Here is a 115343-nt window from a genome sequence, read left to right as displayed (position 1 = left end):
TTCCGCCATTGTATTTTCTCAAAAACCAAATGATAGCAGTAACAAAGTTAATAGGCGATTCAACAAAGAAGTCGCCCTGCTTGTTTATCCATTCCCGGTTTAATCCTAACAAAATGGTTCTTGCACTTTCTGTAGCGTCAGTTATATCATTCATCGTGGATGGATCTAATGGATTGCAGCGGTGTGATACAGAAAGATTGTCAAAGTTAATAACATAGAAAGAAGGCTTTACGGTATAGCGGTGCTTATTTTGCTGCAGCCAGTTGTAAACAATTCTGCTGAGGTCATCGTACTTAAAATCATACACAAACATGGCAAAACCCTTTTCAATATGCTGCTTAATTACATGCTGAATAACAAACCAGCTTTTACCTGCACCCGGGCTGCCGATAACCAATAACCCACGAAATGGATTGATAATATTTATCCAACTCTTTCTTATCTGTCGCTTCAAATTATATTTGGCCGGAAGGTTGATTGAGTATTCGTTGGTGAGTAATCTTTCTTCCTGCGGAAAGGTTTCATTGAGTGAGTTAAATACATCATCTGAAAGATTCAATTTGATTAAACGGCTCAACAAATTACCACCCGCCAATATCAATAAAAAACCAATGCCTGTAACGACGATATAAACGACCGCTACAATTTCAACAGCTTCATTCAATCTAAAGAACCAACTGCTACCGAAAAATAGCAGCAACCCAATTAGTAAATACGCAGCAATACTTCGCTTGTTTATCTTCTCATCCTTTTTGCCCTGCGCTCCAAGCAGAGAAATGATCAGCAAACCAACAGCAATCAATTTTGAAGTAAACACTCCATTAAACAAACCCGTCTGGCTGATATTTTTCATCAGCCTGTCTGTAATTGTACTGGTAATTTCCCATTGCTCAAAAGCCCGGTAACAGAAATAATAAAAATGCAGCAGCAAAATAAAGATGCTGGCAAATCTTGTAAGGTCAATTATTTTCCGCAGCCCCTGTTCATTCTCTCCTGTAACTGACATAAAATATTTGTTGAATTATGAATTTGAATTCTTCCGCTTTTTCTTTCGCTTCTTTTTCAGTAGTGAGTAAGGTGTATTTCCGAATTGTTCTTTTGCAGTAAGCAACACATCGAGCAGGTTTTCCTTAGATGCTGAAACAAAAACAGTTTTTTCTTTGTCTTTCGAAATCGGCATTCCCTTACCGACAGCACTGGACGAATGACTACTTTCCTTTTCATCCTGCCTGATTGCATTTTCAATAGGATGATTGGAGAGTTTGCTTTGTATAGCCGCCACACTGTAACCCTTGCCTAAATCACTTCCGTTAAAAACACATTTGTTCTGGTTGTCAACAAACGTAATCCCATACAATCTGCCTTCTGCATTCTGGCGAAGAACCGTGTAGATATTCTTTTGCTTCAGATAGTTCATTAGTTCTTTAATTGAGGCAGGAGATTGAGCAAGGCATTCATCCAGTTTTACTTTTACAAAAGGCTTCAGACTTTCTTTGACTGTTTGATTTGCTGTAAACTTCTTCTCCAGGTTGTCTAATATTGGTTTGCAAGAAATTGAACTTGCTTTGATCGGAACACCCACTTTATTCCCATCAGCATCCAGCACCCGATAAACCAATCCACGGTTCTTGTAAATCCTGCCTTCTTCTTTGCCTCTGTCGGCAACGACATAAAATTGTTTGAGTGCTGCATTAAATTCAGGTAACGAACAAAATTTATAACTGCTGAATACCGCACCCACCACGTTGGATATACTTCTTTTTGTTTCAGTTTTGCCATAAACTATTTTTTTAATGTCCATAGGCTTGATGCCTGGGCTTCTTAATTGTTGTTGTTTTTCGGCTTTTATCAACCCATAAGTTTGTTCAATTTCCTTTCTTGCTTTCTCAGATTGGTTTCTACCGATGTTATGAGTACTAATCCTGCTGCTGTCATTTTTTATTGTAGTGCTTACAATATGAATGTGCGGATGCCCGGCATCTTCATGTTTATAAACGAGGTAAGGTTGCTCGCCAAAGCCAATCTTCTGCATATAGTCAAATGCAATTTGCAGTAACTTACTTTCAGCTAATTTTTCTGATGGATCAAAGTTGAGAGACACATGCAGGGTTTTAGTGCTGGCTCTTTCATTCAAACTGTTCAGCCTTTCAAAACCTGCCAGCTTCTGATAAAAGTTCATGTCTTTTGTATCTTTTAAATAATTGGCTGCATGAAGACAATAAGCAATTCCTTTTTGCACTTTCTTTTCGTTATAGTTCAGTGCCGCTTCAATACTTTTTGGTATGGTTATTTTTGCAACCATTGATCATAGAGTTGGTTCATCCGTAATTTGATTTCTTCCACTTTACTGATTAATACTTTTTGCAAACCATCATACTGATTCACCCAAATCCTGAACTCGGGTATCTTATCCAGCAAATGCAATTTGTGCACTGCCTGGTTAAAATTATTACCGATTGCGTTGAGTTCTTTTTTCAGGTTCAGCATGTCTAATAAAAAGTCATCTGCACTTTCGTTTCTGTATTTGATTGTTACAGGTTTTTGCAACGCTACTTTTCTCAGGTAACTGCTGGTGTCTTTTTCGGTAGTTCTTTGTTGCAGTTTTAGCAACTGATTTACCTCATCATCATTCATCCTTGTCTTAACAAAATGCTTCCTCAATTCTTTTTCACTTTTCTTCATAGCTTTTTATTTTCTGTTTCAATTCCCCGAAACGACTTCGGAGTGAAGGGCAAGATTCCAAATGTGGCACATTTGTACATCTTGCCATGTGCAAGACCGGGCACATTATGCCTTTATAAAATCTATCCGTTGAGAATATTTAAGCTCTTGCAAATTCATAGTAAAACAGGTGTAAAATCTGTACCAGTATTGCCATTTGCATGGCTAATATTTAGTCAGGCAAAACAATTTTCAGAAGTTAGTCTTTTGCTTTTGAGTGGGGTTTATTTGAACTGAAATACCTGTGAAAATCAGGCATAGGTTCTTCCTTAAAACGTAGGCTGCCAGAGTGGTAAATTTCATCAAAAATTGCCTGCTCATACACTGAAAACTGGCAAAGTGTATCGGACATTTGAGCATAGTCTTTAAACTTTTCCGGTTGCTTCAGATAATAACCGCAAACATCCAATTCATCTATTGCATACATGTGACCATGAAGCTGCCTTCTGCTGCGTAAAAAATCTAAAAATTTACCTTGCGGATTGCGCCTGTGATGCTTCAATGTAAGCAGAAAAATTTCAAGGTCATCAATATAAACACTCCAGGGATAATTATCAGTCTTACCTTTTTTCAGCAGCAGGTTTAAATCTGTTTGCAAACTCCCGAATCGTTCTAATGTAACTACTATGGAAAACATAGAATGAAACCTGGCAGGATTTACTGTATAAAGAACCTTTCTTTTGTCGTCTTTTATATCAAATCGCTCTTGACCTGCAAATAAATTCTCAACCCGTTTGCATTGATTATATCCGTACTGTACAGAATTTTCAAAATCATCTTTCAATCTTACAATAGCTCTCTGCATATCCCGGAAAGGTTCTCTTAACTTGGATGCTTTGGTTTCAACAATAATAGCCGAGCCTTTCGTCAGGATAAGCAAGTCCTGTTCATGGCCTTCAACAACGAAATAGTTTTCATATAAGAATGAAGAAGAATCATTGAAAACGGACCTAAATATTCCCGCAACTTTTCTTTCCAATTCCTTTTCCCGATGCTTACGAATTTTGTCCTTAAAACTTTCGTCCTTTGACAGGAAATCATACATACGCCTGTAAATGGCAATGGGGATTTGCTTCTGGCATATATGCAGGTATTTATTTTCAGATATTTCCAGAATCGGTGCCAGTTCGATTGGGTTATTTTCTGTGTAGTATCTGAAAGATTTTAATGAAGCTGGTTTACAAGAAAACAGATTCAGAAATCTATCAACTTTATCTTTATCAAGTGTATGGTATAAATCCTCTTTTGAAAACAACAGATAGGCATGAGTTTTAGCATGAAATGATAACAACGCATCGCTGACTTCTTCTGGTAGCTGATCAATACCTTCAGAGAATGTTATTTGTTTGGAATGAAACTTTGCATGAAACTCATTGAACTCTTTGGTATGGGTAAACTTCATTACCTGGTCGAACCTGATTTTTGTTACTAATTCTGTGGCTTTATAAACTTCAATAAGGAAATCTATATCAAGGCCAAAAGCTTCACTTATTTTTTCTTCAAATGGCTGAAAAACTGTTCTTATTTTTTCTAAATCCTGTTCCACATAACTTAGTACACCATTATCAAAATGGTTTCTGAAGGCCATCTCATGAATAGCCGCATCTTCAGTATAATCCTCGAAATTCTGAACATGATAATAGCTACGAATTTCATTTACTAAATCAGCTAATTCACTTATGGTCGCCGGGCTAAAGTCAAACGGCTCACAACCTTTATTTTCGGCAAATGCATTAAGTGCAATAAGGTAGAAAAAGTCTTTAAGTTTGGACTCGAATTTATTTAGTTCTATATCTATAAAATCTTTTGGCCGACGTTTAATCAAATAAGCAAAAAAACCAGCGAAGCTTTCGGGCTCAAACGTACTTACTTTACGAATCAGTTTATCAATCGCATCTTCCAGTTTTTCATTTTTAGCCATTTTTTAAAACCCCAACTAAGAGTGATTTAAGTTGTTCTGAAATATAAGAATTGGTTATGCGTTCCTGCTCTAATCTCGTGCTATTGGCTTGCAAAAATTCATATAGTTTCAATTCATTGGCATCTAATTTTTCTAATTGCAGTTTTCTGTATGGGGAAGTAACTGAAAACTGGCTGAACTGATTGTAGGTTTTCTCATCCATTAAAAAACTTTTTGCTTCGGGGTAATATTGCCGGATTATATTCAGCATTTCAAACCCAGCCGCATCAAGGTCAAACCAACAAAATAATTCTGCTTTTGCAAGCCAGGGAATATGTTTGCTTATCCTGCTTTTAAACCCTTCTCCAAATATTGCTACGGCATTTTTTACTTTGGGAAATGAAAGAAAACATGCCCTGTTTTCAACTATAAAAACTTTTTCGGGCTTCCAATTCAGCAATGCGGAGTCTTCTAATGTCAATGCTAACTCATCATATCCAATTATTGGCTTCAGACTTTCATCCAATATTCTTATCTGGGCATAGATATTAGGCTTCTTGATGTAGTAGCGGCTGGAAAAATCAGTTTCAGTTTTGTTTATCCAATTTGGAGGCAACATTACATCAAGCATTTTTTTTAATGCTGCAGTATTATCCTCAACAAACTTAGAATGAACTTCAATTGGCAACTCTCTTAAGTATAGATTATGAGGTGGTTTATTATTACAGAAATAAATACAGACTTTTATTAAATCGTCTATTTTATCCGCTTGGTTAAGTAGGAAAATAACGTTTTCTTTCGCCCAGGCTGACAAGCTATTACATGATGCAGTTATGTTATCAAAAGCATTAATAATTGCTTCGTAGTCTTTTGTTCGCTTTGCATAAAAAAGGTAATCATCGAGGGCTTCAAAAAAGATTTTTGATGGTATTTTCTGCTTTGTACCGTCAACTACTTTTTCTTTCCATTCAATAGTGTAACCTTTCCCTTTGACTTGCTTTGATTGCTGATAAAGTGGAACGATTGCTGCTTTAAGCTCACTGAAATTTGTACCTGACAACTTCTTGTTCGAAGGGATGACCAGGGGAAAAATATCCTGCTCTTTCAAAACTGCTGTGATAACCTTATAAAACAGTTTATCAGATTTCTCAAAAAGTTCATTTGGTGTTATCATTCTCTTGTTTCGGCTAACTGTTTAAAACTTTCTTTCTTCTCGTAGTATTGTTCCATTGTAAGGTTATACAGAACAGAACTTTTCTTGTTTTTTATTTCCACAAAATGAACCGCATTAATATAAGGCTCCGCAATATTAATTTTGTCCAGCGGGGTAACCACCAATATCTGAAGATTTAGCTGTGCGCAAAACTCCATCAGGAACCGGCTCTTTTCAGGATCTAACTTACTGAAAGCCTCATCAACTGTGATAAAGCGGAGACTCTTATGCTGTTTACCTTGCTGAAATATTCCAAACTGGTGGGCAATAGCAGCACCTAAAATAGCGTATGTAAACTGTGCTTTTTGCCCACCGGAATAGCTGGCTGTATTGTCATGGTATTGACCTGCTTTGTTTTCCATTGCAGAATATTCCCTGGCACTGAATACAAGCCAGTTTCTTACATCCGTTACTTTTCTTCGCCAGGTTTCTTCTTTCTGTAATTCAGTAATTAACTCCTTGATATTATTAAAAACCTCCTGTCGGTAACTCTCATCTTTTTGAATTGCAAAATCCAGTGTATTGGGTATGGCAGCGTTTAACTGACCTCTGAAAATATTTATTTCATTTTCGCCCCTTAGCTGGCGACATTCCAATTGAAGATAAGTATCAGGATTGCGGTTGAAGGTTATCTTCTTTAATGGCACATTCAATTCCTCAATCATATCCTCAATTTTACTCAACTCATTGTTGAGCCAGGCCCTATAGCTGGTGAGTGCATCCAGCATACTTTTATCCATATAGTCCCGGAACCTCCGCTTATGCTCAACAAGCCGCTGTGTTTGTATAGTTTTATACAAATCTTCCAGGTCGCCAAGCCCTGTGAGGTCGGGTTTTATATTCATTACATCTCCGCTCCAGTTAGCAAATTCATTGGTAATTTTTTCTCCCGGATTTATAAAGGCTGCAATTAATGTAGTGGTATCAAGTTCAAGTTTGTTAACCGCATTACCTGCTGCCTTTTGCCTTGCCTTTAATTTAATTGCAGATTGCATCATCATACTATCAAACTGCGTTAATGTTTGAATACCGGAGGAAGCAATTTCTTCTTCCTTTAAAAATTCAATAATTGCCTGTTCACCTGCTTCCTGTAATTCTTCAAATTTCAGGTTGAGCTTACGCAGGTTCTTGCTGTTATATTCGTCGTCAAGTTTACTAATCCTTGTTATTAAAGCATCTCTTTTCTCATTTTCAGTCTGTAATTGTTTTCCTACTTCTTTGATTTGTTTTTCAATTAACTCATAAGCATCTGTTGATTTTTTTAAATCCTGCACCTGCTTATTCAATGTGTTAATCTTTTCTGCATGTTGCGCCCAGTTTATGTCATCATAATTTTTTATCTGTATGAGATTAGAAATGGTTTGCACCTTTAGCTGCAAAGCTGCAATAAGCGGTGTTAGTTCTTTGATCTCACCGGAAAGTGCAGCATGTTTTTTTTCCTCATTATACTTCTGCTGCTGCAAGTATTGAATGGTTGCTTTGTTATCCCATCCCAGCCTGTATTTTGACTTATTCCATCTTCCCGGCCGGTCGTCCTTTTCATGCCGGTTTACATTCCGCATCAAGCCATTTGATGTAACGGCCTTGGGTGAACCATAAAATACTTCCAAATCATCGGTACAATAATAATTAAACCTATCAAGCAGAGTGGTTTCAAGCCACTTCGAATATTCTGATTCTTTTAGTTCAAGTTTATTTACCAAAGCATCACTCTCAGTTGGCCAACGTACAATACTGTTGGATGGTCTTCGGTCAATTTTATGATACACCAGCTTTGTCCGCATATCATTGTTATAAATAAACTGGTTAGCTGCTTTGCTGAATTTTTCCGGAACTAATAGCTGCATCGAAAAGTTATGCAGCAATTTTTCTATTGAATCTTCCCAAAGATTTTCAGTTGCTTTCACTTTGATTAATTCACCTACAAACGGAATTTCATCTTCCGTTGTTTCCAATATATCAACCAATCTTTTTCTTGCATTAATCAGGTCGTCAGGGATACGGTTTTTCCGTGCTAAAAGCGAAGTAATTTGCTGTTGCAGATCCTCGATTTTGTTACCTACGCTTTCCTGCTCAATTTTTAGCCTCAATTTCTTTTCTGCAAACTTCTCTGACTCCGCAGGAACAGAGGTATTTAATTCAAGTATTTTATTGTAATTATTTCTGAATACAGCTACATCAATTTCAGTATCCAGTTTTAGCTGCTCGCAAAATTTTACATACCGGGTGTTTTCAGCACTTTTACGATTTCTTTTTTCCGTTTCTCCGTCGATATCTTTATTCAGTAGAGAAATCTGGCTGTCAATATTCAATGCAGCCCGTTGCATAACAAGCTGTTCCTTTTCTTTATCAAGTCTATCTACGGAAGCAGAAATTAACTCTTTATCCCTGTTGGCAATTTCAATATCAAGTTCAAGTCTCTCAACATCTTTCTCAAGCAATCCATACTCAATTTTACCAAGATAAAAAGGCATCTGTTCTTCTATAAAATCCAGCTGTTCTTTTTTTTGTCGCAATTCATCCAATCTGTGTTTGTTTTTTATTACCGGCTCCAGCAATTCAAGTTGCTTTTCATCTTTTTGTATGGCTTTGTGGCTGATCAATAAGTCGCTGTAGTGATTATAGAGGCCTTTAAATTGCTCCTCTGCATCTGATTCTTCCAGCATTTCCTGCCGGATAAAATTGGTTAAATCGCCTAATACTTTAATTCCAACCGTCTGGCTGAAAAGTGAGAGGGCTTTATCTCTCAAACCAAACAATTCGCTGAACCTGGCCGCATATTCTTTAAAGCTGTTATAAACTTCAGTTTTGGCATATTGCTTTACCAGTTTCTTCTTCCAATCGCCTTTAAAATCAAAATGGTCTTTTCCAAAATGATCAGTAATATTCAGCGGGTAGGGAGAAACTATAAATATCTTCTGAAGCCCGCCATTACTAAACCATCTGACCTGTACCAATGTAATTGTATGCTGTGTACCGGAATTTTGAAAACAGGCCAGTAAAACTGAGTAAGGATTATCTGTCTTGGTACGCAACTGCTCTGTCTTTGATTTTTCCTCAGCTTCCGAAAATGTTTTACCGTGATAACCCCAGAAATAGGAATTCTCATCACGTTCCTTTTTCGATTCAGCTCCAGAAGATTGATTATAAAATCTTTTATTGGTAGGAACAAGTATGGTGAGCAACGCATCAATCAGCGTTGTTTTACCACTGCCATTTGCACCGGTAAGCAGCGAAGTGCGTCCATCCGGCTGCAGTTTATATACTTTACCGTTAAATGTACCCCAGTTAAACACCTCAAGGTGTCTTAATCGGTATCCATTATCTGAATTATTATTGCTGAACAGTGTTGACATAGTTGCTTAACTTATTCTTTATTTCTTCAAGTTTATCATTGCTGATAAATGCCTTGATAATTCTTTTTATTTCGTACTGGTTGTTATCCTTATTGACAGTATCCTCACGATTCAGCTTTAGTATGCCAATATTTATTAAACTGGTTATTGGTTTTGATAAATCTTTCCAAAGTTTACTCTTATTGGTTTGCTCTTTATAAAACAATTCAATCCGTTCCTTTATTTCTTTTTGAGTGAGATAGAATTTTGTTCCTTCGCTTTTTACATCAAACTCTTCAAGTCCTTCCCTGAGCATTACAGCCAGCAATGTAGCTTCATAATTGAGGGATTGTTTTTTCATAAGGCGTGGTAGCGGATTATCATCATTTTCATCAGTTTCGGGCTGCATAACCCTTGCAAAGCCATCCTGTTCAGTAATGATTAGTTCCATACCTATTTTACCAAAATATTCCTGTATGGCAGATTGCCAGCCCAGTAGTTCCCGCCAGATGTTTTTATCATCTGCATACACGGGCCCCTGCAATAGTTTAATAATGACTGCGGCAAATGGAGCCCTTGCGATTTTTATTTCCATATTACTTTGTTGTTGGCCTTGTATAGATTACCATTGGCACATTTACTTTTCTTTCGCCAATTAAAATTGGTTCTTTTGCTTCTTCTATTATAATATGATGTGTACTTGAAGTGGCTATCGAAAAATAGCCAACAATTTCACTCAGGCCATTTTCAATTCCATACTCATCGATTATTTCTTTTAAAGTAACCTGGGTTTTTTCTTCGAGCATTGCATCGATTCTTTGCAACAATTTCTTTCTGTCAATTGTAAACTGATCGAACAGTATTTTAAAATCCGCATCTTCTTCATCTGCGCTACCATCTGGAAATAATATACCGGTAATATCGTCTTTCTCTTCACCAGGTTCCCATCTGTCAAAAAGATTAATGTATGGTTCATCTTCAATAACTATAAAATCATCCTCCCTAATTTTTGTTTCGATAAGGGAATACGCCATCTGTCGTATATCACCAATCAATTCCATAGCCCTTCTTCTTTCCAAAAGATTTTTTTCAGAAAGTACCCGGCTTATTTTTTCACTTAGCTTCCGGTTAGAATCAATCACTTTTCGGCCAGACACATGCAGGAAACGTTTCAGGTGTTTTAAAAATCTATCATTATTATAATCAATATTGTGTTCATTTAAAAGTTGGTAAAGCCTTTCTGTAAGTTGTGTAAATTCCTGTTGCCTTCTTTCATCCATTAAAAACTCCCAAAATGCTTTGAAGCTTTTTCCTTGCGGTTTCTGGTCAATATCATCGAGAGCATCAAGGGCAAATACTAACAGTGTTCCTTTAGCTACATCCTTTTCCGTGTATTTCCGTTGAATATCTTTTCGTATTTGCTCAAAGTTTTGTTCTACTTCGCTAAAGTCGGCAAGCAGTTCCCTTGCCATTTTATTTAAATCGTAAAACTGTTCCTTTATTTCCGTTTCGTCAAATACCGATGGCTTCTTTCCTGATTTCAGCAGGTTTATTTCATCTTCAATGGCCCATTTTTTCTTTTGGAGTTCTTCTATTCTTGCTTCTGCATCTTCATTGGTTTGTTCAATCATTTTCTGAAGCTTGAAAAAAATATCCTTGAACCGGCTGTTGGTTCCAACATGCTCTCTGCGTTCGAGATCAGAAAGCCATTTCAAAGCTTTGATGGTATCAGGCGTTAACTCATGCAGATCTTCTCCTTCGTCATTGGGGTATTTTCTTAAAAAACCGCTATTGCTCCATTTATCGATATACTGAGCAGCTCTTACGGAAAAATCATCAAACAATGTCCCTGCCTCCAGTTCTTCATCTCTTTCTTCATACGACAGTTCTTCCATGTAGCCTTCCAGTTTACTTCGCAATTCGCTATTGGTAATAGTAGTTATGTTAGCATCAGAAAATACTTTTTGAAAAAAGGAAATAATAAACGCAGCATTTTTTGCCCGTAAAAGCAGTAAAGGTTTAGCTGTTTTAAACTGTAGAAGGATTTCCTCAAAGGTCATTCCTCAAAATAGCAAATTTTGATTAAAAGAATGAAATAGAATGGTTTAAAGGGGCTATATAAGCCCCTCATCAGCAAAGGAATAGTACCCTTCACTGGATATGATTATGTGGTCCAGCACATTAATATCGTGGTAGCTGGCCGCTTCTTTTATTTTAAGCGTTAATTCCTCGTCGGCACGGCTGGGTTTTAAGTTGCCGCTGGGATGGTTATGCGATAATACAATTGATACAGACAGAGACTTAATAGCGGCGGCTAATATCAATCGTGGATCGGCTACTGTGCCTGTAATACCACCGGATGAAGCATCGTAAACGCCGGTAACCCTGTTAGCCCTGTTCAGAAATATTACTTTAAACTCTTCCAGCATGTCAATTTTATTTTCATCCCAAACCTGCCGGAGTATGTTATAAATATCTTTTGAAGAATTTACTTTGGGTCGTTCGGAAGCTTTCACTTTTGTTTTATAAACCAATTCTACTTCTGCTACTCTTGTCCATTCCGGAAATTTCATTGCTAACTGTTCCATAACATTTCATTTTAAAGATTTAGAAATTAATTATGGAACCGCATCCGCCTTTTGGCGACCGAGGCAATGAAGCAACGGAATAAATAGTATCTGATATAATGCAGGAATAGTTTTCTTTATGCCGGAATTTCATTGCCGCCACGGAGACAAACGGCGAACTTTGTGAGGAATTAATGAAGAAAATAAAAATCTCAAAAAGATTGAAGGGGGTAATAAGTCAGGGCTATTTGTCGAAACAATTGCAGCCAATATAAAGGCAGCAATGAAATTTGAATAAGTATTTCTGCAGATTATAAACTGGTCGGGAAATTTCTTTTGTTGTTATTTTATTGAAGGTGTTGCATTGTAAAACACTTTTATATTTCCTGTTACTGTATGTTGTTTATGTTTATTTGTTATCCAATTCCATATTTTCAACGAACCATCCGTTCTGCATCTCATCCGGTAACGAATTATAAAAGCAGATGTCAGCGTCAACATACCAATGAAAATGATTGAAGCATTAATGCTTATTAAGTCTGCTATTATTCCTGTAAGTATTGCACCAATAGCATAACCTAGATCTCTCCACAAACGAAAGATGCCGATACTTTTTGCTCTGTCCTGCGGATTTGTATTTTCGGCTACTGTCGCAAGGAATGTTGGATATACCATTGCTGTACCCCATCCTAAAATGGAAGAGAGAATAATAAAATGGAACATAGTATTGGCCCAAACCAGAACAATCAAAGCAATGGCCTGTAAAAACATGCCTATGTAGAGCATATCTTTTTTGCAGAACTTATCAGCCATTCTCCCGGTAAACAATTGACCAATGCCCCAAACGGCGGGATATACTGCTGTAACAATTCCGATTTCACCAATAGTAAAACCTTTAGTTGCAAGCAGGATTGGGAAAATTCCCCATGCCATTCCATCATTCAGGTTATTGATTAAACCTGCCTGTGTTACTGAACCTAAGTTTTTGTCTTTCCATGTAGTATCCCAAAATATATTTTTCAACCGTGGGATGGTATTGCTGATTGTTTCTTTTGCTACATGATGCTTAGTATCTTTTATATAAAAGATACTTCCAGCTAATCCCAAAAAAACCAATCCAATGCCCAAGTAAAAAGGGTAAGGTCTTATGCCGTATTTGCTGGCTATCCAGCCGGTTAAAAATGCAACGATGGCAACAGCAATGTATCCGGCAAATTCATTTAAACCCATTGCAAAGCCTCTTTGCTTTTCACCAACAAGGTCAATTTTCATCACTACAGTACTTGACCAGGTTAAACCCTGGTTGATTCCTAAAAGTACATTGGCAGCAATTATCCAGTTCCAGTTGGGTGCAAACATCAGCATGAATGGAATGGGGATACTAATTATCCAACCTGCCACTAAAAGCTTTTTTCTGCCGAACTTGTTAGCTAATGCACCAGTGTAATAATTGGTAATCGCTTTTACAATACCAAATACAATGATAAATGAAAGAATCGCTGTTTTTGCTGCAATGGCAAATTCCTTTTCGGCAATTTGTGGCAGAATACTTCGTTCTAAACCAACCATACCACCTACAAAAGCATTTATGATGACAAGTAATGTAAATTGCTTCCAGTTTTCTTTTAACCCTAATTGTATTTTCATTTTTTCTGTTAAGAGATTGAACATCTGTTTGCACCGGCTTCTAAATCAATTGGGTTTATGTCGCCGAAATCGCCTGTGATATTCTTTTCTACAATAGACAGGTAATTATCTGGTGTTGGCGGAATACGTTGCAGAATGGTATTGACAAATTCTTCCTCTTTCAATTGAAGCATTCCCACAGTTTTTTTAATGTTACTGATTGTTGCTTGAATAGGTATGTTATCAAACTCTACAGGCTGGCTTGTATGCGCTGGCAATACAATTATATTATCACCCAATGCCAATAGTTTCTGTAAGGATTGATAAAGCATTTTTGATTTCTGCATTGCTTCATCATTATTTGCTTTCAAATCCGGTCTGCCAACTCCGTTTATAAAAAGTGTATCGCCTGTAAGCAATACTTTATCATTAATCAGGTAGCTTGTACTTTCTGTTGTATGGCCGGGTGTTTGAATGGCTTCAATACTGATATTGCCAATTTGAAAAACAGTTGTGCCAGATACCGGAATAAAATCAAAGTTTACTTTGTTAGGTGCAGGAAGATGTAATGTTGCCTTATTGTCTTCAGCCAATTGTTTTGACCTTGAGAGGTGATCGGCATGAATATGAGTCTCAATTACATGCTTCAACGTAAGATTTTCCTTTACCAAAAATTCCTGGTAAGCATCTACAGGAAGAGAAGCATCAATTATTATTGCTTCATTGTTGGATGCTACTAAATACGAAAGACAGCCTTTGCCTGTTCTTCTGAATTGTATTATTTCAAAATCAGGGAAGGATAGTTTTGCAGTATTCCATGCTAGGCTCCAGGCTTTCATACCTCCTTGCAATGAGTAAGCTTCAAAACCCTGTTCACTCAACAAGCGGGCAGCAATTAAACTTGTTTTACCTCCTGAACAAAAGGTTACTACGGGAACAGTCTTGTCAAGATGCAGACCTTGCAAAGCATCATTATTGTGTGCTTTTAATTTATCGTATGCATTAAAGTAAATACTGCCGGGGATGAACCATTCTGTTCTTTCCTGAAGAGGCCGGATGTCCAGTATATTTACAGGCTTTCCGGTTTCCAGCCAATCTCTTAATGTTGCTGTATCAATGGTTTTAATTGTTTCCATACAAGGTGGATTTGGGTTTTATTTTGGCACATTCGTCATTATTTCTTTTGCGCAAAAAGTGAAACACTTTTCACACCATAATCTTTTGAAGCACCTCGGGCTGATTTAGAAATGAAACCATAGGCATCATTATTTCTGACAATAAGCATTTCCATACCGGCATTCTCAATAGCATTCCGGTAATCATCCTGCTGTGCTGCGCCACCGATACAGGCAGCCCAAAGTGTAGAATTGCAAACAACATTTTCGGGGAGTTGTTTTTCTGTAACAATATCAGCTATAACCATCCGTCCTTCAGGCTTCAGTACCCGTGCCACTTCTGCAAACACTTTTTCTTTATCCGGGCAAAGATTAATAACACCATTGCTGATGACCACATCAAAAACTGCATCATTAAAAGGAAGTTTTTCAATGTAGGATTTGTGGAAGGAAACAGTTTCAAGTTTATATTCATTTCGAAGGCTTTCTGCTTTGTTCAATTGATCATCCGTCATATCAACACCTGAAACATGTCCGGAGCTACCTGCTTTTAATGCGGCAACAAAAACGTCCATCCCTGAGCCGCTTCCAAGGTCGAGTACATGTTCCCCTTCTTTGATATTTGCCATATCAAAATAATATCCTACACCGGCAAATGAATCAATGGCAGCAGCAGGTATACGATCCAGGTCATTTTTTTCATACCCCAATTTTTCAGCGAGTCCCCGCCCCATTTCAAAATGATATTCGCCTTTAGGATTAAGTGCAACATCGCTATACATCTTTTTTACTTTCTGCTCAAGCTCTGCAGCATCAACTTTTTTGGTGATAGTTGTTTCCATTTTTATTTATTTAACTGTTCAATAAAAAAAACTGAAAATAGTCTGCATAGAGCTCAAACATTTTCACCACATAAAGGTGAAAACTTAAAGCCAGTATTCCTTTAACATAAGATAAATAATTACCGGTGACCCCGGATCCGGCTGAGGCTTACCTGGGTAATACCGAGGTAAGAAGCAACATATTTGAGAGGAACTCTCATTAATACATTCGGGGCTTCATTGAGCAAGGCATTGTATCTTTCTTCTGCTGAATGAAACTGTATTCCTTCAATGCGGTTTACAGTTTCCACATAAGCTGCTTCAAATATTTTTCGAAACAGTCTTTCTATCTCAGGGTAGGTATCATACAATTTGAAAAGCTGTGTGGAATTGATGGCAATAATTTCTGCATCTTCCAGGATCTGTATCGCTTTGCGGCTTGGCTTGCCGGTAAATAAACTTTCCACTCTTGCAATAATACTGTTCTCGAAAAAGAAGCGTTCAGTAATATCAATACCATCTTTAAAATAATAGATGCGGGCTACTCCCTTTTTGATAAAATAAATTGTTTTGCAGGTGTGGCCAATTGGCTGCAAGTCTTTGTTTTTTTTAATGGCAACTATGCTGCTTATTTCTGCAATCGCTTTTTCTGCTTCTTTTGAAAGCGGGTTGAACTTCTTAAAATATTGAAAGAGAGCATCCATTCTTTAATTTAATCTATTTTTGTAACATCTATTACCAATGTATTCGCAAGTTATCAATTATATCAAACAACGGGTTGAAATCAGCCGGGAAGAGATTGAGGAAAGCCTCAAATACAGCGACTTTAAAAAGTATGCAAAGGGTGATTATATTTTGAGGGCCGGGGAGTACTGTCGGTTTATCGGGTTCTTAAATAAAGGATTTATTGTAACAACTTTTGTTGACGATACCGGTAATGAAAAGGCTTCTGAATTTAAACATGAAGGATGCTTTTTTACTTATACCGAAGGACTGACTAATAACCATCCTTCACACAAAAACTTTATTGCTATTGAAGATTGCGAAGCACTTGTATTAAATAAAGAACATCTGTCTTTCATTTTTAAAGCGAATCCAAAATTTGAAACCTTATTCAGCCTCATACTTGCTGAAGAATTAAGGCTTGTTCTGCTGAACGAACAAAACCGTAAAACGCAAAGCGTTGAAGAAAGATACCTTGCTCTTGAAAATACTTTCCCGCAGGCTTTGCAAAGAATACCTGTAAAATATATGGCAGGTTATCTTGGTATAGAATCCCAAAGCCTTAGCCGCTTACGGCGTAGGTTAGCAGGGAAATGAATATAACTCAGGTTAGTTTTCAGTCATCCTGCGATTGGCAGAAAACATTTTGGAATGATAAAAGAAGTTGAAAAATCATTTATAAATTTTAATTTGGTATTCTAAAATAAAACACGATGAATCCAAACAAAGCATTATGGGAAAAAGGAGACTTCACCCGAATTGCCGAAACTATGAGGGAAAGCGGCACCGAACTGGTAAGCAAACTTGGGATTACAAAAGATATTAACGTTTTAGATCTCGGTTGTGGTGATGGCACTACTGCAATTCCTGAAGCAAAATTGGGAGCTAATGTTTTAGGTGTTGATATAGCAAGTAATCTCGTTGAAGCAGGAAACAAGCGGGCAGAAACTGAAGGACTTACAAATTGTACTTTCCAAGAGGGTGATGCGACAGATTTACATGACCTGAAAGATCAGACTTTTGATCTTGTGGTAAGCATTTTTGGTGCAATGTTCGCACCAAAACCATTTGATGTAGCCAGCGAAATGGTTCGTGTTACCCGTCCGGGAGGAAGAATCATCATGGGGAATTGGATACCGGGAGACCCCACCCTGGTAGCGCAAATACTAAAGATAAGTTCTGCCTACACACCGCCACCACCGGAGGGTTTCATTAGCCCTATGTTATGGGGTGTAGAGAACAATGTCATAGAACGTTTTGGTAAAGCCGGCGTAGCAAAAGAAAACATATCATTCATTAAAGATACTTTTACATTTAAAGCCTCTTATCCACCGTCAGAACTTGTCAACAACTTCAAAACCTATTACGGCCCCACGATGAATGCTTTTGAAGCAGCTGAAAAAAATGGCAAATCGTTGGATCTTCAAAATGAACTAGAAGCTTTGTTTAATAGCCAAAACAAAAGCACGAACAAGAATACCACGTCTATACCTGCTACTTTCTTAAGGGTGACAGTTATGCGTTGAACATTTTAGTTACCGGAAAGACGGTCATAGTACATATATTTTTTGATCGGTCATTTCCCATCTGAAGGTTAACAGGGAAATGAAAGTAACCCAGGTTAGTTTTTATGACTTTTACGGTTTATAGTTTTGAGTATTAAAATTCAGAATTATGAGCCTTGACAAGTTTGTGTATTTACTACTTGATAATGCGGTGAAATATTTTTTCATCTCACTGCCTTTCTTCCTTGTGTATTATGTTTTTTTCAGAAAAAAACTTTCTTATAAAAAGATACAGGAAAAATTTCCAAAGCTGAAAGACTATGCCCGTGAATTAGGCTTTTCAACTCTTTCTGTAATTATCTTTTCTGTTCCCCCGCTGCTCATGCTTTATAGTGATGCAATAAGACCACACACTACTTTTTATACGCATATTGATGAACATGGAACGGTTTATTTTATACTTGCATTTCCCTTAATGCTTTTAATGCACGACACCTATTTTTACTGGGCTCACCGTATTATGCACCATCCCTGGCTTTTTAAAATGGTGCATTTGGTACATCATAAATCTACCAATCCATCGCCGTGGGCGGCTTATGCTTTTCATCCGTTGGAGGCAGTTGTGGAGTCAATGATTTTTGTCATCTTCCTGTTTACTATTCCTGTTCATAGCATTCACCTGATGTGGTTTTTTGTTATCAGTCTTGTGTATAATGTATATGGACATTTGGGATTTGAAATATATCCGAAAGGATTTAATAAGCATTGGCTGGGTAAATGGATGAATACGTCTGTAAGCCATAACCAGCATCACCAGTTTTTTAAAGGCAATTACGGTTTGTACTTTACAATTTGGGACAGGTTGATGGGAACCCTGCGGCCTGATTACGATACAGCATTTGAAAACCTGAAACAAAGAGAAAAACCTTTGCCTGAAAGTTGCAAAATATGAAACAAAGAATAGCATCCCTTGCTGTAATTGCCTCACTGATTTGTTTTGCTGCTCAATCTCAAAACAAAGCAGATGATATAATTGGCATCTGGCTTACCGGTGGTAAAGAACCAGCGAAAATCCAGATATATAAATCAGGTGAAAAGTTTTATGGTAAAATTATCTGGCTCAAAAATTCTATTGAGAACGGGAAGCAAAGGGTTGATGCAAACAATCCGGATAAAGCGAAACGCAGTAATCCGATTATCGGGTTGCTGATGCTTACAGGGTTTAAGTTTGATGGTGATGATGAATGGAAGGGCGACGATATTTACGACCCTGAAAGCGGGAAGACATATAGCTCCTATATGTATTTAAAAGATAAGAACACACTTAAAGTAAGGGGTTATGTTGGCATATCCTTATTCGGAAGAACGGAAACATGGACCCGAACGAATTGATTATTTCTGACGTACCAGTTTCACTTTTGAATAAACAGCAAATTCTTTTCCCGGCTCTGCTATTTCAAATGTTTCCTCTATTTCATCATCGCTGAGTATGCGATAAGTTTCTTTTGCTCTGAACCCGGTAGGAATATTCTCTATTGATTCAGTTATAAAAACCAATGTCTTCCTATCCGGTGAAATGCTATCAAGTTTGAACTGGTTTACAAACCCTTCAATATGAAATTGCCGTAGCATAAAAGTCTTTCTGCCGTTATCATAACTGAAATAACCAATATCCTCATGCACTTCACCTTTGGGGTTATGTGCTGTTGGCTCATACGTTGACTTATTACGAATCTCAATAAATCGTTTGTTGAGAATATATTGATAGCTTCTTTCATATTTCCCTTTACCCGGTTCACCGCCACCTTCACCTTTCCAACTGCCGATGAAAGGCTTTAGCAAAAGCCAGAGACTGTCTCTTTTTGATAATTGAGCAAAAAAAATAGAGGGTGTTAGTAAGCATAAAATCAATAATGTTTTTCTCATAAAAAGAAGTTTAATCAGCATCAGCAAATAACGCAATCCCAAGTAAGAGTAAGCCAAAGGTTAATGCTCCGGAATTTGATGGCTCTCTTCTTAACATAGTTCGGGGTTTATTGTAATTGGCGGGATTTGAATAAACTGTCTTTACTTCGCTTTTAACATACACAGCAAACGGAACCTGAAGATTGCCGATTGAATAAACAATTTCGGGTTCTTGTTCATCGCCTGCCTGTTTAATCATTTTCCTGGCTTTCCATATTGACTGCTCGATGCTAATGGGTGCATATAAATCATTACACTGAATCTTCCTTGTACTTAATATGAGGTTTGTGGTGAATACTCCACCTTTCCCTTTTTTATCTTCCCATGAGGCAAACCCGCTTTTTGTAGCATGGATTATTTTCTTTCCAACCGGCGACTGCAAAATATAATTATCGAATGCCTCTCTTTCCGGGTAATAACCATCAAATGGCAACCATTCTTCCTCCTCCGGAATACCACTGATTGCGGGATATTCTTTTTCCCGGCAGGCGTCAATTACAATTAATTGCCGGGGGCTTTTATTCAGCAGAAAAAAGTCAGAAACATCCGCATCACTTAAGCATATTTTTCTTTCTCCGATAGTAGTTTCATAACCATGCCCGGCATAATAAACAAAAAGATAATCTGCGATTATATTTTCAATAATTGCAGCTAATTCTGCAATGCCTGGATTCCATAGCACTTGTATCTCGTTATCCTTCCATTTACCTCCTCTTGAAGAAAGCAAGTGATTGGTGATATTCGTAACATCTGTTGAGGCACTATACAAATAATCCACACCCTCAGTACCAGGGCTACCAATTATCAGGGCTTTCCTGACGGGTTCTATTTGATTAGTATAGCGCATTATCCAAATTTACCGATACAAGTTATCTTCACCAAACCCCAAGCTGCCCCGCCATTTTCTAAACTCTGCTGCAATGTTGCGGGGCAGCTTTTTTATAAGATCAAGGGGCATCTTGCAATGCCCCTTAATAACCGTCAATTGTAGATACCCACCATTTCACTCTTTACAAAGTCCTCACAAAGCTGAAAGGCTTTTTGTGTTCTTAGCTGTGCTGTGCCGCCGTATAACAATGATTTCATTTTGGCTTCGTCATCTTTGTAATTTCTTACATTCTGAAAATAACCGGTGATTGCATTATAAGCGCCAAACACTGTTCCCTTTGTTGTTTCATAATGTTGTGATGGGCTGCTCATGTTATACTCATACACATCATCGCACATATTTTTAAAACAAGTACTTAGTTCATCCAGTTCACCTTTTTCAATATTCTGCAATACTTCTTTATTTGGAACCATTGCCAATTGTATCAGTTTCTGTACTTCCTTATCGGTAATACGAACCTTTGCCCATTGATTAAAAATCCCTTCTAACTGTACAGAAAGCCGGTTAGATATTCCCATTACTTTGTGAGCTTCTTCTAATCGTTCTTTTGCATTGGCGGTATGACGGATCTTAATGGAATTATTACAGTTTTTCAAAGCAGCATTGAGGGTATTGTTACAAACAATTCTTGTGGGTGTAAACGCTGCCATGATGCTTCCAAAACCATCATGCGAAGTTGTAAGGAATAAATACTTTTCAATCATATCATCGTTGCCCACTTTGATATAGCCGGGAAGTTTAGCTGTTATAAAAATCTTTTCGCCTTTGCCTAATGCTCCGGCAGTTTCATATTGAATGCCGTCACCTTCTACAATAGCATCAAAGAAACTGAAAGCATTTGCATTTTGCACCACTTCATAATCCTTACCTAATCGGTCGCCCAATACTGCACCCGTATCAGGACGGTAAGTGTAGAATGAACTTTTAGAGATCACTTCTGTACCATCATCTAAACGGTGTGTATTGGGTCGTTTCAATACTTCAAAATCAAGCCCTGCAAATTGCAATGCTTCTTTACTGCTGGGATAGTCTTCCACAATTTGCCCTAAACCATGCCATGCTTTTTCTTTTACTGAAAAGAAGCTGTGTTTACCTGTTTGTTCATTGAAATTAATATTGTGTGCCATAGTTGTATTTTTTTTAAATGATTAATAAATGAAAGGCATCCCGCCTGCGGTGAGATGCCTTGTTGATTAGAATGGTAAATCGTCCACTACTTCTGCGGCTGGTGCGGTCGTCATTGACACTACTGGTGCAGGAGTAGCATTGCTACCATTTGAACGGCCATGCAGTTTAATAGTATTGACATGAAAAGTGAGGCTGGCCTTTACTTCGCCTTCTTTGGTTGTCCAGGCGTTTGCACCAATGCGGCCATAACACTCCACCAACGTGCCCTTGGTTAAATAAGCCGATACACCCGGATTAATCCAGTACGAACAGTTTACATAAGTCGTAAACTTTTGTACCTCCGTGCTTCCTTTTGCTTTGTAAGTGTCATTGATAGCAATGGAAAAGTTCACTACTTTTTTCCCTGCTTTTGTTTCGCTAACGGTTGCGTCTGCTGTAATTCTTCCGATGATTTCCATAACTGAAATTTTAAATGTTTAAAAAATGATTGTTTAATTGTGTTCTGATGATGAAAAAAAATTGTTTTGTAAAAGAAAAAATGGAAAAAAAGAAAGCCTTACAGTAAGGCGGCTGCAGGAAAAACAAAAAGGAAACGGAATAAATTAAATCTGAAGTAGTGTGGAATAGCGTTGTTTATGCCGTAGTCTTTTTGGCATTTAATAAATCATCAATGCAGCCGCATAACTTCGCTTTCGCTTTGCCCATTTTCTTACAAAACAGGTTATAACTGCTTGTTGTGTCTTTAAGAGAAGGGAAAAGAAATATCACTTGAAATTGCGCTGAGATTTGTTTGTCTGGAATTGTGTTTGCTGAAGAATGAAGCAATCTCAATTCCCAATAATGATTATCCGGTGCAGTTCTCCGGGCTTATTTGCCGCAGGCGAAAAAGAAATAAGACAGGTGTACTGCACCGGGTCTTTGATGATAGAAGAACAGAACGATGAACGGAGCGTCGCAACAGAAGATGACTAAAGATTCTAAAGCTGGTAACAAAAGAATACTACTTGCCTGACAGAATAGAATAGTTTTTAGTTCTTCTTGCTTCATCATGGTCACGAATACAGGTAATAGATTGTAGCTGTAAAATATATTCGGCAGGTAATTTATTCTGGATAGCGCCACTTACAATAAATTCTTTATACCAATCATACGGTAGTAAAGTATTATCTATAGAGTTACTATCGGCAATATAAATCTGTGCAGCGTAAGAGTTATTGATTTCATCAAAAAATGTAAATGTACCCTCAGTGTAACCTTTACCTAAACCTTCAGCTTTATCAAGCAAGGCTTTCTCATTGCTATCAATGGAAAACAATACTCCCCAAACAAATTCGGCAGAAACATTTGTCTTTATAATATTCGCCTTTGCAGAACCGTCGTTGCTAATTTTATTACAAACTACTTTGTGACCTGTAAGAAATGCGTTGGTAACCTTCACTGCTGAAGGAACCCGTTTTGTAAGCCTGTTCAGATTCATATTTGAGCCGTAAGCAAAAATCAACATGTGGTATTGAGATTTGGATTACAAAATTATATTGCGTCTTTGACTATCTGGAATTGTGCTTGGCAGGACAGTTTAGTTGTATCTGCCAATAGCCAAGCTCAATTCCCAGTATCATTGACCGGCACAGTGGTTCTGCCATCTGTCATAATAAGAGGGGATGTTTGATAAGGCAGAAGGACTGTGCCGGGTCTCCTGGTAATTTAGCAAATCTGGTTATATTAGCAATTCAGCAATTAACTGTTTATGGCAATCTGGAAATCATATAAAATATCAGACGTAATCAACGAAATCGAAGAGGAAAAGTTTGTTCTCCCTGTTATTCAACGACGGCTGGTATGGGATGAGGAAAAAATGGAATTATTGTTTGATACACTTCTGAAGGGAGATTCTTTCGGCGGTGTTATGGTGATAGAAGAAGAAAAAGGAAGTAAACCTCTTTTTAATTACAGGACATTCACAAAAGATGGTGGTGTCATAAATTCAAGACAAGTAGATACTCTAACCCAATTACAGAATTTTGTTATTGACGGACAACAGCGAATGCAATCCTTCTATATTGGTTTAAAAGGAAGTATAAATGGCAAGGTGTTGTATTTTGATTTGTTCAGCGATTATAATAATGAATTTGAATTTAAGTTTGAGAAAGAAGAAAGTAAACTACCCAAAAATTCAAAGGGAAATGAAGACAGAACAATCCCTGAACATAACTGGTATCTTGCCAGCTCCTTGCTAAAAAGATTAAAAGATACCAACGATGAAGACCAGGTTGCTGAAGAAATAATAAAGACGCAAAATATACAAGATGCTATTCAAAGAAAACATGTTGAAAAAAACATAAAAGCGTTTTACAAGAATACTTTGACAGCAGATTGTCTCGGTATTTCAAAAGTCTCAGTGAATAAATCATTTGATGAAATAACCAATAAACAAAGAATCGTTGAGTTATTCCGAAGGTTGAACGATGGCGGCACAAAGCTTTCTTCTTTTGATTTGGTAGCTTCTGTGCTCAAAGGTTTTGAATGGGAAATGGAAGGCTTTTTGGAAGAAACATTAAAGAGCTATGAAGAAATTGGATTAACACAGGACAATCTTATCAAGTTAATTTTCCTATTGCAGGACAATCATAAAAAAGAAATGGCGGCAATTGAAGCAGCCGATGCTCAATTCGCCATAAAAAACAGAGAAAGGATTAAAGTTACCCTGAAATGCCTCAAGGACTTTCTCATTAATTCAAAATTGTATTATTACTATAAAGATGCCAACCGTTCCTTTATTCCATTGTTTTTTATCGCCTATCATCTTTTTCACAAGCAAATAAGCGATAAAGAATTAGAAAACTTCTTTGCCAATTTCGATGCTAAAAATGCGGAACACCCAAGGTTGGAGAAATGGATATACCATTCTCTCATTAATGGAGTATTCAAAAGCAAGGGTGCAGGATGGATACCTTACAAAACAGGTATCCGTAAATTATTGGATAAAATACAGCACTTTAAAAACAAAGATTTCCCAGCCGATGAATTGTTCCAGGTTTATACAGACCATCCAATTACGTTTACCAGAACTTATACTACCGATAACCTCGATGAATTAGAAAGTTCATTTGTTTATTACCTAATGTACGACAGAGGACAGACTATAAGGGTAAATGATATTGACCACATCATGCCGAAATCAATATTAGAATCGCTAAAGATTGAACCAGCAAAAATTAATAGTATCAGAAACTTTCAACTAATAGATTTCAGCACCAACAGGGGATTAAAAAATGCAAGTCCTTTCAAGGATTGGATCAATAATCATGTAACTGATAAAGCTGCCTTTGTAAAGCGTCACTTAATCCCTGCTGATGAAACGTTGTGGACAGAGGATAAATTTGAAGACTTTACTAAATCAAGAGCGAATCTGATTTTGAATTGCATTTTGCCCCAAGTAAAATAGCCTTTAGAATTGGCTGTTGCATCTTTAAAATCACCCTTATTACAGCGAAGCGATGAAAGACAAATTATTTAAGAACCTCTTGCACAGTGCCGAAGGTTATGTGGTTCTCAATTCAGGGGGACAACTGACTAAAGGGTATAAGCCAGACACAGTTTTGCAAAAGGAGAATGAGTACATCATTATGGAGTGTGATACTGGAACAAGTCGTAAGGGGTATTTAGGTGCAATGCTGAAAGCAGCAAGATTCCTGACCAGTGAAAAGAATGGGAAATTAATACTGGTAATAAAAGAGAAACCTAATACAACGGTTAAGCAAATTGCAGAACATCTTCGGGAATATTTGGCATGGCTAAAGCCGCTTACCAACCTGAGAGTAGTTTACTTAATAGAAACCACTAAGTATTGCCCGGATAAAATTCCTATAAAACTTTTGAGTTCAGAATTTGAAAAATGCGCCATCACCATTAAGGCTGAAATTTAAAAATAGGTAGTCACCCCAAACTGAAATCCTGCCAGCTTAGCGGGTGGGTTGCCTAAAATATCTTTTTGCCAGTTGTACCGATAGTTCAACCGAATCACTGTTTGTGCAGTGGGTCGCCAGCTAATGGCAGGAACAATGGAAAATACTTCGTCACTGATATTATCACCTGTGGACTTGAACTTTCCTTTATTCCAATCCACATATTCAAGACGCAAGGCTGCATTGATAACTGACGTTTCAAAGCCAAACACAGGTTTCTTAAAAACAGGTTGCACAAAGTCAATAAAACCGCCTTGTTGTTTTCTGCCAAATTGTTCAGTGTACGTTTCAGGAACATCCACATTCACCCAAGCCCATTCAGCATTGATATAAGTATTGATTTTTGGGAGTGTGCTGTTAAAGTCTATTGCATATACATTCACTCTTCTTTTTTTATCCAATTCCAATCCATCATCTTCAAATTTATTGTAAACACCACCCATGTATGATAAGCCTAATTCACCAATTTTTCGATTTCTTACTGCAACCTTACCTGTAAGCAATGGACTTCCGTTAAAGCTTTCTTCAAACCGGTCTTTATTTTCTTTACTGGCTGGGAGAAAAGTTTTGTTTTCAGCATTGTCAATTATTTTATCATCAAATCCATTGGTGAGGTAGGCTTCGTAAGCATATACCCAATCTTTGGATGATTTTTTCCCAAATACACCAAAACCCACATTGCTCCAGGTGGCCGGAAGGATTTGGGTGGCAGAAATTGGCCTGTCAATAAATTCCCATTTCGGCCCGTCATGATTTTGATTGAAAGCTCCAATCGGATTCATAACAATACCGCTTCTCAAATTCAAAAGGGGCGCAAACTCAAAATCAACAGATGCAAATTCAATATTGATTTCTTTAGTACCATCTTCAAATTCAATCTCACTCAAAAATTTAATTCTTTTCGAAATGGAAGAAGATACAAACAATGTCAATCGTCTCATTTGAAACTGATGTCCTTCCGATATACCATCTTCCTGTAAATACTGGTAATTGGCTTCTGCATATCCACCCAATGCAACAGGCAGTTTGCCTAACTGAAGAAAGGGACGGTTGTATACCGCATCCATGTTAAGTAACAATCCCGATGTATCCTTTGAAGTTCTTCTTAATAATGCCGGGTCTATCTGAGCAACGACAACAGATGAAATGAAAACGGATAGAATGTTTAGTATTATTTTTCTCATGCTTTTCTTAAATCAATAAAGATTTGGTTGTTGTTAAGCGTTACGGGAAATGTCCTCAGATCTCTGTCCGCAGGACCGTTGGTTACTTTGCCTCGGTTATCATACTCGCTTCCATGCGCAGGGCACTGGAGATAATCACCAGCTACATTTAGTTCTGCGCCCTGGTGAGCACACTGCATCCAAAGGGCGGCGTAATCAGTATCACTGAATCTGTAAACACATATTGGGAAAAGCAACGCTTCGTTTCGTACAACGATATACAATCGGTGTTTATTTTTTTCTTTCAGCTCAAACTCTTTTACATCAATCAATATTCCGTCTTTGGTTAATTGACCATTAGCAAACTGAGTAGTAGCACAGGAACTAAAAAGTGCGAAGAGAGTTGATGCACCAATACAGGCAGAGCAGGATTTAAGTATAAAGTCTTTTCTATTCATGTTTGCGTGTGCTACAATGATTTTAAAAATTTAATCAGGTTATTTCTTTCCTGTGCCGAAAGCTGCTGAAAGTTTTCCTTGCTTTGCTGCGCTTCGCCACCATGTAGCAATATCGCTTCTTCAATACTCTTTGCCCGTCCATCATGCAACAGGAAGTATTGTCCACCTTGCGAGTTCGGAGATAAACCCAATCCCCAAAGCGGTGGTGTTCTCCATTCAGACGTTTTTGCATTGCCTTCCGTATAGCCATCATCCAAACCTGGCCCCATATCATGTAACAGCAAATCGGTGTAAGGATGAAATGTTTTATTTGACAAAGCGGCAACAAGTGAAAATTCTGTTTTCAATGTTTGCTTGTGGCAGCTTTCACACCTTGCCTGTATAAATATATTTTTACCTTGAACTACTTCAGCATCATTTTGATTTCTTTGAATGGGAGTTTTCAATGTTTGTAAGTAGAAGACAACATTATGTATCGTTACATCGGAAACTTCGGGATCAATATTTAAACCGGAATAAACATCTTTTGGCTGAAACGTTGAAGTGATGCCTATATCCTGATTATAGGCATTAACGGTTTGATGCAACAGATTATAAGCAGCAGCTTTTTTACCAAAGCGATGAATGTATTTTCCATTTTGAGTTATAGCGTTTGGATTTGGATCAATAAATGATGGCAGAGTTATCCAGTTTGGTACACCAGAAATCCCATCAGCATTTGCATCGTTAGGGTCAGCCATTGCTAAAATATCAGCATCTGAAACCAATTCTAAAAAACCTAAGCCAGTATTGGCGGGCGGGGTGAATTTCGAGAAAGTGGCTCCGGCGGGTATTTGCTCCGGACTATAGCCTGGCAAGGCCCTGTTTTGCAATTGCGGTCCGCCCAAATGAAGGAACTGATTGCCATTGCTATCAATCTGTCCAAATCTTGTCAAAGTAGTGAAAGGATGACCTTTGCCATCACCGGCATGGCAACTGCCGCAACTGGTGGCTACGAAGATGGAGCCTAAACCTGTTTGAGAAGTGAATACTTCGTCGTTAAAGGCCACATCACCAGCAAGGAACCTGCGGTTCTGTTCATAACTAAGACCCTCAACAGGACCGTCCAGTAGCTCGTCATCAGGTGGGGCTTTGGGAAGTATTTTTTCACAGGCCACTACACCCGTGATAACCAAAATAATAGCAGTTATGATCTTGAGTTTTTTCATATCGTTTGAAAGACAGGTAAAAATATTAAATTAGATGAATATAAAAGTAAAATTAGGCTAATCTAATTTAATTTTTATATCCGTTTTGCTACCTTCACTTAAATAATTCAGAGCCGTGCATTCATTTACTGAAGAAAACTATCTCAAGGCTATTTATAAGTTACAGGAAACCAACGGCGAAGTAGTGGCTACTTCAGCCCTTGCCCAGGTGATGGAGGTACATGCCCCGTCCGTGACCGATATGCTCAAGAGGATGGCCGGAAAGAAGCTTGTGACCTACCAAAAGTCAAAAGGGGTAAAGCTAACAGAAAGAGGCAGGCAGGTGGCCGTTGGTATCATCCGTAATCACCGGCTTTGGGAAGTGTTCCTCGTTGATAAATTGGGCTATAAATGGGATGAGGTTCATGACCTGGCCGAACAACTGGAACATATACATACCGAAGATCTCACTAATAAGCTGGACAAGTTTTTAGGATTTCCCAAAGCCGACCCACATGGCGATCCAATACCAGATGCCAATGGGGTGCTTCCTAAATCAAAAGCAGTTTTGCTATCAACTCTCAAAGTTGGTGAAGAGGGTATGTTCACCGGCGTGACGGATCATACACCTGCATTTTTGAATTACCTGGATAAGGCAGGCATTTCTTTGGGCAATAATATTAAGGTAAAAGCCATTGAAGAGTTTGACCAGACATATACTCTCCAGATAAAATCTAACAAGGAAATTATAATAAGCAATAAAGTTGCTAATGGTATTTTAGTGAATTAAAGAAATTATCAAGCTACTTAAAACTTCATTCCCTGTATCCTCACTGCATTTAAAATTGCCAGCAACGCTACACCCACATCTGCAAATACCGCTTCCCACATGGTTGCCAAGCCACCTGCACCTAATACCAATACGATTGCTTTTACCGCAAAGGCAAGAGTAATGTTTTGCCACACTATTTTTTTCGTTTGCTTGCCAATGTTAATGGCCATTGCAATACGACTGGGTTTATCGTCCTGTATTACCACATCTGCTGTTTCAATAGTGGCATCACTGCCTAAACCACCCATTGCAATACCTACATTGCTTAGGGCTACCACCGGGGCATCGTTAACACCATCACCAACAAAGGCTACGGTTTCGTTGCGGTCTTTGATGGCTTTTACCTTGTTCACTTTGTCTTCGGGCAATAAATCGCCAAAGGCATTATCTATTCCTAATTTATCTGCAACAAATTTTACTACACTACTTTTATCACCACTCAGCATTGTTGTTTTTACATTCATGCTATGCAACTTGTTTACAGCTTCCTGAGCATCTTCTTTTATGCTGTCGGCAATGGTTAGGTAGCCTGCAAATTTTTTGTCGTAAGCAATGGCTATTAAAGTATAAACAATTGTAGAAGGGTCAATATCGTATTTGATGGAAAACTTATCCATCAGCTTAAAATTTCCTACCAATAATTCTTTACCGTTTACTTCAGCTTTCAATCCATGCCCTGCAATTTCCTCTACTGCATTTAATTTTATTCCGGTGTTGATATTACCAACATACTGATGAATGGCTGTTGCGACGGGGTGTGTGCTTTGACTTTCCAAAGCATTCACCATTGCCAGTACTTCATCCTTATTGTACTGATGCTTTATATTTACTTCCTGTACTTTAAAAACCCCTTCTGTCATTGTACCCGTTTTATCCATCACTACATTTTGAATGTTGGCAATGATGTCCAAGAAGTTGCTGCCTTTAAATAGTATTCCGTTTTTGCTGGCTGCACCAATGCCGCCAAAATATCCTAATGGAATAGAAATGACCAATGCACAAGGACAACTGATAACTAAGAACACCAATGCCCTGTAAAGCCATTGGCTGAATACATAATTTTCTACAAACAACATTGGCACTACACAAATAAGCCCTGCTAATAAAACCACAATAGGAGTATAGATTTTTGCAAACTTTCTTATAAATAATTCGGTTGGTGCTTTTTGGGCGGTGGCGTTTTGTACCAATTCTAAAATCTTACTTAACTTACTATCCGTGTAAGAGGTGGTAACTTTTACCTGTGCAACAATGTTTAAATTTATCATTCCTGCCAATACGGTTTCGCCTTTTACTTTGGTGTCAGGCTTGCTTTCGCCGGTTAATGCTGCAGTGTTGAAGGATGCAGTTTCGGAAATTAACTCGCCATCCAAACCTAATTTTTCTCCAGCTTTTAATTGAATGATGTCACCAATGTTTGCTCTTTCAGCTTTAATGGTTTTGGGTTGGTTGTTTTCTAAAACAGTTACTTCGTCCGGTCGCTGATCAAGCAAAGTTTTAATGTTTGCCTTTGCTCTTTTTACTGCCAAAGTTTGGAATACTTCGCCAATGGCGTAGAACAACATTACTGCAACACCTTCGGGATATTCGCTAATGGTAAATGCCCCGATGGTGGCAATGCTCATTAATAAAAATTCTGAAAATATCTCTCCTTTACCGATAGCCACTATTGCTTCCTTTATTACCGGAAAACCAACAGATGCATAAGCAGCAATATACCAAACTACACGAACCCATCCTGTAAACCATGTTTGCAGAATCCAGTTATCAAATACAATGGCTATGAGTAACAAGGCTATGCTGATAATGGCTGGCAGAAACATTTTGAATGTACTGCTCTTGACATCTCCTGAATGGTCATGGCCGTCCTCATCGTTATGTTCATGACTGCTACCATGGTCCAGTTCCTTTTTAAACCTTATTCCATGATAATGCCCATCGCCTTTAAAATGGCGGTCCCGGGTTTTTTCGTCAACAACGCAGCATGCTTTATCGCCCTGCTCCTGAATTAGCTTTTCATCTGCTTTCAGGTTTATTTTTTCTTCCTGTGAACAGCAGGTCATTTTACCCTGTGCATCGTAGGTATGTTTGTGGTTGGGGTCTTTGTTTATCATGTTTCTTTTCTTTGACATGGACAATAAAAAAGGTTGCGGATATTTCTATCCGCAACCTTTTAATTTGATTGTTTATTTTTTGTTATGCTGTCATTGTAGCTATCATTCCCAGAACGGAAGCAAGCATTATTACACACTTCCAGCAATTGAGCCTGTTCATTTTCATGTTTGTAAATTTTATGAGTGTAAAAATACATAGCTGTCAGTTTTAATCTTGTTAATCTTCATGTCCTTCTGTATTGGTCATTTTAGCAGAAACAAAGAAGGCGCCTTTAACAACAATTTTTGCTCCTTTTGGAATTTCCTTTATCAATGTTATTTCTGTATAGCCAATATCTGCTGTGCCTTTTGCAACAGGTATCCTTTCGAACGTAACTTCTTTGGCTTCTGTTTTTTCATTCTGCTTCTGGCTGTTTTTTGTAACGTTTTCTACAAGAACAAAAATATAATCCTGTCCATCCACTCTTACAATTGCTTCGTTTGGTACAGCAGGAACAGTTGTTTTATCCAAACTCACAATAGCGGTAACATTCATACCATCAATCAATCCTGTTTTATCTCCTTTTACCATTGCATGAACTGAAACGGCTTTGCTTTCATCTTCAAAGGATGAACCAAGAGAAAATATTTCTGCATCATATTCTCTGCCAGGGTTGTTGGTTACTGTGAAATGGATGGTCTGGTTATTCTTCAACTTTGGTAAATCCTTTTCATACACAAACAAATCAAGGTGTAACTGGCTGTTATCAACAATTTCTGCAACGGCAGTAGTAACATCTACATAACTGCCCATTTCTACATTTACATTGCTTACCACGCCACTGATTGGGCTTGTTACTGCCAATACAGAAATTAGCTTACCATTAGAAAGCCGTGCAGGATTGATACCCATCAATTGTATTTGCTGTGCCAGTGTTGATTTTAAAGTCCGTAAACTTCTTAATTCTGTTTCTGCTGATTGTAAATTTTTTAATGCCCCGGCATTACCTTCATTCAGTTCTTTTTGCCGTTTTACTTCCAGTTCGGCAAAAATAATTTTTGCATTAACACCCAAGTATTGGCTTTGTGCCTGTATAAACTCAGGATTGGCAATAGTGGCAATGGTTTGTCCTTTTCTTACGAAGTTGCCGGGCTGAACCAGTAAGGATTTTATAACACCGCTGTAAATAGAGTTCACTTTGGCCTTGTTCTGATTAGGCACTTTCAACACACCATTTGTTTTAAGAGCGGCTGTTAATTGCTTTTGTTCAATAGTGCCCAGCTCAATACCAATACTTTTTATCTGCTCGTCGCTAAGTACAGCCAAATTTGGGTTGGCATGTTCGTTTGTATGTACTTCCTCGGTTTTTGCAGCTTCTGCATTTCCTTTGCTACCGCAGGAAACAAATGTTACTGTGGCTGTAAGAATAGTTGCTATTAATAAAAACTTCTTCATCATTTTATATTTATTGGTTGATGTAATAATTGTATTGAATGACTGAATGATTATACGCATTGAGGTTTTCCAAATAGTTTTTTTGTATCTCAATAGCCTGCGTTAAGAACTGCGACAGTTCTGCAAAACTTATTTCACCGGAACGGTAAGCCAGTGAAGCGGCTTTTATAATTTCTTCTGCTTGTTTTAATCCGGTGCTTTCATAAAAGAATAACATGCTTCGGTTCTTTTCTACTTCCTGCTGAATCTGTAATTTTTGAGTATTGAGCACCTGTGCTTCATATTCATATTGCTTTTGCTGTACAGCCATATCCGCCTGCGCCACTTTCACTTTGCTTTGGTAGGCTTTTACACCAAACATTGGGAAGGCTGCTGTTACAGAAAAACCAGTGAACGGGTCTTTGGCTCCCCATAACCGTTGAGAAAAGAAGCGGCCTGAAAACTCTGGCTTGTTTTCATTCTTCACTACATTAATCCCGGCATTGGCAATTTTGATGTTTTGAGATTGCAGGGCTAATAAAGGGTGTGCACTGTCACCAGCAATACCCGGCATGGTCAATTTTTCTAATGGTATCATTTGTGGCAACAAAATATCTGTAGTGTTGAGCAACTGCATTAACGATTGTTGTTGTATCTGCATTTCTTTACCCATCTGTTGCAACAATGCCTGCAATTCTCTCATCCGTACATTGGCAGCAATACTGTCAAGGCCGGGGCTGTCGCCGGTTTTTACTTTTAAAATAGCAGCAGCATTCAACGATTTATAGATACTGTCTAAGCGGTGATACAACTGCTGTTTATCCTGTAAATACCAAAGCTGGTAATAAACAGTTCGTACATCTCTTTTCAACTGCACATCAAGAGCGGCTGCACCCAAATTGTAATATTTCAACTGTTCCCCGTACAAATTCTTTTGTGCTTTATACAAGCCCGGCCATGCTACTGATTGAGATATGCCAATTTTTAGAATGCCGGTGTTATCACCTGGCCGCATATCTTCATTCTCTGCAAATACACCTGTTTTGGGTAGTGCAGTCGCTGTTTTAATTTGTGCTTTTCCTTTATTTACCTGCTGAGTGTTTACTTCATATTGCAGGTTGTTTTTGGCAAGTGCAATGGCTTCATTGCTGTTTAATCTTTTTGTTGCTGGTTGTTGTGCCTGTACATTGTTTGATAAGGCCATCAGTGAAACAATTAGAATTGTAGCAGCAACTGGTTTCACTTTTGCTTTTCTTTTGGTTGAAAAAATAATGTAGAGCAATGGCAATACCACCAGTGTTAGAAAGGTGGCTGTTATCAATCCGCCAATAACAACTGTTGCCAAAGGCTTTTGCACTTCTGCACCTGCGCCGCTTGACAATGCCATTGGTATAAAGCCTAACGCCGCTACTGCCGCCGTCATTAATACTGGCCGTAACCTGATTTTTGTTCCTTCTTTTACTCTTTGCATAATATCTTTCATGCCGTCTTTCTCTAATTGGTTGAATGTGCTGATGAGTACAATACCATTTAATACTGCCACACCAAACAACGCAATAAATCCAATGCCTGCCGAAATGCTGAATGGCATTCCTCTTATCAGTAGTGCAAATACACCACCGATAGCACTCATGGGAATAGCAGTGAAAATCAGTGAGGCCTCTTTAATTGAACGGAAGGTGAGGTATAACATAAAGAAGATAAGCAACAATGCAAGCGGCACTACAATCATCAGCCTGGCAGATGCTTTCTGTAAATTTTCAAATGTTCCGCCATAGGTATAATAATAGCCTGGTGGCAGTTTCACTTTATCGTTTAATTTTTGCTGTGCTTCTTTCACCACACTTGCCACATCTCGGCCGCTAACATTAAAGCTTACATAAATTCTCCGCTTGCCAGCCTCCCGGCTTATTTGTGCAGGGCCGGTTTTAAATGCTATGGTTGCAATTTGTGATAAAGGGATTTGATTTCCATCTTTCATTGGTATATATAGATTACTTACATCTTCTAATGAAGAACGGTGTTTACTGTCCAAGCGAACTACTAAATCAAACTTTCTTTCGTTTTCAAAAACAACTCCTGCAACTTCGCCTGCAAAGGCGGTACTGATAACATGGTTTACATCTTCAATATTCAATTCATAACCTGCAAGCCTTGCCCTGTCGTACTCAATTGTAATTTGTGGTAAACCATCTACCCGTTCTACCTGCGGCTGCGTAATACCTTTTATGGGATTGATAGCTTTGGAAACCTTATCTGCATAAGCAACGAGTGTATCTAAATTTTCTCCAAATATTTTTATAGCTACGTCCTGCCGTATGCCTGTCATCAGTTCATTAAACCGCATCTGTATGGGTTGACTTGGTTCTGCGATTACACCGGGAATGGTGGAGAGTTTATCTCTCATCAAATCTGCCAGCGCATAAAAATCTTTGGTGGTTGCCCATTCACTTTTAGGTTTCATTATTACCATGAGGTCTGATGCTTCCGGCGGCATCGGGTCTGTGGCAATATCTGCAGCTCCTGTTTTTCCCACTACCATTTTTACTTCAGGAAATTTCAGCAGCATCCGTTCTGCCATCATTACCGTTTCTGAAGTTTGCGATAAAGAAGACCCTTGTGGCAATACAAATTCAATGGCATAATCGCCTTCTTCTAATGTGGGTATAAACTCGCCACCCATATTTTTAAATATGATAACAGACAGAATCAATAACGCTACTGCCATACCTACTACTGCATATTTAATTTTTATTGCCCCTTGTAAAAGCGGTGCATACAGCCGCTGAAAGAAATCCATCATCTTGTCAGACAAATTTCTTTTATGGCTGGTGTTTTTTGAAAGAAACAATGCACTCATCATAGGTATATATGTAAGCGACAATAGTAATGCGCCCAATATGGCAAAGCCAACTGTTTCTGCCATTGGCCTGAACATTTTTCCTTCCACACCCTGTAAAGAAAGAATAGGCAAATACACAATAAGAATAATGATTTGCCCAAACGCTGCAGAACTCATCATTTTCTTTGCACTGCCTTCCACTGCTTCGTCCATTTGCTGCTGCGATAGTTTACCTGTGATTTTTTTTGCGCCCAGAAAATGCAGTGTTGCTTCTACAATAATTACTGCACCATCTACTATCAAACCAAAATCAATTGCACCAAGGCTCATCAGGTTGGCACTTACACCAAATAAATTCATTAATGCCAATGCAAACAATAAGGATAAAGGAATAGCAGACGCCACAATTAAACCGGCCCTGAAGTTTCCTAAGAATAAAACGAGAATTAGTATTACAATCAATGCCCCTTCAACCAGGTTTGTTTTAACTGTATTGATGGCACGGTCAATTAAATTGGTGCGGTCTAAAAATGCTTCAATCTCCACATCTTCCGGTAACGATTTTTTTACCGTTCTCATTCTTTCTTTTACCAGTTCAACAACAGAGGCACTATTTGCCCCTTTCATCATTAGCACAATGCCGCCTACCACTTCTTTTTCCCCATTGTAGGTTAATGCTCCGTATCGGGGCGGAGAACCAAACTGCACTGTTGCCACATCTCTTATTAATACGGGTATGCCACTTTGTTGTTTGATAACGATGCTCTCTATATCTGCAAATGTTTTTACCAAACCAACACCCCGGATAAAGTAAGCATTTGGCTTTCTGTCAATATATGCGCCACCTGTATTTTCATTATTTTTTTCAAGGGCAGTAAATATTTCGGGGATGGTTACATTCATGGCTTTTAGCCTGTCGGGATTTACAGCTACTTCATATTGTTTATTAATACCACCAAAGCCAGTAACCTCCGCCACTCCGGCAATACCGGTCAACTGGCGACCGACAATCCAATCCTGCATGGTACGCAAATCCATAGCAGAATATTTTTGTTCGCTGCCCTTTTTGGGATGAATAACATACTGGTATATTTCTCCAAGACCAGTGGTAACCGGGCCCAACTCAGGATTGCCCATCCCTTTTGGAATTTGTTCAACCGCTTCTTTCAGCTTTTCTGAAATAAGCTGCCTTGCGAAATAAATATTCATTTTTTCCTTGAAAACGATTGTTATTACACTTAATCCAAAACGGGAGAAAGAACGCATCTCTACTATACCCTGTATATTGGACAAAGACCTTTCAACCGGGTAGGTAATAAATTGTTCTACTTCCTGGGCTGCTAAAGTTGGGGCACGGGTAATAACTTGTACCTGGTTATTGGTAACGTCAGGCAAAGCGTCAACCGGTAATTGGGTGGCACTCCACAAGCCCCATACAATGAGTGCCAATGTCATTACACCAATGATGAGCTTATTTTTTATACTGAAATGAATTATTTTATTAAGCATGTCTTGTTTCTATTTGGTTACATGCCTGTAGAAGTGAACTATCCTTTGTGCAATGGCTGCTAAAAGAATGGCACAACACAGTACTATAACAATGATTTTAATTACTCTTAATACTAAAGGCTGTTTTGCCTTTTTCTTTTTTTTACTATTTACCATTTATGCAATGGTTAATGAATGACAAATGCCATACATGCCATTAAATGGCTATGCAGCAAATTCAATAAGGGGAGTAATTAAGATAATTTGGGAGGTTGCCAGATGCAATTATGTGCTTCGGTAGTAAAGGCTACATTATAGAGAGGGAATTTCTCAGATGAAAGCATTACTTTATTTACCTGTGCTTTGGAAAAAGGAGAATAAAATGCCGATGAAGCACAACAGGAACAAGTGCAAAATGGAGTACAGGCTTCTGCATCGTGCCGGTGTTGCTGGTGATTGTCAGTAGCTGAAATCTTTGCTTCTGCTTTTGCATTACATTCCGTGCTGTCACTGCATGGAAGACATGACAGGTAAAGCAGGAAAAAAGTCAAAAAAGAGAATAAAAATTTCATTGTTGCAAAAGTAACGGGTTATGTTGCAAATTCTTATAGAATAAGAGATTAAAATGGAACTATGGTTGCAAAAATCAGAAAATCAGGTTGTTTTTCCTTATTCCCGCAACAAGCCAAAATACATTAAAGGGCAAGATTCGCTACTTTAATTTTCTTGTCCTTTTCATCCGTCCATGCAAAAACTAAATTGTTACCAGATTTTGTCATTTGGGGAAATCCACTTGACCTCGATTCTGCAGAAGAAGCAATTGTTATAGAAGCTTCTTTTTTACCATCCGTGTAAACTTTTACTGCTTTTATCACAGAACCTTCCATCCAACTGACCATTGCACTTTTATCATCAAGCATAACAACATCTACACGGCCAATCCCTTTTCCTTCATCAATACGAACAGGAGCATTAAAGGTAGTACCTCCGTCTCCAGAGAAAATGACATTCACCTGTGCTTTTTGATCAGGAGACGAAAACCATGCTACCGCAACAGTATTACCCTGTGCAGCAATCCTGGGGCCATTGACAGGGCATCCTTTAATTTCCCAGTTGTCTGAAAATATTGGTTCGGGTTTTGTCCATTGACCTTTTACAAACCGGACAATAGAGATATCTCTTATTTCTGCTTCTGACCTGTCTCTATAAACTACAACAGGCCCATTTGCGGTGATGACAGCACTTGTCTGGCAACAATCACATACCCGGTTATCTAATTCCCATTCGCTGGATTTTTTTCCCTGCTTATCTACTATTGCGCCACGTATTGTCATCTGTCCATGATGTCCCTCTTCATGTTTTCCTTCGCCTTCCATTGCAGCATTCCTTCCATCGAGCCATGAAATAAAATAGTTGTCTTCATATGGAACTATCGAAACAAAACCATGCTCTGCTTTTTCCCCATCATCATGAAGGATTTTTGGAGTACTCCATATCTTTCCCTGGTCAGCAGAAGTAACCAACTTTACGTCGTATGTGTAGGTGCCCTTTTCACTTTTTTCTAAAAAATGTGCAACCATACTTTTGCCTCCATCGGTAGCCAATTGAGGGTAATCGGCCCAATTCACAAACCAGTTATCACCTGAACTTATCATAACAGGTTCAGACCATTGCTCATTTTTTAATGCAGAAAATTTCAATAAGCTTTTCTCCTTTGTTTTCTCTATCCAGGATAAATACACCAACCCATTTTTATCAGTAAATAAATACGGTTCTGCGCTGACTGAATCAGCAGGCGATGAAAGATACTTTAAGTTACTGTCAGCAATATCTGCCGATTCATTTTTTTGACTGTCAGTTTGTTTTGGCGAATTCTTGCAGGAAGACAACGCTACGATAAATAATAAGGCAATTACTAGTTTATTCATTTTTGTTTACAATTTTAAGTATCATGTCAATATTGTTCTTTTCGTCCCACTTGCGATAACCCGATTCAGAAAAAACAAGATCCCCTTCAGCATTAAATATATAGGTTGTTGGCAAAGCCTGAAAACCTAACTCTTCGCTGTTTTGGATTTGGCAATAATTGAAATTAAAATCATGAGCTTTTCTGAATGCTTCAATTTCTTCAATTGCTTCGCCGGAAGCTATTAAAAAAACAATTTCTTCTTTATTCAAAATATTCTGTGCTTTTTCAATCGTTGGCATTTCTGCAATACAAGGCTTGCACCAGGTAGCCCAAAAATTAAGAAATATTGTTTTCCCTGCATATTGTTTTAAGCTGAACGAATTACTTTTTAAGTCTGCTAATTTTATTTTCTCAAATGTCGTATCTGGCAGAATAGTAACCTGCTTGTCTTTATTCACTTCTTTGCAGCTTATAAACAACAAAACAACTGTGAGGCTTAATAGCCGGAGAGCAATCATCTTTTGTAGTAACATATTTGACATTATGGATGGTGTAAGTTGTGAACATGATGTAAAGAATCCATTGTATGGTGATGACAAATATGATGTCCCGGATGATGTTCACAGTTAACGTGGTGATGATTGTTGGTTATGGTAACAAGTGAATCATTGAGGTGCCCGGGATATTGGGGATGATGATGACCATGGTGATTAATAGTAGGATCATAAGGTACCCATTGATGGCTATGGTCATCATGAGTGTATGTGCCATGATGATAGACATTGTGGTGATGCCAGAACAAGGAGTCATGATGATGATAGACGCTGTCCCAATAAAGACGCTGCGTATGATTCGGAGAGGTCATAAGGCTATTCACTGACTGTTGCATAGCAGATAATTCCCCCGTCATAGCAACAGAAGCAGAAAGATCATCTTGCTGAATAGTTTCCTTGGATTCATTTTTATTACAAGACAAAACAAAAACTGCTATAATTAAAACGTAAATCGGTTTCATATTTTTTTGTTTGGTGTAGTAATATTTTTCAATGAGTTGAATTCAGCATATTATCTAAAAGTCTTGAAATGAAAGATAGTTTTTATAATTGATTCCTTACAGACCAGGTATTTCTTTATCACCGTTTTGTTTTGATTTTGAAATCATTAGGATGACACCAATCAGAATAAAAGGAATACTTAGTATTTGTCCCATATTTATTACCATAGTATTTTCAAAAGTCTCCTGGTTTTCCTTTACAAATTCAACTAAAAATCTTACAGAAAACAGCATTATCAGAAAACTTCCAAAAACAAAACCTTGTTGTACTTTTTCTATTTTCTTTTTATATAGAAACCAGAGAATACTAAAAATAATCAGGTATGATATGGCCTCATACAATTGTGCAGGATGCCGTGGAATCATATCAACTCTTCCAAAAATAAAAGCCCATGAAACATTGGTTGGCTTACCAATAATTTCGGAATTAAAAAGATTACCAATACGGATAAAAAAAGCGGAGAGGGCTACAACAATCACAAGCCTGTCCATTATCCATAAAAATGATTGTTTATATTTCCAGCAATACCAAATAACTGCAATAATTATCCCAATGGCAGCGCCATGACTTGCCAATCCCTGGTATCCTGTCAATTCAAATTTTCCATTTGTAATACTGAATGGTAAAATAATTTCCAACAAATGATTTTTATAATAGCCAAATTCATAAAACAGTGTGTGACCTAACCGGGCTCCGGCAATTGTCCCAATAAAAATATAGACTGATAACTTATTCAGCAGTGAAAGGGAAACGTTTTCCTTTTTATAAATTTTTGAAAGCAACAAATAGCTGAAGTAAAAGGCAAATACAAACATTAAAGAATAGTACCTGAGTGCAAACCCGCCAATCCTGAATATCTCAGGATCTATATTCCATGTAATATAAAGTATCATTAACAATGATTTATTTAACCTTCAACATACTTGCATTAATAGCTACCACAACAGTACTCACACTCATTAAAACAGCTCCGGCAGCAGGACTTAACAATATTCCCATTTTGTATAACACACCCGCAGCTAATGGTAAAGCCACTACGTTGTAACCAGTTGCCCACATTAAATTCTGAATCATCTTGCTGTAGGTGGCTTTTCCAAATAAAATCAAACTCACAATGTCTTTAGGATTGCTGTTTACCAAAACGATCCCAGCTGTTTCTGCGGCAATATCACTACCGCTGCCCACAGCAATACCAATATCGGCTTGTGCCAAGGCAGGTGCATCATTTACACCATCACCCGTCATGGCTACAAATTCTCCTTTGTCTTGCAACTCCTTTATCTTTTCTAATTTCTGATGCGGCAACACTTCTGCAAAAAAACTATCCATGCCCAATGTTTTACTTACACTTGCTGCTACTTTATTATTGTCGCCTGTCAACAGTATTGATTTGATATTATTTTGTTTCAATGTTTTAATGGCCTCTGCTGATTCAGGTCTTATCTCATCCGATAATGCAATGTATCCTGCCAATTCATTATTGATAATTACAAACACAATCGTTTCCATGTCGTTAGCTGTAAAGCCTTCTGGAACAGGAATATTATTTTCCTTTAAATAACCCGGACTGACAACCAAAATTTTTTTGCCTTCTACTGTTGCTTCAACGCCTTTACCTGTAATCGCATTAAAGCTTTCCGTTGCCGGAATTGTGATTGATAAGTCTTTAACTTTTTGCAAGATGCCTGTTGCAATGGGATGCTCAGATTTTTGTTCCAATGCAGAAGCCAGGCGAATGATTTCATTTTCATTCAGGTCTTTTTGGAGTGAAACAATTTTTGATACCTCAAATTTTCCTACCGTAAGTGTACCGGTTTTGTCAAATACAATGGTGGTGATTTTTCTTGCATTTTCAAATGCTGTTCTGTTTTTAATCAGCAGCCCGTTTTTCGCAGATAAGGCTGTTGATTTTGCAACGACCAACGGTACTGCCAATCCTAAAGCATGGGGGCAACAAATAACAATTACTGTCACCATTCTTTCCATTGCAAAAGCCAAAGATTGACCTGTAAAATACCAGTGTAAAAATGTTCCAATGCCCGCAATAATCGCAATTGCTGTTAGCCACTTTGCAGCCTTGTCTGCTACCAACTGGGTTTTAGATTTTGATTTTTGTGCATCATCAACCAACTTTATGACCTGTGAGAGATAAGAATCTTTCGCCCCATGCGATACGGTAACTTTAATAGAACCGTTTCCATTAATAGAACCCGCAATTACTTTATCTCCTTTCCCTTTCTCCACCGGTTTTGATTCGCCGGTAAGCATGGATTCATTCAGATAACTTTCTCCTTCTGTGATTATGCCGTCAGCTGCAACTTTTTCCCCTGGCTTGATAAGTATAATATCACCCTCTTTCAGGGTTTCAGTTTTTACATCAGTCACTTTTTCACCATCTACTACGTGAGCATCATCTGGCATTAGCTGAACCAATAATTCAAGTTCTCTGGAAGCTCCGGCAACTGATTTCATTTCAATCCAATGTCCTAACAGCATTATTAAAATAAGTGTTGCCAGTTCCCAAAAGAAATCCATGCCCTTTAATCCAAACACAGTTGCAGTACTATAGATATATGCTACTGAAATGGCAAAACCAATCAGCGTCATCATGCCGGGGTTCTTTACCCTTATTTCACCCACCAGCCCTTTCAGAAAAGGCCAGCCGCCGTAAAAGAAAACAACAGAGGCCAAAGCAAGTAATACATATTTTGAACCGGGAAAACTGATATGAATATTTAACCAGTGCTGAATCATTTCTGATAGCAGCATAATGGGAATGGTTAATACCAAAACAACATAAAACCTTTTTTTAAAATCAGCAATACCTGATGCATGGGCTTCATGTCCGTTATGTGCCCCCGGTTTAGTAAGTGGTACGAGTGTCATCCCACACAAAGGACACTTGCCGGGATTATCCTGTACTATTTGCGGATGCATGGGGCAGGTATATTTCCGGAAGCCTTGTGAGCTTTGCATCTCTACAATAGACATAACATGCTTTGTATGGGAAGAAGAGGCCTGCCTTTTATGATCGTTGTGTTGATGGTGCGCATGAGAATCTTCCTTCTCTTTTGCATCAACAGGAATGAGTGCCATTCCGCATTTGGGGCAGTTGCCGGGTTTATCTTGTACAATTTCCGGATGCATAGGGCATGTGTACTGTTCTTTGTTGTGATGATTATGTTCCATAAAACATTTTTATACGTTATCTGATAATTCAATAATGCCATGTTAAGCCAATTCCCCAATTATAATCACTGTCATAGTTTGTGCTTATTGAAAGAGGCTTGGCTATCATATACCTGAAACCGACAGCATATTCCCTATCAGTATTTACCCGGAAATCAAAAAAGAAATTGTTACTAAGTGGTATGTCCCTTCTTTCCAATTGGAGTCGCAACTTACCTGTATGGTCTATCCGCCATTCAGAACGTATAAGCATTGGTAATAAATAGTAAAAACCGGCATCAAAAACCCGGCGATTGTCTTTGCTGTTGGGTTTATTGGCTAAAGGAAGTGTCTTGTTTTTCCGATAGTCAACCCCTATATAGAAAGCCAGGTATTGTTTTTTGTCTATATAGCGGAGCAGATGTGTTTCTGTTTCATAATTACCGTTCCAGCTTGCCCTTCCTTCAAATTCCAAAGCGTTTTTATTGTTAGAAATATTGCCGGACAACCAGGTGCCCTGAGAGTGAACAGATAAATCGAACCAGGGATAAAGTATATTGTCTTCTTTTTTTAATTCTTTGTAACCGGTTTTGGCAAATTCATTTTGCTCACTTCCTTCATAGCTTACAATACGGGCCATGCCAGCCATCATGTGGTAAAGGATGTGACAATGAAAAAACCAATCTTTCTCTTCGTTTGCTTCAAACTCTATTGTAACTGTCTGCATTGGTTGAATGTCAAACGTATGTTTCAGTGGTGAATAATCGCCCTGGCTGTTGATAAAGCGGAAGAAGTGGCCGTGCAGGTGAAGCGGGTGACGCATCATAGTATTGTTTGTCAGAACAACCCTTACTTTTTCACCTTTGTGGATTAGAATTTTATCAGCCACCGATAAAGTTTTAAAATCAAATGACCACACATATCGCAACATATTCCCCGTAAGTGTTAATTTGATTTCTCTTGGTTTCAAAGTAGAATCCAAAGTGGTGGGATGCAGTGCCCGCAGCATATTATAGTTGAAATCCCCGGGCATACCCATACTCATACCCTGCATATTGTTCATATTCATGCCATCCATGTTCCCCATATCCTTTTTTGCAGGTATGGTATCTGATGGCATTTTCATTTCTTTCATGTCCATGCCTTCCATGTTCATACCATTCATATTCATGCTGCCCATTTCCCTCATCATTTTAAAATAGTCAAGTTTGGGAATATCAGGTGCATTCATTATAGGGCCATTTCCAAAATAACCTGATGAAAAACCTACTACATCCCAGGAGGTGGCTCTTAATTCGGCTGCACCGGTTTCAGGAACAGTAATTAAAACATCATACGTTTCTGCAACTGCAATTTCTAATTTGCTTACAGAAACAGGAGTAACGTTTATTCCATCTGCCGCAATCAGCCGCATATAACTCATTCCATATTGAAGTGTAAAATAAGAGGAAGCGGAACCGTTGATAATGCGTAGCCTTATTACCTCGCCGGGCTTTGCATCTTTGAAATAATTTTTTTCCTGCCCGTTCATCAGGAATTTATTGTAGTACACATCTGATACATCCATAGCAGGCATACGTTGCCATTCCTGTTTTAATTTGTCTTTAAATGATCCGGCAGCAATGGCTTCGCCATAGCTTTGCAATGCCCCTTTTTTGATGGCATACCATTCGCCTCCACGTTTCAGGTAACGCATTACCTGGTGAGGGTTTTCGTCCGTCCAATCTGATAATAGCAAAACATATTCTTTTAGTTCAGGTTCTGGCTGGGTGGGGTGAATTACGATTGAACCATATAAGCCGCTTTGCTCCTGCAGCATAGTATGAGAGTGATACCAGTAAGTGCCACTTTGAATAAGTGGAAAGGTGAAAGTATAAGTTTCGTCGGGTTCAACCGGGGATGTGGTTAGGTAGGGGACGCCATCTTCTTTATTGGGCAACAATATACCATGCCAGTGAATAGAGGTTTCCATCTTCATCAGGTTGTGTACACGGATGATTGCAGTATCGCCTTCAGTAAATTCAAGAATGGGTGCTGGTATTTGTCCATTGATAGCAATTGCGTGGCGATGCTTACCGGTAAAGTTCACCATCGTATCGGTTACATATAAATCATACTCCACTTTTTTCCCCGTATAAGCCATTCCTGATTTAATCTTTGCTGATTGCAATGGATAATTGTATGAAGTCATTTTTTGGATCACCGAATCTTTGCCCGTACTCTTGTGCATGGAGTGGTTGATTTGGCCCATACTGCAAAAAGGAATCAACAATAAAAAAAAGAATAGCTTTTTCATTGTGAAATGTTTTATTGTTTAACCGGCTTTTTTGCTTTTTTCCGGGCAGGGTTATTGTCCGGGAAGCGGAATGTGTCCATTGGATTTTTCATCGGCATATTCATGTTTTTCATATCCTCCATTTTCATGGTGCTGTCCATGCCAGGCATATCCTTCATGTCTTTCATATTCTTCATAGTATCCATACCTGGCATATCCTTCATGTCTTTCATCTTGTCCATGCCGGGCATATTTTTCATATCTTTCATTTTATCCATCCCCGGCATATTCTTCATGTCTTTCATGTCCTCCATTCCCTTCATGTTATTCATACCTTTCATTGTATCCATTCCAGGCATATTCTTCATCCCCGGCATAGAATCGTTCATGTGTGTATCGTTCAAGTGCGTCGTACTGTCTCCATTCATGTCCATGCCTTCCATATCTTTTTCATCATGACCGGCACCATGGTCTTTCATTAAATACTTGCCCATAGGTCCCACACCCGCAACATGTGTAAGTTTTGCCCCATGATGCCCCGCAATGGATAGGAAAATAGCAGCGATGATTGCGGCAAGCAGAACGATTAGTTCGTATAGTCTCCTGTTGATCTTAAAGAAAATCCCGATACTTTTAAGTAATAAAGTAATACCTGACATCCACAAGGTTAATTGAGCATATTTCTCATGCTCCTCAAATATTTGCATAGCGGCCTTTGGTGCATCGGCAGAAGGCATTGCGTGAAAAATGGTACTGGCCGCAAGCGCAGAAAAAAATGCGGCTGCCATTATGAATAATGTAGCCCAGCAGATTTGCCGCCAATGGGGCTTCCATACAACCATTATCTGGAAGGCTGCTGCCAGTAATATTAGTACAATTGGGAAATGCACTACAAGGGGATGGAGCGATGGAAAGTCTTTAAACATAAAGTATTTTTAATACTGTTTAATAATTAGCCACTTTCTCCAGGCTGTCAACTTCGAATTTTAAATCAAGGCTTAAGTATAATATCAAAACTTATTTTCAGTTTCTCCCATACAACATCAATTGTTGTTTTTCCAGTCTTCTTATCCGTTATAAAATATTGTAGCCTCTCGGTATGTGTATTTTTCTTTGGCTTTATTTTCAGTCTTACTACATCATCCTTTTCATCATATTCAGTTGCTAAGTGTTGTTTCCATTGTTTATTGATGATAACTGTCCATTCCGATTTTCCGGGAATAGTAAAAATGGCATATTTACCGGCAGGGATTTCTTTACCTCCAACAACAAACGCTTTGCCGATTTCAAGAGTTGTTGCATCGTGTGCTCCTGTTACCCATACTTCACCATAAGGAACAAGTCCACCCCATATTATTCTTTTACGAACACCGGGAGAATGATAATTGATTTTTATACTGTCGCCATGAATTACTGCAACGGCCATGGATTTAATACTTTTCTTGCTGGTATCTTTTACTAAATTGGGATTATAGCAAACCTCTTCCTTCTTTTGTTCTTGTGCTGTTACTGTAAACGCTGTTGCTATTATTAAAAGCAGTAAATAAAATTCCTTTTTCATGATGTTATTTATTTGTATTTATATTTTTTCCCCACTGATTATTTGTACTTCTCCAAACATGGTTTTAAAACGGGTTTTAATGGCCACATTTTCAAACCCGGCATCCGAAATCATTTCAGGTAATAACCCTCTGGCATTTGCGTCTGTTGATTTAAAACCGTCCAGCCCCCTTATTATATTAAAAAGCGTTCTTTGAACCCATGATTTGGAACGCCCAAAGTCGGCAATAAGCAACTGACCATCTTTATTCATAACCCGGAATATCTCTGCCAGCATAGTTTGTTTTATATCTGTATCAAGATGATGAAAAACAAGGCAGGATATTACTCTGTCAAAAGCATTACGCTGAAAGGGCAAATGTTTTCCATCATAATCAAGCAAAAAAATATCCAGCTTTTCTTCTTTTATCTTTTTTGTTGCTTTATCCAATATCTCTGTATCAATATCAATACCTGTTACTTTTGCCTCCGGCGATGATTGTTTTGCCATGATAGTTAATGTAGCAGTGCCGCAACCAAAATCAAGCAGCTTTGAACAGGCATAGATATTCGCATTTGAAATCAACACCTGTTTAATTTTTTTCTCAGGCATAGTAATGCTTATAAAAAAATCATACAATGGCGTAAGCCATTTGAATCTGAGTGCAGGTATGAATTGTTTCTGCTCCACTATAATATCTTTATTTTAAAGTGATACTCAAATTAAATTCGATTTAAAGCGAAATGATCAATTGGTGGGTGCGGAAACCCTGCTCCAGAAATTGTTTCATTATAAATAAGGAAACCAAAGCAGGGCTCCGACCCATGTGGTTTTTCTTTTTTAACTATCAATATGTTTATTCAAATTCTTTCTTCTGTTGCTCTTCCAGATATTTCTTTAGTGCTTTTTTGCCAAATAGTTTAAACACAACAGGAGTTACAATCATGTCTAATAAAGTTGAGCTAACTAAGCCGCCCAAAATAACCGTAGCAACCGGGTACAGAATTTCTTTACCAGGAGCCGTAGCATCCATTGTTAATGGTATCAACGCAAAAGCTGCAACCAGTGCTGTCATTAATACTGGCACTAATCGTTCTAACGAACCACGGATAATCATTTTGTCGCCAAATACTTCACCTTCATGCTGTACCAAATGGATATAATGGCTTATCATCATAATTCCATTTCTTGATGCAATACCTGTGAGGGTAATAAATCCAACCATTGTAGCAATAGAAAAAACACCTCCTGTAAGTATTACTGCTATTACGCTGCCTATTAATGCCAATGGGATATTCAGCATTATCTGCAAAGCAATTCGGCTGCTTTTAAAATGGCTGTATAGGACTAAGAAAATACCTGCCACCGAAAAAATACTAAGAATGGTAATCAGCTTTGATGCTGATTGCTGACTTTCAAACTGACCGCCCCATTGCAGGTAGTAGCCTTCTTGTAAAGGCAATTCCTTTTTTACTGTTTCCTGCATTTCTTTTACAGTGCTGCCGAGGTCACGGCCCTGCACATTTGCAGAGATAACAATCCGGCGCTGGGTGTTTTCATGGTTTACCGCATTAATGCTGTTCTCTATTTCTATCGTTGCAATTTGTTGGAGCGGAATCAAGGAGCCATCAGAGGCTGCAATTTGTGTATTGCGGATAGCCTCTATATTTTTTCTTGTACTGTCGTCTGTTCTTAAAACAATATCAAAACTTTTTTGTCCATCTAATATCTGGCTTACTACTTTGCCATTGTAAAAAACTTCGAGTTCATCAGCTACCTTGCCCACTTGTAAACCGTATCGCTGCACAGCCATGCGGTCAAGCTTAATCATAAGCTGGGGAACCATCACCTGATTTTCTACCTGTACATCCACTACGCCTGGCACATCACTGATTATCGCCTTTAACTGCTCTGCATTGGAACGCATCGTTAATAAATCGTTTCCAAAAATTTTGATGGCTACCTGAGCTCTGACGCCTGATAGTAAATGGTCAAGCCGGTGCGAAATCGGTTGGCCAATATTTATGGATACCCCTTTTATAACAGATAAATTATTTCTGATTTCTTCTAATACCTTTGCCCTGCTTCTTCCTCCTGGTTTTAGCGAAACTTCAATTTCAGATGAACTTGGAGGTTCAGCATGTTCATCCAGTTCGGCTCTTCCAGTACGGCGGGCTGTCAGTGCCACCTCTGGCACTTTCAAAATTTGTTTTTCTACTATTGTTCCCAGCTTATTACTTTCTTCCAATGATGTGCCAGCGGGGGCTACCATATTAACAGTAAAGCTGCCTTCATTAAAAGGAGGCAAAAATTCAGTTCCAAAAAATGGTACAATACTAATGGCTGCAATTATTAAAGCGATTGCAACACCTGCTACAAGTTTTGTTCTTTTTAATCCCCAGTGTAATAATTTAAGGTCTTGCTTTTTCAACCAGCGAACAAGCCCACTGTCCGGTTCATGTGCTGCATCTACAGAAGTATCCTTTTTTTTCTTTCTCCAGAATGCAAGATTAATATGCTTCAAATGGTTTTTCTTCTCTAATAAATAACTACATAATGCCGGTGTGACTGTAAGAGACACCACTAACGATGCAACAATTGAAGTAATGTAAGCAATACCTAATGGTGCAAATATTCGTCCCTCTATCCCCTGTAAATAAAACAGCGGAATAAATACTAAAACCACAATAATAGTAGCATATACAATTGAGTTTCTCACTTCACTGCTGGCATCATATATAACTTTCAACAAAGGTTTGGGATTGTCGCTGACCCAGTTTTCTTTCAATCTTCTGTAAACATTTTCAACATCTACAATCGCATCATCCACTAACTCTCCAATGGCAATTGCCAGTCCGCCAAGTGTAAGTGTGTTGATAGAGATATTGAAGAATTTAAAAACAATTGCGGTAATGATAAGGGATAAAGGAATTGCTGTAAGTGTAATGACAGTAGTTCTGAAATTAAGTAAGAACAAAAACAAGATAATAATTATGAGTATAAACCCATCTCTTAATGCCTCTTCCACATTCGTAATAGAGTTAACAATAAAATTCTTTTGTTGGAAAACATCTGTGTGAATATGAATGTTTTTGGGAAGAGATGTTTTGATTTCTTCAATTGCCTTTAAGGCCTCATCTGTTACGGTGAGTGTGCTGGAACCTGGTTGTTTTTCAATACTGAGAATCACCGCCGGTTTGCCATTGAATGAACCATCACCTCTTTTAATCGGCCCACCGAATTTTACTTCAGCAACTTGCTTTAAAAGTATTGGGGCTGCATTCCTGTTACTTACAACAGTATTGGCCAGATCCTCTAATGTATTTGCACGACCAATATTTCGGATAAGTGTTTCTGAACCTTTATTATCAACAAAACCACCGGTTGTGTTTTGATTGGTTAACTGCAATGCATTGTCAATATCATCAATGGATAAATTGTACTGTCGCAGTTTTTCACTTGAAATCAAAACCTGGTACTGCATTCTTTCTCCACCAATCGGTATTACCTGGCTTACACCTTTTACACTCATCAGTCTTCTGCGAATAGTAAAGTCGGCCAGTGTCCGCAAATCAGCAGGCGAAGTGGTATCGCTGGTTACAGCTATCATCATAATCTGACCCATGATGGAACTGATAGGGCCCATCACCGGCGTAATACCTTTTGGCAATTGAATGTTCTGTAGTTTCTCAGCCGTTAATTGCCTTGCCCTGTACACATCGGTGTTCCAGTCAAATTCTACAAACACCATCCCCAATCCGGGAGATGCAACAGAACGAACCACTTCCACACCAGGTGCACCATTGAGTTGTGTTTCCACCGGAAGATTTACCTGGGCTTCAATTTCTTCAGGAGCCATACCATTTGCTTCTAAGAAAATAGTTACCCTTGGCCTGTTCAAATCAGGCAACACATCTACCGGAAGATTTACCAGCGTAAATACACCGTACACCATCAGCAATGCAGCCATTGATACCACCAGCATCCGGTTCTTGAGCGAAAAAAGAATGAGTTTGTTTAGCATAAAAACTTCTTTAAATATTCCGGCTTCTTAATAGATAGTCAGATTCAGGAATTGGAAATAATCATGACAGGTAGTTTACCTGTCATGATTATAAAACACAAGATTAATGTCCATCATGACCAGCTTCTTTACTGTCATGGCCTTCTGTAGTTTTTTTAATTTCATCTGCGGTTCCTTCTTTTACATTCATGGTAAAATCAACTGTATGCACTTTGCCGCCGCTTTGAAACTGAATCCAGCCACGATAGATACCGGGCATTTTAAATGTAGTATGCAAATCAAACTTGCCACCGCTAACATCAGGATGCACATGCAAATATTCTTTGTCACTAAGACTAACAACCACCATGTGTGCTTTTGCACCCAAATAGTTTTCCAGCGTATTTACATCAATCTCTTTACCGTCTTTCATCAACATTCCTGAAATATGCATTTGTGCACCGGTAATTAATTTACCGCCGGTTGCATTCAGCATTACAGTAAAATTGTCTGATTTACCAGTTAGCTTATCGGTAGTGTAAGTAACAGCAGGCTTTGGTGTGCCTTTCACATTTACCGAAATTTTTTCAACCTGGTGACTGCCACCACTTGGCAGATAATCAGCAAAAAGGGTGTAATCGCCGCCATTATCAAAACGGGTTTCATTCTTGCCCGGGCCATTAGTATAAGCCTTCCCACTTTCTAATACTCCTATTTTATAAGAACCGTCAGCCTGGAGATCCGGATGAATATGTTCAAAATAGCTGAGGTCGTTGCTTACAACGATCAGGTGTATTTTCTTTTCATGCTGCACATCCAGCGCCACAGCTTCATTCTCCTTGCCAACTACTTTAGGTGTAAATAAAAGAGTCGCTGATTTACCGGATTCTAATTGTGCCGGAGTAGAGGCATATTGCATTTTATAAGTAAGGCCGTTATCTGTACCATCAAAATGTTCCAGTTTCATACCGCACACCGGACAGTTACCCTCTTTATCGTAAGTCTTCCCTTTTTCACAATTCATCGGGCAACGATATTTGTGTGCATGTGCTGCAGTGTCTGTGCCTGTTGTTGTTGTATTTTCTTTTGATGTTGAGGCGTTGTTGTTACAGCTTACTGCTATTATACCAATGGCAATAACTGCACTAAAGGCAAAAAATAGTTTTTTCATTTCCGTTTATTTGTTTTTTAATGTTGATGATTATGATTGTCTGCTGCTTTTGTAGGAGGTTGGGGCTTGAACTTTACTGACACTGTTTTACCACCGGTTTGAAATGTAACTATGGCGTTAGCAAAGGTTGTGGCTTTAGGCTCCTTTGCTAAAAAACCATCGCCGCTGGATGTAAGCGCCACCGTTTTTGTTGTTCCATCTGCAAACTGTAGCAATACTTCACCTGTTACACCTTTACTGATCGTGGTCTTTCCGTTTGCATCTAAGAGATAGAAATACAGTTTGGCATCTTTGGCAACTACTTCACTGTGGTAGCCTTCTGTTGCTGATTCAACGCTTCCTCCATGCGGACCCGCAGCATGTGCATGTCCTTTTGCATTATGCTGGGCAAATATTTGCGAAGACATTAGCATCGCAAAAAAAAGCAGGGAGATAGAGATTATCTTTTTCATGTAGTTTTAAATTTTAATGGAGTAATTATTAATGCTGATGATTGGGTTGAACGCCATCATCTTTTTTCTTTCTATCATAGTGGCAGCAACCGGGAAGCTTTTCATACGCTTTATCATCACCGGTAAATTTTTCTGTATCGTACCCGGCGGCAGCAATGGCTTTTTGAATTTTTTCATTCGTTGTTAGAGCAGGGTTATACAGCAAGGTGAAAACTTTTGTCTCTCTGTTCCATTCTGCTTTTTGCACACCACTTACGTTAGCCGCTTTTTCAATAGTTTTTTTACACATGCCACAATTACCCCAGACTTTAAAAGTGTCAGTTTTTACATCCTGCGCTTTTGCTGCACTAAGAGCTATTGTTGCTATCAGCAGCAGCATGATTGATTTGATTTGTTTCATATTCGTTTGATTTTGTTTTTTAAAGAATTAAAATTTGAATACAATACCGTTTGGTTTTTTACCAACTGGAATGTCTTTCACCTTTGCATGGGTGGTTGTATTGATTACGGATACGGTGTTAGCTCCCTGATTAGTTACATAACTATAATTTCCATAGAATGCGATAGCATGTGCATCTGCACCAGTTGCAAACTCGCCATGTTTCATCCATGTATTAGCGCCCATATCCATATAGTAAGCTACCTTGCCGTCTGTTGCATTACTTACCCATAGCTCGTTTGTTGCAGAATTGTAAGCTGCATAACCTGGTTTGAAATTGAGCATAATGGTTGCTACATTAATGTTAGTAGCCACATCAATCACCGAAATACTTTGCCCGTCTTCATTGTCTATAAACATTTTACCGATGGAAGAAGGCCATGCACCAACGGGGTTCATATCAACATTGATTGTGGTAATAATTGCCTTTGTAGAAGGATTGATCACGGATACTGTGTTATCCATACCATTGCATACATAAGCTTTTGAACCATCGGCACTGAATGTTACTTCTGCAGGTTCCATACCTACATTGATAGTATTTTTCAACGTATAGGTAGTAGCATCATAGACCAATACTTTACCCGCCATATCCATCAACGAGGTCCAGATTTCTGAGCCATCAGGCGAATACACTGCATTGTGATTCATAGTTGGTACTTCAAAGTTTTTTAAAACTGTTCCTTTTACCGCATCCATTACAACTACTCTGCCTTTCATACCCGGCATACCACCAGTGTGTCCTCCACTTAAGTCCATACCTGGCACACCAATAGTCATGTGATGCATGTCTGCATTTTGGTGATGATAAATATGGTGCGGCCACATAATCATGTTGCTGCCGCTTCTCATCAGCGTAATGCTGTCTGAAAGTGTGTTGTTGCTTAATTTAATAACAGAGATCGTACTGCTTTCTCCATTCACTATATAAGCAGCAGGGTAATTGATATTTTTTACCCCCATAGCGTCCATGTCATGTTTCTTTTTACATGAAGCAAAAGCGATAGCTGCAATGGCTATCAAACTCATAAACGTTGTCGTTGCTTTCATTTTGTTTGGTTTTTGACATTTGAAATGAATATTATTTCGCTTTTCTGAATGACGAATGTGTTTGTACAATTTTCCAGCCTTCTTTAGTTTTCCTTAATACAGAAGTAGCTACACCCTGGCTTTTGATTTCTTTACCATCTTTTGCAAGAATGATAGTGTAGATATAAGTTTCTGTTGAGAAAGCGTAGTCGCCTGTTACAATCACATCTACCTTATAATCGCTAAAGGTGAAAGATTTAAAATCTTTCAGTTCGGGTCCCAGGTGATGCTCCAGGTAATGCCCAATGGTGCCTTCATCTTTGGCCTGTTCAAATACTTTCGAATCTTTTACAAACAGGTTTACTACACCAGCTGTGTCCAGTTTTTCAATTGCTTTTTTGTAGTTGTTCAATACATTTTTTACCGCTTCTTTGTCGTTTGTTTGTGCAAAGGCTGCTATAGCAGGTGAAAGCAGCAGGAACATCATTATTAATTTTCTCATGTTGTTTGTTTTTTAATTATTGGTTTAAATACATCATTTTCATTTGATACACATTTGCTGTAACAATCCTTTCACCATCCTCAGTTCCTTTAGTGACAACAGTAAATTTGTCATTGCTTTCTCCCTTCACAATAAAGCTGATACTATATTGCTCTGCTTTATCTTTTATAAAAATGGCCGGCTTACCATTTACTTCTGCAATGGCTTCGTTGGGTATTACCACCTGTCTTACGACACTACTTCCGGTCATCCGCACATTTATATTTTCACCAATTTTAAACTGGCCTTTGGGATTGATAAGTTCAAAAACTACCTTTTGTGACTGATTACCGGCATTAACAGCTTGTGCTGTGCTAACCATTTTTAGTTTGTAGGTAGCAGTATCAGTGTTGCTGGTAGTGGTAAATGCTGTAGCTGATTTCATTTTCTCAACATCCGCAGTAAATACCTGTGCTTCTACAAATACCTGTTCAAGATTGGTTATTTCAAACAGCGTTTCGCCGCCATTCACTACTGCGCCTATTGCATAATTAAAAGTGCCTACCACACCGCTAACAGGTGATGTAAGAGTTATTGCTTTAGTATTGCCGGTATTTCTGCCTGTATTAGCATCAAAGAGGGCTTTGTTTCGCTTAGCACTTTCGTACCGGGCTTTTGCCTCTGTTATATCTTTCTTGGCAGCGATATCCTCAATAGCTTTCAGTCTTTCATACTGAGCTTTGGCTGCTTCGTATTCTGCATTAACTGAGTTGCTTTGAGAAATGATACTGATCTGTGTTCCGGCATCCACCTGTTGTTCTATTACCGCCACTACCTGGCCCTTGCCAACCCGTTGACCAGGTGTAACCCTCAGTGAAATTATTTTACCTGCCTGGGGTGATTGTATTACAGCTCTTCCTTGTGGTGCAGCTGTTACAGTTCCCAATAAAACAGATGACTCGTTAAAATCTCCCGTACCGATCTTTTGGGTTTGTATATTGAAAAGAAATTGTGTTTCTTTTTCTACCATAAATATTGTGGATGAACCTCCGCTCTTTTTGGCACCAGCTTCATCGTGGCCATCGTGTGCAGACACTGAATTATAAGTGGCTGTTGGCAGAAGACAAAAAAGAATAATTGCAGTAGCAATAATTTTTCTGCTCCGGGTTTTATTGATGAAAAACATAACAATTAAACCAATAAGCAAACCTATCAGACCAAAAAACCAATTGCTGCTGTACCAGTGTGTATGAGCCGTATTTTCAGTTGCAGCAACATTGAGTTCTTTACCCGTTTCAATATTATTCAACTGAATTAAATCAATACCGGCATAGCTGTTTATGCTTACTACAAGACTGTAAGCTTTCTTTTCAGGGAAGGTTGTTTTCAATTCATAAATTCCTTTTTCTATTCTTGAAACAACAACTTTTAAATTTGGATTGCCGCTAACGGTTATATTCAGCGTTGCACTGTCGATCGGTTTATTCGTATCAAATTCGCTGATAAATAATTTCAGTATTGTTTCTTTGCCCGGAGTAATGGGGCTGTACCTGAGCAGTAACTCATACTTATCAGAAAAGGCTTCTGTAGAAAAATAGCTGGTTGATGCAGCGGTTGTTTTCTTTGCATCACCATGGTCTTCACCACCGTGTGCAAATGCCATTACAGGCAATGATAATAACAATAGAATAATTATTCTTTTCATAACTGACCCATTAAGTATTGATAATTGATGACACTTAGATTGTAATTTCTTACGGCTTCGAGATATTTCTGATAAATGCTGTAGGCATCGTTATTATTCCGCATGAAACTGATATAGTCTATTTCCCCGCTTACAAAAAACCGTTGTGAAGTTGTAATTACTTCCTGGGCCTTTCTCAAACCCGTTTGCTGATAATATTGTACCGATTGCCAGTTAGCATGTATTTCGCTGCTTGCATTAATAACCTGTGCAGATAGTTCCTGCTGCAAACCTTCCTGTCTGCTTTGTATAACCTGTTGCTCCGTTTTGGCAGCACTGATATTACCCTTATACTGGCCAAACCACAGCGGGATGGTAATGCCAAAGCGAAAACGGTTGTTCCATTTAGTATCCCGCTCACCCTGGTTAAAATAGCCAAATGCCAAACCGGGCAATGCTTTACTTTTTTGCAATGCTATATTTTGCTTTGCTACTGCTTGCTGTTGTTGTAATAATTGCACTCCCGGATTACCAAGTAAAGCCATTGAATCCGGAACGAATGGAAATGGAGCCTGAGTGATATTAATTACCAATGGCTCCACTATAATGGAATCTTTAATACCGGTCAGCCATTGCAACTGTGCTTTTATTGCTTTTGATCTTGTGATAGATTGCAGGTACTGGTTATGAATTTCTCCGTATTGTGTTTCAGCAAATGTCTGTTGCAGGTAATCTATCTGCCCTGCATTAAACTGGCGGATCGCAGACAACTTAATTTTTTCGTACAGTGTGTCTTGTATATACAATTGCTTTACCAGGGAATCTGTAAACTGGGCTTCGAGGTAGAGGGCTTTTATTCTATACTTCAAATCGGCCTGTGTAATTTGTTGTTCCTTTTGGGCTACACCAATTTGCTGCTTTTGCAAGCGATATTGGTTACTGTAAACAGTGGGGAACTCAAATGACTGTGTGATACTACCTGTGTAAAAATTGCCAGTAGGGCTTTCCCAAAAGAACTCCGGGTTTGGCAGGTTAATAGCTGACTTCAGCAATTGTTGCTGCTGCTTCACCTGCAACGAAGCAGACTGAATATTTTTATTATTGGCTAAAGCTTTAGTTACAGCTTCACTTTCAGTGAGCACTTGCTGTGCGGCAGCCGGTAATGCAATAATTCCGATAAGAAAAACTATGATACTATTTCTGAGCATAAAAAATGATTACGGTAAAACAAAAAACCTCAATTTGCTGGATGCAAAATTCAGGTTGATGAAGCTGTTAAAGCTTCACCTGTTTTACTGTAATCAAATCTGAAAACTCTGTATCGCTATACGTATATCAGGAGGAGGAGGATAAAAAAACCTGGCTTTGTATTTTGGAGGAAAGTCCTTATTTCCCTGTGCTAAATCAATTCCCAAAAATGTGCTTACAATTGCAACAAACGCCGACACATCAACACCAGCATTCACATTTTGATTGAGATTCTTATCTAAATTTTGAAATTTTTGCACATCATCGCTGCAACATCCACCAGGGCTTTTGGTGAACGACTTGCTATCTCCGGTTGGGACTTGTTTTGCAGGCTCACTATCATGCTGATGTTTAGTACCATCCTGATGCTCATGAGTGATAGTTGCTAACGCCTCTTTTTCATGCACATGTTTTTTACCATCTGCATGTATATGTATTTCAGTTGCTTCTTCAACAGCATTATGGTTAGAAGAATTGAAGCCCATATCCACACCCAAAGCACAGGCAAACCCTACCGCTGTATTTGATGCAAATACAATCAGCAGAAATAATGCTTTTAGTTGTATGGATAATCTACGTTTCATTTAGACGCTGTAAAAATAGGGCAATTCTTTGAATGACAATGCTTGCTGAAGTGTAAAGGTAACAGGGCTTATGTTTGGAAAGTTACAGAATTATGAAAAAAACTTATAAAATTGTTTTCCCGAATACGTAAACGCATTTCCCAATTGCGTAATAGCTAATACTTTGTTATACAGCAATTTGCAGCCTAAAAAACGGCTCATGAGAAAGAAAGGTGTTGTAATAGTTATTGCTCTGTCAATTTTTAGTGTAGCAAAAGCGCAAACAAAGGAAAAGGTACAAAATGCTGATACAGGCCATTTGAAGTATTTACCTGATGTAACTGTCGTTGGTCGAAACAGCAAAAGCGACTATCAGCAAATGCCGGAAATTGTAGGTACTAATATTTATGCTGGTAAGAAAAATGCGTTGATAGTGTTGGATAATGTACAGGGTAATGTAGTAACCAATACCATGCGTCAGGTACTTGCAAAAGTGCCTGGTATCCATATTTGGGAAAGCGACCCAAGCGGTATCCAAATTGGTATTGCTGCCCGTGGATTAAGCCCTAACCGCAGCTGGGAATTTAATGTGCGGCAAAATGGCTACGATATCGCAGCAGATCCCTTTGGCTATCCTGAAGCTTATTATAATCCACAACTACAGGCGGTGCAGCGCATTGAAATTGTTCGGGGGCAAGGTTCTCTGCAATACGGCCCTCAGTTTGGCGGATTGATAAATTATATTTTGCGTAATGGCAATGAGATCAATAAACCTTTTGAATTTGAAACACAGCAAACTGTTGGCAGTAACGGACTGTTTAATAGTTATAATGCGATAGGCGGTAAAAAAGGGAAAGTTCATTACTATACTTTTTTTGATCATCGCAATGGAAATGGCTGGAGAGAGAACAGTCAATACTATACCAATGCCGGTTATGGAACTGTAACCTACAATTTCAGTTCTAAATTTTCCTTAACTGCTGAAATTATGCGTTCACATATCCGTAGCCAACAGCCCGGCGGTTTAACAGATGCACAAATAAAACAGGATGCACAACAAAGTTTTCGCAGCCGCAACTGGTTTGACATAACATGGACAACGCCTGCATTAATCGCCAACTATCAAATAAATGAAAAGACCCGGTGGAATACAAAACTGTTTGGTACCGTCGGCGACAGAAACAGCGTAGGTTTTTTACAATCAATAACCACAAGGGACAGCATTAATGCAACAACTCTTAATTATAATAACAGGGTTGTTAATCTTGACCAATACAGAAACTATGGTTTAGAAAGCCGCATCATAACTGATTATACTATTGGAGAAATGAAAAATACTTTTTCAGGTGGCATTCGTTTATACACCGGTACTACCACAAGGCAAGCCGATGGTAAAGGAACTACCGGTACAGGGTATGATGTAACGGTTTCAGGCAACTATCCCAGGGATATAGAATTTAATTCTAAAAATGCAGCTGCTTTTGCAGAAAACATTTTTCGTGTTACAGATAAGTTATTGATTATTCCCGGCATTCGATATGAGTGGCTGGAGGGTTCTTCTTCAGGACGAAACGGATACACTTCCGGTGGTGCAGAAATAATTTTGCAAAATATTACACGCAGCCGCAGTTTCCTACTGGCAGGTGTGGGAACAGAATTCCATGTTACAAAAGCTACGGAAGTATATGCAAATATTTCACAGGCATATCGTCCTATTCAATTTGCAAATCTGCAGGCACCGCCAACAACAGATGTAGTTGATCCTGATTTAAAAGATGCCAAAGGTTATAATATTGACTTAGGCTATCGGGGCAAAGTGAAAAATTTTATTCAATTTGATGTAAGCGGTTTTTATTTACAATACAATAACCGTGTAGGCACTATTACACCAACAGGGGCTACTTACCGTTTAATTACAAATGTGGGAGCCAGCACCAGTAAAGGTTTTGAAGGCTACGTTGAATTTAATCCCATCAGGGCTTTTACAAAAAGTAAACATACGGATGTAATTATTTTCGGATCTTATGGATACACAGATGCCAAATACAGCGGCGATCATAAAGATGCCAATACAAAGGGAAAGAAGGTAGAAAATGCGCCTGCCCATATTTTCCGGGGTGGTATAACCGGCGGGTATAAAGGGTTTTTATTAACAGCACAGATAAGCAGTGTTGGAGAAACGTTCAGCGATGCGAATAATACGGTTGCTGCTTCTGCTAATGGAAATACAGGATTAATTCCATCTTATACTGTAACTGACTTAACAGCTACATACAAATTTGCAAAAGGGTTAAATCTTAAAGCAGGAATAAATAATTTATTTGATGAAAGATACTTCACCCGTCGTGCAGGTGGTTACCCAGGGCCGGGGGCTTTACCGGCAGATGGAAGAACGTTCTTTATATCAGTGGGGGCAAAACTCTAAAAGAAAAGCGGCAGAAATATTTACTGCCGCTTTTTTATTTATACCGCCTTCGCAATTTTTTCCATGATGTGATGACTTTCTCCAAACTTACAAAGTGCATCGCAATGATTGCGGAGTTCTGAAAACAGGATGTATTTAATTATTACATTGTTTTGTTTAATTGCAGGGCGGGAAAGTTGAAGGCAAACGTCCTTCTCTCGTTTATCAGGTACTATCAGGTAGAATACTTCATCACCGTCGGCTATGGTATAGCTTAAATCGGTCAGCCGCAGAATACCAGAATAAATACTGGTACTTTTTTCCACCTCAAAGGCAGCAATGACATTATTAGTTCCTTTCTGAAACCACAATACATCAATCAGCTTTACCGTATTTAATGTGTCTCTTTCCAAATTAATTTCAGGGAATTGCTGTAAACTTATAAATGAAAAACTGCTACCACAATGTGATTTGGAACGGTCGTTAGATGCAGCAATAACGTCATAGCCCAAAGCATTCCCAATTTTTAATAAATGATATTGCATTTCCGTATGCAGATTTTCTTCGTCTTTTTCCTGCTGCACACTTTCCTGACGCTTCTCTATTAGTTTTTCTAACTTTTTGCGTTCGGGTTCTGATAAATATACATCGCTTCCCAAAATCAGCTTCTGTGTTCCAATTTCAAACAATAAGCCTGCAATAGCTCCCAGATCGGATGATAATTCGGAACGGTGCTGGTTATTGGCATCAATCATTACTTCTCTCAGCTTCAGGTATTCATTCCAGCTACCTAATTTCTTTTTGTCTTTGTATAAAAAATTAAAGCCGTTAATGATAGCTGTGTTAAATGGAGGAATAATAGTGGGATGCAGAAAATAAAGAATGCTTGCTACTGCAGGTCCAAGCCCTTTTATCTTTAAACTATCAAGCCTGATAATTTCTTTAATGATCTGTTCTTCTGATTTTGCATTCAAACAGTTTTCTAAAAACTGTCCGAAAGCCTGCTTATTATTTTCGTTCTCATATATATCGGGTATCCTAAGTTTAGGCTTCCAGTAAAACGGATGAGATGCTCCTTCAAATACCTGCTTTTGCTCAGTGATGCAGGTAAGTACAAACTCAAGTGAGGAACCTTTGAAATCGTTCGGAAATTTTTTACTCTTAATATCCTCAATCACCTGCATTACTCCTCGCCGGATTGAACGAAAAGCTTTAAGCCTTTCTTCATTATTGATAAACCAGGTATTGTAAACCGATTGTTTATCCTCTTTGTATTGCCGTATGAGTTGGGAAGGATTTTCAGACATTTGACTACTTAATAAGTTAGCATTTTAAAAAAAATTACCGCTCCTTTAAACAGCGGTAATTTAAGTAAATCTTTTGTATCAGTTATAATATCCACTCAGCCGAATGTTGCAAATCTTGAACTTCTTGCCCATTCACAAACTGTTCTTGCTATATCCCTGGCTACCTGAATAAATGTTTTCATAATAAGAATTGCCTGTTCTAAAATAAGTCTGCACCTGGCTTTATTTTTTTACAGATTAAGCATATACATATCCTAATGCCAATGTGCTCCATACTTGTGCATTTGTTCTTGTCATAATAGGTGATGGCTTTAATATTTCTGAAGGATTAGGATGTGTAGCAGCGGGGTTTAACACCTGCCAGTCTGCAAATAACTTATCTATAAAACCATGATGTAACCAGAAGATTGGATCGGCAGGTGATGAAGCCGTTCCCATGGTTCCGCCTACTAAGCCATGCAGCCTGTTATGGAAAGGTGATGCTTCTAACTGAGAAGAAAAAGAAGCAAAAGCGGTATTCGTCATTAGGGCAGCATGCTGGGCTGCCGTTGGCAATAAAGTATCGTTGAATGAACCGCCTCGTGTAATTCCCCAACGGGTAAAGTCAGCACTGTTATTTAACTGAGGTGGTATATACCTGTCTTCTATCCAGTTCCAGTAAGGAATTGTTACCAAGGGATTGATAGCTATTAATCTTGCTTCCAATTTTGCCAGGTATTCCCTGTGCCATGTTAAAAAATTTACGCCTCCATGTGCACCCCACATGTGCCCGGCAGGTGTGGTCATTGCCTGCACATGTATTTGTACGAATTCCTGGTAAGTTGGTGCAGGTGTATCCGTATCGGCTAATGCTTCAATAGCATAAATAAAACGACTCCATTCTAATGGGGTAAGATTTTTTTGATTTTTCCGACGACGGTATTTTGGCCTGCAAAAATATTTATGCCAAAACCAATGTGGATTAAGTAAATCTTTATGCGAAAACTTTTCTGGAATAAACTGTAAATCTTCAATGTTGATTTTTAATCCAGGTGATTTAATTTTTTGTTTGCCAATTTGTTTTGGAGCTTCTTTTAAGAGCTGCTTCATTTGAACTGGGCTGATTGTCCATTCCTTTACACTTTTTGTTTTGCGGGGGAATAATTTACCGTGTGCCATGATATGAAAGGTTTAAGGTTTACTTTATCTTAATGCTGAAAAAGAATAAACGTCTCGTATTACTTATAGCGAAGAAGGGACTTCAAACGATATTACACTATTCGAAACTTAAATATACCACCGATGTATGAAGATATCAATACCACGAAAGTGGTATATTTTGTTTGTAGCAGGGTCTTCGCTTCCCTAAACATTCTCATTCAATGATAGCCGGTTACAGATGCAGTAGTAGTATTTTTTAGCATGATATAATTGCTTTAAAAATTCAATTTCTTCTATCAATTTTTTTATAGAAGTCAGAAAAAAATAAAAATAATCCCGTAAATGTTTCAAAAACACTAATCCAATAATATTTATGCCTGGTTTTACATCTTCATACCTTCCATTGGATTGGCTCCCTTTTTAAAAATATATTCGCTTTGCAACAGGTAAGCACCAGTTATTACTACCACATCGCCAACATTTAATCCGGATTTTATCTCTATTCTGTCATCACTTTCCAAACCAGTTTCAACCATCACACTTTTGTAGGTTTTGCTGGTTGTCTGTACCCACACTGTTGCACCCTTTCCGTCACGGATAACAGCATTGATAGGTAATGCAAGTGTTTTGCGTTGTGAACTTTTCAGTAATACATAAGCTGGCATGCCGGGTTTCAATTGATTGCCGGTGTTTGGAATAGACACACGAATGAGATTGATTCTTGTATCTGGGTTGATCTCAGGGTTTACAAACTCAATACGTCCTTTAATTTCTTTGCCTTCCATATCGGGTAATTGTACAGTGGCTGTTCCGTTCAGATCGATTTCTGCAAGTTGCGAAGTGTACACCTGTGCTTCTGCCCAGAGAGTAGAGAGATCGGCCAGCTTTACAATAGTTCCTCCTTCCATTACATAATCACCTTCACGAATATCGAGTGCAGTGATGTAGCCAGATGCCGTACTGTAAAACGTTGTAAGTGCTGAAGGTTTTTTTGTTTTCGCCAGTTCATTGATCTGGGCTTCACTCAATCCCCACAACAATAATTTGTTTTTGGCGCTCTGCAATAACTGATCGAAGTCGATAGCTGTTTCGGCAGCAAATGTTCCCTTCCGATCCAAAGCAAGAAGGTATTCCTGTTTGGCGTTGTTGAGGTCTTCGCTGTAGATCGCATATAACGCTGCTCCCTTGCTTACATAATCGCCCAGGTTTTTGAAATATAGTTTTTCAATCCTGCCCATTACTCTTGAACTCACAGATGATGTTTTCATCTGGTCGAAGTTGAGGCTGGCAGTTAATACCAACTGATCACCGATTGTACCACTGCGAATGGTGTCGGTTTGAATATTGCCCAATTGTATCTGCTGATCACTCAATTGTATTTCATCTTTCTTTTCCCCATTGCTTTTCTTAACTGGCGTAAGATCCATTTTACAGATGGGGCATTTGCCGGGTTTGTGTTCAATCACCTGCGGGTCCATTGAGCAGGTATAGTACACATCGCTTTCTGTATGCTCATGTGGTTTGCTCTTGCATGAAAAAAGAACAGAAGTTGAAAACAGAAGCATAAAAAGATGTCGCATAATTATTGGTTTACTTTAATAAAGCTTTCGCTGTCCATTAAATATTGAGCATTAACAGCAACCGAATCATTTGCTGTTAATCCGCTGATGATTTGAATATGTTCGTCATGCAAAATGCCGGTGTTCACTTTGTGTGCTTTAAACCCTCCGTTCACTTTTTGAAACACCACTTTGTCAAGCCCAAGTGATAACACCGCTTCTTTTGGCAACCAGTAAGCGTCTTTTGAATTACCATAGATGATGGCTCTTACCTGGCTGCCGATAGGAATTTTTAAACTGTTGTTATTAAAGTAAACTCTTGCTGTTAAAGTTTTACTCTCTTTCCGGTAGAAAGGTTCAATAAAATCAATACTTGCCCTGAAGTCTTTGTTGGGCGATGTTTCGGGAACTATTCTTACGCTGTTTCCTTTTTTAACCAACCCCTGGTTATCTCCAAAAATGTTTAGTAATGCCCATGCTTTATTTGGGTTGTAGACGATAAAAACCGATTGCCCTTTGTTTACATACATGCCTTCTTTTAGTGAAAGCTCTTCTGTTAATAACGATACATCTTTCATTCGTTCGGGTGATGGATTCATTGAAGCACCGGCTGATTCATGAATATGCCCGCTGTAATTACTGTACACCGCAATTGTAAAAGCAGTTTGTTTGCTTTGTACAACCTCTTGCAATTGCCGGCTGCTCATGCCTAGCAGTAATAATTTTTCTTTTGCTGCTTCAATCATCGTTTCGTTACCTGCATCATTTTTCAACAGGAACAATAAATTCTGTTGAGCCGTTAATATTTCCGGGCTATAGATATCCATGATGCGCTGTCCTTTACTGATCTTCTGGTAGCGGTAACGTACATACAGTTTTTCAATCCGTCCGTTTACTCTCGCTGAAATAGTCCCAACTTCTTTTGTGTCGTAAGCAATGGTTCCCAAAGCTTCTATTTCAATCTGTTCTTCTCTTTTTTCAATTGCAGTAACTGGAATGGAAGAAACCACAAATTCGTTGGTTGGTTTAAGTAAGGCATCCAGACCAATTTCAGTTGATGCTGTGCCACCAGTTTCTTTCTTGACCAAATCCATTCCGCAAATAGGGCATTGCCCGGGCTTATCCCGAATAATTTCCGGATGCATGGGACAGGTATATTCTACTGCTTCATTCTCATGCTCATGATTTTGCTGCATAGCAGGTTGCTTCATCTTTACCAATTCCATTCCACACTTGGGGCAAATGCCAGGCTTATCACTGAATACGGAATCCTGTGGCATGGGACAAGTATACATGTCTTTTGTAACCTCTTGCTGATGGTTGTCATGCGGGTTTTTGTTATTCTTGCAGGCACCTGCAATGAATACAAAGAGAATCGCTGTTATATAAATCAGTTGTTTCATTTCTTTTCAATTAACCGTTCAATTGTTACCTGCAGTTTCAAGGCCTGGTTGAGCAACTCTGTATATTCAAGTTGCGTCATATACAAAGTTTCCCATGCGTCATAAAGCATAAACAGTTCTTCTGTATTTTGTTCATAGCCCAGCTGCATGGTTTTGTAATTATTCTTCAATGCAGGGATAATGTTATCATCGTAGAGCTTCAGTTGTTTTCTTTTCAACTCCAGTTCATTGCGCATGCCATAAGCCATGCCGCTGTATTCATTTAGCATCATTTCCTTTTGCGATTGAAGGGCACTGGCTTTCCATTTCAAACTCTCCATATTTGCTTTATTCATTTTGGACGACCATTTGGTAAGCGGCAGTTTCATCATACCCATTAGTGAAAATTGCATGGGTAACCCTCCAAAGCCAAACATGTGTTCATAGCGGATACCGAATTGAGGTTTGAGATTTTTCTTTTCTGTTTCCTGCTTTAACCATGTAAGTGTAATGTCTTTATCAATTGCTTTCAGATCGCTTCGGTTCTTGTACAGAAGTGTGCTGTCAAATACAAGTGATGAGTAATCATTCAGTTGATAAGTAGTATCAATATCGAAATTGATCATAGCATTTCGACCCATTAATGAGTTGATACGGATGCGTTTTTCTTTGATGTCGTTTTCAAACATCAAACGCATGTTCTGTACATTACCCAATGCAGCTTTGGCTTTGTAATATGCACTGATTTTTTCTAACCCATTCTTATAACGTATCTCCGCATTTTTGATCATGAAATCAAGCAGCTTCTCGTTCTGATCAAGAATTGCCAGTTTCTTTTTCAAAATGATCCATTCATAATAAAACTGTTTTGCATCATTTATCAATTCGTTAAGCGAAGCATTCTTTTTTTCTTTCTCCACAGATGACATGGCTTGCATATACTTTGCATCGGCATTTTGTTTTTGTTTATTGGGAAACATTTGTTGCCCACCGATCATATACTGACCCATACCTTCTTTGAAGCTACCCATGCCATCATCCATTTTTTTCCAACGATTGGGATTGTAGGGCGTCATCCACAAACCGCTGCTGAATTCAGGCGGCATCCAGCTTTTTGCACCTTTTGCTGCTTCATCCATCGAGCGGATCTCATAGTTGTACATTTTTACAACAGGATGTTGAGTACTGATGCTGTCTGTTATCTCACGCAGGCTCATTACCTGTTGAGCCGAAATGGTTGAAACAGATAGAATAAACAAAAGCATGAACAGGATCTTCTTCATTAGTAATTAATTTAAGAACAACAATCTTTATCTTTTTGAACGGGCGGACATGCTACGGAACCAAAAGAACAAAACACGCAACAATCACCCTGTTTTGGCATTAAAATCGTTTTACAATTTTTACACTCATAAAAATATTGGCAAGCATCAACGGGCATTTCTTCCTCTTGCTGATATTTGCAATAAGGGCAGGTAATGGTTGATGTAAGTAATATCTTCATTGGTTATTATTCTTTAACATCAATCAAATCAATTTTACCGTTACGTTTTAATTCTCTTTCTTTTATCATTTCAAAAATTACCGGAGTGATCAGTAATACATAAATGGTTGATGAAATGGTTCCGCCAATTAATGGAATGGTGATTGGACGCATAATATCACTGCCCACACCTGTTGCCCAAAGAATGGGAATCAAACCAAACAACCCAACAGATACCGTCATCAACTTGGGACGTAATCTTTTTGCAGAACCTTCAATTACAAATTCACGAATAATGGCCGGTGTAAGTGTTGCTTTACTGTTACCATGTTTGGCCACCATGTTCTGCATGGCTTCATTGAGATAGATCGTCATCAGCATCGCTGTTTCAATGGCCATACCAAATAAAGCGATGAAGCCAACTGCAACAGCAACAGATAAATTGATGCCATAGAAATATACCATAAACACACCACCGATTAATGCAAACGGAACAGTGAGCATAGTTACTGCTGCTTCTTTAAAGGAATGATACGTGAAATATAACACCATGAAGATGATGATAAGCACAATGGGCAGAATCGTCTTTAAGGTTTGGTTGGCCCGAATCTGGTTTTCCCATTGCCCACTCCATTCAAGAAAATAACCTTTGGGCAGTTTAGTGATCATTTGGTTCAGCTTTGTCTGCGCTTCTTTAACGGTGCTGCCCAAATCCCTTTCACGTACGTTGAACAATACGGTTCCTCTTAGCATTGCGTTTTCTGAGTTGATCATCGGTGGACCATCACTCAATTTTATATCTGCCACTGCTTCTAAAGGAATGGGGCCGAAGTCCATTGTTTGTACCTGCAAACGTTTCAATGCTGAGAGATTGTTGCGGAAATCCTGCCCATAACGAGCATTTACAGAAAAGCGTTGGCGGCCTTCAATCGTTGTTGTGAGCTTCATGCCACCCAATGCACTTTCAATGACAAGATTTACATCATCAACACTCAAGCCATACCGACCAATCTCTTCACGCTTCACTTCAATATCGATGTATTTACCCCCGGTGATCGGTTCAACATACAGATCTTTCACACCATCAATTCCTTCCAGTTGCTTTTTGATGGTTTGAGCAAATGCATAAATACTGTCGAGATTTTGTCCGTATACTTTTAATCCCACATCGGTGCGGATGCCAGTTGAAAGCATGTTGATGCGGTTGATGATGGGTTGTGTCCATCCGTTGGTAACACCGGGTATCTGCATTTTTGCATTCAGTTCATTGATGATGCCATCTTTGGTCATGCCATTCCGCCATTCGCTTTTTGGTTTTAAGAGAATGATGGTTTCAATCATGCTGATGGGAGAATTATCGGTTGCAGTATTAGCACGACCAGCTTTACCCAACACATGTACTACTTCAGGAACAGTGCGAATGAGTTTATCCTGTACCTGCAACAATCGTTTTGCTTCTGAGTTGGAGACATCCGGCAAGGTAACCGGCATGAACAACAAAGAACCTTCATCTAATGGTGGCATAAATTCTGAACCCAGGCGGGTCATCATAACAATGCCCACAGTTAATGCGACTATATTGATACCAATAGTTGTTTTACGCCATTTCAAACACCATTTCAATATCGGGGTATAAATTCTTTCCAATGTTCTTGTAATTGGATTGGCGCTTTCTGGTTTTAGTCGGCCCTTCAGAAAAAAGGAAATCAATACCGGCGTTAACGTAATTGCTAAAAAAGCATCTATTAAAAGGATGAAAGTTTTAGTCCAGGCCAGCGGATGGAATAGTTTGCCCTCCATACCTGTAAGCAGGAAAACAGGAAGGAAAGAAGTAACCACAATAATGGTAGAATAAAAAACACCAGGGCCTACTTGTTTAGATGACTTTTCAATAATGTCATTTCTTTCTTCTGATGTCAACGGGTCTTTATTTCGTTTGAACCACTTTGCCATGTTTATACTTTGTCTGATGAATTAATTTTAGCTGTTTGTGACTCGCTGATATGCCGGTACGCATTTTCTACCATCACAATGCCATCATCTACCACAACACCAATTGCCAGTGCAATACCAGTTAACGACATGATGTTGGAAGAGATGCCAAATAGTTCAAGAAAAATGAAACCGGCGGCAACTGAAATGGGCAATTGGATAAGAATGATAACTGCACTGCGCCAATGGAAAAGAAAGATGAGCACTATTAATGACACTGCAATCATTTCCTCAATCAACGTTCCTTTTACAGAATCAATGGCTTCCTGAATTAAGGTGCTGCGATCATAAGAAGTTTTAAAGGTTACGCCTTCAGGCAGGCCTTTCTCAACTTCTTTCATTTTTGCTTTTACTGCTTCAATTACTTTATTGGCATTTTCATTATAACGCATCACTACAATACCACCTACAACTTCGCCTTTGCCGTCCATATCAAAAATGCCAAGACGTAAATCACCACCCATTTGAACAGAGCCAATATCTTTTACCCTTACAGGAATGCCATTGTAGTTACTCAATGCAATATTCTCAACATCCTCTTTGTTTTTTATATAGCCCAACCCCCGGATGATATAAGCCATGTCTGCCATTTCAAATTTCCTGCCGCCAACGTCATTGTTATTCGCTTTCACTCTATTCATTACATCCATCAGCGAAATATTATAATACTGCAACTTCACCGGGTCAACGACCAACTGGTATTGTTTTTCAAAACCACCGAAGGATGCAACCTCAGCAACACCCGGCACTGTTTGCAATGCAAACTTGATGTACCAATCCTGCAATGCACGTTGTTCGCCCAAATCCATTTTCGGCGCATCCAGATGATACCAATAGATGTGACCAACACCTGTTCCATCAGGTCCAAGTGATGGTGTTACTCCTTGCGGCAATAGACGTTGTGCAAAATTTAAACGTTCCAATACTCTTGTTCTCGCCCAATAGATATCAACGTTGTCTTCAAAAATCACATACACGAAACTCATACCGAACATCGAAGAGCCCCGGATGTTTTTGATTTTTGGGATACCCTGTAAATTGCTCACCAACGGATATGTTACCTGGTCTTCCATCACCTGCGGACTGCGACCCATCCACTCTGTAAAAACGATTACCTGGTTCTCACTCAAATCAGGAATGGCATCAATAGGGTTTTGCCTGACTGAGTAAATGCCATACGCAAACAGGCCGCCTGCCAGGAGCAGAACAATAAGCCTGTTGCGTAAAGCCAGCTCAATAAATTTTTGAACCATAACTTGATTTTAGGTATTCAAAGTAGTTACAACCAGTACTTAGTTAGTTTTCTCTTTTAAGTCCATGCCGCATTTGGAACACTTGCCTGGTTTATTGCTCGTAATATCTGAATGCATGGGACATGAGTACATTTTCATTACCTCTTTTTTCATTTTTTCTTTCGGTGACAGGTTAAGATCCATGCCGCATTTAGAACACTTTCCGGGTTTATTACTGGTAACTTCAGCATGCATAGGGCATGAGTAATTCTTCATTACCGCTACCTTCATTTGTTCTTTTTTTGAACGTTCCAGCTTCATGCCGCAAACAGGACAGTTACCTGGTTTCTTCATAGCGACTGTATCATGCATTGGGCAGCTATAAAGTGTAGCATGTTTTAGTGTGTCTTTTTTGCCTGCTTTTTCCTGGGCATGGACAGAAACGGTCATGATGGTTAACGCTGCCATCATCAGCATTTTAAAAGCTTTCATGTTGTTTGATAATTTGTTTTTTCGATTTACTTTTTAAGTCAGTCATCTCAATCTTGAAGTGTTACAATTTCATAGTTCGGTAATGACAACAATCTGGCAGTTTGTTGTAAACAGCGTCTTCAGCTTTGTACTTTTCGGTATCATTACCTACAGATGCTATGCTTCTTTGGGCTTTATCTCCAGCATCTTTTTTAAATACGCTGTACTTCAAAACAAGTATTTGTGTGTACTCATTCCATACAGCCGACTTCACTCCATCCACTGAATATGCCGCAGTTTCAATTCTTCTTTTATCCATGCCGCATGTACCGGATACTTTAATTTTTTCTGTTTTGATGCCAATGGTTCTTTCTGTTTTGTCGCTTTGTGCATTGGCAAATGACACTGTAACTACCAAAATGGCTACAGTAAAAAGCATTTTTAGCGTTTTCATTTTTTAAATTTTAAATGTTAGGAATATTTATTTGACACATAGAAATGCCAATAGCCCGACAAAAGGATTGTCCGGCTTCTAAAAAAATGTAATCTTTAAATCAGGAAAGTTCTGTGGAGAATATAAACAGCAACAGCATTACTTCGTGGAGGTGCATTGCTGACGGGGTTTTCTTCAGTTACGGAAGAAATTTGTATAGAAGGTAATTCAGCATATTCAGGAATAAAGGATGCTCCCATTATTCCCATCAACTGAAATGAAGATTCGACAATTTTCTGATCACTGCTATTCTTTACAAACTTAAGTTCATCCTTGCAGCAACCCTTTTCTTTGGCCTCACTGGTTTTCATTCCACAACTGCCACAGGTTTCGGATTCTTTATGACCCAAACCCCATTCTGCAAGCTTGCCCATACAGTAGTGCATATGCACGGTAGCACCAGCGGAAGTACTGATGTACAAGACTGCTAATATGACTGCTGCAAACCTTTTCATCTATATCAAAGTTATAATAATCTATTTAGATTTTTTCCTATTTCTGTTAACCCAACACAAAGGAATGAATTTAACTGTATTAGGTATATGACAAGTATCAGTTCGGCACATGAGTTCTGTAAGTAGGTCAACTATGATAATTATTTACAGCAATCCTTCTTTCTTACAAAGATCGCTTTGAATATTTTCCAGAAAAAATGTCCTATTGATTTTACTATGGTCATTACAGCATTGTTACTAACATAATTGCACTCATTCCAATCATAAGTGCATCTTCAATAATAGTGATGGTACTCATGGGCAAATTAAACACATCACCAAGGCAGGCACATTTTATTTTACGCTTATTTAAAACACTTTGTAAAACTCCGATAATGCTTACTGTCATCACCACAAAGGTAACAGAATTGGTAAGGATGGGATTGAAGCCGACAAGAAAGGCTATACCCAAAGCCAGCTCAGTGAAAGCATACACGTAGCCCCAGCCATTCCATTTTTTTGCAACAATATCATACATGCTGTAGCTCTCAACAAAACCTTTCAGGTTAAGCAACTTAAAAAATGAAAAAACTAAGAAAAACCCGGCCATAAAATGACCCATCCATCGCATCCAGATGAAATCTCCATGTATATATTCTGTAAGAAAAGTGACACCCGTAATATAACCGAATATCAACAAGATTGGTTTATAAGTCGCTATCCATGATCTTCCTTCTTCTTTTTCTATCGCTGAAACAACAGTATGAATTGGAGGATGCGTTTCTGATAATTGGTATTTAGGGTAATCGTTTAATGAAGCTTTCAAATCCTCAGTTGCTATATGCTTATCCATATCAATAATAGCTTCTCCTTTTGCTAAATCAATACGAACATTTTTAACGCCTGGTACTTTTGATAAAAACCCCTGCACTTTAGCCTGGCAACCGCCGCAGGTCATTCCGCTAATGTTATAAGTATGTGTCATAGTAATAATATCAATGACACAAAGTTCCCTCAACAGGGCCGTGACAATGTTATAGAATTATGGGAAATATTTATACCTATTTGTAATGAACATTATCCAGTGATTGGCGATGGGTATTACCAATTTTTTTAAAATGACGTGGCGTAAGGCCAGTCACTTTCTTAAACTGTGCAGATAAATGGGAAACGCTGCTATAACCTAACCTGTAAGAAATTTCACTAAGGTTCAATTCTCCATATACAATCCATTCTTTTACCTTTTCTATCTTTTGCAAAATAAAAAACTGCTCAATCGTGATGCCTTCAACTTCAGAAAACAAACGGGAGATATAACTGTAATCCTTATTCAATGATTTGCTTAAAAAACCGCTAATGCTAAAATGTTCTTCTACCTCGCCTGACTGCACTTTCTTGATCAGTAAGTTTTTTATTTGTTCAATTTGCTTCTGTTTCTGGTTATCTAATAACTCAAAACCCAACTTTTCCAGGGCTTCGTTAAGCAGTTGGATTTGCTTTGTTGTTGGAACTTTTGCAAGTTCGGCTTCTCCCAAACTGATATTATTGATCTGAAGATGTAGTTTTTCCAGTTCTTGTCTTACAACCAGGATACAACGATTGCAGACCATGTTTTTGATATACAGGATCATTGATACTATTTATTAAGGTGGTGAAGATACTAAGTCTCTCGTTCCAGTTAATTAGTTGAATTTCAACTCCTTTAATACCAAGAAGCTAAAGAAATCCAAAGAGTAGTCTTCCTGAGCTGAGCTATTAAAATAAATAAACAAATTCCATTACTATATAAGCTTTCAATCAGAAATATTAATTTTGAATCGGTTGTTCCATATTGTAAATCCGTGAACATAACATACCTGACTGTTATAGGGTTTTGATTAGTTGTCTTTTGCTAAATGAAAATACTTGAGTATGGAATTAACTTTATCCAATGGGAATCCCCTGAAATTCGAATCCGGATTACCTTCCGATTACTCCGGACCAATTCTTTGTGGAGCTACTTCATTTCAAGCCAAATCAAATCTTGCGGAGCTGGTTATCCAGGAATTGCACGGGGAGTATTATACGATTCGTTTTCTCATTGGAAAATTTTTGAAAAAAATTAATGCAAAGGGCTGGATACATTCCAACGGGCTGTACAGTTATTTTATGCTTAAGAATGGAACCCGCAAACGGATCAATACTATCGGGAACCTGCACATAAGGCAAGATCAATATGCCTGTTTCTTTACAGAATCTTCAGACTGCAGTGCAGTATTTGAAAAGACAAACGAATTCAGGGCACTCGATGTTTTTTATTCGCCAAAACTGTTAGAAGAACTGCTGCCTTATTTTCCCGAACTGAAGAATGTGTTGCTTTCATCATCAGGAATAATACTACCTGGAAAACCTTGCTGGAGCCTGCCCTGTATGAAAGAAATTATCAACCAAATTCTTAATTGCCCTTATGATGAAGCAACCAGGCAATTCTATTTTGATCTGAAGGTGAGGGAGCTTTTGTATCAATTACTCGAAACAGCATTTAAAACAAATCCTTCACAACAATCCTTTACGCCATTTGAAATAGCCCGTATTCATGAAGCAAGAGATATTCTTGAATCATACATATCTAAAAAACCTCCTTCTATCCGTTCTCTATCAAGAAAGGTAGCTTTGAATGAATATAAATTAAAGACCGGCTTTAAGCAATACTTTAATGCAAGCATTTTTGACTGGTTAATTGATCGGAAAATGCAACATGCCAGGCATCTTATCTTAACTACAAACCGACCAATAAAAGATATCTGTGCTATGGTAGGTTATCCTCGCACAACAAACTTCATTACTGCCTTTCGCAGGCGATTTGGAATGACCCCAGGCTCTTTAAGAAGATAATAAATACTTTTCGCAAAACTTATCGGTTCTTAGACAAACCTCTTTGTCAAAAAGTTAATTGATTATTACATGATCTTTATAGTGCATAATAATTGCACTATGAGAAAACTCCTGACTGAACAATTTTTAATAGAACTGACAGCATCTCTATTCATCTTACTTTTCCTTTACACTGGAATTAGTAAGTTAAAGGAACATGAGGAGTTTCAAATAGTATTATCAAAGTCACCTCTTTTAGCAACAAGTGCAATAGCCCTTTCATGGCTGCTTCCAATTGTCGAAATCATAACTTCTGTTTTATTGTTTTTTCCACGTACACGCAAGTATGGATTAGCAGCATCCATGTTGCTGATGGCATTATTTACTTTATACATTTCTTACATGCTGTTATTTACTACAAACCTGCCTTGTTCCTGCGGTGGTGTTTTAAAACAAATGAATTGGTCGCAACATCTTTTGTTTAATATCTTTTTTCTATTGCTAAGTATCCTGGCCTTGTGGCTCTCAAATAATAACAAACTCTTTATTGCAATAAACAGGAATAGCCGAACACCTGTAGAAGAAAGTAGGCATTAATTAATTCAATTAAATATTATTTTATGAAAAAGTATTTGTTGGGAACCATCGCAGCATTTTTAGCTGTTGGTTTTGTCTTGTTACAGTCTTTTAAAACTGAACCAAAGAATGCGAGTCAGAATCTTCAAACGACCTATGATTGGTATCCTGTTGGTGCGGATAATAAAATAAGCAGCACAACAGCAGTCTACAATGACATGCTCAAGGGAGATGTAATTTCTGTGGATGCCTGTAAAGACCAGGTGCTGCCAAACTGTTTATTCGGAACAAATGGAACGGTTACTTTGGGACAGGATATATCAGGACAACCTGCTTCGCAAAGAATAAGACAACAGAATTAATTGAACGACTGAAATTATTAGGGACAAACAGATTACGATTTGTCCCTAATAATTAGTTTTTTTCTTTAAGAATAAGCACATCCATATAGATATATCTTTCAACAAGATCTAAATCATATCGTTTTAATGCCTTACGCAGCCCTTCAATTGTCAAATTCTCTAATTCGTCTTCTGTCATTTCAAAATCAATATTATCACTGTAGCCTGTGCTGTCAATAACTTTTATATCAAATCTCCAGTCACCGAACGCCCTGAATATACCAAACAGGTTTTGAAATGGTTTATTCCGGATAAACCGAACAGGAGGATTTTCTGGGTCGTTATCTTTTGTTTTAAGTTCAACGGAAAAGGTTGTCTGTTCTGGCTTTCCGCCTTTTGTTTTTAGCTTGTCTTTACCTGAAGTTCTAATTAGAACCAAGCACCGAACTTTTCTTTTTTCAATACTGACGGTCAAATTAAAATAGCGTCGTAAATCTTCCTGCATGATTTTGTATTTATCTTTTTTAAGAGCTTCAGGCAGTATTGATTGATAATAATACCCATGCTTTCCCCGCCATTTATCATAACCGGTTCCGGATAGATATTTATACTTTTCTATTTCTTTCACTTCAAGAATTGTTCTTCCATGTTCCCTGAAGCCATGCATTGCATCATTATCAGATTCGTTGAAAGCAAACTGATATAGATCTTGTATAGAACGACAGTCGTAAGGAATGTTATCTCCGGGATAATCAATGTGAAAATTCAATGTATCAGTTCCCTTTAGAATATGTGTACCATACTTTACATGGCTTTCAACGTCTTTCTCAAAAACTGTCTTCAAATATTTTGTATTTGCAGCCTTTGTATAGAGCATCGAGTCCCCCTTTAAGTGGCGATTTATTTTTTCAACTGTAACTTGATCATGCGTTATATAACATAGTTTACCGTTCCCATCAATCCACGCATAAAAAGGTACGCCTTGATGTGGGAGAATGTTATTTAAAATGGAATCTGTTGTTACTAGCGGAATATTTTTGGGAATCTTTAGTCTCTTTCTTTTTTCAAAAAACTCTCTTGTTTTTTCTTTAGAGTCCCTATTCACTAATATCACTTGTATCTGATTATTGAACCGTTGTTGAAAGGAGTCGATTTTTGGAAAGTTTTCGAGACATGGAGCACAATAGAAACTCCAAAAATCAAAGATTACAAGTTTCCCCTTAAAATCGTTTAACACGATATGATCCTTTTCATAATTGAGAACGTTGTAGAATGTATAATTTGGCATTGTTTGCCCAATCTGTAGCTCTTGCGAAATGCCTGTCTTGATTTGGATTGTAAACAGGCAGGCAAAGAGATATCTGTAAGTCAACTTCATAAATTAACTTTTAAGGTAAAAGAATGATGGTTGGATCTAATAGCCGGGATTCTGTATTAGTGAAGTGTTTATTTGAATTTCGGCGAAAGGAACAGGCATAAGAATATCTGTTTCCTGCCAATTATTTCCCTTTAAAGGTGCAAGTATTGTATTGGTAAGTCCGTATCGTTTTAAATCAAGCCAACGATTGCCCCACTCAGCAAATAGCTCAACCCGCCTTTCACTGATTATGGCTGACAGCAATGTGGCTTGATCGCTTGCTAATGTATTTGGAAGTCCGGCTCTCGATCTTACCATGTTCAAATCGGCAATTGCTTCAGCAATTCTATTCTGCCTGGCTCTTGCTTCTGACCGAATCAAATATTGCTCAGAAAGGCGAAGAACGATATTATATTCATCAACTGGGGTTGCAGTCCGTCGCTTATACTTAAACGGATAATAGTACTGGTTGCCATTAACAGTGTTTACTCCGAGCCAGTTAGTCTTGCGGAGATCGCCACTTTCAAACGCAATTTTAAGAGAAGAACTCAGAGAAAAAGTAGGTATACTGGTAATTGAAGATGGGATAAACAAACTGCCTTCAACTGTGTTTCGAGATTCATTTGCAGGTGCAATTTGCCAAATTGTTTCTGCACTAGTAACTTTAAATACATCATTCAGGTTAGCTGGCAAATTGTATCTGCCAGATACAATTACTAGCGATGATAATATCTCAGCGTTTGACCAGTCGCTATTGAAAAGGTATGCTTTCGCCAACAAAGCAGCGGCTGTTAATTTATTGGGACGTAGCCTTCCATTACTTGGATAATCTTCTGAAAGCAGGTTTACTGCATCAGTTAAATCGTTTATTATCTGCTGATATACCTCATTTACTGCAGCCCTCGGTTTGTGTTCATTTTCACGATAGTCGGAGGAAACAATTAATGGAACATCACCAAACAGGTTGACCAGAATAAAATAAGATAGTGCTCTTACCACCTTCATTTCTCCAATCAGTTGTTTTTTTGTGGCTGTTGAAACTCCAGTACTTCGCTGAAGATTTTCCACTATAGCGTTTGTCCTATATAGAACTCTGTAAGCCGAACCCCACATTTGCGAACTAACTATTGTACTTGTTGAAAGAACGGAGTTTTTAGAGAAAGCGTCATATTCCAATACCGGAGTTAGTGGAGTTAGTTCATCTGCGCATAGGCCGCCATAGACACTAAGAGTTCCGTTTGCAAAGGATGGAGAAACGGCTCTCATTTGCAGATAAACGCCATTTACCGCTGACAAAGCAGTTGCGTCGTTTGCAAATAATTGATCTGATTGAATAAGGTTGGGTGAGGCATCAATTTCCACAAATTTCTTGCACGAGGATTGAGTAAAAAATAAAATTGGGAAGGCGACTATTAGAATAAGCTTCAAATATATTTTGTTGTTCATTGCATTATCATTAAAAAGTTATATTAAGACCGGCCACTATAGTTCTTAAAGGCGGCAGTACAAACATGTTTTGTGTTTCGGGGTCGGCCCCTTCATATTTTGTTATAACAAAGAGATTTTGAACGTTTAAGAAGATCATACATTTTTCAGCTTTGATACTGTTTGAGAACTTAGATGGAATATCATAAGACACTGAAATATTTTTACAGCGGATAAAGGAAGCATCGGAAATATTTGCATCGGAAATTGGCAAGTAAATATTCATTTGTTTAAAAGCATCAGATGATGAGCTGGCAGTATATCTTTGAATGTTAGTAACGTCACCGGGCTTTTGCCAGCGGCTTAAAACAGCTACAGGTTGATTTACGAGGCCATAGCCGGGTGTATATATTGAACTATTATTACTTAGGAAATTGTATCCTTTTTGCTTTCTGAATTCGAAGAACACTGTTATCAATAGCCTCTTATACTGCAACGAATTTAACAAGCCACCAAAGAATTTTGGATCAGTATTTACATAATTAATCCTGTCGTTTTTATCCAAAAAACCACTTCCATCAACATCCTCAAACTGGTATAAGCCAGTAGCAGTTTTTACACCCAGATACCGGTATAACCTTCTTGTAGTGATAGATTTTCCTATTATGTAAGTGTTAGAGTAGCTGGATGTGGAGAGGCCCGGAAAAGCAAGGAGCCTATTGCGGTTTGCTGTAAAATTCAGTGATGTTGTCCATGTAAGAGTTTTGGAACTTATATTCTTCGTGCTAAGCTGAAACTCCATTCCTTGATTTTGGAGTAATGCGTCTAGGTTCTTTAAAACACTCACGAAACCTGTTTGGATAGGAAGCGTATAATTAATCAACTGATTATTGCTTCTGTTTCTGTAATAAACTACGGAGAGAAGTATCCTGTTTGATAGAAATCCCAATTCAATGGCAGCTTCAATTTTTTTATTCCTTTCCCAATTAAAATCAGGATTAAATAAAGCTGATGGATTGGTTACGGGAATACCCTGGTAAGTGTTCGGAACTGCTGTCCAAGTATCAAGATATTTATAGTCTCCAATTTGATCGTTCCCTGTAATGCCATAGCTTGCCCGAACCTTTCCAAAACTTATGAACTTAATTCGTTTGGCAAATATTTTTTCATTTGAAAATATCCAGGCACCACCGGCAGCACCAAAATTGGAAAAGCGATTGTTAGGCCCGAACCTGCTTGATCCATCTCTTCTTCCTGAGACATTTAAAATGTAACGGTCTTTGAAATTATAAGTGAGTCGTCCAAAAGCAGCAGTATAGCGATATAGAGCTACACTATTTGTTGTGCGTACTGTTCCTGCACCATTGATAGAACCAAGCAATATGTCATTAGCATAATTGAATGCTTGTACCGAAATAGCATCAGTTCTATTCTCTTGCCAAGTTGCGCCTAAAAGAGCAGTTATATTTCCCAGTTTTGTAGATTTATTATACTCAAACTGAGGTTCTGCAATCCAACTAAGTTGTGTTCGGTTGGCAAAGTTGGCTGATGGGAGACTGCCTGAATTCGGATCAATTGAGGTGCTTGGCTCTGAACTGGTTTCGTTAGCCTGCAGCATATTGTACCCAAGATTAATTCTTGCTTTCATACCTTTTATAACCTCATATCCTATTTCAATATTGGATATGAGATTTCTAAACCTCCCATTATAAGTCGTGTTTAGAGCAGCAAGCGGATTGGGTCTAAACACCACGTTGTTGAGCAAAACATCTTTTTCCTGCCAGCTAATTTTTCCCGAATTATCGTAGAGTCGTACGTTAGGAGGGAGATTCATAAAACTGGTAAGATCAATGATATTTAGTTTATTCTCATTTGAAAGATAGTTGCCATTCAATCGTACTGTTAACTTTTTATTATTGCCAGTATGATTTAGGCTGAAGTTTACCGAGGTCTTAATATCTCCATGTTCTGTTGGAAAGACGGTAGTTTGTCTTTGATAAGCCGCTCCAATGAGAAACTGAGTATTGGTTGAGCCGCCTGTTAATGAAATCTGTGCGTTGGTTATTTGTGCCGTTCCGCCAATGAGTAATTTTTTAAGATCAGTGTACCGGGTAGAATCCCAAACCATGATATCAGGTGCATACCCGGGGTCAGAAGGATCTGCACTTGGTATTAAACCATCATTTAAAAAACCTTCCCGCCGCATCTGGATGTACTGTTGAGTATTTAACATATCCATAGTACGAGTGACTTTACTTAAACCAGAATTTACATTTGCACTGAATCTTGTTTTACCTGGAACACCTTTTTTCGTAGTAATGATAATAACTCCGTTTGCACCTCTGCTACCATAGATCGCTGTGGCGTCGGCGTCTTTCAAAACTTCTATACTTTCTATATTATCAATGCTTATTAGATTGAAAGGACTCATACCTATTTCATCTGTAGCATTGGTTATTTGGTTTAAACGATTGTTGCCTGCAGCATACGGAATCCCGTCTATGATGTAGAGTGGCTCTGACCCTTGTAATATTGAATTTTGTCCCCGTAGTTGAACTTTTACTGCGGCACCATTAATACCGCTGCTTTGTGTAATAGCAAGACCTGGCACACGACCGGATAAAGCGAGAAGTGGATTTCCTACTGGTTGTTTGGTCAGTTCATCCGATGATACTTTACTAATATTCCCCGTATTAAGGCGTCTGCTTGTTTTTCCATAAGCCATCACAATGGTTTCATCAAGCTGCCCAATGGCAACTTTTAGTTTTATTGCAATATTTGTTAGTTTGTTTAATTCTATTTCTTCAGATTGGTAACCGATACTGGTGACAAGTAAGGTCTCGTTTTCATCAATGCCTTTTAGATTAAACTCACCCTTTGAATTTGAAACAGTCATCTTCCCTGATTTCTTCGCTGTAATTGTTACTCCCTCCAGCGGTTCTCCACTTTCACTAACAACTCTTCCTGTAATATCTATGGGATTTGTAACGGTAACACTGCTTTGAGTTGGAATCGTTTTCGTTTGCACAACGATGTATTTATCTTCTATAACGAAAGAAAGCGGTTGATTGCGGAAACACTGTTCAAGAACATCTTTTAAAGAGCCGTTGGTTACCTGGTAGGTAATGGGGCTGGTGTTTTTAAGTTGTGCCCTTGTATATACAAAGGAGTAACCGGTTTGCCTTTTTATTTCTTTAAAGGCTTTTTCTAACGGAGCGTTTTGGAGAGATAAAGATACTGTTTGACCATAGCTTCTTGCAGAAGCCTGAAGGCAGGTGATTACGGTAAACAGGATTAAAAGTTTCATAGTTAGTATGCACTTTAGTCTTTCTCCCGCAGTAATAATTTGCATAGCTTTGTAATGTTTGGGTTTCTGAATTCAGTTGATAGCCTCAGTTGATAGTAAGGGTTAACCCAAACTCCGCCGGCAGTGCTAGTAACACTTCCGGCTTTTTGTTTGTATTAACCGTTGGTTTTATTTAATCGTCAGGGTAATACATAAATCGTTTTGTTTTCAATTTTAAAATGTACATATCCGTTAAGTTCCAGCAAACGCAAAAGCTTTGACAACGGTTCGCTCCGCAATATGCTTGCATTGAATAATTGTTTCACATCTCCTTTGTACACCACTTTTGCATCATACCATCTTTCTACCTGTTTCATGATGGATTCAATCGTTGCATCATGAAAAACAAAGAGCCCGTTTTTCCATGCTGTTATTTCTTCTGTATCAATTCCGGTTCTTTTGGTTATTGCGTCTGTTTTAACAATCGCCTGTGTTCCCGGTTCAAGATTTTCAACACTATTATTTTTTTCAACAGCTACTTTTCCTTCCAATAAGGTTATCTCTTTTTCTGTTTCATTCGTATAAGACATCACATTGAAGTGAGTGCCTAACACGGTAACGGTTGAACCATCCTGCAGCACTACACGAAACGGCTGCTGGTCATTTTTCACTACTTCAAAATAAGCTTCACCATCAATTTCCACTTTGCGTTCATTGGAAGCAAACCTCGATGGGTACATCAATTTTGTTGCCGCATTCAGCCATACCTTAGTTCCATCAGGCAGTGTAACATGGTATTGCCCACCCACCGGTGTGGAGAGTGTATGAATAGACGGGGTTTCATCAGTACTAACACCCGCATCATACACTAACTCTCCAGCGGCCGGTTTGTTCACATGAGAGCCTTTACCAATTTCAATTATTCCGTTGTTAGCCGTTGTTAAATCAATAACGGAACCATCAGAAAGGGTCAGTGTTGCACGGTTGCCACCAGGCTTTAACTGAGTGGTATCAGAAACAGCTATGTTATTATCACTCGTACTGCTGTTTCCTGCAAAGCGATAAATAATAAATACACCAACAATAAGAATAACACTTGCCGCCACCATCCATACAGGACTTAATTGAAACTTTTTTCGGGGTATATCAAATGCGCCTTTTTCCTGCAATGCTTTATACGATTGTTCCGTTTGCACTTTATCCATCCATGCAAGATTGGCTTCAAGGTTTTGTTCATCAGTCAATTCTTCAAAGAGCCGCATATTATCATCGCTTTCGTTCACCCAATCATCCAGTTCATCATGCTCTTTTTCTGTAATCGTATTCCTGATAAAACCTGCTATGAGATAGGCAATACGGTATGCCGGTTGATCCATATCGCTGTAAGGATTTTGTTTCATACTATTAAGTTACTCTGTCTTTGAATAAAAAGAAAGGTCGGGGCAGAAACGTATAAAAAATTAAAAAAAACTTTAATGATCTGAAAGCTGGATGATTGCAGAAGAGAAATTATACTTTTATCTGACCCGAAAAAAAAGATCTTACAATCCTAATTTAACTATTGTGCATTTTTTGATTTTTTCCGTATTTCTATTATTACCAAAATCATAAGTATTCCAAATAGTATTCCCGATGAACCAATTGTCCCAAAATTTAGCCCACCTTTGTCAAGTGGTTTTGTAAGTAAGTCCCCAAAAGTTGCACCAAACGGCCTCGTCAAAACAAAAGCTAACCAAAATAAAATAATGTGTGAGATTTTTGTAAAAAAGTAAGCAAAAATTATTACGAGCAATAAACTGCCAATTAAAAATGCACCACCCGAAAAACCAAGCCCTGAATTGTCTGCTAAAAAATCGCCTAATGCTGTTCCTAATGTGTTTGAAATTAATATTGCTGTCCAATAAAATATTTCGCCTCTTTTGGTTAGTATATCTGTTACCGATAAAGATTTTTCTTTTGTTTTCCAAATGATAAGTGTAAAAACTAAGAGAGAAATTAAAATTAAAGAGCCAGTAGCATAGCCTAAGCCCAAAGTCCTGTCCATAAAATCTGACATAGTAGTTCCTGCGGTACTTGTTGCCAGTATTACAGTCCAATAAATTACGGGGTTATACTTTTTTGAAAACAATTGAACTGCAAGTGTAACAAAAAAGAAACCTAACAAAATAGCTGAACTGATAGCATAACCAACCTTCATCGTTTGTGCTAATAAATCCCCTGCGGTTTCGCCCAGTGTAGTTGCACAAATTTTCATTACCCAAAATGAAACTGTGATTTGTGGTAATTTATTTATGCTACTCATTTACGTAGTTTTATTTCATTCTCTATATTCTTCAATATATCTAATTGTTTCGCCTGACTATCAAACAGCGTTTTTATTTGTGCTTCTAAAAACAAATCAAATTTCTGATGCAAATTTCTTACTTCTAATTCTGCCTTAAGATTTATCAGATAATCATTCTCACTTCTCTTTCTGTCTTTTTCTTCTTTTCGGTTTTGGCTCATCATAATTATAGGCGCTTGCAATGCAGCAATAGCAGATAATACTAAATTCATAAGAATGAAGGGATAAGGATCAAAATCATCCCTTTTAGGGGAAAGGGTATTGAATAAAACCCAAACAGCAAGTATAACTGAAAAACTAATTATAAATTTCCAACTGCCACCAAACCTTGCAACTTTATCGGAAACACTTTGGCCCCTATTTAAAATTTCTTCAGGCGGATGTAAAAGATTTTCAACAATTAATTTTTCTTCTTCAATTGCTTGTTGAACTATTTGTTGAAGTTTGATCAATTGTTCGCTTTCTGATTTGAGAAGATTTACTGAATCGGGATTCATTTTTATAAAATTTATTTAACGAAATTAAAAGTGATGAGTAAAATAATAATGAAAATTCCAACCAGGGAGAGCATAAAAAAATAATCGGCAATTGTTTCAAACCGTTCTTCTCTGATTTCGTTTTTTGTTCGGATGGAAATAAATGAAAATCCGCATGAGAAGGTCAAAAGAAGAGAAATGATTGAAGTCAATTCGTCAATAATGAGCGTTTCGGTTAGATTTGCAATGCGTAGTGATGTAATTACAAACAGGCAAAATCCCAAGAGGTTTGCTGATGTGTTTAGGATGTGTTGAGATGTATTATTTGCCATCTTATGAAGGTAAATCTTAAACACACAATGTACTTCAATGAATTGTTGGAGTACAATTACTGCCTATTTCATTTGCATTTGTGAACAACTGAAGCCGATTGAAAAACTAATGATGAAGTTAAATTCTTTTGTTGAGATTTATTCGTTCGAAGCCAAATTGAAAAACAAAAGTTGAACCACGGCTTCCGTATGCCCCATTTTGAAAGCCCCGGTTGGCGGTTTGTTTTTTTGGGGGGATGATCCCTTTTGGTTAATTAAGAGTTTTAATTTTAGGCACCGCTACCCCTTTTATTAATAACCAAAAGCAAAATATCCATTCTCCAATTGCACAGGGTATAATAATGGCAGGATAAATTAATTTTACCAAGTCTGGGAAAAGAAACCATATGAAGCTATTAGCGATATAACATATACCGCCAATTAACAGAAGTATTCCTAAGAATTTTTTAAAGAGCCGTGACTGATAAATCAAGAATCCAAGAATAATCAGATGAAAGCCAAAAAATAAAAGACTGATGTTATATCCTGTACCATGTAACCTTATAGACAATAATGCAAATGCATTGAGTTGGGAAGATGTAAAAACATCAAGGTAGTTTGAACCCTTCAAAAAGGATAATGCCGCATAATGAGTCAAAGCGGCAACACTTAAAATAATTATACTTGAAAGTCTGAATAAAGTCGAAAGTAAGGATAAATTCCTGCTGGTATCTTTAAGTAATATGTAGAGAATTGTCGTTACTCCTATATCACAAACTAACATCAACAATTCACTGACAAAACCGAATCGGTACCAAAATTCAGAAGCCAGGATGTTTTTTGCAGTAGTTGTTGCATTGTCGTAGTCAACCAGGTTGTCACGAACAAAAATTTGAGCAATGAGTCCAAAAATTATGATTAGTAAATAAAGGAACCCTGCGATTCTTGCAATTTTTACTTTTGAATCCATTTTTACTTTAATGCGATACGTATAATTGAAGGATTTGTTACAATTTTAGTATTTCAGGACGTAAGAATCTTTTAAAAATGACCGCCAACATATAAATTTACACAACCCTCATTGATTACAAAAAATTTTAAGGTTTGATTTTTTTTAATTGCCATATGCACTTTTTAGACCTTCCTATCGGCAGACAGGTTGTGAATTGCACAATTGCATTTTAAATCACATGAATATTTCAGTATTTGTGCTTTCTCTTAGGCCGAAAGTTTAGCAGAAATAAAATAACAACAGAAACTGTTTGAATTTTTTACGAAGCACAGTGAGTCCTTGTTTTTTTTGGTTTCTTACAGTACCCGGAGTTACATTTAATTCGGCAGCAATTTCAACACTTGATTTACCCTCCAGGTAATACATAGTAAGCACTCGCTGGCTGCCAGGTGTAAGTTCTTTTAAAGCAGAACGGATCAATCGGTATGTTTCTGTTCTTATAAGATGGTTATAAGGTGTATCATAATTAATGTCTGGTTCAGTAGCAAACTCTTCTACACTATTTCGCTTTTTCTCCTTTCGTAAGTAATGCATCGCATCCCTGTAAACTATTTTATACAGGTATGCACGTATCGCACCATAACTATCGAGCTTATGGTGCATCTTCCATATTTTAATAAACGCACCTGAAGCAATTTCTTCGGCAACAGAAAAATCCTGAATCCACTTATTCGCATACAGTGAAAGTGCGGGGAGAAACTCACGATAAAAAAAAGCAAGCCCCTGTTCTTCTCCTTGATGGAAAAGCAGTGCCATTTGTATTTGTTTAATATTGTTCCTATGCTCCAAGACAAACAGTTTGATTACAAATACTCATCTATAGATGATTGTACAGAACATTTTCATTGTTGAATTTCACCGCTTACTAATAAGTAAGTGGCAAAATCTAAAATTGATATTTATGTTATTGACCTTGTGAAAGAAAAAAGGATTGAAAAAAATCTTTCACAGGCTGACCTTGCTTACGAACTTGAAGTTTCCGTTGGTTTTATAGGGATGGTTGAAAGCCCCAATTACTCAACTCATTATAATCTTAAACATCTAAATGACCTTGCGAAGATTTTAAAATGCAGCCCGCAAGATTTTCTCCCTAAAAAGCCCGTATGAAATATTTTTATTTGTCCTTGAGGCTCTAAATTACATAAGTTTTCTCAAATACTCACCTATAGATGATTGTATTGCGTAGCACCCTTGGTGATCTTTATAATCACCAATAGGTGATTAATGCGGACAGAATTGGATCAATATATTATCGACCGTATTCGGGAAAAGCGAATGGCTTTAAAAATGAGCCAAGAAGCTCTTTCCGAAAAAATGGGATTTAAATCCAATGCTTTTGTTGCTGCTACGGAAAGTCCTCGATCAACCAAAAAGTATAATCCTGTTCACATGAACAAGGCTGCGGTAATCTTTAATTGTCCTCTTTGGGATCTGATTCCACAACATCCTATCATTGATAACAAAACAATTAAGCCATTAGTAAAGGGCAAAGACGCTAATACAAATTCATCGCAATAAATTTCAATGAAAAACAATTGAAATATTTGAAAAGCTTTTGCAAAAAGAAAGAGAAAAGTATTAGGAGGTAAAGAAGAGTAAAAAGTGATTACTAATTATAGATGATAAAATAAAAAATCCCCGCACTTGCGGGGATTTTTTATTTTATCAAAAACTATTAAACCTTATCTTATGAAATATTCGTTTCTGAATTAACATTCAATAGTGAAATATCTTATTGCATTCAGTCATTTTCTTCCGATCAAGCCTGCCAGATTATACACTCTGAACGGTTTTGAAGGTGCTGTTTGTGAGTATTATATACTCACAAACAGCACCTTGGATTATAGGAATGTTACAATATTTTCCAAAAATGTAACATAATAGATTTTAAAATGTTACAATTATTTGTAAATTTGTAACAAATGAACAAGGCGCATACATCCATAAATAACTATTTATCAAAGGTTAAAAGGGGTTCAATCCTCTTTCCGACTGATTTCCGGGGCATGGGAACAGAGGGGGCTATAAAAATGGCCTTATCCCGGCTGGTTAAGGAAGGAAAACTTAAGAGAGTGGCGCATGGCATATACTATGTGCCCAAAACCGACCCGTTATTAGGCGAATTACATCCGGGTGCAGAAAACATAGCCGAAGCCATTGCACAAAAAGAAAAAATACTGATAAAACCCTCCGGAGCCTCCGCTCTTAATAAATTGGGGCTAAGTACCCAGGTACCAATGAGGTTGGTATATATCACTAATGGCTCGCCCAGGAAGATAAAGATCGGGAGAACGACAGTTGTATTCAAAGCCACCACCAGTAAAAAACTGGCCATGGAAGGCCCGATAAGCGGGTTAGTAATACAAGCCCTTGAAGAGCTGGATTTAACGAACGTACACCCTGAATCTGCAAAGAAAATAAAGAACCTCTTGATGAAAGAAAATGCAAGTAAACTAAAACATGATCTTGCATTGGCACCGGCTCGCCTGCACGACTATATCATGAAACTATTAAACGAAAAAGATAATGACAGGATGGTTGAAACTGACAGATGATCAACGAAGGGAAACATTGGACCAGGTACAGCGAGTGACCGGTATAAATGTAAAAGCAATTGAAAAAGACTGGTGGGTAACATTGGTTTTAAAAGCCCTTTTTCAAACAGCAATGGCCGGGCATTTCATGTTCAAAGGAGGAACCTCGCTAAGCAAAGGCTGGAAGCTGATTCCACGTTTTTCAGAGGATATTGATATTGCTCTTCACCCAAATGCTTTTGGCAGAGATTATTTAGACAATCCCTCGCATTCATACGTAAAGCAATTGAAGCGGGAAGGTTGTGCCTTCACCAGCACCACCATCAAAGACGCATTGCAGCAATCATTGCTTTCTTTGGGAGTACCAGAGGGTATGCTGGACATAATAGCTGAAGAAGTAAAGCCGACCATGCCCGATAAAGACCCGCAATCGCTTTATGTTAATTATCCATCACTTTACCAACCTAATCCTTACCTGGCTGATGCAGTAAAAATTGAATTCAGTGTGCGGTCGCTTGCCGAGCCATCTGAAATAATACAAATACATTCTTTACTCAATGAATATTTCCCCAATCCGGCTTATGCAGAAACCCCGTTTGCTGTGAGAACAGTAGTGCCAAGGAAAACGTTCATTGAGAAAGTGCTTTTGCTGCATGAGAAATTTGCCAATCCTGCATTGTCAAAACTTCAGGGAGATCGTATGTCAAGACATTTGTACGACTTGGTTATAATGATGGAAACAGCAGTATTGAATGAAGCGTTAAACGACAAGAAGCTTTTCAATTTATTATTGCAACATCGGGCTGGCTATATACGTGTAATCAATTATGAAGGAATGACTGTTGAAAGCTTAGCGTTCATCCCTTCTCAGGATTTGATGGAATTGTACCGGCAGGATTATGAGTTTATGCAGGCCAATATGATCTATAGTGAATCTCCTGATTTTGCAGACCTCTTGAAAAAATTAAAATGGCTCAATGGTAAATTCAGAGTAGCTAATGAACATCTAAGCCTGGAACAGTTAGCTGAGGAGGGTTTACAGCAACTACAGGCCGACTGGGAGCATGAACCAGATAATACCCTTTTACAAACAGTGGTGGTAAAGGTGATAGATCCTTATTTGCCTTCTGGACCTGCGAATAAAGCAGTTAATTATGTAGTTCGATTTCTAAAAATCAATGGCAAGTTGATATTTGAAGATATCGCTATTCAAAACAAAACTCAATAGCAAGAAGAGAAAAGGAAAATAGTGATTAATTGTTCCAATGTTTCATCAACTCGAACATATTACAATAGAAAATTTCAAGTCGATCCGGTATTTACAGGTTAAAAATCTCAATCGGATCAACCTATTTATTGGCAGGCCTAATGCTGGCAAGTCAAATTTTATTGAAGTTTTGTCATTGTTTTCTATACCATTTCTTACAGAAAATGTTTCAAAGAAATTACCAACCTTGTTAAGGATTGAAAAGGAAACCGAATTATTCTATAATGGAAATTTTGAAAAGGATGCGGTTGTTTCAACTAATATAGGAAAGTGCAAACTGAGCTGTAGCCCAACAGAACGTTTAAAAATTGATATTGATTTTTTGAGCAAGTCTTTTCATTATGAAGTTGATGATAGGCTTGTTGTAAAGAGTGTTTTCAGGAATGAGTATTTTGAGCCACTGGTAAAAAAATATGTATTTAAAACTGGTGTTAAATATAGTAGGTCACATTCAAAATATTTGATTCCACCATTTGGGTTCAACTTGTTTAGCATTATCCAGCATTATGCTGATTTGAAACAACAAGTACATGAACTCTTCGAAGAATATAATCTGAAGATTGCATTTGACAAAGCAAGCCACACATTTAAGATTCTTCAGTTGAATAGAAACAATGAGATAATGCTGGTTCCCTATAGTTCAATTGCGGGCACTTTGCAAGAAATTGTTTTCTACAAGACAGCAATTGCTACTAATAACAACAGCATCCTCTTGTTTGAAAATCCCGAGGCACATTCGTTTCCACTTTATTTGAGGCATTTTACCAAGGATATGATTTATAAAAAGGATAATCAATACTTCATTACAACCCACAGCCCGTTTATCTTAAACGATCTGCTAGAAAATGGTCGTGGTGAACTTGCTGTTTTTGTTGTTCACTACGAAAGTCATGAAACGATAGTGCGAAAACTGAGCAGCGATGAACTGAATGAGGTTTATCAAAACGGAGTAGATTTATTTACCAACAATGAGAGTTTCGTTTAACGGATAGGACCAATGCAGAATCGTAGAAAAACGAAACCCGATAGTTTGACCTAAATCAGGGACTACCGGGAATGGTATTTACTAAAGTTAGGCAAAGCAGATCAAAACATCTAGGCTCTCTTGAGGTTCGCCTCAACCCTTCGAAAATATTTTTTGTACATTTCTTGAAAGAACTAATCTATGACTCCTTCTGAGTTTCATGAACTTGATGGCGATGCACAAATACTTGAAATTTTTCATCATGCCATTGAGCTTGCCGTACGGGAAGATGCAGAACACAGGTATCACTTATACCAGCTACATAATTTTTATGTAGATGAAATATGGCATAAAGAAGATTGTGTGAGGTTGGTGATAAAAACATTTACTTCTGTTAACTCGGCCATGCTGCGGCCTTATTTGGATAAGATTGATATAAGTAAACTTGAGAGATAATGCATCTTGGATTCTATATGACCAATCACCTGGATTATGTTTACCTTTTGAACAGAGGGAGCTATAAAAATGGTTCTAACTTTTGTTGAATCCTTCTTTGTTTTTAGGACGCATATTTGCAGATGCGGATGATCAAAGTAAAGGATTAAATAAAAAGAAACCGCTATTCATTAAATAGCGGTCTATTATAATGCCCTGCTTTCAAAGGGGTTCTCAATAAAGGTTGTTTATTCTTCTAATAAAGTTAATAAACAGAAGCTGAAAATGCAAGGCTCTAAGAAAGCCGTATAGAAATACGGCTTTACCATTACCTGATTAAGTTTTGAACTCAAATCCTGTATAAGTTACAAAAAAGAAAGCAGCTTATAAAAGCCGCTTTGATGAACGGAACTGCTACATTCCGTGTGGGTTCAATTGTAAACCCAAAACAAAATTTCATTGCCAAAATACAAATTCTATTGAAATAAGCAAGCGGGCATAGGAAGCTATCAGACTATTGACTCTTGGCAGAATTAATGAAGGAACATATTGATTATGCTATCAAAGACACTCCAAGAAATCTTTTGACCTAAACTATGAGGAGAAAAGTATTCGATATTTTTTGTACATTTCTTAAAGTACAGTCTATGATTCCCTCTCACCCTTATCAGCTTGATAATATTGAGACGATAGTAGTCTTTTGATAAAACGATCATTAATAATCCTGATTTTGCTTCTTTTATTTGTTGCCACTGCAAAGAGTTAGTTAATGATTTAAAATACTATAATACATGCGAATTGAAAAGATCATAAAACTGGCAAAAACCCCAAATCACATCAATAAATACCTTACTCATTGGACTGGAAGGAACAAGAGCCGTATAGAGGCGTTTGATAAATTGTCGAAAATTGTGAACTCTTGTGAACTAAAGTTTTCTTGTAATAGAATTTCCTTCCCGTCAACTGATCTTACTATAAACACGCAAATGATTTGTTTTACTGATACTCCTATCAAACAATCGGCTGATCATTGTAGCAGATACAATTACTTTGGCATCAGTTTCAACAAAGAGGCCATGATAGAATACGGTGCAAACCCGGTTTTATACCTGGTTGATAACCGGCAGCCACACCAGGGTGGATTAAACGAAATACGACCACGAGATAATGAACAGTTAGGTTTGGTTAAGTGGATTGACAGTATGCTTCAACCTTACGATACAAAACAATTTTCTGATGGTAACTGGGCAGAATTTTATGAAAGAGAATGGAGGATTAACAGAATTCTACCTTTCGATTGGACTGCAACCGCAGAACTTCTTAAAGGATCGCATAAAGAATACGCATTTGAGGGAACAATCCGAAAAGTAAAAGATGCGGAGGAATTTTATCTTCCTTTCAACAAGTCGATTATTGAAAATATTATTGCTCCATTGAGCTATAAAGCAAGGGCCAGGAAACTAATTAAAGACAACAACCTGGATTGCGAACTTATTCTGATTGAAGAGTAAGTGCAAAAAGGCGGTTAAAGTTTACATAAAAAACTGTTGCTTTCATTGCAATTAATTTGGAAAATATACTTCTAATGTGCATCCCTTACCTGGAGCGGTAATAATATTCATACTTCCTGAATAAAGACCAACCCTGTTGCTAATGTTTTTCAAGCCGATTCCTTTACCTGTCTCATTTACATCAAAACCAACACCATCATCGGATACTGCTATATAAAGTTCTTCAGATTTCTTTTTTACTGTAATTTTTACATTATTGGCTTGGGCATATTTCAAGATATTAATCAACTGTTCTTGTATTATGCGGTATATCATCAGTTCTTTGTTCTTTTCAACAGTTTGTTCGTTGTAATTATCATCAATAAAAAGTTGTACAAAATTATTATTTGGATGGTTGACACTTTTAATAAGTCCTTCTAAAGCATTTTTTAATCCATCTTCCCCAAGTGAAGGTGCCACAAGCGAATGAGACAGTTTCCGTATTTCACTCATCGCTTCATCCAGGTACTGATGGCTTTGCCCAATGAAATCTTTTTCACTATTTTGATCAGACTTTGCCATACCCAGATAAAGTTTTACAACAGATAAAATCTGGTTAATATTATCGTGCAATTCCTGACCTAACTCATTTCGTTCTTTTTCCTGTGCCAGGATTGTTGTTTCTGTTATTAATTTTTGCTTTTCAAGCATTTTATTTGCCAGCTCCTCTTCCATCTTTTTCCGCTCGGTTATATCTACCATAAGACCGCTAAGCTTTATCGGTTCTCCGTTTTCTATTTCAAGCGAAACAATATCACGAAGCCAAACAATACGGCCATTCTCAGCGATCATTCGATATTCAAACTGATGTGGTCTTTTTTCGAGCGTACATTGCAGACAATAATTTACTGCCCAGTCACGATCATCATCATGAATATGATCGGCCCAGAATGTAGGCTCATTAATCCACCTCTCAACAGGATAACCTAATAATCGTTCCGCCTGCTTGCTGATAAAACTAAATGCAAATGTTTTGGGATCTGCTTCCCAAACAATTCCATCCAGGCTGTTCATCAAAGCCGCATATTTTAATTGCGATTGTTGAAACTCTGTTTCAGCCTTTTTTTGTTCAGTAATCTCGGCTACAAGGATAAATAACCCCTCTGGCACAGGTTGCACACTTAATTTAAACCAACCCTTACTGCCATCAGGAAATGCAAATTCAGTTTCGAAAATTTCCTGTATTCTGTTTTGCATGCAGTTGTCCAGTATGTTAAAAAGGGGCGTATGTTCAATTCCTGGAAATTTTTCCATCAAGGTATATCCCAATAATTCTTCTTCCCGGGAATGCCTACTTTGTCTAATCAGCGATGTGTTAGCAAATAAACAGCGCCATTCATAATTTACAATCAGGATACCTTCCCGCATGTTTTGCAGTAAAAAACGATATTTCTGTTCTTTATCAATTACAAGTTGCGCTTGCTCCAGTACTTGTTTCTCAAGCTCCAGGTTAAATTGTTTGATTTTATCGTCCTGTAGCTTTCGTTCAGTATAATCAATAACAGTAATACGGATTTCAAATAATTTTCCTTCGGCATCTTTAACTGCAACGGCACTGATCAAAACCGGCAGTACTGATCCATTGCTGCAAATAAGTTCTGCAAGCAGATCTTTTACTTCTTCTTTGTCCAATCGTTGATTGTAGTGGGTCCAAAAATTGTTTCTGTCATTTTCATTGAGAATATCCTGAAAGCGCATTTTATTAACCACATCTTCATATTCATAGCCTAACCAGTTAAGTTCTGTTTTGTTAATTTCAAGAATATAACCGTTTGGACTTACAGTATGATAACCACAGGGCGCATTGTTATATAAATCAAGTACATGTTCAGCTGCTTTTCTCAACTTTTCATCGGCAATCTTTCTTTCCTTAATTCCCCTTAGTTCAAATCTGTTAATCGATTTTGCAGTAAGCCATATTAGAAAACCAAAAATAAAAATGAGTGCCGTTACCAAGAGAGAGATTCCGATAATAATACTGTAGTATCCTTTAGAAGCTGAATCCAAAATAAAGAATCCGAGCATGAACGGAATTGCGATTGATGCCGGTAAAAGTATGCGTGCTGCCCTTGCACCTCCATAAGGACCGGTAAGTTCGGATACAAATCCATGATCACTGTTTGAAAACAGAATAGCCAGTGAAATAAAAATAAAACAAAGACCCGTGTTAAATGCCATTGGTAGAAAGGATGCTATTCCATAAAATGTTGTTGCGTCATATGAATAGCCAATTATCGAAAGCAAGGCAATGCCAGTCACCAACAATGAAAGATACTGCGCAATCGAAATTTTGCGAAACGCCAAAAACAATAATGCGGAAGCCGTAAGTAAAAAAGAAGCTGCTGTGTTTGGAGCCATACTGTTAGGCATTCCATTGAACGTATTTAACTCTACTTTCCTGCTATATAATAAACGATCGATCCCGGTGTCAAAAAGCTTTAAAAAAGCAAGAAGCTTAAGTACAGAAATAAAAAGAACTATAATTATAAAGACAATTGCCGTCTTCTTTAGAATCCGGTTCTGTGGTTTATGAAACAGTAAAAACAAGGAAAGCCCTGAAAAGATAAACAGGACTGCAGTCATAGGATTCATGGCCACCGAAGTAGGCAATAATTCTTTAAGAAAATTATTATCGAATTGCCAACCTGTAATAACTAAACCACTTATTACTATTACAAAAACTGAGGCAGTTTTAACCGAAAAAATGCTTGGCAGTTTCATTTTTTTATACTGAATGATTAAGAATGCGAATGACTATAAAAGGGCTGCTAAATGGCCAAACCAACTGAAAGGTCCGGCTGATGCAACATGATTGTCGAAGTTTTACACACGAAAAATGCGACAATATTAAACGAATTAGAGTTGAGATATCATGTATTTATACTACGTAAATTTCCGATACGATTTTTTTGTAGATAGTTATCGTTCATTTCTCTCTATCTAAGTCCATGATTAATCGACAGGAAGGTTTTGGGGACTTTTAAGATGACGTAGAAATGACATCGAAAATGCAAATAGTAAAACAGTGAACAAATGCTGGTGTATTAGGGGGTCAGCATATTTTGCAAAGCTTCTCGCAATAAATCAGGATGATCGAATTTATTTAGGTAAGCATTTGCCCCGCATGCTTCTATTTTTTTGTGGTTCCATTGATTGTGTTTGAATGAAAAAATTAAAACTCTGATTGAAGGCCAGGTTTGTTTTATTTTGAACGTTGTGTCAAAACCATTAAGCCCCGGCATATTAATGTCAATAACGCAGGCATTTGGCAACTCAGATGCTTGTAGTTGATTTAGTAAGTCATTGCCGTTTTCAGCTTCAATAATTACTGTATATCCAAAGGATTGAATTAAATCTTTTATTGCCAATCTCATCATTTTACTATCATCAGCAATAGCAATGGTGATTTTTTGGGGGTTACTCATCTTGAATAGCTTGGAGGCTTTATTTTCCATCTGCAAATGAAATTCAATATCAGATGATTTCTTGTATGGTTTTGCACTGAAATCAAGTAGATTTTTAGGCAGTCATCAGCGACTAATATATTACTAGAAATAGGGGTTTCTGTATAAAACTTGTTTACGTCTTCCTGTATCACTACTATCACAATTGAAAAATTCGAAATAATACCGTTCGCAAAACATTTCTGCTTTTAAGCAAAACATTTTCAAATCAAACGGAATGAGTTTTGAGATTCAATAAGGAGGAAATTTGCCTCAAAAAATAGTATTATGAGAAAAGCAGGTATTGAAGATAAGAATCGAATAGTTGACATACTTTCTAACGCTTTTGATGATAACAAAAGTGTAAACTATATCATTCAACAGGATGCTAAAAGAAAACAACGAATCAGGAACCTGATGGCATATTCTTTTGACCTCTGCCATTCTTTCGGTGATGTGTTTATGTCGGAAGATAAAAAAGGTTGTGCCTTGATACTTTTGCCCGACAAAAAGAAAACAACTCTTCGTTCCATTTTGCTGGATACTAAACTTGCAGTATCAGCCATTGGCCTTGCCAATATAATAAAGGCAATGAAACGTGAAGCTGCGATAAACAAAATTCATCCTGATGGGATAACTTATTACCTCTGGTTTATTGGCGTTGATCCAACAGATCAGTGCAACGGAGTTGGAAGTAAATTATTGGAGTCCGTCATTCAGGAGGGGCTTTCTCAAAAAAGAATAATCTGTCTCGAAACATCTACCATAAAAAATCTGCCCTGGTATGAAAAGCATGGATTTGAAACATACCTGGATCTTGATTTTGGATATACGCTATACTGCATGAAAAGAGGTTAAGATAATTGTTGAGCTATGTTATTGCCAGGAACAGAAATGCATTGGGTCACCTTCGGGTTTGTCTGCGTGGAGCTGGTAATATTTTTCTACCTGCTTATTCACCATTTTGCAAGACCGGATAACAGAACTATAAGTTTAGATATCTCTCTCATAGCGTTACTACTTGTTTATAATATTACTGGTGGATTACTTCCGGACCCGAATTTACCGGGCTCCTTTTTTGTTCAGGAATGTATTGCCTATGCAACAGGTTTTATTACACCTGCCTACTTCCCTTATTACGTGTACAAAGCCTTTGGGTTGGAGAAAATGGAGTTCCATGCCAGGCGTGGAGTCGTTTATTTTCTGGTGCTGCCCTATTTATTATTTGTAACTGTATTTGCCATCAGCAACGATCTCGATCATGCAAAAAACATCCTGGTTATTCCGGTGGTTTATGCACTTTGGGTATTGGCTTCGTTGCAAAAATCTATTCGTTATAAGTACAGTTATTCACTTGCATCCCGTGATGTAAAAGAGGAAGCCGGTGTACTCTTTTTCAGTTTAACGCCATGGGTCGGTTTACCTTTTATTGCTTATTTCAACCTGAGCCAATCAGTGGAGGCTACAGTAACCAATACAGGTTTTTTGTTGCTGCTTGCCCTTCATGTAAAACAAACAGTGGAACAAGTAAAGAACGAACATAAGCGGTTAATTGCCTCGGAAACCCAGCTTTTAACATGGAATGAGCAACTGCAGGAGGAAGTAGATAAAAGAACCAAAGAACTTGAACGTATAAGTGCCGAAGAAAGGATTCTGCAAAACTGCTACACCTATCGTCTTACCGTGAGGGAAAAAGAAATCGTTCTGTTCATTTGCCAGGGCAATTCATACAGGCAAATTGCCGAAACGTTATTTATAGCTGAAAGAACTGTAACGAAACATGTGCAGAATATTTTTGATAAAGTAAAAGTCTCTAATAAACTCGAATTACTCAACAAACTGGGAGCTACAGCTGTTGGGCAACCTTGTTAGCTACAGTTTACTAATAAAATACGCTGGTTTACGTATTAAAATACTCAGGTTAACGTACTATAGTTGGTTTGTCATTTGCCCTTTGCATTCATAAAGTTTTGTTATGGAAACAGTGACGAGTGTAAACGGTCATTCAGGTGACCTGATGTTAGGGCTGCCATTGCTCAGTCAATATTCAGAAAATTCATTGCATAATAGACTAACTGTTCAGCAAGCGCTGTGCAAATGGTATGGTTTATTTAAAACCAATAGTTACCGTAAAGAATTCACTGGAAGCCTTTTTGAGAACACAAAAAATGAAGGTATTCTGAAAAGCCTGCAGGCCGATCTGGAATTGATACCTGGGTTGTTGATGGATGAGCTAATTAATAATACTACCATTTCAGACAAAGGGCAATACATAAGATTAGTACAGGCATTGTTGATTAACCTGTCTGACATCTTACCGGAATCGGAAATGCATGAGCAATTGTGCAATGAAGCGGAAACAGTATTACAATTTATGCAGAATTTCCTGTACCAGCATTTTGATTTTGATTTCAAGGTTTCTGTGTACTACTTGAAACATTTGCAGGATAGCATAAGTCTCAAACTGGAATACTGGAAAATCAAATTGTTTCAATCACCGATTATTGATGTGTTGCAAGAATGCATCAATGAAAAGTTTACAACGCCTGAAAACTATCTCAGCTTCCGAAAGGTCAATTATCTTAAAAACATATTCCGCCAGATTGAATGCTCTACCACTGTCATTAATGAAGTGTTTATCCGGGAATTGCTTATTAACTACAATTTTAACTCAACAGGTTTTATTGATTATGAAACCAGTCTTATCAAGAGCAAGCTAAATGCTGAAAATAGTATCGATGAAAATATTGCTTTGTTGAAGACTGAACAGTTTCGGATAGCCCAATTAAAAGACAGACCAGGCGCTGGCTATGAATTAAACCAGCCTGCTGTAAAAAAACAATTGACCGATTGGGTAATTGAGAAAATAAGAAATGAAGAACTTACTAACCTTAAAAGAAAGGACAAGGATTTGCAAATAGACCCTGAATCTAAAATTCAGACTTCGTTATCTGTTGCAAAATTGGCTGTATTGATTCGCCTCCTGGTAGCCGATAAAATCATTATCAACAAAAGTGTGGCACCGATGCTTCGTACAATTGCTAAACTGTTTACCACTTTGCAAAAAGATGATATCTCGTTTGGCAGCATGGAAACTAAATATCATGCACCAGATAAAGCAACATTGAATATAATGAAAGAGATGTTGCAAAAATGGGTGGGGATAGTTGGGAAATTATGATATAACATTCACTCTTTTTGTATGGGTAAGCACTACCTGTCTTACCCGATTTTAAAAACTTTTGGGCATGTATTTGTATTAATACTCTAAACAAAAGAAGTTTACTATGCTTAGTTCAATATCATGGGGCCAATACCTTTCAGCAATTCTTATTTCCCTGATTTGCTATTACGCTTATGTCGGGTACAAATATTTTCATTGGGAATTACTGGCACTTATTGGCATAAAGAAAGTGGAGCCAGGTGCTACTCCTATTGCAGTTGCTGATCTTAAAAAACAATTTGTTTCGGAAAGCCATTCGGATTACTTGCCGAAAGAAGTAACTGACACTGATTTTACCCCCGTTATAAACGCATTTGAAGACGAAGTAAAAGCCTTTTTACAAGAAGCCGAAAACGGCAAAGACAAAGCTTCCTTACTAACCGCCCTGCAACAAATATGTCAGAAATATCCAGTATTGAAAAGTTCAGACAATAGCGATGAATTGACCCTGTTCATACTAAAGGAAGTTGAAAAATACAATTCTGAAATTATTAACGTACAAGACATTCAGCAGCTTTGGTGCTGACGAAAGTAATGCTTCATTATCTGCGGGCAGGAAAATCAAGTGCGATGGGTTAGTATAATGAAGCATTCTTTCTTTTATTCATTTCTCAAATTAATGTGTGTATGAAAACAGTGATTGAAAGAAGAAAATTGATTTATGGAACAGTTTCTTTTCTGTTGCTTCTGATTACAGTATCAGCGTTGGCCCAGGATGGCAACGCAGGTATAAACGAAGCTAACACGAAAGTAAGAAGCTATTTTGCTGCTGGTGTAAACCTGATGTATGCTGTTGGGGCTATTGTAGGGTTGATTGGAGCTGTAAAAGTGTACCAGAAATGGAATAGCGGCGACCATGATACCGGTAAAGTTGCAGCTGCATGGTTTGGGAGTTGTGTATTCCTGGTGATAGTAGCCACCGTTATCCGCTCATTCTTTGGTGTATAAAACCATTGCATATGAAAGAAATTTTAATCGGCAAATTATTAGAGTATATCAGGGATAATAACCCGGATATACTTTTTGCATTGGAGGCAGAAGATAAACTAAGATCCTGGCTATACGATAAAGCATACAGCGCAGAGCCATTAATCCAGCAGTTAAAAAATGACAAACAACCTGATTATATCATTGAGGAAACATGCCTGAATGAAATGACGAGGGACTTGCGGCCTTCACGGTACAATTACATCCTGAACATTCTGGAAACGGAATTTGAAAGAGATTATGAACAGCTTCTTCAATCAGGATTGATTCAGCATGAGATTATCAATATGATTAACTACTGCAATTCCATTTTTGATGATTTACGATTCACAGAGGAAAACGAGGATAACCAATTTATCCGCTATGCCATAACCGGTGCAGTAAGTGAATACCTGGAAAGTAACCGTGTGAATGAAACTGTGAGCAATGAGTTACAACAGTCTGCAGAAACTTAAAGACAATATCGAAGCTATTCGGATTTCTTTGAACTGGTCAGAAGGAATGGTGTTGTCTTCTGACCAGATTTCTGCATTAAAGAGGTATTCCGGTTTTGGTGGATTGAAAGCTGTTCTGTTTCCAAAAGCTGTTAAAGAAGAATGGAAGAAGCTAAATGCATCGAAGGAAGATTTAAAACTTCATCCGCAGATAATGGAGCTGCATGATCTGTTGCAGCAAAAACTTACAGACAAAGAATATAAAGATGCAATTGATTCTATCCGCAATAGCATTCTTACAGCTTTTTATACACCCGGCTTCATTCCTCAAACGTTGTTTAGCATATTAAAAGAAAGAGGTATTGAGCCAACTGCAATGTATGAACCCAGCGCTGGTGCCGGTGTGTTTGTAACCGAGGCCGCAGCAACATTTCCATCATTGAAAACAATCACCGCAGTTGAGAAAGATCTTATAACAGGTAAAGTATTAACTGCATTAAGTAGTTCTTTATCTGTTCCCACCACCATTGAGATAAAAGGCTTTGAAGAAACGGCTTCTTCAGAGAATGGGCAGTATGATTTAATTGTGAGCAATATTCCCTTCGGGAATTTTAAAGTGCATGATGATGCGATAAATGACAGAGGACTAACAGATAAAATACATAACTATTTCTTTGCAAAAGGACTTGATAAATTAAAGGATGGCGGGCTGATGGCATACATCAGCACGGATTCCTTTTTAAATAGTCCGTCTAATCAATCAGCAAGAGAATATTTATTCAGCAATTCCGATTTTGTCAGCCTGAATGTAATGCCGGATAACCTGATGAAGGATACAGGTAATACAGAAGCTTCCAGTCATTTGCTGATTGTGCAAAAAAATCAAAACAAACAATCTTTAACAGAAGAAGAACAGCAACTGATAAAATCAGTTGATCAGGGAAATGAATTTGGTAATTACTCTCTCAATCAATACGTCGTTCTTCATCCTGAAATAATTCTTGGCAACCAAATTAAACCTGGTAAGGACCAATATGGCAAGGCGCATGAAACGGTGTGGCAAACCGGAAACATTAAACTCATAGTGCCAAAGCTTGCCGATTCAATCAGCAAAGGGATTGACAAAAGATTTAATGCCGATCATTTCAACAGGCAAATAAAACAGATTGATAAGACAAAAGGAAGACAACTCACTTATACAGCTATGCCCGACAATAAGCCGGATAACAGTTCGGTGCAGTTGGGTTTGTTTGATAGTGGGTCTGCTACAAGTATCAACAGGGCTAACGCCTATATCAATCCTCTTGATTCGACAGTGGTTGATAAAAAAACAGCCAGAATTTTAAACATCATCCGGCCAGTTGACAAGCCAGAGCATGAATTAATTGTTTTGATGACGGCCAAATCAACCGCATTCAAACAATATGTCTATAAGCTTTACTCTAACGCCGAAGAATTACAGTTTTCAGCTAACTGGATGAATGCTGGCCTACTCCAACATGAATTGACAGGCTTAACCAATACACTCAAAAAATATAACCAACAGTTTTACAACGATGGTGAGACTGTGTTTCATGTTTCGTTGGGAGACGATGATAAACTGGATACATTACATAACGCTAATCCTTTTTACAAAGAAGGAACGCTGATTGTATATAACAACCGTGTTGGCTTTGTTTCCTATACAGCATCGGATGATGATAAACCGGTCTTTATGCCCAGCCTGCATGATAAGAAAGACCTGGGGTTTTATCAGCAATACAGCACCATAAGAGATATGTACCTGGCACTTTCCGAAAAAGAAAATACAGGAACTGCTGCAGATGAGAATGCGAGAAAAGATTTGAATGAAGCTTATGAAGCATTGATTAAAGGCTTTGGTCTTTTGAATTCACCTGCCAACAGGCAACGCATTCTAAAAGATGAAGCATTTGGATTACCCATGCTTTCTTCTCTCGAACGAAAAGACGGCGAACAATTCGTAAAGGCTGATATTCTCACACAATCATTATTGCCGAAACAGGAAGTCTATACAACCGACAACCCTTTAGAAGCCCTGGCGAAAAGCCTGAATGATAAAGGCAAGGTGGATATAGAGTTTGTTGCTGCAGCCACAGATAGTTCGGAACCTGAAACCATAAGTGCCTTAGGCAATCATATTTACATTAACCCTGCTAACAATGAATGGGAAACAGCCGACCAGTTTTTAAGCGGTAATGTGGTGAATAAATTAAGGGTTGCTTCTGAAGCAGCAGAGAAGAATCCAGACAATCTGCAAATACTGAAAAGCCTTACCGCTTTACAAAAGGTGCAGCCCGAAATAATACCTTTTGAATTACTCGATTTTAACCTTGGCGAAAGATGGATACCGGAAAGCTACTATAACAGCTTTGCTTCTCATCTTTTTGAGATGCACACCGATGTCAGTTATTTTCCTTCTGTAGATTCTTTTAAAGTAAAACCAATTAGCAGTAATGCAAAAACCAACCAGGAGTATGCAGTAACTACCAAGAGTGGTAAAACTACTTATGGAGCTTTGCTGTTAGAACATGCGTTGGAAAATACCACACCGTTCTACACTTACGAAGTTGATTTGGGTGATAAAACCATCCGGGTGCCGGATAATGAAGCCATTCAGTTGGCACATCAGAAAATAGAATCTATCCGAAATGGCTTTATTGAGTGGTTAAAAGAGTTGCCAGCAAATGACAAAAAGGAATTAGAGACCTTGTATAACGATACATTCAATTGTTATGTGTTGAGAGAATATGATGGCAGCCATTTACAATTTCCAGGTCTTGACAAGAGAAGGTTAAGTATTGATGATTTGTATAGTTCACAAAAAAACTCCGTTTGGCGTATTGTGCAAAATCGTGGCGCATTGATTGACCATGAAGTGGGCTTGGGAAAAACATTGACGATGGTGGTTGCTTCACATGAAATGAAACGACTGAAGATTGTAAACAAGCCAATGATACTTGCACTTAAAGCTAATGTGCGGCAGATAGCAGAAACGTACAGAAAAGCATACCCCAATGCAAGAATATTGGCACCAGACGAAAATGATTTTACCCCTGCTAAGAGATTACGGCTATTTCATGAAATAAAAAATAATAATTGGGACTGCATTATTCTCACTCATGACCAATTCGGAAAAATTCCTCAAAGCCCTGAAATACAAAAACAGATTTTTGAGACAGAGCTGGATAATGTTGAGAGAGATTTACATACACTGAAGGAAATGGGTGGTGAAATTTCCCGTCGTATGTTGAAGGGACTGGAGATACGAAAAACAAATCTTGCTGTAAAACTGCAGGAGTTAAGAAAAAATATAGAAGAAAAGAAAGATGCAGGGATCAACTTCCGGGAACTCGGAGTTGATCATTTGTTTTTAGATGAGGCCCACAAGTATAAAAATCTTACTTACACTACACGACATGATAGAGTTGCTGGGCTGGGAAATAAAGAAGGAAGTCAGAAAGCACTGAATATGTTGTTTGCTGTTAGGGAACTGCAAACAAGGTTCAATAGTGATTTATGCGTAACCTTTTTATCAGGTACACCTATCAGTAACAGCCTTACAGAAATGTACCTGCTCTTTAAGTATTTGCGTCCAAAGGAAATGGAACGGCAACGGATTGAAAATTTTGATGCCTGGGCTGCTGTATTTGCAAAGAAAACAACCGACTTTGAATTTTCTGTAACAAATGAAATTATTGCGAAAGAAAGGTTCCGCCATTTTATAAAAGTTCCCGAACTGGCATTGTTCTATAATGAGATTACTGATTATAAAACAGCCAGGCATATTAATTTGGATAAACCTGAAATTGATGAACAGTTAATCAATATACCACCAACCCCACAACAACAGGAATTTACAAAACGACTGATGCAATTTGCCAAAACCGGAGATGGTGAATTAATTGGGAGGCCAAGACTGACAGATGAAGAAGATAAAGGTCGTATGCTGATTGCAACGAACTACGCCAAAAAGATGGCGGCCGATATGCGACTGATAGATTCCGGTAAATACGGTGATCATCCAAACAATAAAGTAAATGTTTGTGCAAGAAAAGTAGCCGAGATGTATGAACTGAGCAAAGAGCAAAAGGGAACACAAATCATATTCAGTGATATTGGTACACCTAAACCGGATCAGTTTAATATTTATGATGCACTGAAAGAAAAACTTATCAGTGATTTTAATATTTCTTCTCACCATATCACCTTCATACATGATTGGACAGATAAGCAAAAGCCAGAACTGTTTCGTAAGATGAATAACGGCGACATTCGAATTCTGTTGGGCAGTACGGAAAAAGCCGGAACAGGATTAAATGTACAGGCCAAAGTAGTAGCTATGCATCACCTCGATATTCCATGGAAACCTTCTGAACTGGAGCAAAGAGATGGTCGTGGTGCAAGACAGGGAAATATTATTGCCAAAGAGTTTTACAATAATAAGGTGAAGAATTTTATTTATGCAGTTGAACAATCTCTCGACAACTATAAATTCAATCTTTTGAAGAATAAGCAAACCTTCATCAGCCAGATGAAGAACTGCGAACTGAATGTGAGAACAATTGATGAAGGAAGTATTGATGAAAAGAGTGGTATGAATTTCTCCGAATATATCGCCATTCTTTCAGGTGATACTACGTTGCTGGAGAAATCAAAGATGGAAAAGAAGATAGCGGTATTAGAAAGTCTTCGAAATGCCCATCACAAAGAGGTATTTCGTTCGAGATTCAAGCTGGAAAATTTACAAGAGGAAAAAGGAAAGGTTATTCAAACGCTTAACAAACTTTTGGTTGATGAAAAATATTATAGGGGTCAATTGACTTATGATAAAGAAGGAATAAAATTCAATCCAATTAAGATAGAGGGATTGAACAATGCTGATGCAGAAATTATCGGCGCACATCTTATCGGGCTTTATACCGGATGGAAGCCACAGATTGGTGAAGACGAATACAAGAAAATCGGAAATCTCTTTAATTTCGACTTATACATTCGCAGACAGAAAGAAACTTATGAAGATAAAGGACTGTTTGAGTATAAATACAGTAATGTGTTCTATGCAGAAAGTAAACAAACTGGCATAAAATACTCCTGGAACCAGGGCCATATTAATATTGATAATCCAAAACTGGCGGCCCGCTATTTTCTAAATTCTATTGACCGGGTAGAAAGCCTGAAAGAGAAATATCAAAAGATTTTGAATGAGCTGGAACAAAATATACCCATGCTGGAAAAATTAGTGTCAAAGCCTTTTGAAAAAGATGATGAACTGGCACAATTAAAAAAGGATGTATCAAGATTAGAAAGGGAGATTACGCTGAAGATACAGGAGAGTCAGATGAAACAGCATGAGGCTGCTGAAATAACTATCGAAGCACCGGTAGTAAAAATGGAGCCTGGCATATCCCAAAACACTAAGAGTCTTTTGCCAAAGAAAAAACAAGATGATGTTAAAACAAGAGGGATACGGATTTGATGGATGTAGTCCTACCCATAGACTTTTCGGCTCCGCCATATTTTGTTAATGTTGTGGTCTGCAAGAATTACCACTAACGTTAAAGCATTGGCGATGGGGCGGCATTCAATGAACGTCCAGTCCGGAGCCAAATGCAGAATAAATGTACAATTGTTCATTTATTGTTTTGTCGCTCAATAGAACTGGTCACGATGGAACAAGAGCCGATTAGCGATTTATAGCCGATTGCTTTTGCGTCCCCCCGCCATATTGCCAATGTAATGTTGGGCGCAGTTATGAGTTTATTACGCTAACTCTTTGTTTAACACTTCAACTGCAAAATCAATTTGCTTTTCATTATTGAAAACATGGATGGAAAACCTAATTCCGTTAAACCCAAATTCTTTATGTGTTGGACGGATGCTTAACTTATACTTGTCGAGAAGCATTTTTACAAATGTAGCTTTATCAAAACGGTCCGGCAGTAGTAACGTAAGCATTGGGGAAGCAAGGGGTCCTCCAGAAGGACTTAGAATAGTTGCATTTTTTAAATCTTTCAGTTTTTCGTACAGGCGACCCCTTAACAACAAATTATATTGTTCAATTTTATCGATGCCAACTGAATTAAGATATTCGATTGCTTTTCCCAATCCTAAAATACAAGCCAGATTCACTACACCATTACTATCATTATAAGTATTATAAGATTCCTCGAATTGCATCGGACGAATTATATCCTGCGCTTCTTTTGAGAGATATAATAGTCCTGTTCCTTTCGGACCCATCAACCATTTATGGCCGCTAGTAGCGTAGGCATGACATCCCAGATCTTTTAATTTCACGCCGATAGCTCCCGCTGCCTGCGCACCATCCACAATACATAGAGTTCCATTGTTTCTTGCTAATGACGAAATTTCGGCAATAGGCATTCGAAGTCCTGTTGACGAAAAAACATGACTGACACTGATGAGTTTTGTTTTTTTCTTGAGATTATCTTTTACTCTTTTCAATATTAACTCACGATTATTTTCACCCGGCGGAATATTTATCTTATCAACTATAACTCCGTAATACTTGGCAAAATAATTCCAGCACAATAATCCTCCACCATGTTCCTGGTCTGTAGTGAGAATGCGGTCTCCCGCTTTTAGTCTTAACCCTTGTGCAATGGCATTCATTCCACTGGTAGTACTGTTGGTGATCAGCATTTCGTTAATATTACAACCAAGAAATCCTGCTGCAATTCCTCTCGTCTTTTCAGCTAATAATTCAGCACCGTTTTTTCCATAAAACTTCAAAGGAAAGGACTCCAATTCTTGCCACATCTTCAGCGATTCATTGATCGTTTCTCTACGGCAGGGACCAAGTGTGCCGGTATTCATATAAGTTAGCCCTTCAGCAAAAAGATATTCTCCGTCAGCTTGACTGCGGCTAAGTGATTTGATTTGAGCCTGGGCAGACAAAAAAGGAATTGTGTTAATCAAAACCCCAGTGGCAGCAGCAGACCCCAAAGTGGCTAAGAATTTTTTTCTATTGTATTTGTCAGACTTCGTAACTGCCATTTAGTAAATTTTATAACGTACGATATTTTAGAACCAATTGCGCCCAACTATTGTATTTCCGAATCTTGAAGATAAAACTTTCGCAAATAGCCTGAGTACGGAATGATTTACGAAATACCTTCTCGTTTGTTAGTCCTACCCCTTTTACCCACTCCAATTGACTTTTGGTGAACAATTTGCAACATCAGAAAGTATGTCTTCTTCCGTCTATCAAATCAACAAAGGCATCAACCGCAGCATTGAGTTCAAAGGGCTCAAAGCTCAATATATCTGGTACCTGGGCGGCGGCTTAGTAGTGTTGCTGATACTTTTTGCAATACTCTATATCAGCGGCCTGGGTATCTTCTTTTGTCTGCCGTTCATTGCTGCACTTACTACCGCCTTATTTATGCGTATCTATAAACTGAGCCGGACTTACGGCGAATATGGCATGATGAAAAAGATTGCCCGCCGTTCAGTGCCGGATGTGATAAAGAGTTATTCAAAAATGAAACTGAAAAAGATGTTGCTGAATGAAAAATCTGAATGAGATACTGCCGGTTTATTCTATTGAAAATAACGCCATCCTTTCAAAAATGGGTGATGTGACAGTTGTATTTGATGTGCAATTACCAGAACTATTTACAATGAGCAATGACGAATACGAAGCCTTTCACCATGCATGGATAAAAGCTATAAAGGTTTTACCAGTGAATAGTGTATTGCATAAACAGGATTGGTTCACTGAGGGAAAGTATAAGCCTTCGTTTATTCAGGAAGACAATAGTTTTCTTACCAGAAACAGCGACCGGTTCTTTAATGAACGACCTTATTTGGACCATCACTGCTATATCATGCTTACAAAAAAACCGGCAAACCGAAAACTAGGTTCTTCCATTTTTAGCAGCCTGCTCCGCAGAACAATTGTACCGGAAGAAACATTGCAGCCAAAATATTTTCATGATTTCATGAATCATGTGGGTCAGTTTCAAAAGATACTATCTGACAGTGGCTTTGTATCCATGAAAATGCTTCCGAATGAGTTGCTGGCTGATTTTGTTCTTCATTATCTAAATCTCGGTAATGATGGAGGTATTCTCCGGGATATTGAATTTAAACCTGAATGGAAGATTGGCGAAAACCATTGCCAGCTTTTTACAATGGCAGATGCGGAGTTTGTACCTGCGTTATGTGGTTCAAGAATAAACTATGATAAATACTCCACTGATAAAACAAAATTCAGCGTGGGCTTTGCATCGCCAATTGGTCAGTTGCTTTCCTGCAATCATATCTACAACCAATATGTATTTATAGAAGATGTACAGAAAACAATGCAGAAACTGGAAAGTAAAAGACTGCGACTTCAATCACTTTCTGCGTACAGCAGGGAAAATGCTATAAGCAAACAAGCCACGGATGATTTTCTGAATGAAGCCATTAGTGAACAACGGCTTCCGGTTAAAGCTCATTTTAATATTCTGGCATGGACAGACAACAGGGATGACTTAAAGAACATTCGTAATCTCTGTTCGTCGGCACTTACGCAAATGGATGCTACACCCAAATTAGAAACCGAGGGTTCCGCTCAAATATTTTGGGCAGGCATTCCCGGAAATGCCGCAGACTTTCCTATGAATGATACATTCGACACATTCAGTCCGCAGGCTTGTTGTTTTTTCAATCTTGAAACCAACTACCGTTCCTCTGTAAGTCCAATCGGCATCCGTTTGGGCGACCGTCTTTCAGGTAAACCTATTCATGTAGATATTTCGGATGAACCAATGGATAAAGGGATTTGCACCAACAGGAATAAATTCATTTTGGGGCCATCCGGCAGCGGAAAATCTTTCTTTACCAACCACATGGTAAGGAGTTACTATGAAAAAGGCACACATATTGTGCTGGTGGATGTGGGTCATAGTTACAAGGGCCTGTGCGATATGGTGAAAGGCTACTACTTCACCTATTCTGAAACCAAACCAATTAAGTTTAACCCTTTTTACATAGGTGAAGGTGATATGCTGGATACGGAGAAGAAGGAAAGTATCAAGACACTTTTACTGGCACTATGGAAAAAAGATAATGAAACTTTTAATCGAAGTGAATATGTGGCACTTTCGAATGCACTGCAATTATATTTTGAGAAAGTTGAAAATAATAAAAGCATCTTTCCCTGCTTTGATAGTTTTTATGATTTTCTGAAAGATGATTTTGTAGATGTGCTGAAGGGTGATAATGTGAAGGATAAAGATTTTGATGTATCCAACTTTCTGTATGTGCTAAGACCATATTATAAAGGTGGTGAATTTGATTACCTGTTAAACGCAAAGGAAAACCTGGATTTATTACAGCAACGGTTCATTGTATTTGAACTGGATAATATCAAGGATCATCCAATTCTGTTCCCTGTTGTAACCATCATTATTATGGAAGTTTTTATTTCCAAAATGAGAAAGCTGAAAGGTATTCGCAAAATGATCCTGATTGAAGAAGCATGGAAAGCAATTGCTAAAGAAGGAATGGCGGAATACATCAAGTATTTATTTAAAACAGTAAGAAAATTCTTTGGTGAAGCTATTGTAGTGACTCAGGAGGTGGAAGATATTATCTCATCGCCGGTGGTAAAGCAGGCGATTATCAACAACAGTGATTGCAAGATATTGTTAGACCAAAGCAAGTATCAAAACAAATTTGACCAGATACAGGAATTGCTTGGGCTAACGGAAAAAGAAAAGGCATTGGTTTTATCAATCAACAAGTCCAATGATCCGACAAAAAAATATAAAGAGGTCTTTATTTCTCTTGGTGGGGTGTTGAGCAAAGTTTATCGTACAGAAGTATCGCCGGAAGAGTACCTGGCTTATACAACAGAGGAAAAGGAAAAAGTGAAAGTACAGGCTTATGCTGCAAAGTTTGGCGGGGATATTGAAAAAGGGATTAAGGCTTTAGCAGATGAGATTATTCACTCTAAAAACTGATAGTATGAAAACAGCAATGCTTATCCTCTTTGCAACAGTAATTATCTATGGCTGCAACACCAGCAGCAAGGATGAAATCATCGAATTCATTCCCGGCACTTATGTTAGAACCGGGCAAAACGAATTCGGGAAGGAATTTGACACCCTTGTTATCACTATCCAAAATCCTGCAGCAAAGGAATTCAAAATTCAAAACCGCTGGCATTATATCAGGCAGGTAGAAGGCGAAGCCAATGTTCCTGAATATAAAGTGAAAGAAACATCAGGAATTTACAATGCAGAAACAAGATTGCTGGAAGAAGCGGAAACCTTAGATCATTACTCTTTTGATGTAAAAGAAAAAATCCTATTTAATGGAACGAATAAGTTTAAAAAAATAAAATAATAGTATATGAAAAGAATATTGGCAGTTGTGGGATTGAGTATGTGCTGTATGTTTTTGCCAATACAGGAAACCAAAGCGCAGGACCCAATTACTGAAATTATCAAAGCAGCAGTTAAAAAAGTAATCAAAGCAATCGATCTGCAGATGCAACGTTTGCAGAATAAAACAATTTGGCTGCAAAACGCCCAAAAAACACTGGAGAATAAAATGAGCCAGCTAAAGCTGAATGAGATTAAAGACTGGGTGGAAAAACAGCGAAAGCTGTATGATGACTATTTTCAGGAACTATGGAAAGTAAAAGCTGCCCTGGCTTATTATAGCCGGGTGAAAGATATTATTGAACGGCAGGTGCTAATGGTAAATGAATACAAGGGCGCCTGGGCTTTATTCAGGCAGGATAAAAATTTTACATCAGAGGAACTGGATTATATGTACAACATCTACTCAGGCATGATGGATGAAAGCCTGAAAAGCATTGACCAGTTATTTTTAGTGGTGAATGCTTTCGCAACACAAATGACTGACGCAAAGCGTCTGGAAATTATTAATACTGTTTCCGATAATCTTGAGCAGCAATATGTTGATTTGAAAGACTTCAATAATCAGAATAAAATGTTGAGCATTCAACGAGCAAGCGAACGAGGTGAGATTGAATATGTTAGACGGTTGTATGGAATTTCGAAATGAGATTTTTATACTTATCTCACGTTAGTAATTCATTATTGATGGAGTTCGGTATAGCATTTTCTAAAGTCCAGCTATCAATGTAGCCAATAAAAATAATTGATGATTAGTATTATTTCTGGCTAAACAAATTATGATAGCATTTTTTGCCAAATGCTGAAACGTCTAGTTTTATTGATGACAAACATCCAGACAAGTCAGTTCTTGTCTGCTTGTAGTACTTCATTTCGTAACTTAATTATTTCCTCTAAAGTAAAAACCTTGTATTTGATACCCAGATTTTTTGCGCCTTCTTCAACTGTCTGAGTGAAACCTGCGGCTTTTCTTCTTTCGTTTACGGCTAAGGGGTCTTTTATAGGCCAAATGAATGTCAAATTCTCCCAGATACCTGTTTTAGTATTCTTTACATCTATCCCTGATCCCTGCGTTCCGTAAACTTGCTCCTTGTCCTGAAACATTAACGACCGGTCAAGCATTATTGCATAAAGTTCGAAACGAAGCTCGTTGCTCTCAGCCGCTTCTCTAAGAACTGGTAGATATTTGTCTATCACTCTTGAATGTTGAATGATATAAAAAGCGACTTCATTTGTTGGCTTTCCAACCAATGAAATACCTGGATAACCGTATTTATTAATAATTTCTTCGACTCTAAAAGTATTCAGTGAATCAAGTTCTCCTTGTAGTTTCCATAAGTAATCGTTTAAATCTTCTTTTTTAATGCGGTAAACTATAGCAAGGGAGTCTCCTTTACCTCTCATGTTTGCAATCAAGGCTTGTCGATATTTCTGATCAAGAATTTGCAGACTATCCAGCTCTTTTTTTAAAGGAATGTTGAGCCGAGTCTGTGCATTTGTTGCTAGCGACTGAATAATAAGTAATAGAGAAGAGAGAACAAATCGCATCATGTTAAATTCGAATTAAACCTAATTCTCCGCATGAAGTAATACTATATTCAAATATAAGATTATTATCATTATTTATTTGAACAAGTCTGCTGTAAAGTCAACCTGTTAGCGGATAGGTTGTACCATCTGCCTTACCATTTAAAATACTCATTTGGAAAGATTTTTGGTTCATCTATTATTCTTTTAGTCAGAATAGTAATATGTGTCACATGGAAAAAATATTAATGATTTTACTAGTTCATCTGCTTGCTGCTTCATCAAAAGCCCAGACTACAGATGAATGGCTCAATCAAAGCTCTACACAAAAGAAATACCTGTTGCAGCAAATTGCAGCTTTACAAGTTTATCTCGGCTATGCCAAAAAAGGCTACAACATTGTAACCGGTGGGATTAATACGATTCGTAACATAAAAAATGGAGATCTCAACCTGCACCGGGATTTCTTTAACCGGCTCAAAAATGTAAATCCTGCAATCCGCCGGTATGCTAAAGTGCCGGATATAATTGCTTACCAGGTAAAAATTATCAAACAAACAAAACTTGTTCTTCAGCAAATCAGGGAAACAAAACAATTTACTGAAGCTGAACTGGATTATTGCAAACAGGTATTTGATACCCTTTTGGATGAATGTATAAAAACAATGGAAGAATTAATACTGGTTACAACATCAGGTGAATTGGAAATGAAGGATGATGAAAGGCTGAAACGGATTGACGGGTTATATGCGGATGTACAAGATAAATATTCATTTGCCTGCTCCTTTAGTGAAGATATGGGTTTGCTGGCTGTACAACGTTTGGGAGAGCAGATGGAAATCAATCGTTCTAAAATAATAAATGGAGTAAAATGAAAAAGCTAATTGTGATTTCGATTATGTGCGGCATGAGTTTCCAACTCAAAGCACAAAGCGACGAAGTGCAACAACTGTTGCTTAATATTGAAAAGCTGGCGCAGTTTAAAAAGATTTTGCAGAATATGTATAATGGGTATAAACTTCTGAATAAAGGATATACTGCTGTTAAAAACATATCGGAAGGAAATTTTAATATCCATAAAACTTTCTTAGATGGCTTGATGCAGGTAAGTCCAGCAGTTAAAAAATATAAACGGATTGCAGATATCATCAGCTATCAACTTCGGATAGCTAAAGAATATAAACTTGCCTTTAACCGGTTTAAAGAGGAAAAGCAATTTACTGCTGAAGAAATTGATTACCTCGGTAAAGTGTATAGCAACCTGTTTAATGAGAGTTTAAAAAGCCTGGACGAACTTTCGATGGTCATTACATCAGGTAAACTACGAATGAGTGACGATGAACGGTTGCAGGCTGTTGATAAAATTTACCTGTCTGTGGAAGAACAGTATTCTTTTCTAAAAGATTTTACTAATAATACCACTGTGCTTTCGCTGCAAAGAAAATCAGAGCAGGCGCAGATTGAAATGTCCCGAAGACTATACGGATTGAAGAAATAAAATTTATTCCACTTATAAAGTCGTGAGTATGAAATTGTGTGTAAGAATAATTTGCATTGCAATCGCTGTATTGCTTATTCCTCATTTTGCAGAAGCCCAGGGCATGGCCAATAGAATCCACAGCTTGCATGAAGTGCTCGAAAAATTATATGATGATATGATGCCGCTGTGTAGCCGTTTGATTGGTGTTGGTCGTGGTATCGCAGGCTTTGCCGCCACCTGGTATATTGCTTCAAGGGTGTGGGGGCATATTGCACGGGCTGAGCCTGTAGATTTTTATCCTTTGTTTCGTCCCTTTGTATTAGGCTTTGCCGTATTAATATTCCCTTCTGTCATTGCTATGATTAATGGTGTGATGAAGCCAACTGTAACTTCTACAGCAGCAATGGTAACAGATTCGGATAAAGCCGTAGCTCAGCTCTTGAAGATGAAAGAAGAAGCGATCAAGAAAACTGCTTACTGGCAAATGTATGTGGGTACAAATGGATCTGGCGACAGGGATAAATGGTACAAATATCACTATGGAGATAAAAGCGAAGGTTGGATAAAAAGCATAGGGAATGATATCAAATTTGCGTTTGCAAAATTCTCTTACAATTTTAGAAATTCCATTAAGCAATGGATGGCTGAAGTATTGAAAGTTCTCTTTGAGGCGGCAGCACTTTGCATTAACACCATTCGCACATTTTATTTGATTGTTCTGGCCATTTTGGGACCATTGGTATTTGGCATTGCCGTGTTCGATGGCTTTCAACATACACTCACAGTTTGGATTGCCCGCTATCTCAACATCTTCCTGTGGTTGCCTGTTGCTAATATTTTCGGCGGCATTATGGGTAAAATCCAGGAAAATATGCTGAAAGAAGATCTACAGCAGATAGCAACCAACGGCGATACTTTCTTTAGCTCAACGGATACTGCCTATCTCATTTTTATGATTATAGGAATCATTGGCTATTTCACTGTTCCATCTGTTGCCAATTATATTATTCATGCCGGGGGTGGTAATACATTGCTTTATAAGGTAACTAATATGATGAGCACTTCCACTCGTACTGTTGCTTCAGGAGGCGCTTCAATGACAAGAGATGCGCTTGGTAGTGGCAATAATAAAATTGCTAATAGCATGGCGGATGCAGGTGCATCAGATGGTTACTTTAAAGGCGGCAATAGTAACAATGGTGGAAGTGGATATAT

The 115343-nt window shown here is 38.0% G+C and carries 101 protein-coding genes (2 of these 101 cut by a window edge); 32 read left to right on the top strand and 69 right to left on the bottom strand.

Annotated elements, in window-relative coordinates; genetic code table 11:
- From mobC to HY58_RS14250, 13 genes are all read right to left on the bottom strand, one after another.
- Positions 1 to 1006: the 5' portion of a conjugal transfer protein MobC gene (gene mobC / locus HY58_RS14310; RefSeq protein WP_039133287.1), read on the bottom strand. 959 nt of this gene lie to the left of the window's left edge; 1006 of the gene's 1965 nt are visible here — the first part of the coding sequence; the start codon lies at positions 1004 to 1006; the stop codon falls past the left edge of the window.
- Positions 1007 to 1021: 15 nt separating this feature from the next.
- Positions 1022 to 2302: a relaxase/mobilization nuclease domain-containing protein gene (locus tag HY58_RS14305; RefSeq protein ID WP_039133284.1), complete on the bottom strand. Its 1281-nt coding sequence runs from the start codon at positions 2300 to 2302 to the stop codon at positions 1022 to 1024.
- Positions 2287 to 2682, bottom strand: a complete 396-nt coding sequence (locus HY58_RS14300; RefSeq protein WP_039133281.1) for a hypothetical protein — start codon at positions 2680 to 2682, stop codon at positions 2287 to 2289. Before HY58_RS14300 ends, HY58_RS14305 begins: the two co-directional genes overlap by 16 nt.
- 238 nt (positions 2683 to 2920) lie before the next feature.
- Complete coding sequence (locus HY58_RS14295) at positions 2921 to 4642, bottom strand: hypothetical protein (RefSeq protein WP_052324151.1); 1722 nt, start codon at positions 4640 to 4642, stop codon at positions 2921 to 2923.
- Positions 4635 to 5795, bottom strand: a complete 1161-nt coding sequence (locus tag HY58_RS14290) for a DUF3322 and DUF2220 domain-containing protein (RefSeq protein ID WP_039133277.1) — start codon at positions 5793 to 5795, stop codon at positions 4635 to 4637. Before HY58_RS14290 ends, HY58_RS14295 begins: the two co-directional genes overlap by 8 nt.
- On the bottom strand, positions 5792 to 9190 hold the full coding sequence (locus HY58_RS14285) for an ATP-binding protein (RefSeq protein WP_039133274.1): 3399 nt from the start codon (positions 9188 to 9190) through the stop codon (positions 5792 to 5794). The genes HY58_RS14290 and HY58_RS14285 overlap by 4 nt, the downstream gene beginning before the upstream one ends.
- Entirely contained in the window at positions 9168 to 9764 is a 597-nt protein-coding gene (locus HY58_RS14280) for a DUF4194 domain-containing protein (RefSeq protein WP_039133271.1), read from the bottom strand. Before HY58_RS14280 ends, HY58_RS14285 begins: the two co-directional genes overlap by 23 nt.
- 1 nt (position 9765) lies before the next feature.
- Entirely contained in the window at positions 9766 to 11229 is a 1464-nt protein-coding gene (locus tag HY58_RS14275; protein WP_039133268.1) for a DUF3375 domain-containing protein, read from the bottom strand.
- Between the two features lie 54 nt (positions 11230 to 11283).
- Positions 11284 to 11757 (bottom strand): RadC family protein, encoded by a 474-nt coding sequence (locus HY58_RS14270; protein WP_039133264.1) that lies wholly within the window; start codon positions 11755 to 11757, stop codon positions 11284 to 11286.
- A 321-nt stretch (positions 11758 to 12078) separates the two neighbouring features.
- On the bottom strand, positions 12079 to 13383 hold the full coding sequence (locus HY58_RS14265; protein WP_082022181.1) for an MFS transporter: 1305 nt from the start codon (positions 13381 to 13383) through the stop codon (positions 12079 to 12081).
- Between the two features lie 8 nt (positions 13384 to 13391).
- Complete coding sequence (locus tag HY58_RS14260) at positions 13392 to 14498, bottom strand: MBL fold metallo-hydrolase (protein ID WP_039133262.1); 1107 nt, start codon at positions 14496 to 14498, stop codon at positions 13392 to 13394.
- A 38-nt stretch (positions 14499 to 14536) separates the two neighbouring features.
- A complete protein-coding gene (locus HY58_RS14255; RefSeq protein WP_039133260.1) occupies positions 14537 to 15319 on the bottom strand; it encodes a methyltransferase domain-containing protein in 783 nt (260 codons plus the stop codon).
- 119 nt (positions 15320 to 15438) lie between these two features.
- A complete protein-coding gene (locus tag HY58_RS14250) occupies positions 15439 to 16002 on the bottom strand; it encodes a Crp/Fnr family transcriptional regulator (protein WP_039133258.1) in 564 nt (187 codons plus the stop codon).
- Positions 16003 to 16039: 37 nt separating this feature from the next.
- Here HY58_RS14250 and HY58_RS14245 point away from each other — a divergent pair, with 37 nt between their 5' ends.
- The 4 genes from HY58_RS14245 (at position 16040) to HY58_RS14230 (ending at position 18918) form a co-directional block, all read left to right on the top strand.
- On the top strand, positions 16040 to 16618 hold the full coding sequence (locus HY58_RS14245; protein ID WP_039133256.1) for a Crp/Fnr family transcriptional regulator: 579 nt from the start codon (positions 16040 to 16042) through the stop codon (positions 16616 to 16618).
- A 116-nt stretch (positions 16619 to 16734) separates the two neighbouring features.
- Complete coding sequence (locus tag HY58_RS14240; protein ID WP_039133254.1) at positions 16735 to 17547, top strand: class I SAM-dependent methyltransferase; 813 nt, start codon at positions 16735 to 16737, stop codon at positions 17545 to 17547.
- A 148-nt stretch (positions 17548 to 17695) separates the two neighbouring features.
- On the top strand, positions 17696 to 18478 hold the full coding sequence (locus HY58_RS14235) for a sterol desaturase family protein (RefSeq protein WP_039133252.1): 783 nt from the start codon (positions 17696 to 17698) through the stop codon (positions 18476 to 18478).
- Positions 18475 to 18918: a DUF2147 domain-containing protein gene (locus HY58_RS14230; RefSeq protein WP_039133251.1), complete on the top strand. Its 444-nt coding sequence runs from the start codon at positions 18475 to 18477 to the stop codon at positions 18916 to 18918. Before HY58_RS14235 ends, HY58_RS14230 begins: the two co-directional genes overlap by 4 nt.
- On the opposite strand, the gene HY58_RS14225 is transcribed toward HY58_RS14230, so the two are convergent.
- From HY58_RS14225 to HY58_RS14205, 5 genes are all read right to left on the bottom strand, one after another.
- On the bottom strand, positions 18919 to 19452 hold the full coding sequence (locus tag HY58_RS14225) for a heme-binding beta-barrel domain-containing protein (protein WP_172644662.1): 534 nt from the start codon (positions 19450 to 19452) through the stop codon (positions 18919 to 18921). It lies immediately after the preceding gene.
- A 10-nt stretch (positions 19453 to 19462) separates the two neighbouring features.
- A complete protein-coding gene (locus HY58_RS14220; RefSeq protein WP_039133248.1) occupies positions 19463 to 20338 on the bottom strand; it encodes a caspase family protein in 876 nt (291 codons plus the stop codon).
- A 134-nt stretch (positions 20339 to 20472) separates the two neighbouring features.
- Positions 20473 to 21507, bottom strand: a complete 1035-nt coding sequence (locus HY58_RS14215) for a DUF932 domain-containing protein (RefSeq protein ID WP_039133245.1) — start codon at positions 21505 to 21507, stop codon at positions 20473 to 20475.
- A gap of 66 nt (positions 21508 to 21573) precedes the next feature.
- A complete protein-coding gene (locus tag HY58_RS14210; RefSeq protein WP_039133242.1) occupies positions 21574 to 21966 on the bottom strand; it encodes a single-stranded DNA-binding protein in 393 nt (130 codons plus the stop codon).
- 542 nt (positions 21967 to 22508) lie between these two features.
- Positions 22509 to 23012 carry a gamma-glutamylcyclotransferase family protein gene (locus tag HY58_RS14205; protein ID WP_039133239.1) on the bottom strand — a complete coding sequence of 168 codons (504 nt, stop codon included), beginning with the start codon at positions 23010 to 23012 and terminating at the stop codon, positions 22509 to 22511.
- Positions 23013 to 23255: 243 nt separating this feature from the next.
- Here HY58_RS14205 and HY58_RS14200 point away from each other — a divergent pair, with 243 nt between their 5' ends.
- On the top strand, positions 23256 to 24953 hold the full coding sequence (locus tag HY58_RS14200) for a DUF262 domain-containing protein (RefSeq protein ID WP_039133236.1): 1698 nt from the start codon (positions 23256 to 23258) through the stop codon (positions 24951 to 24953).
- Between the two features lie 52 nt (positions 24954 to 25005).
- A complete protein-coding gene (locus HY58_RS14195) occupies positions 25006 to 25434 on the top strand; it encodes a hypothetical protein (protein WP_039133233.1) in 429 nt (142 codons plus the stop codon).
- Here the strand turns inward: HY58_RS14195 and HY58_RS14190 are convergent.
- From HY58_RS14190 to HY58_RS14180, 3 genes are read right to left on the bottom strand one after another with little or no spacing between them, the layout of a single operon-like run.
- Positions 25431 to 26657: a hypothetical protein gene (locus tag HY58_RS14190; RefSeq protein ID WP_039133230.1), complete on the bottom strand. Its 1227-nt coding sequence runs from the start codon at positions 26655 to 26657 to the stop codon at positions 25431 to 25433. The two genes, HY58_RS14195 and HY58_RS14190, sit on opposite strands and share 4 nt — an antisense overlap.
- The gene (locus HY58_RS14185; RefSeq protein ID WP_039133228.1) at positions 26654 to 27094 is read right to left on the bottom strand and encodes a Rieske (2Fe-2S) protein; all 441 of its coding nucleotides are present in this window, start codon (positions 27092 to 27094) and stop codon (positions 26654 to 26656) included. Before HY58_RS14185 ends, HY58_RS14190 begins: the two co-directional genes overlap by 4 nt.
- Positions 27095 to 27105: 11 nt before the next feature.
- Positions 27106 to 28302, bottom strand: coding sequence for a di-heme oxidoredictase family protein (locus HY58_RS14180; RefSeq protein WP_039133226.1), 1197 nt, complete (start codon positions 28300 to 28302; stop codon positions 27106 to 27108).
- 115 nt (positions 28303 to 28417) lie between these two features.
- Here HY58_RS14180 and HY58_RS14175 point away from each other — a divergent pair, with 115 nt between their 5' ends.
- The gene (locus HY58_RS14175; protein WP_039133224.1) at positions 28418 to 29071 is read left to right on the top strand and encodes a metal-dependent transcriptional regulator; all 654 of its coding nucleotides are present in this window, start codon (positions 28418 to 28420) and stop codon (positions 29069 to 29071) included.
- Between the two features lie 17 nt (positions 29072 to 29088).
- Here the strand turns inward: HY58_RS14175 and HY58_RS14170 are convergent, their stop codons facing one another.
- From HY58_RS14170 to HY58_RS14065, 22 genes are all read right to left on the bottom strand, one after another.
- Positions 29089 to 31245 carry a heavy metal translocating P-type ATPase gene (locus HY58_RS14170; RefSeq protein ID WP_253271578.1) on the bottom strand — a complete coding sequence of 719 codons (2157 nt, stop codon included), beginning with the start codon at positions 31243 to 31245 and terminating at the stop codon, positions 29089 to 29091.
- 199 nt (positions 31246 to 31444) lie between these two features.
- Positions 31445 to 32722 (bottom strand): efflux RND transporter periplasmic adaptor subunit, encoded by a 1278-nt coding sequence (locus HY58_RS14165; protein WP_253271577.1) that lies wholly within the window; start codon positions 32720 to 32722, stop codon positions 31445 to 31447.
- A complete protein-coding gene (locus tag HY58_RS14160; RefSeq protein ID WP_039133221.1) occupies positions 32673 to 36992 on the bottom strand; it encodes a CusA/CzcA family heavy metal efflux RND transporter in 4320 nt (1439 codons plus the stop codon). The genes HY58_RS14165 and HY58_RS14160 overlap by 50 nt, the downstream gene beginning before the upstream one ends.
- A gap of 233 nt (positions 36993 to 37225) precedes the next feature.
- On the bottom strand, positions 37226 to 37543 hold the full coding sequence (locus HY58_RS14155) for a DUF6660 family protein (protein ID WP_039133218.1): 318 nt from the start codon (positions 37541 to 37543) through the stop codon (positions 37226 to 37228).
- A gap of 123 nt (positions 37544 to 37666) precedes the next feature.
- On the bottom strand, positions 37667 to 38899 hold the full coding sequence (locus HY58_RS14150) for a sialidase family protein (protein ID WP_039133216.1): 1233 nt from the start codon (positions 38897 to 38899) through the stop codon (positions 37667 to 37669).
- Positions 38892 to 39413, bottom strand: a complete 522-nt coding sequence (locus tag HY58_RS14145; RefSeq protein WP_172644661.1) for a TlpA disulfide reductase family protein — start codon at positions 39411 to 39413, stop codon at positions 38892 to 38894. Before HY58_RS14145 ends, HY58_RS14150 begins: the two co-directional genes overlap by 8 nt.
- Positions 39414 to 39421: 8 nt before the next feature.
- A complete protein-coding gene (locus tag HY58_RS19540; RefSeq protein WP_156123699.1) occupies positions 39422 to 39895 on the bottom strand; it encodes a hypothetical protein in 474 nt (157 codons plus the stop codon).
- Between the two features lie 96 nt (positions 39896 to 39991).
- Complete coding sequence (gene lgt, locus HY58_RS14135; RefSeq protein ID WP_039133211.1) at positions 39992 to 40828, bottom strand: prolipoprotein diacylglyceryl transferase; 837 nt, start codon at positions 40826 to 40828, stop codon at positions 39992 to 39994.
- A gap of 10 nt (positions 40829 to 40838) precedes the next feature.
- Positions 40839 to 43124: a copper-translocating P-type ATPase gene (locus tag HY58_RS14130; RefSeq protein ID WP_253271575.1), complete on the bottom strand. Its 2286-nt coding sequence runs from the start codon at positions 43122 to 43124 to the stop codon at positions 40839 to 40841.
- Positions 43125 to 43152: 28 nt separating this feature from the next.
- A complete protein-coding gene (locus tag HY58_RS14125; RefSeq protein WP_052324148.1) occupies positions 43153 to 45333 on the bottom strand; it encodes a multicopper oxidase domain-containing protein in 2181 nt (726 codons plus the stop codon).
- A 77-nt stretch (positions 45334 to 45410) separates the two neighbouring features.
- Complete coding sequence (locus HY58_RS19000) at positions 45411 to 46304, bottom strand: DUF2231 domain-containing protein (RefSeq protein WP_156123698.1); 894 nt, start codon at positions 46302 to 46304, stop codon at positions 45411 to 45413.
- Between the two features lie 65 nt (positions 46305 to 46369).
- Positions 46370 to 46939 carry a DUF2911 domain-containing protein gene (locus tag HY58_RS14115; protein WP_039133209.1) on the bottom strand — a complete coding sequence of 190 codons (570 nt, stop codon included), beginning with the start codon at positions 46937 to 46939 and terminating at the stop codon, positions 46370 to 46372.
- 18 nt (positions 46940 to 46957) lie between these two features.
- Positions 46958 to 47530: a class I SAM-dependent methyltransferase gene (locus tag HY58_RS14110; protein WP_156123697.1), complete on the bottom strand. Its 573-nt coding sequence runs from the start codon at positions 47528 to 47530 to the stop codon at positions 46958 to 46960.
- 244 nt (positions 47531 to 47774) lie between these two features.
- Positions 47775 to 50888, bottom strand: a complete 3114-nt coding sequence (locus HY58_RS14105) for an efflux RND transporter permease subunit (RefSeq protein WP_253271580.1) — start codon at positions 50886 to 50888, stop codon at positions 47775 to 47777.
- Positions 50889 to 51045: 157 nt separating this feature from the next.
- Positions 51046 to 52092 (bottom strand): heavy metal-binding domain-containing protein, encoded by a 1047-nt coding sequence (locus HY58_RS14100; protein ID WP_039133198.1) that lies wholly within the window; start codon positions 52090 to 52092, stop codon positions 51046 to 51048.
- 17 nt (positions 52093 to 52109) lie between these two features.
- Positions 52110 to 52544 (bottom strand): hypothetical protein, encoded by a 435-nt coding sequence (locus HY58_RS14095; protein WP_039133195.1) that lies wholly within the window; start codon positions 52542 to 52544, stop codon positions 52110 to 52112.
- Between the two features lie 28 nt (positions 52545 to 52572).
- Positions 52573 to 52944 carry a heavy-metal-associated domain-containing protein gene (locus tag HY58_RS14090; RefSeq protein WP_052324144.1) on the bottom strand — a complete coding sequence of 124 codons (372 nt, stop codon included), beginning with the start codon at positions 52942 to 52944 and terminating at the stop codon, positions 52573 to 52575.
- Between the two features lie 27 nt (positions 52945 to 52971).
- Positions 52972 to 54033 (bottom strand): YncE family protein, encoded by a 1062-nt coding sequence (locus HY58_RS14085; RefSeq protein WP_039133179.1) that lies wholly within the window; start codon positions 54031 to 54033, stop codon positions 52972 to 52974.
- 31 nt (positions 54034 to 54064) lie between these two features.
- Entirely contained in the window at positions 54065 to 54514 is a 450-nt protein-coding gene (locus tag HY58_RS14080) for a nuclear transport factor 2 family protein (RefSeq protein WP_039133176.1), read from the bottom strand.
- A gap of 16 nt (positions 54515 to 54530) precedes the next feature.
- On the bottom strand, positions 54531 to 56198 hold the full coding sequence (locus tag HY58_RS14075) for an efflux RND transporter periplasmic adaptor subunit (protein WP_082022178.1): 1668 nt from the start codon (positions 56196 to 56198) through the stop codon (positions 54531 to 54533).
- Positions 56195 to 57385, bottom strand: coding sequence for a TolC family protein (locus HY58_RS14070; protein WP_039133167.1), 1191 nt, complete (start codon positions 57383 to 57385; stop codon positions 56195 to 56197). Before HY58_RS14070 ends, HY58_RS14075 begins: the two co-directional genes overlap by 4 nt.
- 93 nt (positions 57386 to 57478) lie before the next feature.
- Positions 57479 to 58009: a hypothetical protein gene (locus tag HY58_RS14065; RefSeq protein ID WP_039133164.1), complete on the bottom strand. Its 531-nt coding sequence runs from the start codon at positions 58007 to 58009 to the stop codon at positions 57479 to 57481.
- 199 nt (positions 58010 to 58208) lie between these two features.
- Here HY58_RS14065 and HY58_RS14060 point away from each other — a divergent pair, with 199 nt between their 5' ends.
- The gene (locus HY58_RS14060) at positions 58209 to 60413 is read left to right on the top strand and encodes a TonB-dependent receptor domain-containing protein (protein WP_052324143.1); all 2205 of its coding nucleotides are present in this window, start codon (positions 58209 to 58211) and stop codon (positions 60411 to 60413) included.
- A gap of 38 nt (positions 60414 to 60451) precedes the next feature.
- Here the strand turns inward: HY58_RS14060 and HY58_RS14055 are convergent, their stop codons facing one another.
- The 13 genes from HY58_RS14055 to HY58_RS14000 all read right to left on the bottom strand — a co-directional run bounded on the left by HY58_RS14055 (position 60452) and on the right by HY58_RS14000 (position 73420).
- Positions 60452 to 61699 (bottom strand): hypothetical protein, encoded by a 1248-nt coding sequence (locus HY58_RS14055; RefSeq protein ID WP_039133161.1) that lies wholly within the window; start codon positions 61697 to 61699, stop codon positions 60452 to 60454.
- Between the two features lie 237 nt (positions 61700 to 61936).
- On the bottom strand, positions 61937 to 62857 hold the full coding sequence (locus HY58_RS18990; protein WP_052324142.1) for a tyrosinase family protein: 921 nt from the start codon (positions 62855 to 62857) through the stop codon (positions 61937 to 61939).
- Between the two features lie 365 nt (positions 62858 to 63222).
- On the bottom strand, positions 63223 to 64419 hold the full coding sequence (locus HY58_RS14045) for an efflux RND transporter periplasmic adaptor subunit (RefSeq protein WP_039133158.1): 1197 nt from the start codon (positions 64417 to 64419) through the stop codon (positions 63223 to 63225).
- A gap of 2 nt (positions 64420 to 64421) precedes the next feature.
- Entirely contained in the window at positions 64422 to 65801 is a 1380-nt protein-coding gene (locus HY58_RS14040; RefSeq protein ID WP_253271574.1) for an efflux RND transporter periplasmic adaptor subunit, read from the bottom strand.
- The gene (locus HY58_RS14035) at positions 65798 to 67063 is read right to left on the bottom strand and encodes a TolC family protein (protein ID WP_039133155.1); all 1266 of its coding nucleotides are present in this window, start codon (positions 67061 to 67063) and stop codon (positions 65798 to 65800) included. Before HY58_RS14035 ends, HY58_RS14040 begins: the two co-directional genes overlap by 4 nt.
- A gap of 11 nt (positions 67064 to 67074) precedes the next feature.
- On the bottom strand, positions 67075 to 67284 hold the full coding sequence (locus tag HY58_RS19980; protein ID WP_072037631.1) for a GDCCVxC domain-containing (seleno)protein: 210 nt from the start codon (positions 67282 to 67284) through the stop codon (positions 67075 to 67077).
- A gap of 6 nt (positions 67285 to 67290) precedes the next feature.
- Positions 67291 to 69216 (bottom strand): efflux RND transporter permease subunit, encoded by a 1926-nt coding sequence (locus HY58_RS14030; RefSeq protein ID WP_039133154.1) that lies wholly within the window; start codon positions 69214 to 69216, stop codon positions 67291 to 67293.
- A gap of 2 nt (positions 69217 to 69218) precedes the next feature.
- A complete protein-coding gene (locus tag HY58_RS14025; protein WP_039133151.1) occupies positions 69219 to 70508 on the bottom strand; it encodes an efflux RND transporter permease subunit in 1290 nt (429 codons plus the stop codon).
- A gap of 39 nt (positions 70509 to 70547) precedes the next feature.
- Positions 70548 to 70979 (bottom strand): heavy metal-binding domain-containing protein, encoded by a 432-nt coding sequence (locus tag HY58_RS14020; RefSeq protein WP_039133150.1) that lies wholly within the window; start codon positions 70977 to 70979, stop codon positions 70548 to 70550.
- Between the two features lie 61 nt (positions 70980 to 71040).
- On the bottom strand, positions 71041 to 71412 hold the full coding sequence (locus HY58_RS14015) for a hypothetical protein (RefSeq protein ID WP_039133149.1): 372 nt from the start codon (positions 71410 to 71412) through the stop codon (positions 71041 to 71043).
- 95 nt (positions 71413 to 71507) lie between these two features.
- Complete coding sequence (locus HY58_RS18985) at positions 71508 to 71906, bottom strand: hypothetical protein (protein ID WP_052324141.1); 399 nt, start codon at positions 71904 to 71906, stop codon at positions 71508 to 71510.
- A 223-nt stretch (positions 71907 to 72129) separates the two neighbouring features.
- Complete coding sequence (locus tag HY58_RS14005) at positions 72130 to 72870, bottom strand: heavy-metal-associated domain-containing protein (protein ID WP_039133147.1); 741 nt, start codon at positions 72868 to 72870, stop codon at positions 72130 to 72132.
- A gap of 76 nt (positions 72871 to 72946) precedes the next feature.
- Entirely contained in the window at positions 72947 to 73420 is a 474-nt protein-coding gene (locus HY58_RS14000; RefSeq protein ID WP_253271573.1) for an AraC family transcriptional regulator, read from the bottom strand.
- A gap of 376 nt (positions 73421 to 73796) precedes the next feature.
- Between HY58_RS14000 and HY58_RS18980 the strand changes: the two genes are divergently transcribed.
- The 3 genes from HY58_RS18980 to HY58_RS13990 all read left to right on the top strand — a co-directional run bounded on the left by HY58_RS18980 (position 73797) and on the right by HY58_RS13990 (position 75676).
- Positions 73797 to 74759: an AraC family transcriptional regulator gene (locus HY58_RS18980; RefSeq protein WP_052324140.1), complete on the top strand. Its 963-nt coding sequence runs from the start codon at positions 73797 to 73799 to the stop codon at positions 74757 to 74759.
- Positions 74760 to 74858: 99 nt separating this feature from the next.
- Entirely contained in the window at positions 74859 to 75335 is a 477-nt protein-coding gene (locus tag HY58_RS19240) for a MauE/DoxX family redox-associated membrane protein (protein ID WP_072037630.1), read from the top strand.
- A 23-nt stretch (positions 75336 to 75358) separates the two neighbouring features.
- Positions 75359 to 75676 (top strand): hypothetical protein, encoded by a 318-nt coding sequence (locus HY58_RS13990; protein ID WP_039133140.1) that lies wholly within the window; start codon positions 75359 to 75361, stop codon positions 75674 to 75676.
- 52 nt (positions 75677 to 75728) lie between these two features.
- On the opposite strand, the gene HY58_RS18975 is transcribed toward HY58_RS13990, so the two are convergent.
- The 9 genes from HY58_RS18975 to HY58_RS13945 form a co-directional block, all read right to left on the bottom strand.
- Entirely contained in the window at positions 75729 to 77033 is a 1305-nt protein-coding gene (locus tag HY58_RS18975) for a TlpA disulfide reductase family protein (RefSeq protein WP_052324138.1), read from the bottom strand.
- A gap of 36 nt (positions 77034 to 77069) precedes the next feature.
- On the bottom strand, positions 77070 to 78458 hold the full coding sequence (locus tag HY58_RS13980) for a RagB/SusD family nutrient uptake outer membrane protein (protein WP_039133138.1): 1389 nt from the start codon (positions 78456 to 78458) through the stop codon (positions 77070 to 77072).
- 10 nt (positions 78459 to 78468) lie between these two features.
- Complete coding sequence (locus HY58_RS13975) at positions 78469 to 81744, bottom strand: SusC/RagA family TonB-linked outer membrane protein (RefSeq protein WP_052324136.1); 3276 nt, start codon at positions 81742 to 81744, stop codon at positions 78469 to 78471.
- A gap of 179 nt (positions 81745 to 81923) precedes the next feature.
- Positions 81924 to 83123 (bottom strand): FecR family protein, encoded by a 1200-nt coding sequence (locus tag HY58_RS13970; RefSeq protein WP_052324135.1) that lies wholly within the window; start codon positions 83121 to 83123, stop codon positions 81924 to 81926.
- 158 nt (positions 83124 to 83281) lie between these two features.
- Entirely contained in the window at positions 83282 to 84025 is a 744-nt protein-coding gene (locus HY58_RS13965; protein WP_216593806.1) for a hypothetical protein, read from the bottom strand.
- Complete coding sequence (locus HY58_RS13960) at positions 84022 to 84564, bottom strand: DUF1003 domain-containing protein (protein ID WP_039133136.1); 543 nt, start codon at positions 84562 to 84564, stop codon at positions 84022 to 84024. Before HY58_RS13960 ends, HY58_RS13965 begins: the two co-directional genes overlap by 4 nt.
- 11 nt (positions 84565 to 84575) lie before the next feature.
- Positions 84576 to 84875, bottom strand: coding sequence for a hypothetical protein (locus HY58_RS13955; protein ID WP_039133134.1), 300 nt, complete (start codon positions 84873 to 84875; stop codon positions 84576 to 84578).
- Between the two features lie 250 nt (positions 84876 to 85125).
- Positions 85126 to 85824, bottom strand: coding sequence for a DUF4386 domain-containing protein (locus tag HY58_RS13950; protein WP_039133132.1), 699 nt, complete (start codon positions 85822 to 85824; stop codon positions 85126 to 85128).
- Positions 85825 to 86085: 261 nt separating this feature from the next.
- Positions 86086 to 86622, bottom strand: a complete 537-nt coding sequence (locus tag HY58_RS13945; RefSeq protein WP_039133131.1) for an RNA polymerase sigma factor — start codon at positions 86620 to 86622, stop codon at positions 86086 to 86088.
- Between the two features lie 120 nt (positions 86623 to 86742).
- On the opposite strand from HY58_RS13945, the gene HY58_RS13940 reads away from it, so the two are divergent.
- The 7 genes from HY58_RS13940 to HY58_RS13910 all read left to right on the top strand — a co-directional run bounded on the left by HY58_RS13940 (position 86743) and on the right by HY58_RS13910 (position 92577).
- Entirely contained in the window at positions 86743 to 86973 is a 231-nt protein-coding gene (locus HY58_RS13940) for a helix-turn-helix domain-containing protein (RefSeq protein WP_039133130.1), read from the top strand.
- 117 nt (positions 86974 to 87090) lie between these two features.
- Positions 87091 to 87384, top strand: coding sequence for a helix-turn-helix domain-containing protein (locus HY58_RS18970; protein ID WP_052324134.1), 294 nt, complete (start codon positions 87091 to 87093; stop codon positions 87382 to 87384).
- Between the two features lie 404 nt (positions 87385 to 87788).
- Positions 87789 to 88421 carry an AbiEi antitoxin N-terminal domain-containing protein gene (locus HY58_RS13930; protein ID WP_039133129.1) on the top strand — a complete coding sequence of 211 codons (633 nt, stop codon included), beginning with the start codon at positions 87789 to 87791 and terminating at the stop codon, positions 88419 to 88421.
- On the top strand, positions 88393 to 89628 hold the full coding sequence (locus tag HY58_RS13925) for a nucleotidyl transferase AbiEii/AbiGii toxin family protein (protein ID WP_039133127.1): 1236 nt from the start codon (positions 88393 to 88395) through the stop codon (positions 89626 to 89628). The genes HY58_RS13930 and HY58_RS13925 overlap by 29 nt, the downstream gene beginning before the upstream one ends.
- Before the next feature lie 37 nt (positions 89629 to 89665).
- Positions 89666 to 90652, top strand: coding sequence for an ATP/GTP-binding protein (locus HY58_RS13920; protein WP_039133124.1), 987 nt, complete (start codon positions 89666 to 89668; stop codon positions 90650 to 90652).
- A gap of 180 nt (positions 90653 to 90832) precedes the next feature.
- Positions 90833 to 91087, top strand: a complete 255-nt coding sequence (locus tag HY58_RS13915) for a hypothetical protein (protein ID WP_039133121.1) — start codon at positions 90833 to 90835, stop codon at positions 91085 to 91087.
- Between the two features lie 965 nt (positions 91088 to 92052).
- Positions 92053 to 92577, top strand: coding sequence for an abortive infection system antitoxin AbiGi family protein (locus tag HY58_RS13910; protein WP_039133118.1), 525 nt, complete (start codon positions 92053 to 92055; stop codon positions 92575 to 92577).
- A gap of 51 nt (positions 92578 to 92628) precedes the next feature.
- Here HY58_RS13910 and HY58_RS13905 read toward each other — a convergent pair whose 3' ends face one another.
- Positions 92629 to 95337 carry a PAS domain S-box protein gene (locus HY58_RS13905; protein WP_039133115.1) on the bottom strand — a complete coding sequence of 903 codons (2709 nt, stop codon included), beginning with the start codon at positions 95335 to 95337 and terminating at the stop codon, positions 92629 to 92631.
- Between the two features lie 323 nt (positions 95338 to 95660).
- On the bottom strand, positions 95661 to 96071 hold the full coding sequence (locus HY58_RS13900) for a response regulator transcription factor (protein ID WP_039133112.1): 411 nt from the start codon (positions 96069 to 96071) through the stop codon (positions 95661 to 95663).
- Between the two features lie 276 nt (positions 96072 to 96347).
- Here HY58_RS13900 and HY58_RS13895 point away from each other — a divergent pair, with 276 nt between their 5' ends.
- The 7 genes from HY58_RS13895 (at position 96348) to HY58_RS13865 (ending at position 106200) form a co-directional block, all read left to right on the top strand.
- Positions 96348 to 96917, top strand: a complete 570-nt coding sequence (locus tag HY58_RS13895; protein WP_039133110.1) for an N-acetyltransferase — start codon at positions 96348 to 96350, stop codon at positions 96915 to 96917.
- Between the two features lie 15 nt (positions 96918 to 96932).
- Positions 96933 to 97931, top strand: coding sequence for a response regulator transcription factor (locus tag HY58_RS13890; protein WP_039133107.1), 999 nt, complete (start codon positions 96933 to 96935; stop codon positions 97929 to 97931).
- A gap of 103 nt (positions 97932 to 98034) precedes the next feature.
- Complete coding sequence (locus HY58_RS13885; RefSeq protein WP_039133105.1) at positions 98035 to 99240, top strand: hypothetical protein; 1206 nt, start codon at positions 98035 to 98037, stop codon at positions 99238 to 99240.
- Between the two features lie 106 nt (positions 99241 to 99346).
- The gene (locus HY58_RS13880) at positions 99347 to 99808 is read left to right on the top strand and encodes a hypothetical protein (RefSeq protein WP_039133103.1); all 462 of its coding nucleotides are present in this window, start codon (positions 99347 to 99349) and stop codon (positions 99806 to 99808) included.
- A gap of 101 nt (positions 99809 to 99909) precedes the next feature.
- Positions 99910 to 100230, top strand: a complete 321-nt coding sequence (locus tag HY58_RS13875; RefSeq protein WP_039133101.1) for a DUF4134 domain-containing protein — start codon at positions 99910 to 99912, stop codon at positions 100228 to 100230.
- An 11-nt stretch (positions 100231 to 100241) separates the two neighbouring features.
- Complete coding sequence (locus HY58_RS13870) at positions 100242 to 100724, top strand: DUF1896 family protein (protein ID WP_052324133.1); 483 nt, start codon at positions 100242 to 100244, stop codon at positions 100722 to 100724.
- On the top strand, positions 100696 to 106200 hold the full coding sequence (locus tag HY58_RS13865) for a helicase-related protein (protein WP_039133097.1): 5505 nt from the start codon (positions 100696 to 100698) through the stop codon (positions 106198 to 106200). Before HY58_RS13870 ends, HY58_RS13865 begins: the two co-directional genes overlap by 29 nt.
- A gap of 284 nt (positions 106201 to 106484) precedes the next feature.
- Here HY58_RS13865 and HY58_RS13860 read toward each other — a convergent pair whose 3' ends face one another.
- Entirely contained in the window at positions 106485 to 107741 is a 1257-nt protein-coding gene (locus HY58_RS13860; RefSeq protein ID WP_039133095.1) for an aminotransferase class V-fold PLP-dependent enzyme, read from the bottom strand.
- A gap of 193 nt (positions 107742 to 107934) precedes the next feature.
- Between HY58_RS13860 and HY58_RS13855 the strand changes: the two genes are divergently transcribed.
- The 4 genes from HY58_RS13855 to HY58_RS13840 are packed head-to-tail and all read left to right on the top strand — an operon-like array spanning position 107935 to position 111770.
- Positions 107935 to 108270 carry a DUF4133 domain-containing protein gene (locus tag HY58_RS13855; protein WP_039133092.1) on the top strand — a complete coding sequence of 112 codons (336 nt, stop codon included), beginning with the start codon at positions 107935 to 107937 and terminating at the stop codon, positions 108268 to 108270.
- Positions 108254 to 110698 carry a TraG family conjugative transposon ATPase gene (locus HY58_RS13850; RefSeq protein WP_039133089.1) on the top strand — a complete coding sequence of 815 codons (2445 nt, stop codon included), beginning with the start codon at positions 108254 to 108256 and terminating at the stop codon, positions 110696 to 110698. The genes HY58_RS13855 and HY58_RS13850 overlap by 17 nt, the downstream gene beginning before the upstream one ends.
- A 4-nt stretch (positions 110699 to 110702) precedes the next feature.
- Positions 110703 to 111083: a hypothetical protein gene (locus HY58_RS13845; protein ID WP_156123696.1), complete on the top strand. Its 381-nt coding sequence runs from the start codon at positions 110703 to 110705 to the stop codon at positions 111081 to 111083.
- 6 nt (positions 111084 to 111089) lie between these two features.
- Entirely contained in the window at positions 111090 to 111770 is a 681-nt protein-coding gene (locus HY58_RS13840) for a hypothetical protein (RefSeq protein ID WP_039133083.1), read from the top strand.
- 194 nt (positions 111771 to 111964) lie between these two features.
- On the opposite strand, the gene HY58_RS13835 is transcribed toward HY58_RS13840, so the two are convergent.
- A complete protein-coding gene (locus HY58_RS13835; RefSeq protein ID WP_039133081.1) occupies positions 111965 to 112672 on the bottom strand; it encodes a DUF6624 domain-containing protein in 708 nt (235 codons plus the stop codon).
- Positions 112673 to 112881: 209 nt separating this feature from the next.
- On the opposite strand from HY58_RS13835, the gene HY58_RS13830 reads away from it, so the two are divergent.
- The 3 genes from HY58_RS13830 to traJ all read left to right on the top strand — a co-directional run.
- Entirely contained in the window at positions 112882 to 113523 is a 642-nt protein-coding gene (locus tag HY58_RS13830; RefSeq protein ID WP_039133078.1) for a hypothetical protein, read from the top strand.
- On the top strand, positions 113520 to 114146 hold the full coding sequence (locus HY58_RS13825) for a hypothetical protein (RefSeq protein ID WP_039133075.1): 627 nt from the start codon (positions 113520 to 113522) through the stop codon (positions 114144 to 114146). Before HY58_RS13830 ends, HY58_RS13825 begins: the two co-directional genes overlap by 4 nt.
- Positions 114147 to 114249: 103 nt before the next feature.
- Positions 114250 to 115343: the 5' portion of a conjugative transposon protein TraJ gene (gene traJ, locus HY58_RS13820; RefSeq protein WP_253271572.1), read on the top strand. Its footprint extends 28 nt past the window's final position; only the first 1094 of its 1122 coding nucleotides appear in the window; the start codon lies at positions 114250 to 114252; the stop codon falls past the right edge of the window.

The sequence above is a fragment of the Flavihumibacter sp. ZG627 genome (assembly GCF_000814325.1).
Lineage (GTDB): Bacteria > Bacteroidota > Bacteroidia > Chitinophagales > Chitinophagaceae > Flavihumibacter.
The sequence above is the reverse complement of the archived record's forward strand: the minus strand, read 5'-3'. Positions and strand labels throughout refer to the sequence as shown.

Coding starts and splice junctions, on each gene's coding strand:
- HY58_RS14305 (WP_039133284.1), bottom strand. CDS start 2,302: ATGGTTGCAAAAATAACCATACCAAAAAGTATTGAAGCGGCACTGAAC.
- HY58_RS14300 (WP_039133281.1), bottom strand. CDS start 2,682: ATGAAGAAAAGTGAAAAAGAATTGAGGAAGCATTTTGTTAAGACAAGG.
- HY58_RS14295 (WP_052324151.1), bottom strand. CDS start 4,642: ATGGCTAAAAATGAAAAACTGGAAGATGCGATTGATAAACTGATTCGT.
- HY58_RS14290 (WP_039133277.1), bottom strand. CDS start 5,795: ATGATAACACCAAATGAACTTTTTGAGAAATCTGATAAACTGTTTTAT.
- HY58_RS14285 (WP_039133274.1), bottom strand. CDS start 9,190: ATGTCAACACTGTTCAGCAATAATAATTCAGATAATGGATACCGATTA.
- HY58_RS14280 (WP_039133271.1), bottom strand. CDS start 9,764: ATGGAAATAAAAATCGCAAGGGCTCCATTTGCCGCAGTCATTATTAAA.
- HY58_RS14275 (WP_039133268.1), bottom strand. CDS start 11,229: ATGACCTTTGAGGAAATCCTTCTACAGTTTAAAACAGCTAAACCTTTA.
- HY58_RS14270 (WP_039133264.1), bottom strand. CDS start 11,757: ATGGAACAGTTAGCAATGAAATTTCCGGAATGGACAAGAGTAGCAGAA.
- HY58_RS14265 (WP_082022181.1), bottom strand. CDS start 13,383: ATGAAAATACAATTAGGGTTAAAAGAAAACTGGAAGCAATTTACATTA.
- HY58_RS14260 (WP_039133262.1), bottom strand. CDS start 14,498: ATGGAAACAATTAAAACCATTGATACAGCAACATTAAGAGATTGGCTG.
- HY58_RS14255 (WP_039133260.1), bottom strand. CDS start 15,319: ATGGAAACAACTATCACCAAAAAAGTTGATGCTGCAGAGCTTGAGCAG.
- HY58_RS14250 (WP_039133258.1), bottom strand. CDS start 16,002: ATGGATGCTCTCTTTCAATATTTTAAGAAGTTCAACCCGCTTTCAAAA.
- HY58_RS14245 (WP_039133256.1), top strand. CDS start 16,040: ATGTATTCGCAAGTTATCAATTATATCAAACAACGGGTTGAAATCAGC.
- HY58_RS14240 (WP_039133254.1), top strand. CDS start 16,735: ATGAATCCAAACAAAGCATTATGGGAAAAAGGAGACTTCACCCGAATT.
- HY58_RS14235 (WP_039133252.1), top strand. CDS start 17,696: ATGAGCCTTGACAAGTTTGTGTATTTACTACTTGATAATGCGGTGAAA.
- HY58_RS14230 (WP_039133251.1), top strand. CDS start 18,475: ATGAAACAAAGAATAGCATCCCTTGCTGTAATTGCCTCACTGATTTGT.
- HY58_RS14225 (WP_172644662.1), bottom strand. CDS start 19,452: ATGAGAAAAACATTATTGATTTTATGCTTACTAACACCCTCTATTTTT.
- HY58_RS14220 (WP_039133248.1), bottom strand. CDS start 20,338: ATGCGCTATACTAATCAAATAGAACCCGTCAGGAAAGCCCTGATAATT.
- HY58_RS14215 (WP_039133245.1), bottom strand. CDS start 21,507: ATGGCACACAATATTAATTTCAATGAACAAACAGGTAAACACAGCTTC.
- HY58_RS14210 (WP_039133242.1), bottom strand. CDS start 21,966: ATGGAAATCATCGGAAGAATTACAGCAGACGCAACCGTTAGCGAAACA.
- HY58_RS14205 (WP_039133239.1), bottom strand. CDS start 23,012: ATGTTGATTTTTGCTTACGGCTCAAATATGAATCTGAACAGGCTTACA.
- HY58_RS14200 (WP_039133236.1), top strand. CDS start 23,256: ATGGCAATCTGGAAATCATATAAAATATCAGACGTAATCAACGAAATC.
- HY58_RS14195 (WP_039133233.1), top strand. CDS start 25,006: ATGAAAGACAAATTATTTAAGAACCTCTTGCACAGTGCCGAAGGTTAT.
- HY58_RS14190 (WP_039133230.1), bottom strand. CDS start 26,657: ATGAGAAAAATAATACTAAACATTCTATCCGTTTTCATTTCATCTGTT.
- HY58_RS14185 (WP_039133228.1), bottom strand. CDS start 27,094: ATGAATAGAAAAGACTTTATACTTAAATCCTGCTCTGCCTGTATTGGT.
- HY58_RS14180 (WP_039133226.1), bottom strand. CDS start 28,302: ATGAAAAAACTCAAGATCATAACTGCTATTATTTTGGTTATCACGGGT.
- HY58_RS14170 (WP_253271578.1), bottom strand. CDS start 31,245: ATGTCAAAGAAAAGAAACATGATAAACAAAGACCCCAACCACAAACAT.
- HY58_RS14165 (WP_253271577.1), bottom strand. CDS start 32,722: ATGCGTATAATCATTCAGTCATTCAATACAATTATTACATCAACCAAT.
- HY58_RS14160 (WP_039133221.1), bottom strand. CDS start 36,992: ATGCTTAATAAAATAATTCATTTCAGTATAAAAAATAAGCTCATCATT.
- HY58_RS14155 (WP_039133218.1), bottom strand. CDS start 37,543: ATGAAATTTTTATTCTCTTTTTTGACTTTTTTCCTGCTTTACCTGTCA.
- HY58_RS14150 (WP_039133216.1), bottom strand. CDS start 38,899: ATGAATAAACTAGTAATTGCCTTATTATTTATCGTAGCGTTGTCTTCC.
- HY58_RS14145 (WP_172644661.1), bottom strand. CDS start 39,413: ATGTTACTACAAAAGATGATTGCTCTCCGGCTATTAAGCCTCACAGTT.
- HY58_RS19540 (WP_156123699.1), bottom strand. CDS start 39,895: ATGAAACCGATTTACGTTTTAATTATAGCAGTTTTTGTTTTGTCTTGT.
- lgt (WP_039133211.1), bottom strand. CDS start 40,828: ATGATACTTTATATTACATGGAATATAGATCCTGAGATATTCAGGATT.
- HY58_RS14130 (WP_253271575.1), bottom strand. CDS start 43,124: ATGGAACATAATCATCACAACAAAGAACAGTACACATGCCCTATGCAT.
- HY58_RS14125 (WP_052324148.1), bottom strand. CDS start 45,333: ATGCACAAGAGTACGGGCAAAGATTCGGTGATCCAAAAAATGACTTCA.
- HY58_RS19000 (WP_156123698.1), bottom strand. CDS start 46,304: ATGTTTAAAGACTTTCCATCGCTCCATCCCCTTGTAGTGCATTTCCCA.
- HY58_RS14115 (WP_039133209.1), bottom strand. CDS start 46,939: ATGAAAAAGGAATTTTATTTACTGCTTTTAATAATAGCAACAGCGTTT.
- HY58_RS14110 (WP_156123697.1), bottom strand. CDS start 47,530: ATGCCTGAGAAAAAAATTAAACAGGTGTTGATTTCAAATGCGAATATC.
- HY58_RS14105 (WP_253271580.1), bottom strand. CDS start 50,888: ATGGCTGCATTGCTGATGGTGTACGGTGTATTTACGCTGGTAAATCTT.
- HY58_RS14100 (WP_039133198.1), bottom strand. CDS start 52,092: ATGAAAAAACTATTTTTTGCCTTTAGTGCAGTTATTGCCATTGGTATA.
- HY58_RS14095 (WP_039133195.1), bottom strand. CDS start 52,544: ATGAAAAAGATAATCTCTATCTCCCTGCTTTTTTTTGCGATGCTAATG.
- HY58_RS14090 (WP_052324144.1), bottom strand. CDS start 52,944: ATGAAACAAATCAAATCAATCATGCTGCTGCTGATAGCAACAATAGCT.
- HY58_RS14085 (WP_039133179.1), bottom strand. CDS start 54,033: ATGAAAGCAACGACAACGTTTATGAGTTTGATAGCCATTGCAGCTATC.
- HY58_RS14080 (WP_039133176.1), bottom strand. CDS start 54,514: ATGAGAAAATTAATAATGATGTTCCTGCTGCTTTCACCTGCTATAGCA.
- HY58_RS14075 (WP_082022178.1), bottom strand. CDS start 56,198: ATGAAAAGAATAATTATTCTATTGTTATTATCATTGCCTGTAATGGCA.
- HY58_RS14070 (WP_039133167.1), bottom strand. CDS start 57,385: ATGCTCAGAAATAGTATCATAGTTTTTCTTATCGGAATTATTGCATTA.
- HY58_RS14065 (WP_039133164.1), bottom strand. CDS start 58,009: ATGAAACGTAGATTATCCATACAACTAAAAGCATTATTTCTGCTGATT.
- HY58_RS14060 (WP_052324143.1), top strand. CDS start 58,209: ATGAGAAAGAAAGGTGTTGTAATAGTTATTGCTCTGTCAATTTTTAGT.
- HY58_RS14055 (WP_039133161.1), bottom strand. CDS start 61,699: ATGTCTGAAAATCCTTCCCAACTCATACGGCAATACAAAGAGGATAAA.
- HY58_RS18990 (WP_052324142.1), bottom strand. CDS start 62,857: ATGGCACACGGTAAATTATTCCCCCGCAAAACAAAAAGTGTAAAGGAA.
- HY58_RS14045 (WP_039133158.1), bottom strand. CDS start 64,419: ATGCGACATCTTTTTATGCTTCTGTTTTCAACTTCTGTTCTTTTTTCA.
- HY58_RS14040 (WP_253271574.1), bottom strand. CDS start 65,801: ATGAAACAACTGATTTATATAACAGCGATTCTCTTTGTATTCATTGCA.
- HY58_RS14035 (WP_039133155.1), bottom strand. CDS start 67,063: ATGAAGAAGATCCTGTTCATGCTTTTGTTTATTCTATCTGTTTCAACC.
- HY58_RS19980 (WP_072037631.1), bottom strand. CDS start 67,284: ATGAAGATATTACTTACATCAACCATTACCTGCCCTTATTGCAAATAT.
- HY58_RS14030 (WP_039133154.1), bottom strand. CDS start 69,216: ATGGCAAAGTGGTTCAAACGAAATAAAGACCCGTTGACATCAGAAGAA.
- HY58_RS14025 (WP_039133151.1), bottom strand. CDS start 70,508: ATGGTTCAAAAATTTATTGAGCTGGCTTTACGCAACAGGCTTATTGTT.
- HY58_RS14020 (WP_039133150.1), bottom strand. CDS start 70,979: ATGAAAGCTTTTAAAATGCTGATGATGGCAGCGTTAACCATCATGACC.
- HY58_RS14015 (WP_039133149.1), bottom strand. CDS start 71,412: ATGAAAACGCTAAAAATGCTTTTTACTGTAGCCATTTTGGTAGTTACA.
- HY58_RS18985 (WP_052324141.1), bottom strand. CDS start 71,906: ATGAAAAGGTTTGCAGCAGTCATATTAGCAGTCTTGTACATCAGTACT.
- HY58_RS14005 (WP_039133147.1), bottom strand. CDS start 72,870: ATGACACATACTTATAACATTAGCGGAATGACCTGCGGCGGTTGCCAG.
- HY58_RS18980 (WP_052324140.1), top strand. CDS start 73,797: ATGGAATTAACTTTATCCAATGGGAATCCCCTGAAATTCGAATCCGGA.
- HY58_RS19240 (WP_072037630.1), top strand. CDS start 74,859: ATGAGAAAACTCCTGACTGAACAATTTTTAATAGAACTGACAGCATCT.
- HY58_RS13990 (WP_039133140.1), top strand. CDS start 75,359: ATGAAAAAGTATTTGTTGGGAACCATCGCAGCATTTTTAGCTGTTGGT.
- HY58_RS18975 (WP_052324138.1), bottom strand. CDS start 77,033: ATGAAGTTGACTTACAGATATCTCTTTGCCTGCCTGTTTACAATCCAA.
- HY58_RS13980 (WP_039133138.1), bottom strand. CDS start 78,458: ATGAACAACAAAATATATTTGAAGCTTATTCTAATAGTCGCCTTCCCA.
- HY58_RS13975 (WP_052324136.1), bottom strand. CDS start 81,744: ATGAAACTTTTAATCCTGTTTACCGTAATCACCTGCCTTCAGGCTTCT.
- HY58_RS13970 (WP_052324135.1), bottom strand. CDS start 83,123: ATGAAACAAAATCCTTACAGCGATATGGATCAACCGGCATACCGTATT.
- HY58_RS13965 (WP_216593806.1), bottom strand. CDS start 84,025: ATGAGTAGCATAAATAAATTACCACAAATCACAGTTTCATTTTGGGTA.
- HY58_RS13960 (WP_039133136.1), bottom strand. CDS start 84,564: ATGAATCCCGATTCAGTAAATCTTCTCAAATCAGAAAGCGAACAATTG.
- HY58_RS13955 (WP_039133134.1), bottom strand. CDS start 84,875: ATGGCAAATAATACATCTCAACACATCCTAAACACATCAGCAAACCTC.
- HY58_RS13950 (WP_039133132.1), bottom strand. CDS start 85,824: ATGGATTCAAAAGTAAAAATTGCAAGAATCGCAGGGTTCCTTTATTTA.
- HY58_RS13945 (WP_039133131.1), bottom strand. CDS start 86,622: ATGGCACTGCTTTTCCATCAAGGAGAAGAACAGGGGCTTGCTTTTTTT.
- HY58_RS18970 (WP_052324134.1), top strand. CDS start 87,091: ATGCGGACAGAATTGGATCAATATATTATCGACCGTATTCGGGAAAAG.
- HY58_RS13930 (WP_039133129.1), top strand. CDS start 87,789: ATGAACAAGGCGCATACATCCATAAATAACTATTTATCAAAGGTTAAA.
- HY58_RS13925 (WP_039133127.1), top strand. CDS start 88,393: ATGACAGGATGGTTGAAACTGACAGATGATCAACGAAGGGAAACATTG.
- HY58_RS13920 (WP_039133124.1), top strand. CDS start 89,666: ATGTTTCATCAACTCGAACATATTACAATAGAAAATTTCAAGTCGATC.
- HY58_RS13915 (WP_039133121.1), top strand. CDS start 90,833: ATGACTCCTTCTGAGTTTCATGAACTTGATGGCGATGCACAAATACTT.
- HY58_RS13910 (WP_039133118.1), top strand. CDS start 92,053: ATGATTTGTTTTACTGATACTCCTATCAAACAATCGGCTGATCATTGT.
- HY58_RS13905 (WP_039133115.1), bottom strand. CDS start 95,337: ATGAAACTGCCAAGCATTTTTTCGGTTAAAACTGCCTCAGTTTTTGTA.
- HY58_RS13900 (WP_039133112.1), bottom strand. CDS start 96,071: ATGGAAAATAAAGCCTCCAAGCTATTCAAGATGAGTAACCCCCAAAAA.
- HY58_RS13895 (WP_039133110.1), top strand. CDS start 96,348: ATGAGAAAAGCAGGTATTGAAGATAAGAATCGAATAGTTGACATACTT.
- HY58_RS13890 (WP_039133107.1), top strand. CDS start 96,933: ATGTTATTGCCAGGAACAGAAATGCATTGGGTCACCTTCGGGTTTGTC.
- HY58_RS13885 (WP_039133105.1), top strand. CDS start 98,035: ATGGAAACAGTGACGAGTGTAAACGGTCATTCAGGTGACCTGATGTTA.
- HY58_RS13880 (WP_039133103.1), top strand. CDS start 99,347: ATGCTTAGTTCAATATCATGGGGCCAATACCTTTCAGCAATTCTTATT.
- HY58_RS13875 (WP_039133101.1), top strand. CDS start 99,910: ATGAAAACAGTGATTGAAAGAAGAAAATTGATTTATGGAACAGTTTCT.
- HY58_RS13870 (WP_052324133.1), top strand. CDS start 100,242: ATGAAAGAAATTTTAATCGGCAAATTATTAGAGTATATCAGGGATAAT.
- HY58_RS13865 (WP_039133097.1), top strand. CDS start 100,696: ATGAGTTACAACAGTCTGCAGAAACTTAAAGACAATATCGAAGCTATT.
- HY58_RS13860 (WP_039133095.1), bottom strand. CDS start 107,741: ATGGCAGTTACGAAGTCTGACAAATACAATAGAAAAAAATTCTTAGCC.
- HY58_RS13855 (WP_039133092.1), top strand. CDS start 107,935: ATGTCTTCTTCCGTCTATCAAATCAACAAAGGCATCAACCGCAGCATT.
- HY58_RS13850 (WP_039133089.1), top strand. CDS start 108,254: ATGAAAAATCTGAATGAGATACTGCCGGTTTATTCTATTGAAAATAAC.
- HY58_RS13845 (WP_156123696.1), top strand. CDS start 110,703: ATGAAAACAGCAATGCTTATCCTCTTTGCAACAGTAATTATCTATGGC.
- HY58_RS13840 (WP_039133083.1), top strand. CDS start 111,090: ATGAAAAGAATATTGGCAGTTGTGGGATTGAGTATGTGCTGTATGTTT.
- HY58_RS13835 (WP_039133081.1), bottom strand. CDS start 112,672: ATGATGCGATTTGTTCTCTCTTCTCTATTACTTATTATTCAGTCGCTA.
- HY58_RS13830 (WP_039133078.1), top strand. CDS start 112,882: ATGGAAAAAATATTAATGATTTTACTAGTTCATCTGCTTGCTGCTTCA.
- HY58_RS13825 (WP_039133075.1), top strand. CDS start 113,520: ATGAAAAAGCTAATTGTGATTTCGATTATGTGCGGCATGAGTTTCCAA.